This is a genomic window from Pseudomonadota bacterium, from assembly GCA_026388315.1.
Taxonomy (GTDB): Bacteria; Desulfobacterota; Syntrophorhabdia; order Syntrophorhabdales; family Syntrophorhabdaceae; genus MWEV01.
The window spans coordinates 1-92,328 of sequence record JAPLKA010000049.1; the positions used below are offsets into that span (position 1 = coordinate 1).

General features: G+C 45.9%; 91 protein-coding genes, 1 pseudogene and 2 CRISPR repeat arrays. Of the genes and pseudogenes, 50 read left to right on the forward strand and 42 right to left on the reverse strand.

Annotated elements, in window-relative coordinates:
* Window positions 1–3 precede the first annotated feature (3 nt).
* A CRISPR array of direct repeats spans window positions 4–1,007; the repeat unit is 29 nt; unit sequence CGGTTCATCCCCGCGTCTGCGGGGAACGT.
* 75 nt (window positions 1,008–1,082) lie between these two features.
* Window positions 1,083–2,573: a CRISPR direct-repeat array (repeat unit 29 nt; unit sequence CGGTTCATCCCCGCGTTTGCGGGGAACGT).
* A 63-nt stretch (window positions 2,574–2,636) separates the two neighbouring features.
* The 20 genes from cas2e to NTX75_06010 form a co-directional block, all read right to left on the reverse strand.
* Entirely contained in the window at window positions 2,637–2,945 is a 309-nt protein-coding gene (gene cas2e, locus NTX75_05915; protein ID MCX5815765.1) for a type I-E CRISPR-associated endoribonuclease Cas2e, read from the reverse strand.
* Window positions 2,926–3,852: a type I-E CRISPR-associated endonuclease Cas1e gene (gene cas1e, locus NTX75_05920; GenBank protein ID MCX5815766.1), complete on the reverse strand. Its 927-nt coding sequence runs from the start codon at window positions 3,850–3,852 to the stop codon at window positions 2,926–2,928. Before cas1e ends, cas2e begins: the two co-directional genes overlap by 20 nt.
* Before the next feature lie 64 nt (window positions 3,853–3,916).
* Window positions 3,917–4,963 (reverse strand): Fic family protein, encoded by a 1,047-nt coding sequence (locus NTX75_05925; protein ID MCX5815767.1) that lies wholly within the window; start codon window positions 4,961–4,963, stop codon window positions 3,917–3,919.
* Window positions 4,960–6,021, reverse strand: coding sequence for a PDDEXK nuclease domain-containing protein (locus NTX75_05930; protein MCX5815768.1), 1,062 nt, complete (start codon window positions 6,019–6,021; stop codon window positions 4,960–4,962). The genes NTX75_05925 and NTX75_05930 overlap by 4 nt, the downstream gene beginning before the upstream one ends.
* Window positions 6,022–6,082: 61 nt before the next feature.
* The gene (cas6e, locus tag NTX75_05935; protein MCX5815769.1) at window positions 6,083–6,757 is read right to left on the reverse strand and encodes a type I-E CRISPR-associated protein Cas6/Cse3/CasE; all 675 of its coding nucleotides are present in this window, start codon (window positions 6,755–6,757) and stop codon (window positions 6,083–6,085) included.
* A complete protein-coding gene (gene cas5e / locus NTX75_05940; GenBank protein MCX5815770.1) occupies window positions 6,744–7,439 on the reverse strand; it encodes a type I-E CRISPR-associated protein Cas5/CasD in 696 nt (231 codons plus the stop codon). The genes cas6e and cas5e overlap by 14 nt, the downstream gene beginning before the upstream one ends.
* Window positions 7,440–7,442: 3 nt before the next feature.
* Complete coding sequence (gene cas7e / locus NTX75_05945; protein ID MCX5815771.1) at window positions 7,443–8,606, reverse strand: type I-E CRISPR-associated protein Cas7/Cse4/CasC; 1,164 nt, start codon at window positions 8,604–8,606, stop codon at window positions 7,443–7,445.
* Entirely contained in the window at window positions 8,603–9,121 is a 519-nt protein-coding gene (casB, locus tag NTX75_05950) for a type I-E CRISPR-associated protein Cse2/CasB (GenBank protein ID MCX5815772.1), read from the reverse strand. The genes cas7e and casB overlap by 4 nt, the downstream gene beginning before the upstream one ends.
* An 11-nt stretch (window positions 9,122–9,132) precedes the next feature.
* Complete coding sequence (gene casA, locus NTX75_05955; GenBank protein MCX5815773.1) at window positions 9,133–10,659, reverse strand: type I-E CRISPR-associated protein Cse1/CasA; 1,527 nt, start codon at window positions 10,657–10,659, stop codon at window positions 9,133–9,135.
* Window positions 10,656–13,310, reverse strand: coding sequence for a CRISPR-associated helicase Cas3' (cas3, locus tag NTX75_05960; protein MCX5815774.1), 2,655 nt, complete (start codon window positions 13,308–13,310; stop codon window positions 10,656–10,658). Before cas3 ends, casA begins: the two co-directional genes overlap by 4 nt.
* An 11-nt stretch (window positions 13,311–13,321) precedes the next feature.
* Window positions 13,322–13,450, reverse strand: a complete 129-nt coding sequence (locus tag NTX75_05965; GenBank protein MCX5815775.1) for a hypothetical protein — start codon at window positions 13,448–13,450, stop codon at window positions 13,322–13,324.
* Window positions 13,447–13,995 (reverse strand): 3'-5' exonuclease, encoded by a 549-nt coding sequence (locus tag NTX75_05970; protein ID MCX5815776.1) that lies wholly within the window; start codon window positions 13,993–13,995, stop codon window positions 13,447–13,449. Before NTX75_05970 ends, NTX75_05965 begins: the two co-directional genes overlap by 4 nt.
* Window positions 13,996–14,433: 438 nt before the next feature.
* A complete protein-coding gene (locus NTX75_05975) occupies window positions 14,434–15,375 on the reverse strand; it encodes a ParB/RepB/Spo0J family partition protein (GenBank protein ID MCX5815777.1) in 942 nt (313 codons plus the stop codon).
* Window positions 15,376–15,498: 123 nt separating this feature from the next.
* On the reverse strand, window positions 15,499–16,323 hold the full coding sequence (locus NTX75_05980; protein MCX5815778.1) for a Bro-N domain-containing protein: 825 nt from the start codon (window positions 16,321–16,323) through the stop codon (window positions 15,499–15,501).
* Window positions 16,324–17,032: 709 nt separating this feature from the next.
* Complete coding sequence (locus NTX75_05985) at window positions 17,033–17,170, reverse strand: hypothetical protein (protein MCX5815779.1); 138 nt, start codon at window positions 17,168–17,170, stop codon at window positions 17,033–17,035.
* A gap of 62 nt (window positions 17,171–17,232) precedes the next feature.
* Window positions 17,233–17,577, reverse strand: a complete 345-nt coding sequence (locus NTX75_05990) for a DnaJ domain-containing protein (protein MCX5815780.1) — start codon at window positions 17,575–17,577, stop codon at window positions 17,233–17,235.
* A 54-nt stretch (window positions 17,578–17,631) separates the two neighbouring features.
* The gene (locus NTX75_05995; GenBank protein MCX5815781.1) at window positions 17,632–18,195 is read right to left on the reverse strand and encodes a hypothetical protein; all 564 of its coding nucleotides are present in this window, start codon (window positions 18,193–18,195) and stop codon (window positions 17,632–17,634) included.
* A 102-nt stretch (window positions 18,196–18,297) separates the two neighbouring features.
* The gene (locus tag NTX75_06000; GenBank protein ID MCX5815782.1) at window positions 18,298–20,034 is read right to left on the reverse strand and encodes an aldehyde ferredoxin oxidoreductase; all 1,737 of its coding nucleotides are present in this window, start codon (window positions 20,032–20,034) and stop codon (window positions 18,298–18,300) included.
* 114 nt (window positions 20,035–20,148) lie between these two features.
* Window positions 20,149–20,568: a peptide chain release factor-like protein gene (locus tag NTX75_06005; protein MCX5815783.1), complete on the reverse strand. Its 420-nt coding sequence runs from the start codon at window positions 20,566–20,568 to the stop codon at window positions 20,149–20,151.
* Between the two features lie 79 nt (window positions 20,569–20,647).
* Window positions 20,648–21,394: an alpha/beta hydrolase gene (locus NTX75_06010; protein MCX5815784.1), complete on the reverse strand. Its 747-nt coding sequence runs from the start codon at window positions 21,392–21,394 to the stop codon at window positions 20,648–20,650.
* Between the two features lie 55 nt (window positions 21,395–21,449).
* Between NTX75_06010 and NTX75_06015 the strand changes: the two genes are divergently transcribed.
* The 7 genes from NTX75_06015 to NTX75_06045 all read left to right on the forward strand — a co-directional run bounded on the left by NTX75_06015 (window position 21,450) and on the right by NTX75_06045 (window position 29,189).
* Complete coding sequence (locus tag NTX75_06015) at window positions 21,450–21,725, forward strand: hypothetical protein (protein ID MCX5815785.1); 276 nt, start codon at window positions 21,450–21,452, stop codon at window positions 21,723–21,725.
* A 73-nt stretch (window positions 21,726–21,798) separates the two neighbouring features.
* Window positions 21,799–22,059, forward strand: coding sequence for a hypothetical protein (locus NTX75_06020; protein MCX5815786.1), 261 nt, complete (start codon window positions 21,799–21,801; stop codon window positions 22,057–22,059).
* 83 nt (window positions 22,060–22,142) lie between these two features.
* Complete coding sequence (locus tag NTX75_06025; GenBank protein ID MCX5815787.1) at window positions 22,143–22,361, forward strand: NifU family protein; 219 nt, start codon at window positions 22,143–22,145, stop codon at window positions 22,359–22,361.
* Window positions 22,362–22,641: 280 nt separating this feature from the next.
* On the forward strand, window positions 22,642–23,952 hold the full coding sequence (locus NTX75_06030) for a M20/M25/M40 family metallo-hydrolase (GenBank protein ID MCX5815788.1): 1,311 nt from the start codon (window positions 22,642–22,644) through the stop codon (window positions 23,950–23,952).
* A 243-nt stretch (window positions 23,953–24,195) separates the two neighbouring features.
* Window positions 24,196–26,004: an indolepyruvate ferredoxin oxidoreductase subunit alpha gene (gene iorA / locus NTX75_06035; protein MCX5815789.1), complete on the forward strand. Its 1,809-nt coding sequence runs from the start codon at window positions 24,196–24,198 to the stop codon at window positions 26,002–26,004.
* 10 nt (window positions 26,005–26,014) lie between these two features.
* Window positions 26,015–26,608 (forward strand): indolepyruvate oxidoreductase subunit beta, encoded by a 594-nt coding sequence (locus NTX75_06040; protein MCX5815790.1) that lies wholly within the window; start codon window positions 26,015–26,017, stop codon window positions 26,606–26,608.
* Window positions 26,609–26,693: 85 nt separating this feature from the next.
* The gene (locus tag NTX75_06045; GenBank protein ID MCX5815791.1) at window positions 26,694–29,189 is read left to right on the forward strand and encodes a pitrilysin family protein; all 2,496 of its coding nucleotides are present in this window, start codon (window positions 26,694–26,696) and stop codon (window positions 29,187–29,189) included.
* Between the two features lie 34 nt (window positions 29,190–29,223).
* Here NTX75_06045 and ftsY read toward each other — a convergent pair whose 3' ends face one another.
* The 5 genes from ftsY to NTX75_06070 form a co-directional block, all read right to left on the reverse strand.
* Window positions 29,224–30,132 carry a signal recognition particle-docking protein FtsY gene (gene ftsY, locus NTX75_06050; protein ID MCX5815792.1) on the reverse strand — a complete coding sequence of 303 codons (909 nt, stop codon included), beginning with the start codon at window positions 30,130–30,132 and terminating at the stop codon, window positions 29,224–29,226.
* 35 nt (window positions 30,133–30,167) lie between these two features.
* Window positions 30,168–30,746 carry a tetratricopeptide repeat protein gene (locus NTX75_06055; GenBank protein MCX5815793.1) on the reverse strand — a complete coding sequence of 193 codons (579 nt, stop codon included), beginning with the start codon at window positions 30,744–30,746 and terminating at the stop codon, window positions 30,168–30,170.
* On the reverse strand, window positions 30,716–30,976 hold the full coding sequence (locus NTX75_06060; protein MCX5815794.1) for a hypothetical protein: 261 nt from the start codon (window positions 30,974–30,976) through the stop codon (window positions 30,716–30,718). The genes NTX75_06055 and NTX75_06060 overlap by 31 nt, the downstream gene beginning before the upstream one ends.
* A gap of 5 nt (window positions 30,977–30,981) precedes the next feature.
* Window positions 30,982–31,413, reverse strand: coding sequence for a hypothetical protein (locus tag NTX75_06065; protein ID MCX5815795.1), 432 nt, complete (start codon window positions 31,411–31,413; stop codon window positions 30,982–30,984).
* Window positions 31,414–31,483: 70 nt separating this feature from the next.
* Complete coding sequence (locus tag NTX75_06070; protein MCX5815796.1) at window positions 31,484–32,488, reverse strand: L-threonylcarbamoyladenylate synthase; 1,005 nt, start codon at window positions 32,486–32,488, stop codon at window positions 31,484–31,486.
* A gap of 71 nt (window positions 32,489–32,559) precedes the next feature.
* Between NTX75_06070 and NTX75_06075 the strand changes: the two genes are divergently transcribed.
* The 6 genes from NTX75_06075 (at window position 32,560) to NTX75_06100 (ending at window position 38,696) form a co-directional block, all read left to right on the forward strand.
* The gene (locus tag NTX75_06075; protein ID MCX5815797.1) at window positions 32,560–33,708 is read left to right on the forward strand and encodes a cytochrome c3 family protein; all 1,149 of its coding nucleotides are present in this window, start codon (window positions 32,560–32,562) and stop codon (window positions 33,706–33,708) included.
* Window positions 33,705–34,310 (forward strand): cytochrome b/b6 domain-containing protein, encoded by a 606-nt coding sequence (locus NTX75_06080; GenBank protein ID MCX5815798.1) that lies wholly within the window; start codon window positions 33,705–33,707, stop codon window positions 34,308–34,310. Before NTX75_06075 ends, NTX75_06080 begins: the two co-directional genes overlap by 4 nt.
* A gap of 82 nt (window positions 34,311–34,392) precedes the next feature.
* On the forward strand, window positions 34,393–35,637 hold the full coding sequence (locus NTX75_06085) for a multiheme c-type cytochrome (GenBank protein ID MCX5815799.1): 1,245 nt from the start codon (window positions 34,393–34,395) through the stop codon (window positions 35,635–35,637).
* Between the two features lie 14 nt (window positions 35,638–35,651).
* Complete coding sequence (locus NTX75_06090) at window positions 35,652–36,410, forward strand: rhodanese-like domain-containing protein (GenBank protein ID MCX5815800.1); 759 nt, start codon at window positions 35,652–35,654, stop codon at window positions 36,408–36,410.
* Window positions 36,411–36,413: 3 nt separating this feature from the next.
* Window positions 36,414–38,270: a cytochrome C gene (locus NTX75_06095; GenBank protein ID MCX5815801.1), complete on the forward strand. Its 1,857-nt coding sequence runs from the start codon at window positions 36,414–36,416 to the stop codon at window positions 38,268–38,270.
* Between the two features lie 318 nt (window positions 38,271–38,588).
* Complete coding sequence (locus NTX75_06100) at window positions 38,589–38,696, forward strand: flagellar biosynthesis anti-sigma factor FlgM (protein MCX5815802.1); 108 nt, start codon at window positions 38,589–38,591, stop codon at window positions 38,694–38,696.
* Here the strand turns inward: NTX75_06100 and alsS are convergent.
* The 3 genes from alsS to NTX75_06115 all read right to left on the reverse strand — a co-directional run bounded on the left by alsS (window position 38,693) and on the right by NTX75_06115 (window position 43,166).
* Window positions 38,693–40,369 (reverse strand): acetolactate synthase AlsS, encoded by a 1,677-nt coding sequence (alsS, locus tag NTX75_06105; GenBank protein ID MCX5815803.1) that lies wholly within the window; start codon window positions 40,367–40,369, stop codon window positions 38,693–38,695. The two genes, NTX75_06100 and alsS, sit on opposite strands and share 4 nt — an antisense overlap.
* A 49-nt stretch (window positions 40,370–40,418) precedes the next feature.
* A complete protein-coding gene (budA, locus tag NTX75_06110; protein MCX5815804.1) occupies window positions 40,419–41,267 on the reverse strand; it encodes an acetolactate decarboxylase in 849 nt (282 codons plus the stop codon).
* Window positions 41,268–41,969: 702 nt separating this feature from the next.
* Window positions 41,970–43,166 (reverse strand): aminotransferase class I/II-fold pyridoxal phosphate-dependent enzyme, encoded by a 1,197-nt coding sequence (locus NTX75_06115; protein ID MCX5815805.1) that lies wholly within the window; start codon window positions 43,164–43,166, stop codon window positions 41,970–41,972.
* Window positions 43,167–43,316: 150 nt separating this feature from the next.
* Between NTX75_06115 and NTX75_06120 the strand changes: the two genes are divergently transcribed.
* Genes NTX75_06120 through queC form a run of 4 tightly spaced genes read left to right on the forward strand, consistent with a single transcriptional unit; the run spans window position 43,317 to window position 46,101 of the window.
* Window positions 43,317–44,228, forward strand: a complete 912-nt coding sequence (locus NTX75_06120) for a hypothetical protein (GenBank protein ID MCX5815806.1) — start codon at window positions 43,317–43,319, stop codon at window positions 44,226–44,228.
* A gap of 25 nt (window positions 44,229–44,253) precedes the next feature.
* The gene (locus NTX75_06125) at window positions 44,254–44,661 is read left to right on the forward strand and encodes an NUDIX domain-containing protein (GenBank protein MCX5815807.1); all 408 of its coding nucleotides are present in this window, start codon (window positions 44,254–44,256) and stop codon (window positions 44,659–44,661) included.
* Between the two features lie 49 nt (window positions 44,662–44,710).
* Window positions 44,711–45,406: a queuosine precursor transporter gene (locus NTX75_06130; GenBank protein MCX5815808.1), complete on the forward strand. Its 696-nt coding sequence runs from the start codon at window positions 44,711–44,713 to the stop codon at window positions 45,404–45,406.
* A gap of 5 nt (window positions 45,407–45,411) precedes the next feature.
* A complete protein-coding gene (gene queC, locus NTX75_06135; protein MCX5815809.1) occupies window positions 45,412–46,101 on the forward strand; it encodes a 7-cyano-7-deazaguanine synthase QueC in 690 nt (229 codons plus the stop codon).
* 32 nt (window positions 46,102–46,133) lie between these two features.
* Here queC and NTX75_06140 read toward each other — a convergent pair whose 3' ends face one another.
* The 11 genes from NTX75_06140 to NTX75_06190 form a co-directional block, all read right to left on the reverse strand.
* Window positions 46,134–46,634 (reverse strand): response regulator, encoded by a 501-nt coding sequence (locus NTX75_06140; GenBank protein MCX5815810.1) that lies wholly within the window; start codon window positions 46,632–46,634, stop codon window positions 46,134–46,136.
* 22 nt (window positions 46,635–46,656) lie between these two features.
* On the reverse strand, window positions 46,657–47,403 hold the full coding sequence (locus tag NTX75_06145) for a HAMP domain-containing sensor histidine kinase (GenBank protein MCX5815811.1): 747 nt from the start codon (window positions 47,401–47,403) through the stop codon (window positions 46,657–46,659).
* A 95-nt stretch (window positions 47,404–47,498) separates the two neighbouring features.
* The gene (locus NTX75_06150) at window positions 47,499–48,137 is read right to left on the reverse strand and encodes an ABC-type transport auxiliary lipoprotein family protein (protein ID MCX5815812.1); all 639 of its coding nucleotides are present in this window, start codon (window positions 48,135–48,137) and stop codon (window positions 47,499–47,501) included.
* Between the two features lie 53 nt (window positions 48,138–48,190).
* Entirely contained in the window at window positions 48,191–49,114 is a 924-nt protein-coding gene (locus NTX75_06155; GenBank protein MCX5815813.1) for an MlaD family protein, read from the reverse strand.
* A gap of 22 nt (window positions 49,115–49,136) precedes the next feature.
* Complete coding sequence (locus NTX75_06160; GenBank protein ID MCX5815814.1) at window positions 49,137–49,940, reverse strand: ATP-binding cassette domain-containing protein; 804 nt, start codon at window positions 49,938–49,940, stop codon at window positions 49,137–49,139.
* 20 nt (window positions 49,941–49,960) lie between these two features.
* Complete coding sequence (locus NTX75_06165) at window positions 49,961–51,091, reverse strand: MlaE family lipid ABC transporter permease subunit (protein MCX5815815.1); 1,131 nt, start codon at window positions 51,089–51,091, stop codon at window positions 49,961–49,963.
* 78 nt (window positions 51,092–51,169) lie between these two features.
* Window positions 51,170–52,522, reverse strand: coding sequence for a sigma-54 dependent transcriptional regulator (locus NTX75_06170; protein ID MCX5815816.1), 1,353 nt, complete (start codon window positions 52,520–52,522; stop codon window positions 51,170–51,172).
* Window positions 52,523–52,630: 108 nt separating this feature from the next.
* Window positions 52,631–54,217 carry an ATP-binding protein gene (locus tag NTX75_06175; protein MCX5815817.1) on the reverse strand — a complete coding sequence of 529 codons (1,587 nt, stop codon included), beginning with the start codon at window positions 54,215–54,217 and terminating at the stop codon, window positions 52,631–52,633.
* The gene (locus NTX75_06180) at window positions 54,207–54,623 is read right to left on the reverse strand and encodes a Spy/CpxP family protein refolding chaperone (protein ID MCX5815818.1); all 417 of its coding nucleotides are present in this window, start codon (window positions 54,621–54,623) and stop codon (window positions 54,207–54,209) included. Before NTX75_06180 ends, NTX75_06175 begins: the two co-directional genes overlap by 11 nt.
* Window positions 54,620–55,000, reverse strand: coding sequence for a glycine zipper domain-containing protein (locus tag NTX75_06185; protein ID MCX5815819.1), 381 nt, complete (start codon window positions 54,998–55,000; stop codon window positions 54,620–54,622). Before NTX75_06185 ends, NTX75_06180 begins: the two co-directional genes overlap by 4 nt.
* Before the next feature lie 128 nt (window positions 55,001–55,128).
* On the reverse strand, window positions 55,129–55,626 hold the full coding sequence (locus tag NTX75_06190; protein MCX5815820.1) for a periplasmic heavy metal sensor: 498 nt from the start codon (window positions 55,624–55,626) through the stop codon (window positions 55,129–55,131).
* A 258-nt stretch (window positions 55,627–55,884) separates the two neighbouring features.
* Here NTX75_06190 and NTX75_06195 point away from each other — a divergent pair, with 258 nt between their 5' ends.
* The 3 genes from NTX75_06195 to xseA are packed head-to-tail and all read left to right on the forward strand — an operon-like array spanning window position 55,885 to window position 59,301.
* A complete protein-coding gene (locus tag NTX75_06195) occupies window positions 55,885–56,760 on the forward strand; it encodes a hydroxymethylpyrimidine/phosphomethylpyrimidine kinase (protein ID MCX5815821.1) in 876 nt (291 codons plus the stop codon).
* A gap of 31 nt (window positions 56,761–56,791) precedes the next feature.
* On the forward strand, window positions 56,792–58,075 hold the full coding sequence (gene thiC, locus NTX75_06200) for a phosphomethylpyrimidine synthase ThiC (protein MCX5815822.1): 1,284 nt from the start codon (window positions 56,792–56,794) through the stop codon (window positions 58,073–58,075).
* A 35-nt stretch (window positions 58,076–58,110) separates the two neighbouring features.
* Window positions 58,111–59,301, forward strand: a complete 1,191-nt coding sequence (gene xseA, locus NTX75_06205; GenBank protein MCX5815823.1) for an exodeoxyribonuclease VII large subunit — start codon at window positions 58,111–58,113, stop codon at window positions 59,299–59,301.
* A 51-nt stretch (window positions 59,302–59,352) separates the two neighbouring features.
* Here xseA and NTX75_06210 read toward each other — a convergent pair whose 3' ends face one another.
* From NTX75_06210 to NTX75_06220, 3 genes and pseudogenes are all read right to left on the reverse strand, one after another.
* A complete protein-coding gene (locus NTX75_06210; GenBank protein ID MCX5815824.1) occupies window positions 59,353–60,459 on the reverse strand; it encodes a DegT/DnrJ/EryC1/StrS family aminotransferase in 1,107 nt (368 codons plus the stop codon).
* Window positions 60,460–60,585: 126 nt separating this feature from the next.
* Window positions 60,586–61,122: pseudogene (locus NTX75_06215) on the reverse strand (capsule biosynthesis protein CapD).
* A gap of 682 nt (window positions 61,123–61,804) precedes the next feature.
* Entirely contained in the window at window positions 61,805–62,617 is an 813-nt protein-coding gene (locus NTX75_06220) for a FecR domain-containing protein (protein MCX5815825.1), read from the reverse strand.
* Between the two features lie 542 nt (window positions 62,618–63,159).
* Here NTX75_06220 and NTX75_06225 point away from each other — a divergent pair.
* The 30 genes from NTX75_06225 to NTX75_06370 all read left to right on the forward strand — a co-directional run bounded on the left by NTX75_06225 (window position 63,160) and on the right by NTX75_06370 (window position 92,193).
* Window positions 63,160–63,480 (forward strand): MarR family EPS-associated transcriptional regulator, encoded by a 321-nt coding sequence (locus NTX75_06225; GenBank protein MCX5815826.1) that lies wholly within the window; start codon window positions 63,160–63,162, stop codon window positions 63,478–63,480.
* Entirely contained in the window at window positions 63,422–63,901 is a 480-nt protein-coding gene (locus NTX75_06230; GenBank protein ID MCX5815827.1) for a nucleotidyltransferase domain-containing protein, read from the forward strand. The genes NTX75_06225 and NTX75_06230 overlap by 59 nt, the downstream gene beginning before the upstream one ends.
* A complete protein-coding gene (locus NTX75_06235) occupies window positions 63,898–64,359 on the forward strand; it encodes a DUF86 domain-containing protein (GenBank protein MCX5815828.1) in 462 nt (153 codons plus the stop codon). The genes NTX75_06230 and NTX75_06235 overlap by 4 nt, the downstream gene beginning before the upstream one ends.
* Window positions 64,356–65,546, forward strand: a complete 1,191-nt coding sequence (gene gmd / locus NTX75_06240; GenBank protein MCX5815829.1) for a GDP-mannose 4,6-dehydratase — start codon at window positions 64,356–64,358, stop codon at window positions 65,544–65,546. The genes NTX75_06235 and gmd overlap by 4 nt, the downstream gene beginning before the upstream one ends.
* Window positions 65,547–65,607: 61 nt before the next feature.
* Window positions 65,608–66,762 carry a GDP-L-fucose synthase gene (locus NTX75_06245; protein ID MCX5815830.1) on the forward strand — a complete coding sequence of 385 codons (1,155 nt, stop codon included), beginning with the start codon at window positions 65,608–65,610 and terminating at the stop codon, window positions 66,760–66,762.
* Between the two features lie 137 nt (window positions 66,763–66,899).
* Window positions 66,900–67,748, forward strand: a complete 849-nt coding sequence (locus NTX75_06250) for an ABC transporter permease (GenBank protein MCX5815831.1) — start codon at window positions 66,900–66,902, stop codon at window positions 67,746–67,748.
* A 19-nt stretch (window positions 67,749–67,767) separates the two neighbouring features.
* Window positions 67,768–68,133: a four helix bundle protein gene (locus NTX75_06255; protein MCX5815832.1), complete on the forward strand. Its 366-nt coding sequence runs from the start codon at window positions 67,768–67,770 to the stop codon at window positions 68,131–68,133.
* A 25-nt stretch (window positions 68,134–68,158) separates the two neighbouring features.
* Window positions 68,159–69,493 (forward strand): ABC transporter ATP-binding protein, encoded by a 1,335-nt coding sequence (locus tag NTX75_06260; protein ID MCX5815833.1) that lies wholly within the window; start codon window positions 68,159–68,161, stop codon window positions 69,491–69,493.
* On the forward strand, window positions 69,486–70,466 hold the full coding sequence (pseB, locus tag NTX75_06265; protein MCX5815834.1) for a UDP-N-acetylglucosamine 4,6-dehydratase (inverting): 981 nt from the start codon (window positions 69,486–69,488) through the stop codon (window positions 70,464–70,466). Before NTX75_06260 ends, pseB begins: the two co-directional genes overlap by 8 nt.
* A 56-nt stretch (window positions 70,467–70,522) precedes the next feature.
* Window positions 70,523–70,738: a four helix bundle protein gene (locus tag NTX75_06270; GenBank protein ID MCX5815835.1), complete on the forward strand. Its 216-nt coding sequence runs from the start codon at window positions 70,523–70,525 to the stop codon at window positions 70,736–70,738.
* A 219-nt stretch (window positions 70,739–70,957) separates the two neighbouring features.
* Window positions 70,958–72,109, forward strand: a complete 1,152-nt coding sequence (pseC, locus tag NTX75_06275) for a UDP-4-amino-4,6-dideoxy-N-acetyl-beta-L-altrosamine transaminase (protein ID MCX5815836.1) — start codon at window positions 70,958–70,960, stop codon at window positions 72,107–72,109.
* 8 nt (window positions 72,110–72,117) lie between these two features.
* Complete coding sequence (locus tag NTX75_06280; protein ID MCX5815837.1) at window positions 72,118–73,434, forward strand: aminotransferase class III-fold pyridoxal phosphate-dependent enzyme; 1,317 nt, start codon at window positions 72,118–72,120, stop codon at window positions 73,432–73,434.
* A 4-nt stretch (window positions 73,435–73,438) separates the two neighbouring features.
* Window positions 73,439–74,323 carry an aldo/keto reductase gene (locus tag NTX75_06285; protein MCX5815838.1) on the forward strand — a complete coding sequence of 295 codons (885 nt, stop codon included), beginning with the start codon at window positions 73,439–73,441 and terminating at the stop codon, window positions 74,321–74,323.
* 7 nt (window positions 74,324–74,330) lie between these two features.
* The gene (locus NTX75_06290; protein ID MCX5815839.1) at window positions 74,331–75,074 is read left to right on the forward strand and encodes a glycosyltransferase family protein; all 744 of its coding nucleotides are present in this window, start codon (window positions 74,331–74,333) and stop codon (window positions 75,072–75,074) included.
* 70 nt (window positions 75,075–75,144) lie between these two features.
* Window positions 75,145–75,687 carry a GNAT family protein gene (locus NTX75_06295; GenBank protein MCX5815840.1) on the forward strand — a complete coding sequence of 181 codons (543 nt, stop codon included), beginning with the start codon at window positions 75,145–75,147 and terminating at the stop codon, window positions 75,685–75,687.
* On the forward strand, window positions 75,684–76,709 hold the full coding sequence (gene pseG, locus NTX75_06300; protein MCX5815841.1) for a UDP-2,4-diacetamido-2,4,6-trideoxy-beta-L-altropyranose hydrolase: 1,026 nt from the start codon (window positions 75,684–75,686) through the stop codon (window positions 76,707–76,709). The genes NTX75_06295 and pseG overlap by 4 nt, the downstream gene beginning before the upstream one ends.
* 61 nt (window positions 76,710–76,770) lie before the next feature.
* Window positions 76,771–79,095 (forward strand): ATP-grasp domain-containing protein, encoded by a 2,325-nt coding sequence (locus NTX75_06305; GenBank protein MCX5815842.1) that lies wholly within the window; start codon window positions 76,771–76,773, stop codon window positions 79,093–79,095.
* Window positions 79,096–79,158: 63 nt separating this feature from the next.
* Window positions 79,159–80,208, forward strand: a complete 1,050-nt coding sequence (pseI, locus tag NTX75_06310) for a pseudaminic acid synthase (GenBank protein MCX5815843.1) — start codon at window positions 79,159–79,161, stop codon at window positions 80,206–80,208.
* Window positions 80,209–80,243: 35 nt separating this feature from the next.
* Window positions 80,244–81,002, forward strand: a complete 759-nt coding sequence (locus tag NTX75_06315; protein ID MCX5815844.1) for a glycosyltransferase family protein — start codon at window positions 80,244–80,246, stop codon at window positions 81,000–81,002.
* Window positions 81,003–81,977: a Gfo/Idh/MocA family oxidoreductase gene (locus NTX75_06320; protein ID MCX5815845.1), complete on the forward strand. Its 975-nt coding sequence runs from the start codon at window positions 81,003–81,005 to the stop codon at window positions 81,975–81,977.
* Between the two features lie 4 nt (window positions 81,978–81,981).
* Window positions 81,982–82,965 (forward strand): hypothetical protein, encoded by a 984-nt coding sequence (locus tag NTX75_06325; GenBank protein MCX5815846.1) that lies wholly within the window; start codon window positions 81,982–81,984, stop codon window positions 82,963–82,965.
* Between the two features lie 9 nt (window positions 82,966–82,974).
* A complete protein-coding gene (locus NTX75_06330; protein MCX5815847.1) occupies window positions 82,975–84,285 on the forward strand; it encodes a DegT/DnrJ/EryC1/StrS family aminotransferase in 1,311 nt (436 codons plus the stop codon).
* A 19-nt stretch (window positions 84,286–84,304) separates the two neighbouring features.
* A complete protein-coding gene (locus NTX75_06335) occupies window positions 84,305–84,850 on the forward strand; it encodes a GNAT family N-acetyltransferase (GenBank protein ID MCX5815848.1) in 546 nt (181 codons plus the stop codon).
* A gap of 108 nt (window positions 84,851–84,958) precedes the next feature.
* A complete protein-coding gene (locus tag NTX75_06340) occupies window positions 84,959–86,563 on the forward strand; it encodes a hypothetical protein (GenBank protein MCX5815849.1) in 1,605 nt (534 codons plus the stop codon).
* A gap of 208 nt (window positions 86,564–86,771) precedes the next feature.
* Complete coding sequence (gene rfbF, locus NTX75_06345; GenBank protein MCX5815850.1) at window positions 86,772–87,551, forward strand: glucose-1-phosphate cytidylyltransferase; 780 nt, start codon at window positions 86,772–86,774, stop codon at window positions 87,549–87,551.
* Window positions 87,552–87,581: 30 nt separating this feature from the next.
* Window positions 87,582–88,634 carry an SDR family oxidoreductase gene (locus NTX75_06350; GenBank protein ID MCX5815851.1) on the forward strand — a complete coding sequence of 351 codons (1,053 nt, stop codon included), beginning with the start codon at window positions 87,582–87,584 and terminating at the stop codon, window positions 88,632–88,634.
* Between the two features lie 44 nt (window positions 88,635–88,678).
* Window positions 88,679–89,902: a class I SAM-dependent methyltransferase gene (locus NTX75_06355; protein MCX5815852.1), complete on the forward strand. Its 1,224-nt coding sequence runs from the start codon at window positions 88,679–88,681 to the stop codon at window positions 89,900–89,902.
* Window positions 89,902–90,432 carry a dTDP-4-dehydrorhamnose 3,5-epimerase gene (rfbC, locus tag NTX75_06360; protein MCX5815853.1) on the forward strand — a complete coding sequence of 177 codons (531 nt, stop codon included), beginning with the start codon at window positions 89,902–89,904 and terminating at the stop codon, window positions 90,430–90,432. Before NTX75_06355 ends, rfbC begins: the two co-directional genes overlap by 1 nt.
* Window positions 90,433–90,436: 4 nt before the next feature.
* Window positions 90,437–91,357, forward strand: a complete 921-nt coding sequence (locus NTX75_06365; GenBank protein ID MCX5815854.1) for an NAD(P)-dependent oxidoreductase — start codon at window positions 90,437–90,439, stop codon at window positions 91,355–91,357.
* A complete protein-coding gene (locus NTX75_06370) occupies window positions 91,354–92,193 on the forward strand; it encodes a cobalamin-dependent protein (GenBank protein MCX5815855.1) in 840 nt (279 codons plus the stop codon). Before NTX75_06365 ends, NTX75_06370 begins: the two co-directional genes overlap by 4 nt.
* Window positions 92,194–92,328: the final 135 nt, after the last annotated feature.

Sequence of the window (92,328 nt, forward strand, 5' to 3'; positions counted from 1 at the left end):
ACCCGGTTCATCCCCGCGTCTGCGGGGAACGTGCAAACTCGTTTGGATTTGCCGAACCGGTTGTCGGTTCATCCCCGCGTCTGCGGGGAACGTAAATATAATTTATTTTATTTAACACCAAATCGCGGTTCATCCCCGCGTCTGCGGGGAACGTTAAAAAAATCCCCCAATCAGATTGATGTTGCCCGGTTCATCCCCGCGTCTGCGGGGAACGTGCGGCAAGGCTGTTAAGCCCTTCGATGACTACCGGTTCATCCCCGCGTCTGCGGGGAACGTGTCTAACTGGTGTCAATAATATCAACAGGTTACGGTTCATCCCCGCGTCTGCGGGGAACGTCTTGGTGATATTCGTTGCAAACTTGCCCGTGCCGGTTCATCCCCGCGTCTGCGGGGAACGTTAAGGACATCGCAGAAATATGTTCACCGCAAGCGGTTCATCCCCGCGTCTGCGGGGAACGTTTGAAATAGACCGAGAGGCCTATCACAAATTTCGGTTCATCCCCGCGTCTGCGGGGAACGTAGAAATAAGCGATGATAATATGATGGTTCGGGCGGTTCATCCCCGCGTCTGCGGGGAACGTGGTAGACCCTGTTGACGGGTTGTCCGTGGCAGCGGTTCATCCCCGCGTCTGCGGGGAACGTAATATATTGTGTTTTTTTAGTTGACCAGGCAACGGTTCATCCCCGCGTTTGCGGGGAACGTGCATCACAGTTTAATTTATCCCAATAGAGAGGCGGTTCATCCCCGCGTTTGCGGGGAACGTTTTCATTGCGGGGGCGGTAATGGGATTAGCGGCGGTTCATCCCCGCGTTTGCGGGGAACGTTAAAACATTTATTACAAAACTGACACATTACCCGGTTCATCCCCGCGTTTGCGGGGAACGTTGCAATTCCCGCAGAATATTTTAATTTCGTTCGGTTCATCCCCGCGTTTGCGGGGAACGTGTTTAATATAATATCTCCACACTGCATGAATTCGGTTCATCCCCGCGTTTGCGGGGAACGTTTCTTCGGGTACCCAGAGGCCGGAGTCGTCAAGGGTTCATCCCCGCGTTCCTGTCGAGATATCAATGCCGGCGTGCGGTTCATCCCCGCGTTTGCGGGGAACGTGGATTTTGAAATTTCAACACCGTCTTTTAGCACGGTTCATCCCCGCGTTTGCGGGGAACGTATCGGCACCATACACCCGCCGCCAGTAACCATCGGTTCATCCCCGCGTTTGCGGGGAACGTGGTTATATGCGCCTAAACGATAAAGGGGCAGCCGGTTCATCCCCGCGTTTGCGGGGAACGTCCATTCATTTGAGACAATCACAACATCATTTTCGGTTCATCCCCGCGTTTGCGGGGAACGTCGGAGCATGAATAACAAGAAGATTTTTACTGCCGGTTCATCCCCGCGTTTGCGGGGAACGTTTAATCCGGCAGCTTCGAAGATAATAGCAAAGCGGTTCATCCCCGCGTTTGCGGGGCGTTTAATCCGGCAGCTTCGAAGATAATAGCAAAGGGGTTCATCCCCGCGTTTGCGGGGAACGTCGCACCATTTACGACGACCAGATGAAAAAGGCCGGTTCATCCCCGCGTTTGCGGGGAACGTGAACATTCTCCCACTAAACAGGTTTTAAAGGACGGTTCATCCCCGCGTTTGCGGGGAACGTGTTGTTGTGGTTTTTTAACATCTATTTGTATCCGGTTCATCCCCGCGTTTGCGGGGAACGTTCCTGGGATGCAAGGTAGAGACGGTCCAGAAACGGTTCATCCCCGCGTTTGCGGGGAACGTGGGCAAATCATCCGCACGCAACACGACAACCCCGGTTCATCCCCGCGTTTGCGGGGAACGTGAATACATAATCACGGATGCTGTCGATTATTTCGGTTCATCCCCGCGTTTGCGGGGAACGTTCTGTCGTGTCGATCTCACCATACATCTTGATCGGTTCATCCCCGCGTTTGCGGGGAACGTTCGGTGTCAATTGCACTTGTCGTTACAATGAACGGTTCATCCCCGCGTTTGCGGGGAACGTCGTCAGGTATCTGGTCTATAATATTTCTCGCGCGGTTCATCCCCGCGTTTGCGGGGAACGTAAGTGTGAGCGGGGTTCTATACATATTACACGCGGTTCATCCCCGCGTTTGCGGGGAACGTAGCATTTTTTCAGCATTGAAAAGGTTAATCGCCGGTTCATCCCCGCGTTTGCGGGGAACGTCACGGCGGGCAGTTCAGCTTATGGATTGCTCGAGGTTCATCCCCGCGTTTGCGGGGAACGTAGCAAAAATCACATTCACAACTGACCAGGGGTCGGTTCATCCCCGCGTTTGCGGGGAACGTCAAATGGCTACCATCGGCAAGAATTGGAGTATCGGTTCATCCCCGCGTTTGCGGGGAACGTTTGCTGAAAACAAGTCTTTATACCGCGTCAGGCGGTTCATCCCCGCGTTTGCGGGGAACGTGATGGTGTTATAGGCTATTCACCCATCGCATACGGTTCATCCCAGCGTTTGCGGGGAACGTATTCATACTATCCGTATTGCTCAACACATTACCGGTTCATCCCCGCGTTTGCGGGGAACGTATTTATTGGAAGCTATGAAAATTATTATCAGTTTTCAAAGAGCAAAATTCTACCAAAAAAAATCTACAAGGAATCGGCCTCTCCATCCTGCGATATTTCCGGTAAAAAAGAAACCAGTTTCAATCCATCAATCTCCACCGGTTCACGCCGGTTAGCACCACATGTCACAAAATCAAACCCTGATTCCGTGTTTGTATTCCATGCCATCACAGCGTTGCCGTCTTCAATCCCTTTTATCACAGTGTCCCAGATCATCTCCCGCACCCTCCTGGTGACATTACCCACGTATACCCCTGCCCGTACTTCCAGAAGCCAGATTGCCAGACGCCCGCGTAATCTTGGCGGTGCATTCTCAACCACGATGACCAGCATCGCCGATGACCTCCTTATTGGGAATTGCCGGAGCTATCGATTCATCAGGCCTTCCAGGGAAAGGGAGACCTCCGGCACTCAGCACCTGTTCAATGGTGGGAATTATTCGGCGCAAGAGACGACTTTGCCGGAAGGCATCCCGGCAGGCCAGACGAACTTCCCTTTCGGGTTCTTTGGGATTCTTTGACGCAATGCGAAACGCCATGGGCACTACTGTTTCAAACTTGAAGAGATCGGCAATGTCATAGACGAATGACTGCGGTTTGCCCGTGTGAATGAAGCCCACTGCCGGTGCATATCCTGCCGCCAGAATAGCCGCCTCTGTCACACCGTAGAGACAGGCCGTGGCAGAACTGAGACAGCGGTTAGGCACATCACCGCTTTCCCATTCGGTGTAGTCATAATTCCGGTGAATCCATTTTACGCCATACTGACGGGCAAAAAGCTCGTACATCTTCCTCACCCTTACCGCCTCGATGCCCCTCAATTGTTCAATGCTGCGCCTTTCGGGCGGCTTCTCCTTAAAGCGCATCTCATACATCTTGCGGACAACTTTGAGCCGTGTTTCATCATCAAGGGCGAGTTTTGCCTGATAAAGGAGCCTGTCGGCTCTTGCCCCTCCGGGCTGCCCTGCCGAATAGAGACGCACCCCGGATTGACCCACCCAGATGAGAAGACACCCCACACGCGACGCCAGGACGACAGCCGCATGAGATACCCGCGTACCCGGCTCCAGCATGATGCATACCAGACTGCCAACAGGGATATGGGTCCGAATACCATTCTTATCAACCACGACAAAAGCCCCGTCGAGCACGTCAACGTTCCCCTTCTCCACATAGGCTACAGAAATCCGATCTTTTATGGGAATAGGTTTTAGGGGAGGAAGAATTGGTTCACCGTTCATCGATCATATCTCCTTTTTGAATATCGTTTATTATCACCTTTGTTATCACATTAAACGGTTATTATCACCTTTTCCGCCACTTAGCCCCGCGACCTGTTCCCAAAACTTCCAGCTTCCCTTCCGCACGTAGCGCCTCAAGTATGACTCGAATCATAGGCCGGCTGACCCCTGAACAGATGCTCGCAAGGTCTCCTACGCCGAATTCTTCCGGAAGATGTTCGATTGCCTCGCGTACCCAGGCTGTTTTTGCCCCACGGCTCGAACGAATAATGCCAACACGGTTTTCAAATTCTCTGTAAGCAGCAATTAAGATCCCAAGGCTATATTCCCACCATGGAAGAATTGCATGCCTCCTCCCCTCTTTCCAGTTTTCAGAAACACGATTCAGGACTTCATAATAGCTCTCTTTGCTTTCCTCAATCAGCCGTTCAAGACTGATATACCGGCTCACGTCATAACCGCTCTGATGGAGCAGCAGCACAGTAAGCAACCGGGATACACGCCCGTTTCCATCGGTGAAAGGGTGGATACAGAGGAAATCAAGCACGAAGGCGTGAAGCAACAGCAGGCGGTCTATCCGCCCTTCTTCCCACAGACGATTAAAGCGGGTGCACAACTCATTCATATAGAACGGTGTCTCCTGGGCTGAGACAGGCATATATCGCGTGATCCACCGTCCATCCGGGAGCCTTTCCTCAATCGTATTGTCTCGCCTTTTCCATTCACCGGCAGGAAGATCGGTTCGGCTGAGCATGTCACGATGGATTTTCAAGATCGTTTCCGGTGTTATAGAAAAACGTTCATAGGTAGTGTGAATGCGGGATAACACATCTTTATATCCCAGAACTTCAGCCTCCGACCGGTTTGCGGGGGTGGCTCCTTTTTCCAGAAGTGGCTTAAGACGTTTTTCATCAACAATGACCCCTTCGATCCGGTTCGATGATTCAACGCTTTGAATAATGGCAACCTGCTTGAGTGTGTTCAAGACCTGGGGCATCTGTCGTGTATAGAGCTCCTGCTTTCCCCTGTATTCGCCCAATAGGCGCATGGTCCCGGCAAATTCCAGAGGAATTGCCTGTTGTTCAAGAAACTCACGATCCAATGACTTCATTCTCTAACATCCTCCTGAGATAACTTTGTTTCCATTTCAAACATGGAACGTTCTCTGAGCAGCTCGGCTGTCAACTCCTCTTCGGAAGGCAAGTACAGCTTGTATCGGGAGGCAAATATCTGTTTGTTGTCTTCAGGCAGTGTATATCGGACTACCGCGTCACTCTTGTCGGAACAAAGAATGATGCCGACAGGCGGATTATCACCTTCATTCATCATCTCCCGTGTGTAATAATTGACATACATCTGCATCTGACCCAAATCCTGGTGCATCAAAGTACCGACCTTCAGGTCAATCAGAACAAAACACTTGAGGATATAGTTGTAGAAAACGAGGTCGATATAGAAATGCCGACCGTCGAGCGTGAACCGCTTCTGCCGAGCCACAAAGGAAAATCCTTTTCCCAGTTCCAATAGGAAGTCCTGTAACTTATCTATGAGCGCCGATTCGAGGTCCTTTTCCCGAAAACATGGGGCATCTCCGAGTTGGAGGAATTCAAGCACGTATGGATCTTTGATCAAGTCTTCGGGCGTGGGTCCGGTCTCCAGTTGGGCAATTTCTTCTCTTACCGGCTTTCTGTCACGACTGGCAAGCAGACGCTCATAGTAGAAGGAGTTAATCTGTCGCTCAAGCTGGCGAGTACTCCAATTTCCGACGATACATTCCTCCATGTAGAATTTCCGTATATCCTCGCGTTCGACCTTGAGCAGCAAGCGATAGTGAGTCCACGATAATTCTGAACGCAATGCGTTCACTTTTGGATAAGCGAGGAAGAAACTACGCATAAACCAAAGGTTACGGGAATCAAATCCTTTCCCAAATTCAATGGATAGCCTTGTCGAAAGCTCCTCAATTAAACGTGTTCCGTACACCGCCCGTTCTTCTCCTTGCTGCTCTTCTTCCACGATCAGTCTGCCGATATTCCAGTACGTCTGCACCATTGCAATATTTACCGAACGGTATGCCTTGCTCCGTGCCTCAACAAGAACAGCCTTTATCTGATTGTAAACTCCAGAGATTCCCTTCTCAACCGCTGTATCTTTATTGTTTTCCCTCATATCCGCCTCACAAGCATCAAGCCGCAACCGAAGGCCTTGGCAGGACCGATGCCATAAACCTTCATCCTATTGGCACCACCGACAGGAGTCCAAGTCCCATGACTTTTCCATGGCCGATGCCGTTTTGCAGCGCATCCCTGAATTTCACCGGGTCGGTAACCGTGAGAATTCCGTCGTAGAGTACCGAAAAAATCCGAAGCGCATTACCGGAACGCTGGTTGCCTCGGAGCATCTGCTCCTGTGATATCCGCACATCGCTCCGCTCCCCTGTTGTTTCTAAAAAATCGAAAGATGCAAGTTTCGGTAGCGAGAATCCATGCTGCACCCCTTTGCGCTCCAACCATGTTTCCTGCTCCTCCAACCGTAGTAACCCCAGACGCTTGCCATTGCGTGTTACGCAGGGGTTAGCACGCACCCTGTAACGAAAACGTTGCCCGGCCGTAAGTAAATCGAGTTTGAGCCGGTCTTTCAGGTTAATGGCTGGGTCAACCTTTGCCAACCATCGTTCGATCCCAATGCCAGTCCAGTCTGGGATGGACCTGCTTTGTACCAGAATGCGTGGGAGTCCAGTGGGGTCAGCCTCCGGCTCAAGCCTCCACAGAAACTCGCCTTCAGGGCATTTTCTATCCGGCATACTGAAAGCTCGGCACAAGGTGGAGTGAAGCTGGTAGTGATCGGACAGGTCGCGCCTGGCCTCCCTGCAACGTAGATCAAGATGAATTCTATGCAGGAACATAGCTCACCTCCTTATGGAAGGGAATCCATTCGGAGCGCACAAAACGTGCCCCGAAGCGTCTTTCGGCAAATGACGACAGTGGCTGGTCCATCTTGAGTACGCCCGATTCGTCCTTTGACTCAAATGAGACCAGGAGTTTCTCGGGAATCTCTTCCCATCTCCGCTGAGTCGCAATCCATGGCCACCGCGCCAAAACTTCTCGCAGCGAAGCATCCTGTAGACCATTGTCAATCCAGATTGGTTCGGAGGGCACATAGGATTTGCGTCCCAAGGCGAGCGGCCAAGTCGGGTTCATCAGCTTGACATGTGCTTCTTCAAGAAGCGCATGTTCATCGCCTTCAAGCCCTACCAGAAAAGCCGCATCAGCAAGGTAGTGACGCTGGGAAACAACGCCATCCCTGGAAGGGCTTCCGTCCGCCTTAATGATTGTGTCGGTTGAAGCGCATCCCGCTGTTTGATAATCCCGCTTGGGTACCCCTGGCCGATCATGACGCACCCCCATCGATAGACGTGTTAGTGGTTCCAAATCCAACCAGTTCTCGCGGTCTATACCGAGGGCGGCAGCCAAAAGCCCGATAACACCGGACTTGCTCGGTTCCTTCCCTGTATCGCGTTGGTCAAAACGGCTGGTGGTTCCCCATGATTGCAAAGGCCCCACCAAGCGAAGCAATAGGGTGGGCATAGGTCACTCCTTTACGGCCAGAATGGCCTTTTCTAAAAGGGTCTTCAATGTTGTCTCAACAGTTCCGAAACCTTCCAATTTGGCATTGACAAGATTCAAAATAAATGTATCATCCTGGCCACCAAAAGCAGATTGGAGGGCAGTTGCCTTCTTCGCGAGTTCCTCTGCTGACTTCCTGGTCAATGACTCATCCTTTCTCACACGAATAGGGATTTCAAAGGCGTTGGCCAGGTTTCTGGGTGAGGTGTTTCGCCGCACAGAAACGACGACAAACTCTGGCGGATTATGGGCAGCGAAGGAATTCTGCATGCCGGTAGGCTCGGCTACTACAAAGCCTTCCAAGAAGGCATGTAGCCCCTTGCTGGCCAGTTCCGTGTCTTGTTGGAGATTCGCCACGAGTTTCTCCCAATCAATCACAGCGTAGCGGTAAAAACAGGCTGAATTGAACTCCACGGTTCCCATCATGTCGGCACCGGCAGTATCCTCCGGCTTGAGGTCGTCCACGGCGGTGTAGAAGTCGAATTCCCGCTCGACAGCATGGGTCGAAATAGCGTGTGCCACCTGGCAGGCAGCGTTCTGGTTTTTCTCAGGCATATCGGCCAGCATGCGCCCGAAGAGCGCCACATCCAGGGCCTTGCCGCCGTTAAAAATCTTTTCGAGGGCCTTCTTTAATTCCGGATCGGCGCTCTGGGCGGCCTGTTTCTTAGCCTTGCCAGGCTTCTTGCCTTCAGCAGGCGCGGTTGTCTCGGATGGGGCAATGGAGTCCCATCTACCATGGATGATATCTGCAATGCTGGAAATTTCGCGCTGCCCAAGAAAAAGGAGATATTCGCTCTTCCCGTCGTCTTTCACTGAGAGCTCGATGGCTGCCAGTGCCAAGCGCGCCTTTTCAGTAGCTTCAGTCTCGCCCCTTCCTTTTTCGATCAAGGCACTGGAGATGGCATCCAAGACACGCTTGGTACGGACAGCGATATCATCCTTTTTTAGAGCCTGTTGTTCCACCAGTCCCAGGAAATGCTGACGGATCGAACGTTTGAGACATTGGCTGGACACGCGCGCGCGACGAGCACCTCCGAAGAGGGCATCCTTAGGGGCTCCGGTGTCGTCCCGGTTCAGGTTTGACGGGACAAAGTTCTGCAGGGCATGAATTTCGATCAGAGTTTTCATTTGTTTTCTTCCTCCTTTATAGTGGGTTCTGTTTCGTTCTCATGTTTAATATTTCGGTAGAAGTCTCGTGCCCAAGAGTTCTGGGTACGCTTCTGGTCGTCGTTCCAATACAGGAGTCCCTTCAATAAGGCGTCGAAGTCTATGGAATGTTCCTTGAGAAGGGCGATCGTTTGACGCAGGCGGTGCGTCAATTGGTCGGGATCGGCATCGAGCAGGTTGATGAAGCGGTTCTCGGTATTCGTGGAACCACTTGCCATCTGGTAAGTCGCGCACGCCTGTCCGAGCGACGTGGGCTTTCCTTTCTGGCCTTCGCGCCAGTGCATGGCCCAGAGGCCAGCCACCAGATAGTGCATCTCCCGTCGCCAAGGGTTGTCTTCATCCTTCACAAAAGGTTCGACATAAGGATAAGCAGGCACATATGTGCCAGGATCGAAGGCAAGACTACGTCGCAAGACAGCCCTCACCTTGGTGTCTTTTTCATTCAGGCCTTCCAGCCATTTGATGAATCCGTTCATGATTCCTCCTTCTACGTTTCGAGTTTCTTTATCTCGTCATTTAGCTCCTTCAGTTTGCGCAGTACCGGCCCTTCAGCTTTCACGAGGGCACGGATGGCCCAGGCATCGCCTGTGGATACCGACGCGCTGTGCTGTCTCCATGCAGACTTCAAAGTGTCGCGGACCGCCTTCAACCATTGGTAGCGAATGGCATCGGAATCCCGGTCGAGAGTGTATTCACGCAGGATATCGTGAAAGTTGGATTCCAGGGTGGACCAGTACCATGAGTTCGCGGGCATCTGTTCCATAAAACTACTGATATCCTTGCCAGTTGGTTTTCGATCCCCCCGACTCAAGAGATCACGCGCAAAGGAACGGCAGGCCATCCAGAGGGATTTCTGGACATCCTCGGCATCCTCGAGGAGTTGTTTTATCTCTGTTCGGATGAAACGTTCTCCTGCCAGCGCCTCCGGCAGGGCGAAACACTCCATCCGCCAGTACTCAATCTTGGCCTTGTTGTTTGACTGACCAAGTACGATTACCGATCGCGGGAACCGCTCACGCTCCGAGCGGGTTAATGTTGTGGCATGTTCGATCACTTGGGGCGCAAGATGCGACTCATCGGGGAGCAACGAATCAAAATCCCGCCAGAGTCCTCGATCACGGAACTGGATTGGTAGTTTTCCTCTTTTATCATCAATTCTGTAGGCAAACATAGGATCAACGTGATTCTGAGATGAACACGCTACACCTGATGCGAAAAGCAATTCACCAACTGTCAATCCATCCGCATGGAGGTTGAATCGGATAGATCGCGTTCTCCATGAATACAGGTCAGCCAATCCATTGATGGCTCTTTCCGCACCTTGTTGAAGTAATGTTATAGAGTCTGGTTCTCTCTCCCAGACAGGGATATCAACTTGTAATACTTCTCTATTTTCTGGGATTAGCGAAAAAACGAGTGTATCGAGAAGGGTCATTCCCAATGGCACGATCATTACCGAGGTTGCAGATGGTCCACTCTTGGTGTAGTTGAAATCGCTGTTTCCTCCGCCAAGGGCGAAAGTTTGACAAGCTATCAAAAACCGTACTGCCTTGCTCGAAGGGATTAAGCCTGCCCCAGTAATCTCAATATGATCAAAGAGAACTTTGGCATTATCTGCATTATGCTCTGCGGCCATTGCTATCCATGGTCGCCACTTCTTTTTACCTTTTTCTTCTTTTGGCTCATATCCAGGCACCTGATAGAATGGATACTTCTCATCAAATAGCCAGAACCGATTCCGCCACTTTTCCAAGTAGCCAGTGATCTTCTCGCCCGGTAGACCATCCCTGAACAGAACCTTCGCCTGCTCAATGTCCATCGGTCCTTCAAGGGCTCGGTACAGGACCGCGAGCAGAAAGCGATGCAAGGCTGCCACGACCAGCGGGGACGGGTCCTCGATGGCTGCTATTTCACGGGACCGTAGCAGGGTGTCGCGGATGCCCAGTTCGTCGCGGGTTCCATCAGGGAATCTCACCGGAATCCATTTCTCTTCAATCAGGTTGAATCGCCTCATTTGGCCTCCTTTGTCTCGTACACCAGTCCTAAGTCGTCATCCAGCCTCACGGTCGCATCCTCCAACCAGTATCCCTCCGCGTTCAACATCAGCGGGAAACAGTTCCGCAACAGCGGGGACTTCTTCCACCCTTCAGGTACCCCCGACGCCTTAAGTTCCTTGACCACGCCCTTGCGCGACAGGCTCACGGCCCGGAGAAACCAGCCTCTTGCCTGAAAGAAGTCCGGTATCTCTTCGGCTCGGAATCCGTCTTCCAAAAATAACGGGATAGCTATAATTGATTCTTCACCAAGCCTGGTTCGAGCCATGAGGGTTCGATGCACACCAAGTTCGTCTTCGTCGTACAGAACAAATCTCTCCGGCTGGTTCCATGATGCATCATCGGGGAAGCCAATGATAGCCTGGTTTGCCTGACCATGCTTGAGAACAGCTTCGCCCTCGCCTTTCATCAAGGATTTCTCCAGTCTCTCCCACAGAGATTCAGGCAGCTTCGCCTGCTCTTCGTACACAGCCTGCACCAATGTATCGATCTCGTCCGGCAAGGTCAAACCTTGTCGCTCTCGGAGTAGACTCCACGTGCGCAACAGCACATCTTCACGATAGACAGCACCCCACCACAAAGGCTTTCCGAATGATGGTGGTTCGTCACCGGAAAGTCCCGCCACAAGGAGGGTCGGTTCGGAAACTGGCCTGGAGGCACGCGCGTGCCGCCACAAGCGTCCCGCTCGTTGAAGTACAAGGTCTATGGGCGCAAGGTCAGTCATGATCAGGTCGAAGTCCAGGTCGAGGCTCTGCTCGGCTACCTGCGTGGCAATGAGGATTTTACGGCCAGTACGAGTTCCGTGTTCTCCAAAAATCCCCAGGACCTGGTCTTCGCGTTTCTGACGCTGGTCTGCCGGAAACCGAGCATGGAAAAGGAATACCTCCGTGCCGTCAGACAGGCGTTTACCCACTTGCTGTCCTTCGCGCACCAGTGGTTCCCCCACAGGGAACAGTCTGTAAAGATCCTGCGCGCGCTGTACCGTATTGACCAGTACCAGTCCCATGCCGCCACTGGCAAGGTGCTCTTCCAATGAAGCGTACATACTGGGCAAATCCGGGGGAATCCGCAGGAGACGCAGAGTCTTACGACGTGCAGGATCAGCCTCGAAATGTTTCTGTGCAACTTCGCCTGAGCGAAATATGGAAAGGCGTGGGTATGGCTTCTCTTGTTCTGGAAAGTCAGCACCTACCACATCAGCCAACTTGCGGCGAATAGATGGCGGTAAAGTTGCAGAGAGAAGCACCACCGATGAGCCAAGTGCAAGGAGCCAGCGCAACAGATGAACCAGAAGTGTTCCCGTGTAAGCGTCATAAGCATGGATCTCGTCGAAAACAACCACACGATTTGCCAAGCCCCACATACGAACAAAGTTGTGTCGCACAGGCAAAATGGGCAGGAGTGCCTGATCCACTGTACCCACGCCATATTCCGATAGAAGCGCTCGCTTCTTGTTTGTGAACCATTCTCCAGCACGGATCTCACCGCCCGTTTCGGGATCGTGGATGCCTGAAAACCGCAGATTCTGGAAGGTGTCGTTAAGTAGAGTCGCTCCGTGCAGCAATTGCAGGTCGAGCTTTCGGTCTATTTCTTGGTGCCACAAGAATTTCAAGGTTCGCTTGAACATGGCATTTCCGGTGGCTTTAGTCGGCAAAGCGACATACAAGCCACGGTGCCCAAAGCGTCGCTGCAACTCCAGATGTGCAAAAAAGGCTGCCTCGGTTTTGCCCTCGCCCATGGGGGCTTCAATCAACAGAATCGCGGGGTTATTCATATCAGCTAATGCATCAGCAACAGCCTTCTGCAATGGGCGAGGAGCGAAGCCAAAGACCTGCTCGAAGGACTTTAGCTCCAAGGAAAGCGGGGTTCTGGGTTCCCATCCGATTGTGTCCAAGGCCTTATCGGCACGGGCTCTGCGCTTATTGAACCATCCCTGCAAGGCCCCACAGTCCGCGATGGTGCCAAAGGGGAACCAATCTTCGTTAGAACCAATCCAGTCAGCAAAGCTCGTGAGTCCCGACAAAAGCATAAAATCTGGACCGGACAGAGACTCTTTTGAGGGTACTCTGTCGGGGTGAAAAACCTCTTGGATGGATTTAAAGAGGCCATGACGAGCGTCCACCCATTCTGGGTTGCCCAGTGCCCTACGGTTTCCTTCCAAGCTATACAAGGTTGTCGGATTAGCCCTCTCTCCGTGGTGACATCCTACCGCATCGGCCACCAACCCAGCCAACTCATAAGGCCAGCCCCTCTCGTAAAGCAACTCCGTCAGGACGATCTGGCTTACAAAAGCGTGATTAATCTTGGTATCAGGACTTCGAGGGAGTTGCAAACCCGTCATGGGGGCCTCCGGCCACTTATACTGGAAACCAGGACAGGCCTTTCCTATATCATGACAGGCCACTATGAGCAATAACCACGCTCTTGCATCCTCCCACTCCAAGCCCAGGATTGCTGCCATCCTTTTGCGAGTCGATTCCGGCTCACGCGCCAGGATGGCATCCACGCTGGCGGCCACATCAAGCATATGAAAAACCAGAGGGTGCCACCTTCCGTTGCCATCCCTGTCCGTTTTCGCCCAAAGATTTGCTATTGCTTTATAAATATCCATGTACACCTACATTACTGTTTGTTTCCTGCAACCGTCGTAACGCACAGACGCTGATGCATCGGCGGCTGGCAGTCATGCTCCCCCGGACAATCGGGGCCACCTTTACCCCAGTATCGGAAATAGTCAGGCAGTTCGTTCATTTTCTCCTCATCTCCATCCAAACCTGCGCTGTAAGGCGGGCATCGTCAAGAGCGCGGTGGCGCCCCTGCATATTCACCAGTATGCCCAGGTGTCGTGCGACCGTTTCCAATCTGTAGTTCGGCAATCCCGGATAGAGTTTCCTGCTCATCTTTAAGGTGCACTTATGAGGATTGATCAGTGTATGGCCCAAACGCCAGTATTCATACCTGAGAAACCAAACATCAAAAACAGCATTATGGGCCACCAGCGTGCTGCTTCCGATGAAATACCGAAATGCCGCCAGAGCCTCCTCCGGTTTAGGTTGCCCGGCAAGCATGTCCGTCGTGATGCCGTGCACCTTCTGCGCCTTTTTTGTGATTGGTTTATCTGTAAAAATAAGACTGCTGAATTCTTCCCCCATAACACCCCCGTTTACTGCAACCGCCCCGATCTCAATAATCCTGTGGCCCTGCTCAACAAACAACCCTGTGGTTTCCACATCGAAGACAACATACCTCTTCCCTCGTTTATTATCGCAGTCGTTAATTCCTGTCCGCTCCTTCATGGTACTCCAACCTTCAGCAATCCGGTCTAAAACCTATAATATTCCCCCATTTTTCTCAGTCTCTTCTCATCTTTTATCATACATGGGTGACAACAGTATGTCACTCCATATTCTGTTTGCGAAAAAAATAAAAAAGATTTGGCGCCCATTTAATGTTTTTCCAACATTTCAAATCCTTTAGCGAGACTGCCACGGCTTCGCCTCGCAGTGACAGAAGTAAATGTTTGCCTCGCAGCGACAACCTCAAATTCAAAATTCAAAATTTCAACTTCCAAGCTCTACCCTCTATTCTTAGCTTTTTCACCTTTCACTTTTTACCTTTTTCACCTTTTTCACCTTTCACCCTTCCACTATCCACTGCCTTTATCCGCTCCTTTCCTTGCCTTCATCGCCGTTCCGCCGATACGCCGTCTCGCCGGTTCGGTTCTTCCCTCCTGCTCACACCATGGGTTTTTTCTTAACCGGCTTCTCCGGCACCGGTTCCGGGGCAATCGGTATCCGCAGTTCCACTAAGGCACAGAAAACATGCAGCTCATCAAGAAGCGTTACAAGATCGGGCCGTGTGTATTTTGCGAAGCCTGTCTCAATGCTTGACTCTACGGATCGCAAGTTGGCAATCTGCTTTGTCATAGGTATGAGCTTCGTTTTGCCCGGCTCCGACTTGACCTTCTTATATGCTGTAAGTAGATTGTTCAGGGTGGCATTAGTTACAGGTGTCTTCATGATGTTGGTAAATATCTGCATGCGGTCGGGACATTCGAGGTTGGCAGCGAAGAGATATCCCTGGGAAACGGAGAGATTTCCTTGCCGGATAGCAGCCTGAATCTCATCAGGCAATTTTAAGAGCGATAGCCCGTTAAACAGCGTATTTATTGACTTTCCGGTGATTTCAACAATTGCCCCAACTGTTGGGGCAATTTTATCAGACAGATCCTCGGGTCTTCGTTTGTAACTTACCAAGTCATTCATCACTCCATCCACATCATAGGTTTTATCAGGTAATTTTGCCTGAATAAATGCCAATACCCCTTTTGCTTGGTCAATCGGGTTGAGGTCTTCTCTCTGAAGGTTCTCCGTCAGTTGGAAGGCAAGTATTTCATCTTTCTGAGTGATCTCATCAAGTATGCGCGCCGGTATTGTTGGGAGCCCCAGTTTCAGCGCAGCAAGATAACGGCGTTCTCCGCAGAGGAGCAAGTATTTGCCGTCTTTAGGTGTCACAAGGACAGGCTCTAAGACGCCCCGGTCTTTAATGGACTCCATAAGGGACTTAAAGGACTCACTCTCCGTATCGATGCTTGACCTGATCTGTTCTTCAATAATAATATCCCCTAAGGACAGATACAGGAACTCTGGATTCTCAACTGTTTTCTTTGTTGCCATATTATTCCTCCTTATTTAGTGAATAGTGAATAGTCGATAGTGAATAGTTAAAGACATTTTATTAACCTCATTGAAACATTACTGCCTTACACTCGCCCATTCCCAGGTGACTTAAACGTTGTTTCACTTCGGGAACCTTTTTTTCTCTTTCTGGGTTATCGCCAGATAATTTTCCGATGTAACAACCTTCTTCTTCGTTTCCTTCTCCAATTCTTGACGGGCGTCTCCGGCAATCCGGCCGCCTTTTCGGGCAGCGGTGCGATTCTTATCAAAACCCTGGGCGTCTTGTGTCCGGGTAATCTCCGTCGTGGCTGCTTCTCCCAGCATAGAAAAGATCAATTCGAGATCGGTCATGTGATCCCTGAGGTTTTCACGCTCCAAACCCTTCAGGTCTTTGTACTCAGAAGGGGTTAGTCCGAACGTTGCCTTTGAGATTTCGGCGGTCAGTATAGCATATTCTCGTTCAGCACCCACTTCCCGGTTTTTCCATTCGTCGGTCAATTCGGCACGAACGGCTATACCACGCATTCTTTTCTCTATCCAGTCATCGGAATATCCCTTGGCCTTATAGAGCGCACGGGTCCTCTTTGTTCCCAGTTCAGGATCTTCGATCTCCTGCACCCGTTCATAGCCGACCTTTGCCAGCCAGCGTTTGAATGGCTCTGCCTTGGGGGAAGGAACGGATTGAATGATGCGGAAGAGGCCTTCGGTGTTGGCGCAAAGCATGTTCTGAGCCCCGCCGAACGTTTCGATGGGAAGGGTATGTACAATTTGTACCCACCCTTTGCCAAGTTCGGGGTCGCGCTGCTTCATGCGCTGGATGTACTGTTTTGGATCTCTGGAGTCGATCAGAGCCAATACAACATCTTCGACAACAAACCACCATTCATTGTTGTAAATCGTCTTCCTGATTCCTTTGCCTCTGAAAACCGCTATGTGAGATTCCAAATTACCCCCTTTTTATCGTTTGTTTTTACTTTTGCAATACGCAATTGAACTTTCGCGATTCCCATCTTAATTCCCCCTGCAGTTCAATGTCATGGTATCCCTCCGTATAAAAAAATACAATCATAAAATCGTTGTAACACAGATGGGTGACAACTGTATGTCAGTCTATATCCTGTTTGCGAAAAAAAAATAAAAAAAGTGGTCTTCCGGGAAGGCTATGGACGTAATATTCGGGCATTAAATAAACGTAACAGGGACGTCGTGATGCTTGATTGGTAACATAATGCAATTTTGAGTGTTGAATTTTGAATTTTGAGTTGAAAACATTATAAAAAATCCTAACTCTTTGAAATAAAAAATACAACCATATAAAAAAGATTATGGTGATGAAGCAACCGCTTTCAAGATTCATGGCTACCCGGGTTGTGATGGATCGAAAATCATGACCGGGGTCGGCACTCCGGGAGAGATTTTCCGCCACATTGTCGGAAACTACTGAAATCTCCGGAAAGTCAATGCAGAAGCTGTTTTACAAGATTTTACTTTTTCAGAGAAACTGGCTGGGGTCAAATCTTTATCCTTGACTTTGGCAAACAGCAATCTAACCAGCGAGCAGTGCGAGCTTGAGGGGGTGGCTCTGCCAGCTTTGCTGGTGGAGGGGGCGACCCCCTTACGGGGACAGGCGCAAGCCGCTGTAATAGAGGGTGGCTTATTTAAGGACGGATCTGCTTGTTGATATAAGGGGCGGAGACAATGTCACAATGAGATTAGGCGCTCCTGAAAACAGGATATTGTCCTGACGCCCCGGCAAAATAATCTCTACACCGGTATTTGGACTGGTGATCATGGTTCCGCCCGTTACATGATTTCATTTTGTCGATAATTTGTCAACTAATACCTGTAATTTTCTCAGAGATTGTATTTCTTTCGGAAAAACTCGTACGCTTCCATGATTGCTTTAGTTTTTCTCTCTGCCATTTCTTGAAATTCTATTCCCAGATGCTGCACCTTATCGGGGTGATATTTCGCGAGGAGCTCTTTATATTTCTTTTTGATGGTTGCCAGCCTGTCTTCGGCTGTGACCCCTAAAACCTGTCGATACTCCTCTTCTGTACTTGCATGTTCCCAGTTCTGGTACTGATAGCCGCCCCTTTCACTTCTTTGATACATCACTTCTTTGAGCATTTTTATTAAGTAACGAAAGATGAGGTAGCCCGCTACGATGAAAATGATGATTGTCACAAAACGCATCATTGACCTTTTCCCCAAACTGTTACGATATATACCCCCTGCTGTTAGACACTATCCTCACGTTATTATTATAATTTTTAGAAATATAAAATCAGAGCGGGCAAACTCTTCTCCGTCCAGTAAAATACTGCGATTTACAGCCTTTCCATCAAAAATAATGTCACTGCACCCGACCCGGAAGGTTTCCGGCTGTCTTTTTAAAAACTGTATGATCTCATCCGCTTTTACCATTATGCCTCTCTGGAGGAAAACCGGCCCCAGCTCATCAATAAGGAGGTTAAACAGCTTTACTCTGATGATCCCTTCCGTGTCGTCCCGGTATACATCGTCTTTTTCCTCATAGGTAATGGAACTCCTCAGAGTCGCATATACGCTGTCCCGTCTCAGGGTAGCCCCCGCAAGGCCTGGCATGGCAGAGGAAAGAGCCAGGGTTGACCCTTCTTTGATAACTGCCCTTTCGATATTGTCAACACAACTGCCATCGAGAAAAACGGTTGTGATTCTTTCGTTTACATACCGAGGATTCAGCCCAAGCCCTCCGGAAAGCAACGCGTTGATGCTTATGCCTGTACGGCATTTTACAAAGAATCCGCTTTGCAGGATCTCATAAAATCTATGCATCAATGAAGGTTGTATGCTTAAACAGAGATTTTTCATAGTATGAAGAAAAGAAAGAGGCCCCTTGCCGAACCTCTTTCTTGAGCTACATCGTTCTTTATTGGTTTACCAATCAAATACCGAATCGTGTTCCTCATCAGGAACATCGAATACAACATTGTGCGGAGGAAGAGGTTCTGTTCTGAAGAATCCCGGTAACCTGTCATGCTCTTTCGAGAAGCCTGCACGCATGTTGAAGTCCCTCTCCGTCTTCAGGACACTTTTACCTAACGCAACAACATCATCGGCCGTTAAGCTGAGTCCGTAGAAGGCGTTAAGCATATCGATTAAAGCCTGGAAAGTCTCAGGTTGATCCATAATTGCAAAGGCGATAAAGAGACACATGCCTGTAGAGTCAATGGCAGCGGTTGCAATCTGAAGGTTCCTGGAAAGCTCTATCTGTCCTTCGGCTTTCAACGGGTCAACATATCCTCCCACCTTCAGGATATTCGTTGCCGTTGCATAACCCGCGGTATGGTCTGCACCCATCGTGCTTGTAGCATACGTTACACCAAGCCCTTTCACTGCCCTGGGGTCATAGGCCGGCATTGCCTGACCTTTTACAACAGGCACCCTTTCAACGCCAAAAACCCTGCCTGTAATTGCTGCGCCGCTCCCGATAATACGTCCAAGAGGGGAGCCCTTGCCGACTTCCTTTAAAAGATTGATAGCCCCGTCGGCATCGCCGAACTTTAACAGACCACCGTCCATAGCCACCCCGATGGCTACCCCCACTTCTATCGTATCAAGTCCTGTATCGTCGTCAATAAAGTCCATCAGGGCTATTTTATCAAGATCATCAATTCCACAGTGTGCGCCATGGGCCCAGACTGTTTCATACTCCGGTTGTTTGGTTACATAATGCCCGTCTTTATCATTGTAAATTCCGGAACAACGTATGACACACCCGCTATGACACCCATGAGTAGCCAATCCACCGCGCTCTGTCTCTAATGCCGCCTCTGTCTCTCCACTTATCTTTGAAGCCTCCGCAAATGTTCCCTCTTTGAAGTTATAGGCAGGGTACCCACCTGCCTCGTTAAGAATGTTGGTAAGGACATTTGTGCCATACGCAGGCAGGGCTTCGCCTGTGACCCCGTGTTTCCGGAGCCCTTCAACAAAAATCTTGTTCGCTTCCCGAAATTTTTCAGGGTCTTTCGGCGGACGCATGTGCAAGCCTGCATCGTCGAGCACAATAACCTTAACACCTTTCGAGCCCATGACAGCGCCCACACCACCGCGCCCTGCATGACGGGTTGGCCTCAGCTCCATGTCAGTACATGCAATCGAGGCTGCACTCAGCTTCATTTCCCCGGCCTGGCCTATAGAGATGCAGGCAATCTTATCGCCATACTCATTTTTCATCTTTTCTACCACAGCATAATTACCGAGCATTTTCAGGCTATTATCGACAGAGATATTGATTCCATCCTTATTGATAAAAATCTTGTAGAGATCGTCGCCTTCTGGTTTCCCCTCCAGTACAATCGCTGCATACCCGAGTCTTGCAAGCACCTGCGACGGTTGTCCTCCTGCGTTGGCCTCCTTGATGCCGCCTGTCAGAGGACTTTTGCATCCAATGGAGATCCTCCCTGTCATGGCGCCCACCGTGCCGCTTAACATGCCCGGGGCAATAACAAGCTTATTCTCTGCACTTAATGGATGGCAAACAGGTAAAACTTCTTTTGAGATGAGAGCGGATGTAAATGCCCGTCCACCCAAACCTGCATATCCGCCGAGCGGGCCTTCAGAGATTCTTGGACCACCTTCGGCCCCCATATCTATCCTGACTATCTTGTCCATGGTTTCACCTCTCTGTAAAGATTTTGAATATTACATCATTTTGCAATTTTACACCATATACATCCTTTTGCAACAGAAAATACAGCGCTTCACCCTTTTCGTGTCAGACAGGCATCAATATTCTTCCGAATCCGGCTTGTAAGTGCGTGCCTGTTTCCTGGCAGATTGTATGTGCTTCAGTTGAAGGACCTTCTCCTTTGCCCTTTTCGAGCGTTTCCTTTTTTGTCTCCTTATCTTCTCGATCTGCTGCTGTTTCTCGCTCTCCTCACCGAGAACCATACTCTCGATCTTTTCTACTAATATACGGCGTGCTAAAAAACGGTTCAACGATTGTGATCGCTCCTGCTGGCATTTCACTTCAATGCCGGTAGGTAGATGCTTTAAGTACACGCATGTAGATGTCTTATTCACCTTTTGACCACCATGCCCCTGAGAACGGACAAATCGCTCAAGGATATCCGATTCTCTTATCCCCAATTGCTCCATCCTTCCCTGGAGTGCACCCACTTTTTCCGGACTGACAATATATTTCATAATTCCCCGCATAGAGCATAGCACATAGCGTTTTTTAATTCTTTTACGCCGTGTACTCTGTGTTGTCGTTGCCTACCGCTCACCGCTCACCGCTTAGCCCAGTTATAAACTTTAAAATTGCCTTATTCACTTCTTCCGGTTTTTCCAGCATTACCATGTGGCCGGCGTCTTTAATGAGAACAAGTTCTGACCCTTGTATGCTTTCATGGAGGTATCGGGAATATTTCGGCGGAGTGAGGACATCGTCTGTTCCGCAGATAATAAGGGTCGGAACATTGATCGAGCCTATGGTCTTCATAATGTTAAACCTGTCGCAGGCATAAAAATCATTATAAACCACTTCAGGCCTGCACTTCATCATTTCATCGAAGCAATCCTTTTTTAATGAGTCCGGCGCGTTTTTTGAAATGGCAAATTCTATAATACTGCGGAGCGTTTTTTCCTTGTCTTTCATGATCCCTTCAAGTATCTCAGGAAAAACCCTCAGCCTTGCCCCTGTACCCACAAGCATGATACCTTTTACAATATCAGGGAAAGATAACGCACAGGACATGGCTATAGCGCCACCCATGGAATGACCCACCATGTAGCACCTGTCAATACCTGATAATTTTAACGCCCTGTAAACACTATCTCTGTACTCATCTATTGCGTCGCACCCATCGCTATCTCCTGCTCTGCCGTGCCCGGGAAGGTCAATAAGCATAACCCCAACGGATGTTTTCAGATATTCCATCTGATAAAACCATGCCTTTGCACTCCCTCCGGCGCCGTGGATGAACAGAACATTTTCACCTGTCCCGTATCTCTCTAATTCAGTCTCCACACAAACCTCCAGAATTCTGTTGAAATGCGTAAATGATTAATTATATTATGACGACATGAGGTTTTTTACAATATTTCTGTGCCTGTTTTTTCTTTTCTCTTGCAATAAGGCCACCGAAGTAACGACAACAAAACAAAAACCGGCCGAAGAGCAGACCTCTGATACAAATTATAAGAAAGAAATAGATGAGATAAGGAAAAACCTGAAAAGCGAAGTGAAGATTAAGTTGAAAAAGGATGTAAAGGGCGGTTATGGCTGGGAAATAGCAGGTAAGGACGCCCAGGAAATACTCAAGACAAACGACACATTAAGAAAAAAACTCGATAATTAGGACTACGGGTTTAAAAATCCAGAATGATGAATTAATATATAAGAAAGACTGAAAAAACACGAGGTAATATAGTATGGCATATGAATACACCATAAAGATTTTTTCAATGGATGATCTTGAAAAGGAAAGCATTGTGGTAGACGCTGAAAAGAATATCGTGTATGCATGCAGACCCGCCGGAGAGTGTGAGATTCACGACGTGGGCATGGAACAACTTGAAAATCTCTCAAAATTGTTTAACAAAATGGGGGTCGAGGGATGGGAGTTGGTACAACTTTTTTTCCGACCCATGGGTATTGTAAGCTTCTGGAAACGACATTCGCCGCCAGCTTAGTAATTTACAAAACCTGTAATGATGATTATATTTAGAAGAATCCCGTAAGGGGCGTAAAAATACCGGAGGTAATGGAGGTAATAATGAGAGAAAAGGTTGAAGAGTCAATCGGAAAAATAAGGCCGTTTTTGCAGAGGGATGGCGGCGATATCGAGCTTATTGACATTGTTGATGGGGTAGTAAAGGTGAAACTTCATGGCGCCTGTGGGAGTTGCCCCATGAGTTTGATGACCCTCAAGATGGGCGTTGAGAAACAATTAAAGCAGGATATACCTGAAATTAAAGAAGTAGTTGCAGTTTAATTATTGACAAAAAGTCCCATTTTCAATAATATTGATAAAAAATAGGAGGTGGGTTTATGGCGAAGTGCGGCACATCAAAAAAAGACACAAAAAAGGCAACTGCAAAAACCACAGCAAAAAAGGACAAAAAGTCCAAATAGCGCGAGAGGGGATATAATCCCCTCTGCTCACACCTCAAGGCGTCTCACAGCAGCAACAATTTCTTACTTACACGGATAATAAAAATGTGTTAACAATCAACTATAATATTATGAAAATACATTAAGAAAGGATACATGTGATGGAACTCGACCATGCAGTGGAACTTCTCAGAGAATTTATACGAATCGATACGACAAACCCCCCGGGGCACGAGGAAAAGGCCATCCTTTTTCTTGAAGGCATTTTAAAAAAGGAAGGTATACAATCAGAGGTTTTTCAGCCTGTTGCAGAGAGGGCAAACATCCTTGCCAGAATAAAAGGAAAGAAAAAGGGTAAGCCCGTGGTTTTGCTCGGCCATGTGGATGTTGTACCTGCTAATGCAGATGACTGGGATGTAGACCCTTTCGGCGGCGAACTCAGGGATGGGTATATTTACGGGAGGGGAGCGGTAGATATGAAGGCGCAAACGATTTGCCAGCTCCTCGCCTTCATCCAACTCCACAGGGCCGGGGTAGTGCCTGAAAGGGATATGATTTTTCTTGCCACCTGTGATGAGGAGGTAGGGGGACAGAACGGCGTGGAATACATGCTGAATGAGGTTGAGGAACTGAAAAGCGCTTCATTTGTATTAAGCGAAGGCGGCTGCATTATTGAAGAAAACGGTCACCTTCACGCACAGGTTGCTGTAGTTGAAAAAAAGTTGAGCCAGTTTATGATAAAGGCGACCGGAATTGGCGGGCACGGGTCCATGCCTCATAAAGACAATGCAAATGAAAAGATTGTACGGGCATCGCAGGCAATACTGTCCTATGAGTGGCCGTTTAAGTCTACCAATATTGTAAACACCTACCTGAACGGTCTTCTGAAAGGGAAAAAGGTAAACGGGTTCACATTCAAGGGACTGAAAGAGTCTCTGAATGATAAAAGGTTTAAGGATTTTATCGAAAACAACCCCGTATATAACGCATTACTGCGGAATACCGTAACGCTTACCGTTCTCAAGGGCGGCGAAAAGGTTAACGTGATACCGAGTGAATCTTTTGCATACTTCGATGCAAGGCTTCTGCCAACAGAAAAACATGAACATTTTTTTAAAAAAATAAACTCCCTGGGGGGAAAGGACATACAGATCATAAGGATCGGAAGCGGAATAAGCGAGCCCGCACCTTCAGGATATAATACACCCTTTTTTAAAGGCATTAAAGGGGCAGTCAAAAAGACGAAAGGCACAATACCGGTACTCCCCTTCATTACAACAGGGGCAACGGACCTCCGTTATTTCAGAAACCTTGGCATTACCGCCTACGGATTTTTTCCTGCAACAATTGCAGTAGAAGATATCCTCAGAATGCATGGCAAAAACGAGAGGATTTCCATTGAAAGTCTTCAAGAGGGCTTGGATGGTACATATGAGATTGTGAAGTTTTTATCTACGGTAACCAGCCGTTAGCTTTTAATTACAGGCATGATAGTTTTTTTAAAGCATTACAGCATCTTAGCTAATCGCTAAAGACTTACAACTGATATGCTAAAATTCACTAAATTTCTTGACAATGGTTCTTTTTTCTGTAGAAAATAATAAGTGAATTTATTAACAAGCGATAAAAGAATGGTATGCGGAAATTCAAAAGAAGGAGGTGAAAGGCAGGCTTTTGTAGTTTAAAAACTTAAACCTAATGCCCATGGGGGAAACATGAAAGAGATAATGCAAGGAAACAGCGCAATTGTAAGAGGTGCCTGGGAAGCCGGCGTGAAAGTAGCCGCCGCATATCCCGGAACACCAAGCAGTGAAATCTTGAAGGATGTCGCAGATAATTATCCCGAGGTTTATGCAGAATGGGCTCCCAATGAAATGGTCGCTCTTCAGGTTGCAAGCGGGGCTGCCATAGCAGGCGCAAGATCCATGGCCGCCATGAAACACGTTGGAATGAACGTTGCTGCAGACGCATTGATGACCCTCGCATATACCGGGATCAAGGGTGGTCTGATGGTTGTCATCGCCGATGACCCATTTGTTCACAGCTCACAGAATGAACAGGACAGCCGGAACTGGGCCCGCTTCGCCAAGATTCCTTTATTGGAACCCGGTGATGCCCAGGAATGTTATGACTTTGCAAAAATTTCCTTTGATATCAGCGAAAAATTTGATACGCCTGTTATCTTAAGGACAGAGACAAGGGTTGCACACTCCGACTCCCTGGTAGAACCGGGAAAGAGAGTGGAGTCAAAGATACCGCTCGGACTCGATCCGAAAGAAGCGCCGAAATACGTTATGGTACCGGCACATGTGCGCGTGAGAAGAAAAATAATCGAAGAGAGAATGAGAAAACTTGAAGAGTATGCCGACACATTCAAGTACAATGTGATGGAGATAAACGACCCGAGCGTGGGCGTTATAACAAGCGGCGTATCCTACATGTACACAAAAGACGTTTTTCCTGAATGGTCCTATCTGAAGCTCGGCATGGTATGGCCGCTTCCCAAGAAAATGATCGCTGAGTTCTTTAAAAAGGTGAAAAAGGTCATTATCGTAGAAGAACTGGATCCATTTATTGAAACAGAAATAAAGGCAATGGGTTACAAGATATGGCATGGGAAAGACCTTATTCCTAACATGTATGAGCTCACCCCTGAGATTGTGGAAAAATGCCTCAAGGGAAAGAAATACAAAGAACCTAAGATAAAAGTAAAACCGGAAGATCTCCCGAGGAGACCGCCGAACCTCTGTGCCGGCTGTTCCCACAGGCCGCTCTTTTATGCATTGAAGAAACTCGGCGCCTTTGTGTTCGGAGATATCGGTTGTTACACACTTGCTGTTGCACCACCCCTTCAGGCGCTTCACACCTGCATCTGCATGGGCGCCGGTGGCGGCATGGCACACGGTGCAATGAAGGCCTTGGGAAAAGAAGGGCTCGGAAAGGTCGTAGCAGTGCTTGGCGATTCCACCTTTCTCCATTCCGGTATTGCCCCGCTGATGAATGCCGTATACAACAAAGGCAATTCAACAACGATCGTTCTCGATAACAGGATTACCGGCATGACAGGACACCAGGAACATGCGGGAACAGGCTTTACCGTACGTCAAGAGCCAACAAACATGGTTGACTACATGGAGATTGGCAAGGCGTTGGGCGTAAAAAGCATAAGATATCTCGACCCTTACAACATAAAGGAATGTATGGAGATCATCAAGGAAGAGATGAGCAAGAATGTGCCATCCCTTCTGCTCTGTAAGGACAGCCCATGCATGCTGCTCCGCAGGGCAAAACCGCTTGAAAAGTTTAAAAATCCGTTGTACATGATTAACACTGATAAGTGCAGGGGATGTAAGGTATGCCTCGAGATCAACTGTCCCGCCATTAGTTGGCGTGAAAGCGCAGGCCAGACAAAAGATGGTCACAAGAGGAAAGGAACTGTCTATATAAATCCGGATCAGTGCGTTGGCTGTGAGGTTTGTGTTCAGGTATGTAAATTCGAAGCCATTGTACCAGGCAAGAAGTGAGGAGGCAGGTATGAAAGATAACGGAAAAGTCACAAATATATTCCTTTCCGGAGTTGGCGGACAGGGTGCAATCCTTGCGAGCAACATCCTTGGTGAGGTGTTCATCAAGGCCGGGTACGATGTGAAAAAGGCAGAGGTCCACGGAATGGCACAGAGAGGCGGAGACGTTACCACACATTTCAGGTTCGGGAAGAAGGTTTATTCTCCCCTTATCAAATACGGTGATGTGGATTACCTTCTCTCTTTTGAGCTCCTTGAGGCAATCCGATACATCAATTGGGTTAAGCCTGAAGGCAAAATTGTTATCAACAAGTCGGAGATTTTTCCGCCTGCTGTAAATCTTGGGCAGATGGAATACCCGAAGGGTGTTGAGAAGACATTCAAAAAGTATTTCAAAGAAAACGTATGGATGGTAGACGGACAGGGCATCGCGAAAAAACTCGGGAACGCCCAGGCTGCAAATGTGGTGCTCGTTGGTGCATTTTCCAATTTCTTCCCGGAAGTGAAGGATGCGCAGTGGATTGAGGCAATCAAGGCCCTTCTCGCACCAAAGCTCCACGATCTGAACGTAAAAGCATTTCATGAAGGAAAAAAGGCCCTCTAAAGGGGGGCCTTTCCCCCTTTCCCTTGCTCTTGTTTTTGCCCTTTTAATTTTCCAAATTTTGTTCCTATACAGGACGGTGTACGCCATGGAAGTATTATCCCTTGATAACGGTCTTCAGTATATCTTTCAGCAACGGAAAGGTACGGGTGTTGTTGCCCTTCAGGTATGGGTTAAGGCGGGGAGCAAATACGAAGAACCGAAGATTGCCGGAATTACCCATTTTATTGAACATCTCATTTTTAAAGGAACCGAAAAGGTCAAAGCCAATGAGATGGCCTCACGCATAGAATCGCTGGGTGGCGTTATAAATGCCTATACCTCCTATGACAATACCGTATACCATATTGTGATACCCGCGAAGGCCTTTGAGGAAGGCTTTGAGCTACTTGTGGACGCAGTGAAGAACCCTGCCTTTCCTGAAGAGGAAGTTAATAAGGAAAAGAAGGTGGTGCTCGAAGAGATTAAGATGGGGGAGGACGATCCCCAGAGAAAGCTTTTTAAAGAATTGTTCTCGACAAGCTATGATGCACATCCTTACGGCAGGCCTATTATCGGTTACGAAGATACCGTAAAAAATATACAACGGGATGAGATACTGAATTACTTCAGAAAGTACTATACACCGGATAATATGGCAGTTGTCGTTGTCGGCGACTTCGATGCAAAGACCGCTGATGCATTAATAAAAAAACATTTTTCCGAGAAAAAAATACCATTGCATCTCACTTCTAAAAAGGAAGGTTTGGATAGCCCACCTCCGGCAAAAGAGGACAAAGGAGATTCTCAGAAGCAGGGTGAAGTGAAAGAAAAGATCATAGAGAAGAATGTCAGGGAAAGTTATCTCGCCATTGCATACCGAATACCATCTATGGTCCACGAAGATACACCCGCACTGGAAGTGCTTGGCACAATTCTGGGTGAAGGAGAAAGCTCTCGTCTCCAGGAACAGTTGAAATACAAAAAAGGCATCGTTACAAATAGTACGACATACCTGTTTACCCCTAAAGAGGACGGCCTCTTTGTCATTTTTTCTACCCTTAAGGGGAAGGACTATCAGTCAATAGCAAAAGCGATAAACGATGAACTGGCACGCTTACTGAAGGAAGGGACAAATGAATGGGAGATGACAAAAGCAAAAAACATGATCAAAGCCTCTTATGTGTATTCTTTGGAGACGGTTCAGGGAACGGCGAGGCAGTTAGGAAATTTTCAGACCCTGACCGGTGACCCGCTTTTTGTGGAAAGATATTTAAAGAACGTCGACAGGGTTACAAAAGACGATATCAAAAGGGTACTTCAAAAATATATCCTGGGCAAAGACAAAACACTTGTTGCGCTTTTGCCTAAGGCAGTTTCCAACCCCCACACTTTCCGTCTGGAAAATGGCCTCACCATGCTTGTAAACAAAAACCAGGCATCACCAAGCTTTGCCTTTAGAATAGGCTTCGCGGGAGGTCTCAAAGAAGAGCCTCCAGGGAAAAATGGCGCCTTCAACATCCTCTCCAAAATGCTGCTCAGAGGCACAAAGGATAAGAATGCGGGCATGATTGCCAGAGAGATTGACATGCTTGCGGGAGATATGGGCGCCTTCAACGGAAAAAATATTTTCGGGCTGTCCGGTAAGTTCCTGAGCAAGGACATTAAAGAGGTGCTGGGCCTCCTCAAAGAAGTGCTTACTTCAACTGTTTTCAAGGAAGAAGAGCTGAAAACCGTTAAAGGCGAAGTCCTCTCAGAAATAAGGCAGCGGGATGATGACCCTATCCGTAATATCTTTATGCGTTTCAATGAAACTCTTTTTGAAGGCCACCCATACAGCAGAGATCCGGTTGGCCGTGAGAGTGACATAGAAAATACAAAACCTGGTGATATTGAAGAATTCTATAAAAAATATGTAAGCCCCTCAAATGCGGTTCTCGCTATTTCCGGAGATGTGGATGAAAAAGAACTCAAGACATTATTTGAGAACCTCTTTTCTGAATGGAAAGGCAAAACAAACCCGCTGAAGAAGTTAATGCCTGCTCCTTCTCCTGGAAAAGCCATCATGATTGAAAAAGATATGATGCAGACACACCTCATTTTCGGTTTCACGGGACCCGGGCTTTTGGATGAAGACAGATATGCAACAGAAGTCATGGACGCCATCCTTTCCGGTATGGGCGGTAGGATACACAAGGTTCTGAGAGAGGAACGACCTTATGCATACGCCCTTACATTCTTTAATCAGATGGTTTTTGAAACTGGTGGAATGGGTATATATATTGGAACTGATAAAAAACTCGTAAAAGAAGTTGAGAAGATTTCACGAGCTGAAATAGAAAAGATTGTTAAAGAGGGGTTTACTGACACTGAGGTTGAAAACGCAAAAAATCACCTTACAGGCACACATTACATCCGGATGCAGCCCAATAACGCTATATCCACAAGTATGTGCCTTGATGTCATGTACGGTTTAAAACCCGACTACTTCAAAACATGGCCTAAACACATCGAAAAGGTAACAAAAGAGGATGTAAACAGGGTAGCACGGAAGTACCTGCTGCTGGATAAGATGGTACAGATAACAGTGGGCAGTAGGCAGTAGGTACTGTAGAAACAAAAGAAACGATTCAGAAAATTTATTCGAACAGGGCTTTTGAAAAATCCTTTGCACTGAAAGGAATCAAGTCGTCGAATTGTTCTCCTACACCTACATATCTTATCGGTATCTTTAAGAGATGGGCGATAGGAAGGATAAAACCACCCTTTGCCGTTCCATCGAGCTTAGTTATGACAATACCCGTAATATCCAGCGCTTCATTGAACGTCCTGGCCTGGGCAATGACATTCTGCCCGTTCGTTGCATCTACGATGAGCAGGGTTTCGTGGGGTGCACCGTCCATCTCCTTCCCCACAACACGCTTTATCTTTTTCATTTCCTCCATAAGATTGGCTTTCGTATGCAGTCTGCCGGCAGTATCGAGGATGAGCACATCTACCCCTCTCGCCTTTGCAGCCTTTGTGGCATCATAGGCAACTGCAGCGGGGTCTGAACCCTCTTTGTGTTTTACAACATCGATGCTGAGCCTCATTGCCCATTCCTCAAGCTGTTCTATCGCTGCAGCCCTGAAAGTATCGCAGGCGCCCAGCAAAACGCTTTTCCCGGATTCCTTATATGCTCTCGCAATCTTTGCAATAGTTGTTGTTTTACCGACACCATTGACGCCGAGGGCAAGCAAGACGAAGGGTTTGTGTTTATTTATCAGCATGGGCGCTTCAACAGGCATGAGAAGGTTCCCAACCTCTTCGATCATAAAACTCTTTATATCATCAGTGGTCTTTATCTGTCCCCTTTTCCATCTTTCCTTCAAAGCGCCTACGAGGATTTCCGTTGTTTCAATGCCCGCATCGGAGAGAATCAAGGCCTCTTCTATTTCATCAAAGGCATCTTCATCGACAGGTTGCCCCTTCACAGCCCATTCTATCTTCGTTGCCAATTGGTCCCGTGTACGGGCTAAACCGTTTTTTATCTTATCAAATATACCCATTTTTTACCTGGAAGAAATATTTTTTGGCCACACGTTTAACGCATGTCGCCGCTGCCTGAGTGACGGTCGTAAAAACCTATTTTTAAATTGATAAACATGTCCATATCCTGTTCATAATCTTTTATCTGTTCCTCTATCAGTTTGTCTAACCGTTCAATATCTACCTCCTGTCTACTGTACATCATTTTTACTTCTTCTATGCTTTCGAGGGGATAAAGGTATCCATAGAGGGTTATATAGTCTCCGAGGGCTTTTAAGCCTCCCGGATCGTTTTTCTTGAGAAGAATGAGGGCCTTATAACCGAGAATCCGCAAGGAATTAACACTATTCCCGTCAACCTTTTCTGCCTCTAAAACAAACTTCTCGGCATTATCAAGGTCATTCAGTTTATAGCATGTCACTGCGAGACACACAAGGGCGGTTGAATCCTTTTCTCCCTTAAGCGCCCCGGCAAAGTATTCCTGTGCCTGCTTGTACTCCCCTTCCTTCATTAGTTTTTTTCCGAGGAAAAGGTTGTTTGAATATACTGAATAGCTTTTCAGGGAAGTGCATGAGGCAACAAACGACAAAACGATTATTGCTGTTACGGTTCCGGCACATATGGTTTTCCACATATCTTGCACACCCCTTTTTCTACGATACCTATGCAGGTGCCATCGCTGCAAAGAATCCTCTCCGTAAAATCAATCTCTTCGCCGGTTTCTTCTTTCTGATCGACATTTTCCATTTCACTGTCAATCGTTTTTCCACAGGCATAGCAGTATGTGCCCAATCTTAAGATGGACTGGCCGCAATGCACACATACAATACTCTCACACTCTTGTCCACATTTCTCACATATCATAAGTCTCACCTTGCTTTAATGATTTTTACAACCTTACCATCTTCAAATTCAACGTAGATAGTGTTCTTATTGTCGGGCAGGATTTTCCATGATGGCACGTATGTCCAGATAATCTTATTTTCCGGTGTTTTGCTTACCATGTCAGGTTCTCCAAGTTTTTTTCTCACTTCATCTTCAGTCATTGAAATGACAGCATTATCCAGGGCAGGATGTCCTTTTTTTGCATTTTTGGATGAACTGCAGGAGAAGAGGAGCGCTACACATAACAAAACAAAAAATGCTTTTAAAAATAAAGGTTTTTTCATAGTTTTCCACAATTTCTGTGGATAAGTTGTGTATAAGTTGTAGGCTTCATCTTCTAACATATTGATAACGTTTAGTAAATAGTTATTCTGCCGAGAAACGTTGCGATAAAAATCTCTAATGTTTTCAAGCATTCTCTGTATCAACCCCCTTTTAAATATACCCTTTTCACAACCATTAAGTTACCATGAATAACCTAAATTATCAACGGGTTGTATGCGTGTATTTTTTAGATGCCTTCCTGAGCCTGTCCATCATGGCTTTGCCGAGACCCACCTCCGGCACCTTTTCGGCGTAAATTATTTCAACACCTTCATGATCCAATTCGATAAGGAATGAAAAAAAGTTCGCCGCTGCCTCCCGCATGTCCCCTTTTTCGGAAAGCACTTTGATAAACTTTGATTTTGGCTTCACCCGGGGCATCTGAAAGGCAAGGAACGATGACTGCTCGCAAACAATTTCATCAATTGCATTAATAATCTTCAGGGGTTTCGCAGGTGCATAGTGATATGGCAGCTCTCCGGGAGATTCGCATATCCCGTCTTCCCCCTTCTCATGTATAGGCACGGCTATCTTATAAAGGTCTTCAACGCTGATCGCCCCGTGTCTGTGGATATAAATCCCGTCAGCCCTTATTGAGATTATTGTGGATTCTATCCCGAAAACACTATTCCCGCCATCTAAAATGAGTGGCAACCTGTCTCCCAGCATCTTTACGACATGGCTTGCCTTTGTGGGGCTCACATACCCAAAAGGATTGGCGCTCGGTGCAGCGATTGGTCTTTTAAACTCACGGAGCAGGTTCAATGCAACCGGGTGGGATGGCATTCTTATACCTACAGTCTGAAGACCCGCAGTCACTATATCGGGCACAATATCCTTCTTTTTCAGAATGATTGTCAGGGGGCCCGGCCAGAAGGCATCAATCAGCCTTTTGGCCTCTGGCGGAACATACTCAGCCAGGTCAGAAAGCCAATCCTTTTCGCCTATGTGTACAATAAGCGGGTCAAACCTCGGGCGCTTTTTTGCCTCAAAGATCTTTGCAACCGCATAGGGATTAAAGACATCCGCACCAAGGCCATACACCGTTTCCGTGGGAAATGCAACAATATCGCCATTTCTTAAAAGCTGAATGGCCTTTTTTATGGCTGAGGATTCATGACCGTTGAGTAACTGCATGGCAATAACTTTAAAACAAGCTATCACCATTATATGTAATAGTCAACGCTTACGGCTTGTTTCTATTTACAATTATTTGCTTTGTTAGTACCATTAACCCGATGATCGCCATTCTTATCCTTGTGCTTCTTTTCCCTTTGACTCTACACGGGACAATAACGTCAGATGAATGTCTCGGGTGCCACGATAAATACAAGGAGTACAAACACGGGAAAGCTGCATGTGTTGATTGCCACAGCAATATAAGCACCATCCCGCACGAAGAAAAACTTGAGAAACCGTCATGCAACAGGTGTCATAGTAAAACCGCCGGGCGTTATTCCAAAAGCGTACACTCAAAGAAGAATGTTGCATGCAAGGATTGTCACAATACACATTTTATAACAGCCGGCAGGGGAACGTGTGTCTCCTGCCATGAAGATTTGTATAGAGTGTATAAGGAAACCTCTCATGCAAAAAAAGGTGCGGCAAAATGCGCTGATTGCCATAATCCTCACAGCCTTACGCCTTACAAAGAGCTCAGTTCACAGGAGCGGATGGCCGTTTGCTCGCGTTGTCACAAGGACTATCTCGCGAAACATAGCTGGCTGCCCAACACCTTGCTCCATTTCAATCACCTCGAATGTTCCACCTGCCACAGTCCTGATTCAACAAAGAGCATGGTTTTTTATTTTAAAACAAAAGGAGGTAACAAAAATCCTGAGCTCACATACGGTGATATCGAAAAAGCTCTCGGGAGTAAAAAAGAAATCGTATCCATAATCGACAGGGACGGTGACGGCATTGTCTCCTGCAAGGAATTGACCGGTTTCTTTACCGGTCTTTCAAAAAGAATCCAAAAAGACATTTTTCTCGATAGCTCTATCGTTGTCACCAAAGTCCATCATGTCTATTCGGAAAAAAGCCGCAAACAGAGGGTTTGCGCTTCCTGCCACTCAGAGAATGCCCCATTTTATGAATCCATGTACCTTGCAATCCCCGGAAAGGACAGTCATACCTATATTCCGGTTAAGGGAACAGTATTGTCAGCGCTTCCTACATCGCTGTTTATCGACATGTGCCTGTTAGGTGAAAAAAAGATAAAGGTAAAAGATATTAAGGAATTTTTCAAAACAACACAGGGGAAAAGAGGAGATATCATTAATGAACTCGGGTTTAAGTTGCTTGACCTCATCGGGCTTCTGGTTTCTGCAGCAATACTGGCTGGCATTGTCATTCATGGAATATTGAGGATTATGGTAAGGAAATGAGTAACATATACCTTCATCCGCTCCCGTTGAGGGTATGGCACTGGATTAATGCCTCCATCGTCTTCGTGCTCATCGTGACCGGTATCCAGTTAAGAATCCCTGATATCCACATTTTTGAGAGTTATAGCATTGTGGTCCTGATTCATAAGTGTTTTGGCTTTGCTCTGGCAGGGTCCTTTCTTTTCTGGCTCTTCTATTACATATTCACCGGCGGGTTTAAAAAACATTACCGTTTCAATCTGAACGACATCAGAAATATGCCACAGCAGGCCCTCTACTACTCGTTTTCGATCTTCAAGGGAGGGAAAAACCCCTTTCAACCTACACCTGAAAACAAATTTAATGCCTTACAGAAAATTGCCTACCTCTCCGTCATGTTTTTATGTGTTCCTGTCATTACAATTACAGGTATTCTCTTCAGCGATATCCTCTATTTCTTTTCGTGGATCAGGGCCATCGGGGGTGTACGGATTCTCGATACAATCCACGTTGCAGCAGCTTACGTGTTTGTCTTCTATCTTCTCGTACACCTTTACATGGCAACCCTGGGACCAAAGGTTCACTCCCATATAAAGGGTATGATAACGGGATATGAGGAATAAGCAGGCGCAAAAGCATTGATACAGTTTTCGCTATGATTTCTTGACACAAGTTGCCTTATCTGCTATCTAAAGGTTTATATTCATGAAATTCACTTACTTCCTTATGTTTATCATGCTTTTTGCAGCATATTCCGCTGCGGGAAATAACGAAAGCTGCATTCAGTGCCACACAGATGAATCGATCATGAAATCACTTGTAGAGATACCCATTACTAAAGGAAATACCGGTTCAAACGCTGCTATCGGTCCGGCCGGACCACCCCCTTTAATCAGGTCTGAAACTTACTATAAGAGGTACTACATCGACAAGGTTGTACTCGATAAAGACCCGCATTTTGGAAACGGGTGCACCACCTGCCATAAGGGTGATGAGAAATCGACTGACCAGGAAAAAGCACACAAAGGTATTGTAAAGAGACCTTCTGCCGATTTAAAGGTGTGCGGCGACTGTCACGATGACATTGCCAAAACCTATCAGAGCTCATTGCATTATACAGCTCAGGGGCTACTCAGCAAGATATCCAGAAGGTTCTCAAAAAAAGAGGAGAAGGTTTTTACAGAAAAGGCCTTCGGGCAATCCTGCAAGAGCTGCCACGCCTCGTGCGGTGATTGCCATGTCAGCTCACCGGCCATCGACGGAATACGGAACAGTTTTTTAAGCGGACACAGGTTTGTGAAAAAGGATGAAGGGAAGACCTGTGCCGTCTGCCATGGCGGAAGCATCTACCCGGAATATACCGGTAAATACAACGGGAGTCCCGATGTTCACTACCAAAAAGGACTAATGTGCACAGACTGCCACAAAAAAGGACATCTCCACGGCGACGGCAATGTATACGCAAACAAGGACGATGTGAAGAACCGCCCAAAGTGCAAAGATTGTCACAAAATAGGAGCAGAGAAAAAAACCACAGCAAGATTAGCCCATTCAAAGCATGATGGAAAGGTAAGTTGTTACGGATGTCATGCCCAGGATGAATACCGTAACTGCTCCGGTTGTCACGAAGGAAAGACTTCTTCTTCGAAGACCGGTTTTATCCTCGGCGCTGATCCGGGAAATAATAAGCTCCTTACCACCTTACGGTTGATACCCATCTCACGGGAGACCTTCCTGAAGGCAGGCATAAGGATGGAGCAATTTGATGCGGTCACAGATTACAGGGCCACCCCTGTTCACAACATAAAAAAGATAACCGGGAGAACCCGCTCATGCGATGTGTGTCATGTAAATAAAAAGGGATTTCTCACAAAGGAGTCGCTTATAAAAAACGGCTCGAAGGCCAATGAAAGTCTGATTTTCAGGATGCCTCCTTTGGATATCAACTGAATAAGGGAAAAGTGATGACAAGCGAACTCCACAATTTCAGAAAAATAGCGAACATTGTAATCAACATTGCTATCCTGTTTTTCTTTCTTTCCTGTACTGCCACCCCTCCCCGGACGAGTGAACAAAAATACATAAACCCGGAAAAAGTTATCTCTCTGATAAAAGAAAAGAAGGCTGTGGTTGTTGATACGATGAGTTATCTCGAATGCATGGATCACAGGATACCGGGTTCTCTCTGCATAGCCCTTGAAGAGTTTGAAAACAAATCACCTGCGTTGCTCAAGGACAAGAAGCAGACCACAATCTTTTACTGCGAATCAGAAGAATGTCCAAGGGCAGGCTTGACATATGAGAAGGCCAAAACTGCCGGCTATGAAGACATATACATCCTTGAAGGTGGGCTGTCGGCATGGAAAAGAACGGGCTATGAGGTGGAAACAGTTGAGCGGATTAAAAGAGCGCCTGTAGTGTCCATCAAACCCCGTGTGCTAAAGGCTCTGGCAATGGAAAAGAAAGGCCTGTTCGTCCTTGATATCCGTTCTGAGGATGCATTCAAGGCAGGTCACATAGATGGTGCGATCAATATCCCCCTCTACACATTACATAAAAAACTCAAAGAAATACCGAAAAACCGGCCTGTCATTGTCGTTGATGAGAGCGGGAAAAGGTCCTTTCTCGCATGTTGTTATCTCATCAATAACGGTTTTAAGGATGTGGTAAGGCTCTATGGGGGGATGAAACACGAAGAACCCCGGAAGGGGAAAAAGGGATAGTATATGACAGATAAAAGCTGGACTATAGCCCTTTTGCTCTCTGTTTTTCTTTTAATGCTTTCCGGCCACGCCTACCCCTCCAACGTAAAGATAAACTGTACAGACTGCCATGACAACAATAAATTCAAGACCCACTACAAAGGATCGGTACATGGAAATATCGGGTGCACAGGCTGTCATACAAGCTTCGAGAGTTTAGACAGACATGTCATTTTAAAAGAAAAACCTCTTCTGGTCTCCTGCGGAAAATGTCATAGTGAGGTTGAAAAGGCATACAAAAACAACTTCCATTACCTCTATGAGGATTTTCGTTGCTATGACTGTCACTACGAAATCCACTCACTAAAACCGGAAAAAGACAACTTCAAGATCGCCGTAACGAAAAACTGCACAAAATGTCACGCCAACAATGAGTATGTTCTATCAGGTCATGGCGCTGCAGTCATGAAAGGGAATAAAGATTCAGCAACATGCAGTGACTGTCACGGTTTGCACGATACAAAGGCTTACCATACGTCCAGCGAGAAGTATGCCCTGGAGGCGCGGGAATTTTACAACAGGACGTGTAAGTCCTGCCACTCTGACAGGGAAATGATGAAACGGAATAACCTTTCCCCTGATACCGTCAAATACTATGAAGAAACATATCACGGCAAGGTACAGGATTTGGGATACCCCACAAGCGTTGCCGGGTGCGCGGACTGCCATACCACACACAATATCCTTGCAAAAGACCATCCTGACTCGTCAATAAACCCGAAGAACCTGACAAAGAACTGTGAAAAGTGCCACCATGGAATACATCCACGCTTTGCCGAATACAAGGCACATCCCGATTACAAAGACAGGAAAAGATACCCATTGTTGTACCTAAGTTTTATCACCATGGTAGCACTCCTCCTGACAACATTCGGTTTCTACTGGACCCACACCCTCCTCTGGTGGAGAAAAGTTTACTGGGAAAAACATAGACTGGAAGAACTCGGTATAAAGCCTGAAAGCCCATTTACCCATGAAGAAGGTATTCAGGAAATCAGGCGGTTTTCAATAAAAGACCGCGTGATGCACCTCCTTCTGATTCTTTCCTTCTTCGGTCTCGTCATAACCGGTTTTCCCATAAAATACCACAGTACGCCCTGGGCAAAAGTCCTCATTCAGGTTATGGGTGGAGCCCATAACGCAGGCTTGTACCACAGGGCGGCAGCAATCGTTCTTATCGGGCTGTTTTTTATTGCCCTGTGGAGATGTCTCCATTTTATCTTTCCGAAGGGTTTCGGCAGAGAAGGGAGGAAAGGATGGATGGAGAGGCTCTTCGGACCTGATTCCCTTATGCCTAATATCCATGACTGGCAGCAGTTCAAGGGTATGGTAAAATGGTTTTTCAACAAAGGTGAATACCCGAAGTTCGATAGATGGACCTACTGGGAAAAATTTGACTTTCTTGCCATCTTCTGGGGTATGGTTATCATCGGTGGTTCAGGGATCACCCTGTGGGCCCCGGAAACGGCATCGTATATATATCCCGGATGGGTCTTTAATATTGCAAGTATCTTTCATTCTGAAGAAGCGCTCCTGGCGGCCATCTTCATATTCACGGTCCATTTTTTTAATACACACCTTATTCCTACGAAATTTCCCATGGACCCTATCATCTTTACGGGCAGTTATAAACTCGAGGAATTATGGAGATTCAGAACCCTTGAATATGAAAGGTTGGTGAGGGAGAAGAAACTTGATGACCTGAAGATCAAACACCCGGGCATATCGTTGAAGCTTATCTCGTCCATGTTCGGCCACGCGAGCCTGTGGATTGGCCTTCTTTTTACCCTTATTCTCCTGTGGACCTTCTTCTTTGCCTAACCAGCCCATAAATTCAAAACGGCTTGTTACCTTCCTGTCTTTGTTGTCTGTATTCCCTGGCCTGCTTTAAGACCTTTGCACGGTAAAACAACTTTACAGGAAGGAGTGTGTGCCTGCGAGTTAGCACCTACCGTTGATGTTTGAAAACCCTCAGATATAGATTGTTACCATGAGAAAGAGAGAACACAAAGATTAACGGGGGCTGCAAGACGTCCGCTGGATTTTTTTGTCAGGCGATAATTTTTTTCTCATTGCCCCTCTGTCCCCATAATCATAATCATCCAAAGATTAGCCCCTCATCTACCGTCCCCTCTTTCTATGGTGGATAGCATCAAGGAAGCGATACAAAACGGCACCTATAACGTAAAAGGCGAACTGGTAGCAAGGGGTATCCTCAAGAACAGCCTCCTGGATGAGATACTCTAATTCCCCACTTCCTCATTCACGGCTGCACAAAGACTCTGATTGCCGCTATAGTCAATGGGAATATCAACAATCACGGGCCCGGTCAGATTAAGGGCCCTTGAAAGGACAGTGGCAATCTCGCCGGCACTGTTGATCCGCAACCCCGTTGCACCGAAGGATTCAGCAAATTTCACAATGTCCACGTTTCCAAACTCTACACCAAAGGAGCGGCCATACTTGAGCTGCTGCTGTATTTTTACCATATCATAGCTCCCGTCCCGCCATACGAGATGGACAAAATTACACTTTTCGCGTACCGCTGTTTCCAGCTCCATTGCCGAGAACAGGAACCCTCCGTCCCCTGACATGGAGATTACCTTTTCTCCCGGACGCGCAAAGGTAGTTGCAATTGCCCAGGGGAGAGCTACCCCTAATGTTTGCTGTCCGTTGCTGAATAGCAACCGGTGTGGTTCATAGCTGACAAAATATCTGGCCATCCATACATATATTGAGCCGATATCGCAGACCACAGTGACATCGTCACCTATGAGATTTCTCAGTTCGTAGATGAGCCGCAGGGGGTGTACGGGGAACCCTGATTGTCTTGCGCCCAGCGCCTTTGTTTCAAGGAGGGCATCCTGAACCTCCATTACCAAGGGGTTTGCCGTGGGGTCATCAGCGCGTGGTTTGAGATACCTGGCAAGTTCGTTAATATTTGTCGCGATATCACCAAGCAGTTCCATTTCGGGCTGATAGTGCCTGTCAATAACAGGGATGTGTTCATCTATGCTGATAATAGTCCCGTCTCTGCCTTTGTTCCATGTTTCGGGGTCGTATTCAACGGGGTCAAATCCAACGGTGATTACCACATCAGCCCTTTTTAAGAGCCTATCGCCCGGCTGGTTCTGGAATATTCCGAGACTGCCGGCATAACAGTTAAAGAGTTCCCTGGGAAGTACACCGGATGCCTGGTAGGTATTAACAAGCGGCATGGGATATTCGTTCAGCAGCCCTCTTAATGCCTGTGCTACTTCACGCCTGCTCGCAAAAACCCCCGCAAAAACAACAGGCGTTTTTGCAGCATTGATGATCGCGGCAGCCTTTTTCACATCGTTCACATTGAAGGTGCCTCCTCCGCCCGCCCGCGCGGCTTTGATCGGAACGGCATCGACAGCTCCCATAAGGATATCCTGGGGAAGGCTGATGAATGAAGCGCCTAACGGCGGCAAGGTACTCTGACGGAAGGCGTTCACCACAACCTCGGGGATGCTGTTACCGTCATAGACCTCAACGGCATATTTGGTAACGGGCTGCATGACCGCAATATTATCAAGGCATTGATGTGTTTTTATATGTCGCATCCCGCGCCGGACGTTTCCTCCCAGGGCAACGAGGGGGTATCCGTCACATGTGGCAGTTGAGAGGCCCGTGGTAAGATTGGTCACACCCGGACCCGATGTGGCAAGGCATACCCCCGGCGTGCCCGTTAAAAGGCCGAACATCCCTGCCATAAATGCCGCATTTTGTTCATGACGGCACAATATTAAACGCGGACCATGGTCTGCAAGCACATCGAATATGGTGTCTACCTTTGCGCCTGGAATGCCGAAAATATATTGAACACCCTGTCCTTCAAGGCATTGTACCAGTAATTCTGCCCCGTTCCTTGCCTTAGAAGTGTTTTTACTATTCATGGATACCCTCCTTTTTAGCGGGTAAATCTCTTTCCGTTCGGGGATGCGGTCATTTTTCTGCTTTATCTAAATCCTTACCGATGTCCCGTGTCAGATCAGCGGTGAGATAGTCAAGTGTGACAGGCAAGCCTACATCGAGTTTCGGTACATGCTGAACGCCTATGCGCGCCTTTTTCAACGAACATTCAATTAAATGGCCGCCGTGCCGACGGTCTTCCGTGAGGAAGTGCAGGTGATAACCCGGCGCATTGAGCGATTCCATAAAGCGGGGGGTATAGAATCCGGCAAGGCAGCCCTGAACATCATAGAAATCAAAAACGGGCTGGTTCTTTGTCGCCTCAACGAGCGGCTTATAATTTTCCGACCGTGGAACCGCCCTGGTTCTGACATGGCTGAATGTACCATCAATCCGAATTGCATAAAGCATATTTTCTGAAGGAATGAGTGTGTTAAGGAGGTCATAAAATCCCTTGGAGCTGTGGTTTTCCTCAATGTCATCAAAGGTGTCGGGGTTAAAGAAGGTGACACAGGCAAAGGGCGACCCTTCATCATCTTTCACATCGTAAACATTACCATCAGACCTTATCTGGTAGACAATTCCATCAAGAATAACCATCTCCCCATCAAGGTAATTGAACGTTCCCAGGCCAAAGTCGCCATGTTCCTTTATAAGGGCCATGGTGGTGTTCGCTACATAAAGACCCTCAACGAGCGCATTGATGGGCGCGGAGAGAAACACGGCATTAGCTCTCTGTTCATCGGAAAGGAATCTTCTAAGTGCCTGTTCGGTCAGGACAGCTGCCGAAAACCCCGTACGTTCCGCTGAAATCGTGAGCTGCTTCAGCAGATCGTCCGGTAAAAAAACCTCAAGTTTTGAAAGGGCTGGGTTGTCAATCATAGTTTTCCTGGAACTTTCTCAATTTTTATGTCCAAAAGGGTACTTATTGTATAACTATATAGTCGTGTAGAAATTTGCTTTTCAGCTTGCGATATGAATAACACAAGAAAGGCAAACTATCAATACGAACGTACCGAGTTTTATGGTCAAAAACTCAATAATATCTACCCGTGTGTTGATTGCCAATTATAATGTTGTTACGTATAGCAGTTAATAATTACCAATTCAAAAACTGGATATTCTACGAAAATCAAAAGCTGTTTAGTACAGGAAGGGACAATCGAGGGAGGCGGCGAAGAGATACCCCTGTGAAATGGGGAGATTTCCCTGCTGAATTGCCGCCTGAATCTCATCAGGAAGTTTTAATAGCGATAACGTGCAAAACAAGGTGGGATAAGACTTTTTCGGAGACTTCAATAATTGCTTTCACTGTGAAAGCAATTTCCTCCGATATGTCTTCTGGCCTCCGTTCGTAAGCCACCAACTCGCTCATAAGGCTGTCCACACTGTACCCCTTACTCTGCCTGTGGCCTGGGTTGCGGCACCTGTCTGCGGTGGACACGCACAGGCATAATATGCTTTACTTGGCGAGTTCACGAACGAGAGGGGGAGGCCGGGTACCTGCTTGCGGGTGGGGCTTGGCTACCGGAGGGGGCGACCCCCTTACGGGGACAGGTACAAGCCCCTGTAATAGAACGGTTTTCATTTCAGGGTGTTGAGCCAAGCATCTAATCGCTCGCATCCGAGTTTTAGCATATCCAGGCTGTTTGCATAGGAAAAACGGACATGAGAACCGGCTTTGTAGAATCCGAAGTCATAACCAGGCGTTAAGGCAACCTTTGACTCCATCAATGCCCTCTCTACAAATTCCATGCTGTCTATGCCCCATTTTCCTATACCGGCATAGACATAGAAGGCTCCTTCAGGGTCTATTGGAATGTGAAAACCCATATCCTTGAGCCTCGGAAGCATAAAGTCCCGCCTTTCCTGATAGGTCCTTCTCATCTTTTCCAGGTCATCTTCAACATGGAAGGCCTGCAGGGCTGCATACTGAGATATAGACGGAGCTGATATAAACACGTTCTGGGCAACCTTCTGTACGGACCTCACGAGCTCAGGGGGTACCACCATCCACCCGAGCCTCCACCCTGTCATAGCGTGAGTCTTGGAGAAGCCGTTGATTACTACTATGTCATCCGAGATGGTGAGCGCTGTTTTCGGTCTTTCTTTATAATAAAGTCCGTTATACAGTTCATCAACAATGAGGATTTTACCTTTTGAGGCAATATATTGGTAGAGATTGGCCATTGTTTCTTCCCTGTATATGTTTCCTGTAGGGTTTGAAGGGGTCGAAATGAGAAGGACATGGGGCAGCTTCTTTAAACCTCGAAGGTGATCAATCGTAACCTCGAAGAAGGTTTCTTCGGTGATGGGTATGGGAAGTATTTTTGAACCAACGACAAGTGCAAAGTTTTTATAACAGGGGTAGCCGGGGTCTGAAACTGCCAGCGTTCTCACACTGTCAAGCAGGATTGCTGACAGCAGCAAAAATGCGCCCGATGCCCCGTTTGTAATAATAATCCTCTCGGGGGGCACGTTCACCTTGTCTGTTTTTGCATAATATTCTGATATTGCCTCCCTCAGTTCGGGTATTCCAAGGCTGTGGGTGTAGAATGTCCGGTTTTCCCGGATTGCTCTGATTGCCTCTTCTTTTACGTTGAGAGGGGTTGCAAAATCAGGCTCTCCCACTTCCATGTGGACAACATGTTCGCCCTTCCTCTCAAGTTCTTTTGCCTTTTCAAGGAGTTCCATCACATAAAAGGGGGTGATTTTACCGGCCCGGCTGACAGTGGTAATGGGTTTTCTGATGCTGGATTTTTCGTTTCTATGGTTAGTCATAAAGGCAATTTAGCAAAATATCGTGTGTCATGTCAAAGGGAGAATATACAATATACACTAAGCAGTATGCACTAAGGACTAAGCACCAACACTTCACTTAGCAGAAAGACTTTCGCGCTCTCCTCTTTTCTGTTATTATTAAGGTTATACATGAAAATTGTTGATATCCATACCCACGGCATCGGCGGCTATGATACCGGGGACAGCACTTCAGAAGCTATTCTGAAAATGGCTGAAATCCATGGTATTCATGGTGTCGATGTGATTATTCCTACCATCTATTCCGCACCGGTTCATGTGATGCGGGAAAATATGGCAGCAGTCAAGAAAGCGATGGAACGGCAGGGAGCGGACAACTCAAAACTCAACACTCAAAACTCAACACTGCCTTCCCTTATTTTTGGCGTCCACCTTGAGGGTCCTTTTCTGAACCCATCCCGCTGCGGAGCACTTGATGTCTCATCATTTCTGAGGCCGGATGAAGCCGTGCTGAAAGAGCTCACTGAAGGCTTCGAGGACATGGTAAAAATCATTACCATTGCCCCTGAGTTGGAGGGTTCGTTAAAACTTATAAAACAGGCAAGGGGCATGGGGATCAATGTCGGCATGGGCCATTCCGATGCCACGTTTAATGAGGCAGAAGAGGGATTCAATAGAGGGGCAAAGAGCATAACACACATTTTCAATGCCATGCGCAGTATCCATCACCGCGAACCAGGCATTGCTGGATTTGGTTTGTCCAACCGGGATGTCTTTATAGAACTTATTGCCGATCCGTTCCACCTCCATTCTGAAATGATAAGAATAATATTTGCCATTAAAAATCCTGACAAAATAATCCTCATCTCTGACTCCGTGAAAGACACTCCCGAACCTTCACCCTCCACTCATAACCGGTTTGAGGTCAACACTGTTTTTCCCGATCCTGCAGCCACCCTCCGTGGCGGCGTCATGACTGTCACGGAATCAGCACATCGGCTTATTGATATGGGTTTTGATGAAGAAATTGTAATGCGGTGCATGAGCAAGAACCCGGAATCGTATCTGGAAGTTAGCTATTAGCTATGGAAGAGAAGATATTAGCTTTATGAACAAAGAAAGACCACAGTGCGGGTTGATTCTGGAAAATAGTGAAGGAAAAATCCTGCTTCAATTGCGGGACAATAAGCCTGGCCTCCCTTATCCCGGTTGCTGGGGAACGTTTGGAGGGCAGATAGAAGAAGGCGAGACGTCCGAAGAGGCAATCAGGCGGGAGATTAAAGAAGAATTAAATTATGAACTGCGAAACCCTGAATATTTCAGCAATTTTCCTTTTGATGGCTATGACATCTATATGTTCAGGAAGAGAGATGCCGGTATCACAATCCAGGACCTCACTGTCAGGGAGGGCCAGAAAGGTGAATTCCTCACCCTTGCAGAGGTTATTCAATCCCCTTGTGCATTCAATTGTAAGGAAATAGTCATCGCCTATTTTGAAATGTTTCATGAGAGGTAATGGAATTTACATTTGAATTACCGCCTATATTGCGCTAAGTTAAATACTCATGAGCGACCAGCCAACCAATAACGCAAAATACACCCCCTGGTTTGTATGCATCGTTGCCCTGTTCACAACATGCCTCATCACATCGAATATTACCGCCGTAAAATTAATCAGTATATTCGGGCTGATTGTTCCTGCCGGCATTATAATATTCCCTCTAAGTTATATATTTGGCGATGTGCTGACCGAAGTGTACGGCTACCGCAGGGCCCGCTCCGTCATCTGGCTCGGGTTTTTCTGCAACCTCATGACGGTCATCGCAATTTGGCTTGGGCAGATACTCCCTGCAGCATCATTCTGGGATGGACAACCAGCTTACGAGCGCATATTGGGGTATACTCCCCGCTTGCTGGTGGCTTCATTTGCAGCATATCTTGCAGGCGAATTTGCCAATTCCTTTGTCCTTGCAAAAATGAAAGTGGCAACCAAAGGAAGGTTCTTATGGGCACGCACCATAGGTTCCACTCTGGTGGGACAGGGGCTTGATTCATTCGTCTTTATGCTCATAGCCTTCATCGGGGTAATCCCTCCCAACGCCCTTGCGAATGCAATCATTACACAGTGGCTCGTAAAATCAGCCTATGAGGCAATACTCACACCCCTGACTTACCGGATCGTAACCTTCCTCAAACGTCGTGAAGGGATCGACGTATACGATCACACCACGCGGTTTAACCCTTTCCTCATTATGGAGTAATATTCATGAAAAAGGCTATCGTTCTCTGCAGCGGGGGTATTGACTCCACCACTGCCATGGCTATTGCAAAACAGCAAGGTTATTCAATTTACAGCCTTAGCTTCGATTACGGCCAGAGACATCGTATTGAACTTGAATCGGCCAGCAGAATTGCTGCAATAATGGGGGCAGAGAAACACCTTGTCATGGACATCAATTTAAGGAGAATCGGAGGCTCAGCGCTTACAGACTCTATAAAAGTACCAAAAGGAAGGGTGGCAGAAGAAATCGAAAAAACCATCCCCGTGACCTATGTACCTGCACGCAATACAATTTTTCTCTCCTACGCGCTCGCATGGGCAGAGGTGCTGAATGCGCCGGACCTGTTCATCGGTGTCACTGCGGTCGATTATTCCGGATATCCTGATTGCCGCCCTCAATATATAAGCGCCTTTGAGGCCATGGCAAATCTTTCCATTAAAGCAGCCGTGGAAGGCAAGATAAAAATCACCATCCACACACCGCTCATCAACATGACAAAGTCAGAGATTATCCGCAAGGGTACAGAACTCGGCGTAAACTACAGCCTTACCCATAGCTGCTACGACCCTTCACCGGACGGCAGGGCCTGCGGTTTATGTGATAGCTGTTTTCTGAGAAAAAAGGGGTTCAGAGAAGCAGGTATCCCCGACCCCACCCCGTATACAGACTGCTGAAGGCCTACTGAAAGTTTATACGTCGGACGACATTATATCGCTGAAGGTTTTCCCCATTCTTTCCAGTTCAAACCTGTTTTCTTTTCCCAATCTGACTCGAATTTTTCGGTGAAGAACCCGTGCAATTTTTCAAAAAGCAGTTTCCAGCCGGACTCGAACTCGTAATTGAGCACATCTTCAAGGAACGGGACGATTTCGCCAAGCTTTTCCTTGGGGAGGTATGCCCGTGCACCCATTTCATGTGAGCGTTTCAGGGCTTCAGCGCTTAATGCATGGGCAGTAAGCATGGCAACCTTCATGCCCTTCTTCACAGCAAGTTCCAGGAGGTCAAAACCACGTACCCCCATAATATCGAGTATTACCACATCGTAGTTACTGGATTCCAGCTTCTTTACTGCACTCTCATATGTGGTAGCCTTGTCAAAGGTACACTTTGGACAGGCCTCAATTATCTCTTCTTCTAAGACTGTCAAAACATCAGGTTCATCATCCACTGCTAAAATCTTTTTTCCGTCTAAAATAGACTCCTTCATGACGCTCTCCTCCTTTATATTTTTAAATTTGAAGGGGCGGAATCCGGACTGTAAAACATGTCCCCTTTCCTTCCCCGCTTGTCAGGGTAATCTTGCCATTAATCGTATCAATGAGGGTTTTCACACAGGAAAGACCGAAACCAAGCCCCCTTTCATCGCCTTTTGGTTTGTCTTTCGCACAGAGGAACCGCTTAAAAATATAATCCTGTTTCTCCGGTGGTATACCGGACCCATCATCTTCAACCATTACAACAAGATCTTCATCACCGCTGATGGATATATTGACACGCTGCCTGCGATATTTCAACGCATTTGTAATGAGATTCCGGATGATCTGCTGAAGCTTTTTCTGGTCATGGATAAATGGGGATGCACTGTATTTTCCTTCAATATGTATAAAAACCCCGTTATCCTTAAGAAGTTCAAAAAAATCCTCATAAAGGTCTACTGAAGATAATTTTTCTACCATACCCGGGTCAATGATCTCCATGGCCTCAGAAAGCGAATCCCTGAGGATATATGGAATCGAACACTGTTCCTTCCTGAACAACCCCTCTTCAGAGCGGTAAACCTCTATCATCTCATGGAGAAAGGACTGTGCCTTATTCGCATTCCGTAAAATCATATTGAGGGCCTTCCGCTGACGGTCATTTAATGGACCGTATCTGTCTTCTTTATTTAGAAGGTTGTTAATGCTTGTAGATGCTATCGATAAAGGCCCTGTAAGATCATGTATCAACAGGTCAATCAAAGAATCTCTCTCGTTCATGTTGTTTTCCGTCTCCTGCCTCTGAAAAACTTGACGTATATTCTGCATGTTTTATAACATTTTTTAACGTATCGGGAAAGGACACAATGGCGTTATTAATTCTTTCCGGCAACTCCATGAATATCCTTTATTAACTGTTCGGAGAAGTGGAGCATATTCACACTCATACCGCGGGCAAACTCATCAGGTGAATGTTCTTTAAGGGATTCCTCAAAATGATAACGCTTTTGAAATACTACCCTTTTGGTGAGTTCCTTCTGGCTTCCATCGATAAATGACACATTTGTCTTAAGAACTGCCTTCCGGTTATCCTGTGCCATCATCTCCAAAAATTCCTCGACACCACCCTCAATAATAAACCTTGTACCCTCTATGTCACGATATGAAAAAACCACCGGAAAAACATTCGCCGCCCTCAAATCGCGGATCAGGTAATCAGTCACCATATCGCCGGGGTTTACCCTCCAGCGGTTATAATTGTAAGCAGCAAGTTTATATGGCTGCGCCCTGTATAACATTGCCTGGGAATTGAATGATTGGTACACAGAGAATCGCTCAACTTTTATCGGTTCGCACATGCGGCCAAGGGACTCAACAGTGGGCGGGGTATATTCCAGAGAGTACTGCTCAACGAGATGAGGCGCCTTCGATCGTCCAAAACAACCGGCAGCAATAAATACGATCACGATGATAAAGCTCATTTTTACAAAGTTAACGGTTTTTCCCCTTTTCATCCTATCCCCCATTCTGTTTCCCTGGTTTGTTCAGTCTCTCAGGTTTCTCCCCGTCATTTCCCTGTCGGCGGTTCGCTGAAAATAATATCAGACGGGTCAGCGTTGAGTCTGTTCAACAGGTTTTCAAGGGTCTCCGATGCTCGTCTCAAATTCTCGCTCGTTATTTGAATTTCAGTAGCTACAACCTGGGTCCTCCTTGCCGCATGATCCACGAGACGGTTTGCCTTATCCGCTGTATCTGCAATATTTAAGGCGCTAATCTCCTTATTTACATTCTCAACAACCTTTTTTGCACCGGCAATAACATCCCGTGCATCCTTGAGCATATCCTCAACCACACCTTCCTTTTCCAGCATTGTGTTTATTTTATTCGACATGTTTTCGAGGTTGGCTGCCGCATTTGCTAAACTTGCTACCATGCCCTTCATTTTAGAATCGCCTATAAAGGTTTCGATTGTTTTTGTCGTAGATTTTATCTGATCTGATATGCCCTTAAAATCAATCTGGTTTGCCTTCTCAACTACACTATATATACCTGAAAAAATTTTCTGCATATCTGACGGAATGGACGGTATGACGGGATCGTTTGTGGGAAAATGTATTTTTGGTGTGAGTTTTGCATAAGAAGGTTTCATCTGTTCGAGTCCCACAAAGACAAGGCCGGTTATACCTGCCATTTCAAGTCTTGCCACAATAGTGTTAGACATATCACCCTGTAAATTCATCTTCATCGTTACTTCCACGAGCCTGTTGTCCGGTGCCAGGCCGATCTTTGTAACCCACCCCACATCAACACCCTGATATTTTACCCTTGAATCCACCTGTAACCCCTGAACAGATTCTTCGAAATAGGTAACAAACGTATCGCCTTTTTGAAAATATTTGGAGGCGCCTATCCAGATGACGATACCTACTCCGATTAAGGTGCCTATTACCACGAACAGGCCGACAGTAAACAACGGCTTTTTTCTGGACATTTATATTTCCTTTTTGCGTCTGTTAATGTGTTGCCTTCCTGTTAAAAAAGTTGGTTACCCGGGGATTCTCCGAATGCTCTTTTAATTCCCGGGGATCGCCTTCTGCTATTATACCCTTTTTACTCTTATCGAGCATAATTATTCTATGGGCAACATTAAAAATTGACTCAAGCTCATGGGTCACTATGACCATTGTAGTACCGATGCCTTTGTTGAGGTTTCTTATAAGCATGTCAAGTTCAGCAGATGTTACAGGGTCAAGGCCTGCCGAGGGTTCATCAAAAAAGAGCACCGTAGGATCCAGCGCTATAGCCCTCGCAATGCCTGCCCTCTTCTTCATACCACCGGATAATTCAGAGGGAAGGTGGTTTTCATACCCTGAGAGGCCCACCATGCCGAGCTTAGTTTTTACTATAGGATCGATGATTTTTGAAGGGAGACGGGTAAATTCCATGAGAGGAAGCGCCACATTTTCGTATAATGTCATTGAGCCAAAAAGTGCGCTCGATTGAAAAAGCATCCCCATACCTCTCCTCAGTTTTCCCATCTCGTCATCATCTGCGCTCGTAATATCAATACCGTTAATAGTTACCCTGCCCGAGGCAAGCTCATACAACCCGATCATGTGCTTCAGGAGTGTCGATTTCCCGCACCCGCTCCCGCCGAGAATGATAAAAATTTCGCCCCTGTATACTTCAAAACTCACGTTCTCAAGGACAGTGTCATCCCCAAAACGGGCCGTAAGGTTCTCAACAACGATTATCGGGTCAGTGCTTAACGCACCGGTTTCGGAGTTCGGTTCCCCGATAGAAGCATTCGTGGACATGGTTCGGGGTTCGGAGTTATTCATATATAATTCAACAAGATCGCAAAAATCGAATCAACAACTATAATGAGGAACAGGGCTGCCACTACAGCCGAGGTCGTTGCGTTACCCACATCCTGCGCACCACCCCTTACCATGAACCCCCTCTGACATCCAATCCCTGCGATGAGTATTGCAAGGACTACCGATTTTATCATGCTTGTCACAATGTTAAATATGGTTATCGCCTTTATTGACTGCTGGACGTAGGTGTACACCGTTAAGTCGAGAAAAAAGACACCTATCGCTAATCCGCCGATAATAGCAAAAAGGTCGGCAAATAACGTGAGGAGAGGAACGACCATAATCGCAGCAAAGACTTTTGGTATTGCAAGAAATCTGATAGGATTAAACCCCATTGTAATTAATGCATCCACTTCCTCGTTTACCTTCATGGTGCCAATCTCTGCTGCAAAGGCTGAACCGGAACGGCCTGCCACAAGAATCGCTGCCATGATCGGGCCCAACTCCCTTACCATGGCCAGGCTCAAAAGCGATGGAACATATATATTTGCACCAAATTGTTTAAGCTGCAATGAAGACATGAATGCAAGGATGAGACCCAACAAAAAGGTGATGAGTCCAACGATCGGAAGCCCGTCCACACCCACCTTTTTCATGTAGACGATCACATCGGTCCACCTCACCGAGCGGAGATGGAACAGAGAATATATGATTTCTAAAGTAAGCTCTCCACCAAAGGAAATAACCTCTAAAATGTCATCATAAAAACCGATGCTTGCCTCACCTATCCGCTCAAAAAATCCTATTGTCCTTTTTTCCGGTATGATAGGGTTTGTACTGAGTGCGTCCCGGTCAAGGAGGGTCATTATCCCCTTCACCTTATCGGACATATTCAGGTATGCGAATGGTATGGACTTTCTTTTTGCTTCATTTTCCAACTGGATGAGCAACAGCGCACCTGCGCTATCCAGGTACTCAACGTTTCCAAGATCAGTGGTAAGTTTCGAAGGGTGCTTCTCTTCAAGAAGCGTTTTTATCTCAGGCAGCATCAGGCTTATAGTATCCAGCGACGCACTGCCTGAGATGGAGAGGATAATGTTACCGCCCTTCTCTCCCGAAACCAAAAGGGCATATTGATCATGTGGCATATGTTATTTATATCACAACGATGTATAAATATGAATAGTTTAAAGTGATTCGCTATATGGCATAAAAGCTCATAGTTGTTAGCTATGAGCTTTTATGCCATATTTCTTTATTTTATAGCGCAGCATACGCTCGCTGATGCCGATCGCAGATGCTGCCTTTGTCTGTACACAGTCTGCCTTGATGAGGGCCTCCATTATCATCTTCTTTTCCATGGACTCAACCACATCTTTTATACCCTCTCCAGCAGGGGCTTGATCCGCTGCAGAGAAGAAAGGCAGGTCCTCTTTCGATATATATTCACCCCTGGTGAGCACCACAGCCCTTTCTATAATATTTTCAAGCTGACGCACATTTCCCGGATAATCGTTCTTAATAAGGATGTCTCTTGCCTCATTTGTGAACCCCTTTATTATCTTTCTGTGCCTGTCGTTATAACGCTTCAGGAAGAAATCCATGAAAACCGGTATGTCTTCCCGCCTCTCCTGTAAAGGGGGGATACGGATTGTCACCACATTAAGCCTGTAATAAAGGTCATCCCGGAATGTGCCTTTCTTTACCTCTTCTTCGAGGTTCCTGTTTGTGGCTGTAATGATTCGTACATCTATTCCGATTGGATGCAGTCCTCCCAGCCTTTCCACCTCTCTCGCCTGAATCACCCTGAGCAGCTTCGATTGCAACAGGAGTGGCATATCGCCTATTTCATCAAGGAAAAGCGTCCCCTTGTTCGCCAGCTCAAACTTACCGATCTTTCTCTGGAATGCGCCGGTAAATGCACCTTTTTCATATCCGAAGAGTTCACTCTCGAGGAGGTTGTCCGGGATGGCTGCACAGTTGACCTTCACAAGCGGCTGGTCCTTTCGCTCACTTAGTTCGTGAATGAGGTCTACAACGAGTTCCTTGCCTACACCACTCTCCCCCTCAATAACGCAAGTAGAGTCGGTTTTTGCAATCCGCACGATAAGGCTTACGACTTCATTCATCTTGTCGCTGATATAGATAAAATTTGCCGTTTTAAGCCTGCCCTGAAGCACTTCCTTTAGCACCTTATTCTCATGAACAAGGTGCCTCTTTTCTTCGATTTTTTTGATCCTGAACAGAAGGTCTTCAAGATCAATGGGTTTTGTCAGATATTCTGATGCGCCTGATTTGAGCGCATCTACAGCATTTTCAATACTCCCGTAGGCTGTAATCATTATTATTTCAGCTTCCGGGTTCATCCCTTTGAACTGCTTAAGGAGCGTCAGCCCGTCGGTATCGGGAAGCTTAAAGTCAAGCAGCACAATGTCAATGGGTCGTTCTTTGAATACCAGAAGTGCATCTGCGCCATTTCCGGCCCCGGCCGCACCGAAGCCCTCCTTCCTGAGAAGATCCTCAAGAAGTGACCTCTGTACATCCTCATCTTCGACAATTAAAATGTTGGCATGTTCCATTATTAATACCTCTGCGATTTAGCTCATGGCGGTTAGCGATTAGCTAAATGAAAATGAAAAGTTAAGAATTAAGAATTATAACGGCTTTTAATTCTACATTCTACATTTTTAATTCTTAATTTCTCTACGCTCTACCTTCTGCTTAACCGGTAGGGTTAAGCAGAAGGTCGTCCCCTTCCCTGTCCCGCTCGTTACCTTTATATCGCCGCCATGGTCCCTGATAATCATGTATGAAATGGGCAACCCGAGTCCCATGCCCTTGTCCTTGGTTGTATAATAATACTCAAATATTTTCCCCGTGTCCTCTTCCTTAATACCTTGGCCCGTGTCTTTTATAGAAATTTCGACCATGTCTCCGGCTGTTTTAGTTGACACTTCTATATACCCGCCGTTATGAATGGACTCTATCCCGTTTAAAACTATATTATAAAAGGCCTGCTTCAGTCTCTCTTTTTGAGTCTCCATAAAAATTCCCCGGTCAATATCATTGATTAATTCGACTCCGCTCGTACTCGCCTTCTCCCTGATAATGATCAGTACTTCATCAACTATAGCATAAAGATTCTCATTCAGGAATGGCGCCTGCGACTTCGTTGAAAGGAGAAATTCCTCAACAATTCTGTTAATCCGGGAAAGCTCGTCTCTCATAATATCGATAAACCTGTCATATTCCTGCTTCTTTCCCCCCTCCGGGGTAAATTCTCGCTTGAGCCGCTGTACAGACATACTCACGGCATTCAGCGGGTTCCGAATTTCATGTGCCATGCCCGAAGCAAGTTTACCCAGCGATACAAGCCGTTCCTTCAGGGCCAACTCCTTTTCCATCGTCCTCATCCGCTCAGAATAACGCCTTTCCAGGTAAAATATGATGTAAGTGCTGAGGGCGCCCGATACAACGAGAAACACCAGGATAAAGATAAAGTTAACTGTCGTCCTCCGTAAGATATCCTTTGCGAGGTCTTTTGAAAGGAGAACTTCCACAGAAAACCCGGGGAGAAACCTCGATTCAAGGGGCTTATTGAGGACAAAACGCGACGCAGAAGCTTCCCCTTCAAGTGATGACGCATATTGCACTCCTTTTTCATCATAGATATTTATACCGGCAATATTGAGTCTTTTTTCCTCCCTGTCAAGTATCTCTTTTACGATATGTCTTGTTCTGAGGGTTTCCAGTTCTTTTTCATCCAGCCAGAAAAACACAAAACGTTCCGATACCTTGATACCCATCAAGAGAGATTTATTAGTCCCATTGGGCATTTTCACAAATACTTCTTCTTTTCCGGACATAAGCCTTTTTATATATGAAGGTTGGATTTGCATGGTACCTTTTTTCAGCACCACCGCACCTCCGTGGTCCAATACCACAATATTTGCAACGGGGATTTTCTGGATTGCGTCTATTGATGCGGTCTTAAAAAAGGCATAAAGGTCTTCGATAATTTCTTCATCGTACACCAGAACATTGAGGAAATTCGGGGTGATGATAGAGGGTGATACGTCGAGAAGACTCAGGTATTCGAGATTTACGTCTATTTCTCTTCTGATGTGATTGACGATTATCTCGGCTTCGCTCTTCAGTAATGCTTCTATGTTTTTCTGGATAACCCTGAACTGAACAAATCCGGTTATAGCAATGAGGACAAAAAAAATGACGAATAGCAGGGATGGGAATATATAAGTCTTTTTATCTCCCATACCCTCTCATTCCCAGTGGACGCATCATCCTGCGCCTCTCTGAAGTGCAAAAGTTATTATATTTTTCCCTTTGTTCATTGTTCAGTGTTCTTGATACTTCTCCCCTGTACTGGTTATAGAGGTTTTCCCGCGTTCTTTCAATATCTGAAATCTCGTTCTGGAGCTTTTCAATCCTTTCCGTATTGCCCGGCTGGTTCCTGGAAAGCTCTTTCAATTCCAGCCTTTTTCTGACGGCTTCCTGCTTCGTTGAACGCCAATCATTTATATATTTCTCCTTTATCTCTTTCACCTTCATCTTCTGGGAATCAGTAAGCTGAAGCCCCCTCTCGAAGTCAGCATATGAATCCTGTGCAAAGAGAGGGGGCACAAAAAGGAGGAAGAGGAGAAGGGCAACTATATATCTCATGGATTTACCGGCACCCATACCTTATGTGATGGAACCCATTTCCCGCCAATCCACTGGCCCTGGACATCGACCCATTGACCCGGTGGCTGCTGAACATTTTCCGGTGCAGCATAAGTACGTTGTTGCTGGGCGTTTTGTACGTTCTTCTGTTTCTGGTAATCCATCTCATGTCCCACGATAGCACCGCCAAGAGCACCGCCAGCTGCACCGATGAGGGTTCCTGCTGTGTTGTTTCCAATAACCTGGCCGGCAATTGCGCCAAGCCCGGCGCCCACAGCAGCGCCTTTCGAAGTATCGCTCATACCCTCAATGGAAGCACAGGAGAAGGTAAAAAATCCTACAACAATCATCAAGATAAATACATTATTTTTTTTCATCTTAAATCTCCCCTCAATTAACCTTACAATAAAATCGTTCAAAGTCCGACGTTTTGAATAAAGGCCCTTACTTATTTTATGAACCTTGAACGTTGAACCTTGAACGTTGAACATGTGTAATACCTCAGTTACTGCACACAGGGACCGGCACCTGTACCGGCGCCCGGGCCCATACCTCTGCCCATACCCTTACCCATACCGGGACCATAGCCTGATTCACCGATTTTCTTGATCTGTTCAGGGGTAAGTATCTTTCTCTGGGCAAGCTTAAACTGAACCATCTTGTCCTGCATGGTCTGCTTTAATGCATTCATCTCTTTCTGCTTTGCAAGGATTGCAGCATCACTCGAATTCGGATCGGCATAGAGGTTCTTCAATTCCGCTCTCTTTTTAAACATCTCATACCGGGCCGCTGAAGTATCATTTCTGAATTTTTCCCGTGCCTGCCACATCTTATCCTGCTGCTCCTGGGTAAGATTCAGGTTTGCGTACATGCCTGCGCCATAACCCATTCCCATACCCGGACCACCACAACCAAAGCCTGCGCCTTTCGGCCCGTAAGCAAAAACCGTTGCTGCAAATGCCACAAAGAGCACCACCATAATTCCTGCATACCGTTTTTTCATTTTATCCTCCTGTTAAAAAATTTTATTTACTGCCCTATTATAGAGCAATACCTGTGCCACAATATCATCTGCCTCTAATTAATCGTAATTTACTGTAATTGTTAATAATTTATTGTACAGGGATAAAACGCCTTTGTGTCGTTGAGGCAATGAATGTCGAAGTGGATTGCATTGCTCGACACATATGTCGAAGGTGCTTTTTGTTACCTCTCACCTGGAAAATATGATATATTCTAACTTCTCAAAAAGGTATTATCCGTGAAGAATATCCTCACCATAGCAGGCTTTGACCCCTCGTCCGGGGCAGGCATCACAAAAGACCTTGATGTGTTCTTCTCCCTCGGAATACACGGCATTTCTGTGCCAACCTGCATCGTGAATCAGGGTCCAAAGGGGGTTACAGGTATTTACCCCATTCCGCCTGACCAGTTCTCGTACATGCTCGAAGCAGTAACAAGTGGGGCAAGGATAGATGGCGTAAAAATTGGCGTTATGTGGGACGAGGCACATGTTGAAGTCCTATCGGAATTCATCAAGGCAATAATTGAAAATAATCCCCCCCAATTCCCCCCTTTATACCTGTCCTCGCGAAGCGGGGAAAAGGAGGGCGAGGGGGTATTTATTCCCGTTGTCCTTGATCCCGTCATATCTGCAAAAAACAACACCCGCCTCATCACGGACAGAGGGCTGAAAAAACTCGTCGATTCAATGCTTCCCCTGACAACCGTTATTACCCCCAATATCGACGAAGTACACCTCATCACGGGAACAAAGATCGAATGTCTCAACGACATGAAGGCATGTGCAGAGAAAATCCTGAACATGGGCCCAAAATCCGTTGTCATAAAAGGGGGGCACCTTGAAGGCGAACCTATTGATCTCCTCTATGACGGCAACGAGTTTACGACATGGCAGAAAAAACGGATAGACAGGGAAGTTCACGGCACAGGATGTACATTTTCCTCATTACTCATTTCTTTCCTTGTGCATGGCTATCATCTGAAGGATGCATTCATTATGTCTGAGCAATACATGCAGGATTTGCTGAAAGAAAGTTACAGGATTGCAGATAACGGGTATTTTTATATGTCCTCTGCAATCGCATCATCAGGCTTTAAGCGGAAAATTCCTTAAAACTCATAAAAAAGATGGAGATGATACGATCATGAAAAACCAACTTACGGCAGCACGCGAGGGGAAAATCACCCCGGCAATGGAAAAGGTTGCGCAGGATGAAGGCGTCGACAAAGAACAACTACGGCAATACATTGCCGAGGGAAAAGCGACAATCCTCGCAAATAATAGGCACAAAAATTTCACCCCCAAGGGCGTGGGAAAAGGCTTAAGTGTCAAAGTGAACGCCAACCTCGGGACATCCTCCGAGCGGATCGATATCGATGCAGAGCTCGAAAAGCTCGATATGGCCACAAAGGCCGGCGCTGATACGGTCATGGACCTGAGCACCGGCGGCAACCTCGACGAAATCCGTAAAATCATCATGGACAAAGCAAGCATACCCATCGGCACCGTACCTATCTATCAGGCAGCCGTAGAAGCAGTGAAAAAGAGAAAGTCCATTACCAAACTTGATCCTGACGAGTTCTTTGATGTGATAGAGAAACACGGGATGGATGGTGTTGACTTCATTACCGTCCACTGCGGTGTCACAAAGAGGTCCATTGAGAGGCTGAAAAAACAGGGGAGGATTACCGGCATCGTAAGCAGGGGTGGTGCGTTCCTCACTGAGTGGATCATCGTGAACAACAAGGAAAACCCCCTCTATGAACAGTATGACAGGCTCATCAGGATTGCAAAAAAATATGACATGACCCTGAGCCTTGGCGATGGCCTGAGACCAGGGTGTATTGCCGATGCTACAGACAGGGGGCAGATCGAAGAGCTTATCATCCTCGGTGAACTCTGCGCTGAAGCACTAAAAAACGGTGTGCAGGTCATGATCGAAGGCCCCGGACACGTGCCCATCAACCAGATTGAAACGAACATAATTCTCCAGAAAAAGCTCTGCAACGATGCCCCTTTTTACGTGCTGGGCCCCATTGTCACCGATATAGCGCCGGGCTATGACCATATCACCTCTGCCATCGGAGGCGCACTCGCGGCCTTCTATGGTGCGGATTTCCTATGTTATGTAACCCCGTCTGAACACCTGGGACTTCCCACACCGAAGGATGTGCGTGATGGCGTCATGGTCACAAGGATCGCAGCCCATGCGGCAGACCTCGCACGTGGCAATGAAAAGGCGTTCCAGCGTGACAAGGCCATGTCCGTATACCGGAAGGCCCTGGATTGGGAGGGGCAGATCAAATGTGCGATCGATCCGGAAAAGATAACGGACTTCAGGAAGGGGCGCAACCTACATGATGACGTGTGCAGCATGTGCGGCGAATTCTGCGCAATGAAGATTGTGAAGGATTATTTTAAGAAATAGCGGTTAGTGCCTACTGCTTAGCGCTTAGCGAATCCATGTTGCCAATCCAAATATACACAGTCTCTGACCTTACCGCCGGCATAAAACGCGTTATCAACTCCCAATTCCGCGATATACTCGTGGAAGGTGAGATTTCCAACCTGAAACTCTACCCTTCCGGGCATCTCTATTTTACCCTCAAAGATGACAATGCCATGATCAAGGCTGTGGTCTTCAACTTTTACAATAAATATCCAACAGAAATGGTACAGGACGGTATAGCGGTCATTTGCAAGGGACGGGTTGATGTCTATGAGAAGCGGGGTGAATACAGGCTTCTTGTTGATATGATAGAGGTAAGGGGGCTGGGGCTTTTCCAGTTGAAATTTCAGATGCTGAAGGAGAAGCTGTATAAGGAAGGATTATTTGCTGCAGAGAAAAAGAAACCGCTTCCGATACTCCCGCAGAGGATCGGCATCGTCACATCTCCGGCAGGCGCCGCAATCAGGGATATGCTGAAGATTATCTTCGGGAAATACGGAAATATGGCAGTTGAAATTTATCCGGTGAAGGTACAGGGCGATGATGCCTGTTATGAGATTGCAGAGGGGATTGAATACTTCAATAAAACCGGAGAAGTTGATGTAATTATTGTGGGAAGAGGAGGAGGCTCTCTTGAAGACCTTGCCCCGTTTAATGAGGAGATGGTGGCAAGGGCAATCTATGCTTCTCATATCCCGGTCGTCTCCGGCGTGGGCCACGAGATAGACTTTACGATAGCCGATTTTGTGTCTGATGTGCGGGCGCCAACGCCTACTGCTGCTGCAGATATGGCTGTGCAAAGCAAAAATGAGCTTTCAGAGGCTCTCCTTAACACAAAAAATGCCCTGGAACAAGGCATCAGAAAGAAGATTGAAAAATCGAAGTTTATGCTTTATGAGAATACGATGGAACTAAGGGAAAAGAAAGACATCTTCACATCTTACAGGATGTATCTGGATGAACTCCTCAATAACCTCCTTCACGGTTTTTCGAACTATTTCAGGGATCAGAAGACCCGTCTTGATGCTATGGCCCAACGGCTTACCGACCTCAACCCCAAAAGCATCCTTAAAAGGGGATACAGCATCACCATGAAGAAAGACACCCGCGAAGTCGTCATTGATTCCAATCAGGTTGCCGGCGGCGAGGAATTGTCAATCACCCTCCATAAAGGCACAATCAATGTAATTGCAGGCGGTGAATAATCCGGCTGTCAGCAATCAGCTAATCCGGTTCCGGTATCCAGCATCTCGCTATCAGCCATGCGCTGCTTTTATGGCTTCTCTCAGCGCCTTATACACCATCTCAATCTCCTCCACTTTCATATTCGTATAAAAAGGAAGGGCCAGGATTGATTCCCCCGCAGCTTCAGACTCAGGAAAGTCTCCGGGCTTAAAACCAAACTGCTCCCGATAGAAAGGCTGGAGATGGATGGGGCTGAAATATGGCCTTGCCGGGATGCCGCGCTCAGCCAGAAGAATAATTATCTTATCCCTGCTGATCCCGGGGGCTAAACGCACCACATAGACAAACCAACTCATACGTGTCGTTGTGGGGGCAATCTTTAAAGGACTGACGCTTTCAAGGCGGGACAGGATTCTGTTGTATTCCTGTGCCACGTTGTCCCGTTTGCGTAACAATTCGTCGAGACGCCTTATCTGAACAACACCGACGGCAGCATTCAATTCAGACATGCGGTAGTTGTATCCAAGACGGCTATGGTTCAACCACCCGTCAAACTTGTCCCTCCCCTGATTTCTCAGGCTTCGGAAAAGGTTCGCCCAGTCTTCGTCGTTGGTCACTAATACAGCGCCTTCGCCGCTCGTCATCTGTTTATTGGGATAAAAGGCATACGTGCCGGCCCTGCCTATTACCCCTACCCTGCGGCCTTTATATTCTGCCCCGATTGCCTCGCATGCATCCTCGATCACGATAAGATTATGTCTTTCAGCAATCTCCATAATCGGGTCAATGTCTGCCGGTTGGCCGAAAACATGCACCACGATGATTGCCCGTGTCCGTTCCGTAATCGCTGTCTCTATCCTGCCGGCATCCATATTCAATGTCACTGGATCAATATCCACGAATACCGGTTTAGCCCGCTCAAAAAGTATACAGTTTGCCGATGCTATAAAACTGAACGGCGACGTAATGACCTCATCGCCTGGTTTAATATGTGCTGCCACCATACAGAGATGGAGCGCTGAAGTGCCATTTATAACCGCTATCGCATGGCCGGCCCTTGCCTCTCCGGCAGCTAACCCCTCGAATGTTACTGTTTGGGAACCAATACTCAGGTTACGGGATTGCATGACCCGTAAGACCGCCTGAATCTCCTCAGATGTAATATCCGGCATTGCCATTGGCACCTTCAAGGATGATGATGGCACTGCCCCCTGCTCATCCGCCTGATCTATGAGGCTGCTGAAAGAAGACACCATGGAAAAAGGAATCGGAATACCCTGACAGAAAGATTTAATGTTTTCAACTGTCTGGGTTGGTGCGCTGGGCATAGCAACAATCACTTCATCAATGCGTTTCTCTTTCACTATTTCAACTAACCTGATCAAAGGGCCGGATACCGTCAGGCCCTGTATTTTCATACCTATTTTTTTGGGATCATCATCAAGAAAAGCCACGGGCTGCAATCCCAACTGCGGATTAGTCAGCAATTCCCGTGAGATATTGACTCCTGTATGACCGGCGCCGGCAATCAACACCCGCCGGTTAGGGCTTATTCCCGTCATTTTCCAATCAATGTCGCCAGGGTAACGTTCCATCATTTTCAGGATCACCCGAAAACCGCCCAGTAAAAACAGGCTCATTATACCTTCAAGAATGAGCAGTGAACGCGGGAAAACCCCTCGCATCCAAAACGGGTTAAGAATAAACAGTGAAATTACAGAGAGAATGATTGAGCCGATCAAGACCGACACAGTCAGAGACATAAAGTCTTTCGTATAGGCATAGCGCCATATACGCCTGTATATGCCTGAAAAATAGAAAACTGTCGGGCGAAGTATCATGGCAAAGACGATAAATGGCCAGATTATCCGTAAATAATAGCTGAATAATAGTTTGTCGGGATAGACTGCCTCCAGCCTGAGCATCATGGCAAAAATGATGGCAACGGATGTCAGCAGTGCATCAGCAATAATCATGTACCAGTAGCGTTTCATGGTTTGTGTATTGTAACAGTTTTAACGAGAAAGTAAAAGATTCAATACGCAGTTTAAATCACAGTTTGTATTTATCTCATGCTTTGTATAAGAATTTCGCACTTTTAACAATATTCCCGGTATCAACTATAGGGATGTCGAAAAGGGAAAAATCGATGGTGCGGTATTCGTCATGAGGCGTAGCGATGAGCAGGAGGTTATAATCATCTGAGATTTCTACCGATTTTCTACCGGCAAACCGGGGAAATTCACGAGTGTGTCTGATAACGGGTAGATACGGGTCATTGTAGCTGTCGGAACTATTGTAATGAATAGAGCTATTATTATGTAGAAAAAGGAAAGGTAATTTGCAGTAATTTATGAATATTTATAGATATTTTTTGCATTTGTAGTTAATTACCCGGTTACTATAAATTAGAATAGTTCTGAACTGTAGCTTCCGCCGGAGTGACAGTGCTTTGGTAAGCAATCAGCTAAGGAAATTGGGTTTTCCCAAGCTGATTGCTTTATTTTTAAAGAATACTTGCTTTCAGTGACATACAGATGTGTGTGTGGTGGTAGTGCTGCTGCTGCCGGAAGAAGCGCCTACGACTGCAAGCCCTGCTGCAACTACCGCTGCACCAAGTGCGATTGTTCCTACACCAACACCTGCACCTACTGCTGCACCTGCGCTAGCGCCTGCGGCACCCGCGCCTGCTGCACCTGTGGGCATTACAGCGCCGACCTCACCCATGATACCCTGTATTACCGCTGGTGCAAAGGCCGCCGGTAGTGTCGGTGCAAGACCTGCCACTACCGTTGTGAACTGTCCGGCTACAACAGTCACGACCTGTGTCGGCAGCGCCGGATTAAAAACAGTAATAGCATTCTGAAGGGCATAGAATGTTGTCCCAGGGTTCTCTGAGATAACGGTCAACCACTCGGTTCCCCTTGCTCCTGCAACGGCAGTAGGGGTGTGGACTTCAAATTTGGAATCCGGATCAAGAAATTTTTCAACTTTGGCATGCATAGCACCGGCTTTTAACGAAACAATACTGCTCCTCTTGTTTTTATCAAGCAAATACTCCGTAACTTCAAGGTTTGACTTCTGGCCGACACTGAGCAGGGTATCGTCGGTTAACAACAGCTTTGCCCTTGCTTTATCGGCTGTTGCTACAACGTCCTTTGTCTGGACAGCATCGCCAACCTTTGGTGTGGCGGTTACCTTTGCTCTCAACAGGGAAACATCGCCACGAATTTCATTAAATTTTCCTACAACATCGGCAAGGAGCGGGGCAGGAAATAAAATCTGCAGGGCTAACAAAACAACAAAAAAACTGTAAAACACCTTTTTCGAATTCATAATACGCCTCCCTTACTGTTTATTAAAACTAAAATGTTGATTCTTTGAAAAAATATTACATTGGGGTATTAATTCTGTCAAGAGAAAACACAACTGAAACCTAAATTTCTCTTGAAAAATAGGGCTCGCGTGTGATATTCATCACATGCGAGCGGGGGAATCAATCTGTTATAATTGAATTCAAAAATACGTCATTGTAGCTCGTCACAATATGCTTAATTCATTTATTATTTTAAGATGTTACGATACATCCAACGGCGGTAGCTTGTTTATAATAAGGTAAAAGGCGAAGCGGAGATGCTGGATACTTGATGCTGGATGGCCCTGAACCGTGAACTGTGAACAGCTTTTTATTCCATGAGCCATGAGCTATCTTTGAGGTCAATAAGGAAAATGGAAATTACTACAATACAAGTTTTTATTGACTTCCCTGTATTTAACAATATAAAATCAATATGTTCAATGTTTGAACGAGCCGCAAAATCCTGTTTTACAACATTCTGCAAACATTGTAGACGGCGGTAGCCTATCATGGTGAAGTTGTGAAAGAATCACAGTTCAAGGCATTACTCGAAATATCAACAGAAAATGAAATGACCCAGCGTGTGCTTTCAAGCAGGCTCGGCTTGAGCCTCGGCAGCGTAAATTATATTATTAAGGCATTAATCCAGAAGGGATATGTCAAGGCAAAAAGGTTCAAAAATTCCAGCAACAAGATTGGTTACATGTACATCCTCACCCCTGAAGGCATGAAAGAGAAGATAAACCAGACAGAGACATTCATGCAACGAAAGAGGGAAGAATATGAAAGGCTTAAGGCAGAAATGGATACGCTCAATGGTTTTGTTGATCCCCATGATTAGCGAGCGTCTTTACAATTTGGTGGAGGTTGAACGACAGGGGTTCCGTGACCGTATAACAGAGATTCTAAATAAGCGCCACGAGATTCTCTTCGCCTATTTATATGGTTCTTTTATTGAAGAACCCGACCTGCCATTTCACGACATAGATATTGGTGTCTACGTATCGGGTCTGCCAGAGGCGAAATCGGTGCCTTATATGCTTGACCTGGCTCAGATGATAAGTGAAACACTGGGTATGCCCGTCGATGCACGTGTCCTCAATTTTACCCCTGTAAGCTATTTGTACCACGTGATCCAAGGCGACCTTCTTGTTGATAGGGACGACGACTTCCGCTCCACTTTTGTAGAACGAGTCATCGCAAAGTACCTCGATATTAAACCAAGGATCTACTCTGCCATGAAAGAGGTGTTTGCTACATGATTCTTAACCGTGAACTTATTATGAGTAAATGCCGGGAGATTGAGGAATGCATAGAACGGTTGGAGCGCGTCACAGAAAAGTCAAAAGACGATTTTCTAAAAGAACAGGACCTGAAAGATATTGCCTCATACAGGCTAATGATTGCTATCGAAGCCGCTCTGGCTCTGTGCTATCATGTTGCAGCAAAACAACTCAGAAAGGTACCGACAGAATACGCTGAGTGCTTTGTCGTTCTGGCGGACGCTGGCATAATCACCCCAGACCTGTCCGGTCGATTGCAGAAAATGGCCCGTTTTCGTAACTTGCTTGTACACATGTACTGGAAATTAGATTATACAATTCTTTACGACATAATCGAGAATAATCTTGGCGATTTACGTGAATTTATGCGCGCGATCGCGTCCTTAGAGATAGAAAGTCATAATAGAACATTGAACAAATCAAAGGAGTTAACTTGAAAGCTCTCATTACCGGCATAACTGGCCAGGACGGTTCTTACCTTGCTGAGTTCTTGCTCTCCAAGGGCTATGAAGTGCACGGTCTCATCCGTCGCGCAAGCACGTTTAATACCGGCAGGATAGACCATATCTATCTTGACCCGCATGTAACAGGGACTAAACTATTTTTGCATTATGGCGATCTTTCCGATTCTGGTCAGCTTATAAATCTGATTTATAATATACAGCCCGATGAGGTGTATCATGTCGGCGCACAGAGTCATGTTAAGGTGAGTTTTGACATGCCGGAATACACGGGAGATATAACAGGAATCGGCACAACAAGGCTTCTTGAGGCCATTCGAAGAAGTGGAATAAAAACAAAATTCTATCAGGCTTCATCTTCAGAACTTTTTGGCGCTTCGCCTCCTCCGCAGAACGAAAAGACGTTATTCTATCCCCGCAGCCCCTATGCGGCAGCAAAAATATATGCCTACTGGATGACAGTTAATTATAGAGAGGGTTACAACATTTTTGCCTGTAACGGCATTCTCTTCAATCACGAATCGCCCCGCCGCGGCGAGACATTTGTCACACGTAAAATTACCAGGGCCCTTGCTAATGTTCTCGCAGGCAACCAGAAGAAACTTTACCTCGGCAACCTCAATGCCAAGCGTGACTGGGGATTTGCCCCTGAATATGTAGAAATGATGTGGCTTATGCTCCAGCAGGACAAACCTGATGACTACGTAGTAGGCACTGGCGAAAGCCACTCGATCCGTGAATTTGTCGAATCAGCCTTTGTTTATGCAGGAATCGAGCTCGAATGGCAGGGCACCGGCACCAACGAAAAAGGCATCATAAAGTCCGTAAGTCGTGATTCGTTAATCGTGAACAGTATTAATGCCGCCGAATCACAAATCACCAATCACGAACTACGACCAGGCTCCGTCCTGGTGGAGATTGACCCTCGCTACTTCCGCCCTACTGAGGTTGACTTCCTCCTTGCAGACATTACTAAAGCCAAAAAACAAATTGGCTGGCAACCTCGCATCACATTCTCCGAACTCGTTAAAATTATGGTCGATTACGATCTGAAACTCGTCGGCATTACCCCTCCCGGCGACGGCATTAGTATCTGCGGTGAAAAATGTTTCAACTACACGACTCACTCATTTGCAACCAACGAACATATTCGAGAACGTTAGCGAAATATATGATAACGTTTCTTTGGTTTCTATGGTTGCATATCTAACCAGAGAAACTAATATGAATTTGAACGACATGCGAATAACGGTAACTGGAGCAAAGGGGTTTTTAGGAACTTACCTTATCGACAAACTCCAAGACCACGGCTATCAGTACATTTCCATCGCTGACCTGCCTGAGTACAACCTCGTGAACCTTGCCGACATTCAACGTATGTACACCGACCAGAAACCCGATATCGTCATCCACCTTGCTGCAAAAGTGGGTGGTATAGGATTTAATCAGGAAAACCCCGCCTCTCTTTTTTATGAAAATGCCATGATGGGCATTCAGTTGATACACGAAGGTTACTTGAGGGGAATTAAAAAATTTGTAGCCCTTGGCACTATCTGCGCCTACCCGAAATTCGCTCCCGTTCCCTTCAAAGAAGATGATATATGGAACGGCTACCCTGAAGAAACAAACGCCCCATATGGATTGGCAAAAAAGATGATGCTTGTCCAGTCCCAGGCATATCGTCAGCAATACGGTTTTAATTCAATATTTCTTTTGCCTGTGAATTTATATGGCCCAGGGGACAACTTCAGTTTTAAATCCTCTCACGTTATCCCGGCGCTCATCCGCAAATTCTATCTTGCCAACCTCCTTTCTGCAGGTGATTTTGCTTCCATCATTAAGGACTTCCTCCGCAATAACGACAATGAAGCTGTAATTGGTGGTTCGAGATTAGAAATTAACAAAAACTCTCCTGTTGACAACGTTTTAGCGGTTCTCAAGCATTACGGCATTTATTTTTCAGATGATCTTAACCTTGAACGTTCCGTTAAAGATGTTGATGTTAACGTTGAACATAGAACGTTGAATGTTGAACATTCTGTTGTTGTCGAGATCTGGGGCACCGGCAAAGCCACCCGTGAGTTTTTTTACGTCGAAGACGCTGCTGAGGCAATAACTCTTGCTACTGAGCAATACAACAAAAGCGAACCAGTCAATATTGGCGCTGGTTTTGAAATCTCCATCAAAGATCTTGTCTCTCTACTTGTTGAGCTAACCGGGTTTAACGGGTCTGTTGTGTGGAACACCTCCAAACCAGACGGCCAGCCCCGCCGCATGTTGAATACCACTCGTGCTAAGAGTGAATTCGGTTTTAAAGCAGCAATTAGCTTCAAGGAAGGGTTGAAAAAGACGATTGATTGGTATACTTCAACCAAATAGACCAAATAAAAGAAAAGGTTTTCTTCTCTCGCCCGTTCACTGAGGTATGATGCTTTCATCTCCTTTTTCTCGTTTTCTCTATGCCCTTCGCCCATGTTTTTCATCGCCTATCACCTATGAGCTATGAGCTATCACTTATGAATTCATCTTCCACACATACACAAGAATCGGTGCTCATCATTGAGCCCGGCCGCACGGAGAAAAACTACTGGGCCGACCTATGGCGATATCGTGAACTATTTCTGATTCTGGCCTGGCGGGATATCTCCGTACGCTACAAGCAGACCATCATCGGGATTCTCTGGGCAATCATCAGGCCTTTTCTTACTATGGTCGTCTTCACCATCATTTTTGGCCGCATTGCCAAACTCCCCAGCGACGGAAGCGCCCCATATGCCCTTTTGGTCTTTGCCGCCATGCTCCCTTGGTCTCTTTTTTCAAACGCCCTGAGTGAATCGTCCAACAGTCTGATCAGCAACGCCAATCTAATCGGCAAGGTTTACTTCCCCAGATTGATCATTCCCGCGGCGACCCTGGTAACCGCTTTCATCGATTTCCTCATCAGTTTCATTATCCTGATCGGAATGATGGTCTATTATCAATTCGCACCCGGCTGGCACATGCTGTTGCTGCCGTTCTTCATCATCCTGGCCTTGCTGGCCAGCCTGGGACCCGGTCTCTGGATTACCGCGCTCAATGTGAAATACCGTGATTTCCGCTATATCATCCCGTTTGTGGTGCAGTTCGGTCTTTATGTTTCTCCGGTAGGATTCAGCAGCAAAATTGTTCCGGAACAATGGCGACTGCTATACAACCTCAATCCCATGGTGGGGGTCATCGACGGTTTCCGTTGGTGTATCCTGGGCGGCAACAGCCCGATTTATGTTCCTGGCTTCCTGCTCAGCCTTGCCATCATCGCCTTTTTTCTCTGGTTAGGCATATCCCGTTTCCGCAAGACGGAAAAAACATTTGCAGATCTGATATAGGCAAGAGATAAGGGGATAAATGAAAAGACCGCATTTCCGTTTTGAAGACCTCGAGATTTGGCAACTGGGCAAAGAGCTTTCAGTGCGTTTTCATAAAGTGGCTGACAACCTCGAGCAACGAAAACTCTACCGCTATGCTGAACAGATTCGTGCTGCAGGCCTTTCCGTTCCCAATAACATTGCTGAAGGCAGTGGAAGTTTACATCCAAAAGAGTTTCAGCAATTTCTCAACATAGCCAGACGATCAATTTTCGAAAATGCATCCATGCTGCTTGTCTTCGAAGCCATGGAACTGCTGGCGAGCGAACATGTCGATGAGCTTTTATGGAAGTGTGACGAATTAAGCCGCAAAATCACCAACTATATCCGGAGCAGACAACCATGACTCTTACCGCTTCCCCCTTACCCCTATGAGCGATATCGTCATCAAATCCGAAAACCTTGGCAAAAAATACATCATCGGCCACCAGGAAGAAAGAAGCTATACTGCTCTCCGCGACGTGCTGATGCAGAATGCCCGGACCCTCTGGAACAAGACCAAAGACCTGGCAAAGGGGAACGCTATCATCCAGGGCGATACGTTGGAAGAAATGTGGGCGCTCAAGGACGTGAGTTTTGAGATCCGTAGCGGAGAGCCCGTGGGCATCATCGGCCGCAATGGTGCCGGGAAGTCTACGCTGCTTAAAGTCCTGTCCCGCATTACCGAGCCGTCAGCCGGGCGGGTAACCATCAAGGGCCGCGTGGCCAGCCTGCTGGAGGTGGGCACCGGCTTCCATCCGGAACTGACCGGGCGGGAGAACATCTACCTGAATGGCGCCATTCTCGGGATGTCCCGCAAGGAAATCAAACGCAAGTTTGATGAGATCGTATCTTTTGCTGAAGTTGAGAAATACCTGGACACACCGGTCAAACGCTACTCCAGTGGTATGTATGTCCGCCTAGCCTTTGCCGTAGCCGCCCACTTGGAGCCAGAAATTTTGTTAGTGGATGAAGTACTGGCAGTAGGAGATGTACAGTTTCAGAAGAAATGTCTGGGGAAGATGGGAGATGTAGCAAGAGAAGGGCGAACGGTGTTGTTTGTAAGTCATAATATGGCGGCGATGCGCAATCTTTGTCAAAGGGTAATCCTGCTTGATTCTGGTAAGGTGGCCATGGATTCTGATGCAAGTGACGTCGTTTCATGTTACCTTGATGAAAAGACAGTCGAGGGGGCGATTATTTCATCAGATGCATTAGAGAAAAGAATGGAAGGTTACATTCGCAGAAAAAACCCAATTATTCGTTTAAGAGAGGTCGCATTAATCGACAGGTCCGGTTTAGCGCGACAAACATTTTATTCAGATGAGGGTATCCTGGTATCTATGGTATTTGAATGTTTCAAGCAGGTTCAGAATTTACACATTGCAATATATATTGTTAATGATGACGGTTCTTCGATATTAGGCACATTAAATTTGGATGACACTGGTATAGTCGAAAATTGCTATAATCTCAATTCAGGCGTTTACAGGGCAATATGTACGTTCCCGGCAAATACTTTTGGCGAGAAGAGGTTTTTTTTAGATGTGCACCTTCAATATATAAAAACCGAACATTTAATTTTTCAAAAAATCCTTGGTTTTGATGTCAAATTTAAAGGATACAACAACATAACAGATGGGTGCGACCCTTACGTCCATTTTAGACCGAGGCTTAAATGGGACATTTCACCTTTGAATAATGAATGGGAGTCTAAACATGTTTGACAATAAAACAATTCTTATTACTGGTGGCACGGGTTCTTTTGGTAAAAAGGCAACCGAAATCATATTGGCGAGCTATAAGCCCAAACGCCTGATCATCTTCAGCCGCGATGAACTCAAACAATTTGAGATGGCACAGGATTACCATGATTCAAAATATAACAGCATTCGTTATTTTATTGGCGACGTTCGTGATAAAGAACGGTTGTACCGGGCCTTTCACGATGTCGATTATGTGATTCACGCAGCTGCTCTCAAACAAGTTCCTGCCGCTGAATACAATCCCTTTGAGGCCATTAAGACCAATATTATTGGCGCTCAAAATGTCATCAATGTGGCCATTGACCAGGGTGTCAAGAAAGTCATTGCACTGAGTACGGATAAAGCGGCCAATCCGATCAATCTCTACGGCGCCACAAAGCTGTGTTCTGACAAGCTGTTCATTGCCGGCAATTCCTATGTGGGCCGTGATACTACAACCTTCAGCGTAGTCAGATACGGCAACGTTGCGGGTAGCCGGGGCAGCGTAATCCCCTTTTTCCTGAAATGTCGGGATACTGGCGTTCTGCCTATCACGGACCCACGAATGACCCGCTTCTGGATTACCCTGGAACACGGGGTCGATTTCGTTTTGAACTGCCTTGAAACAATGGTTGGCGGGGAACTTTTCGTACCCAAGCTGCCCAGTATGAATATCATGGATTTGGCAAAAGTAATCGCCCCGGAATGCAAAACGGAAATTATAGGAATACGACCCGGCGAGAAACTCCACGAAATCATGATCCCGAAGGACGACGCAAGAAGAACTCTGGAATATGACGATCGTTATATAATGCAACCCGATTTTAATTTCTGGGACAGACGTTTTAAAAATAATGGTGGACAGCCAGTTTCGGATGATTTTGAGTATAATTCCGGCGATAATCCTTGGATGTTGACAGCAGACGAAATGGGGGAGATTGTTAAAAACCTATAACTATGAGACTGATTGTGATTGGTGGAGATTGCCGGGAACTGATGGAAGGGTGATGGGTGGAGATAAAAAGCTTTGAAGATCTGGAAGTTTGGAATAAAGCGAAAGATCTGGTTTTAAAGATTTACAAGATGACAGTGAACTTTCCCAAAGAAGAAACTTACAGCATAACATCACAAATGAAAAGGGCAGCATTGTCTGTACCGGCAAATATTGCCGAGGGATTCGGGCGATATCATTATCTTAATAAAGCCAAATTTTATCTCAATTCATGAGGTCCATTATTTGGGTTGAAAAACTTTGTACTGATTTCTATTGATTTAAAATTCATAGATGTTGATAATGCAAACAACTTGATAAACGAGCATAGGCAGGCTTGGGGTAAAGCTGAATAATCTTGTTAATGCAACAAGAGGTAGAGCCACCAAATAATCTCTATCAATCTCAATAATTACTTAAGTTATTACTCTAATCTCCATTAATCTCTTAAAACTATGATTCCCTACGGTCGCCAATCCATAGATAATGATGACATTGCAGCAGTCAATGAGGTCCTCCGCTCCGACTGGCTGACGACCGGTCCCAAAGTGACAGAGTTCGAAGAAAATTTTGCCCGATACACAGGCGCTAAGTTTGCCGTTGCTGTAAGTAGCGGAACGGCTGCACTGCACGCCGCTATGTATGCCCTCGGCATTGGCCGAGGTGATGAAGTGATTGTTCCCCCTATGACCTTTGCTGCCACGGCAAATTGCATTGTCTATCAGGGTGGAACACCGGTTTTTGCAGATGTAAATGCCGATACTTTATTAATAGACCCTGAACAAGTTGAAAAGAAAATTACTTCAAAGACAAAGGCAATTATTGCTGTAGATTATGCAGGACAGCCTTGCGATTACGATGTCTTGTGGAAAATAGCAGATAAACACAGATTGGCGCTTGTTGCCGATGCCTGTCATTCCCTTGGTGGACGCTACAAAGACAGACCAGTTGGTTCGCTTGCCCTCCTCAATGCCTTCAGTTTCCATCCCGTAAAACACATTACTACTGGTGAAGGAGGTATGATCACAACAGACGATTCAAACCTTGCCGAACGGATGCGAATTTTTCGTAATCACGGCATCACCACAGATCATCAACAACGGGAAAAACAAGGCTCTTGGTTTTATGAAATGGTTGACCTCGGATATAATTACCGCATCACTGATTTCCAGTGTGCATTGGGAATAAGCCAGCTAAAGAAATTACCCTTATGGCTTGAGCGACGTCGAACAATTGCCCATTATTATGATGAAATTTTTCACAACCTCACCTTCATAAAACCTTTATCTGTTAAAAATGATGTTTCTCATGCTTACCACCTATATGTGATTCGACTTGACCTAAATAGTGCGCACATGGATCGAGGCATGGTTTTTCATTCTTTGCGGGAATCAGGTATTGGCGTAAATGTCCACTATATCCCGGTTCATTTACACCCATTTTATAAAGAAAATTTTGGCACCAAATTAGGTCTATGTCCTGTAGCAGAAAATGTATATGAACAAATATTATCATTGCCCATGTATTCCGATATGCATGATGAACAAATTAAAAATATTATCAATACCATTAAAAAAATAGCAGATATGAAAAATTTAGGACAGTGAGGTTATATATGGAAATTAAAAAGTGTCTTGAAATGCAAGAGCGGGCCAGGCAAAGAATCCCTGGCATGACACAGCTTTTGTCAAAACGTCCAGACATGTTTGCACTGGGAGTTTGGCCCGGGTATTTCAGTAAAGCTAAGGGAGTGGAGGTGTGGGATTTAGACGGGAATAATTACATCGACATGAGTATTTCCGGTATTGGAGCCAATGTGCTGGGATATGCCGATCCGGATGTAGATGCAGCTGTCCTTGATGCTATCAAAAATGGCAATAGCTGTTCTCTGAATTGTCCCGAGGAAGTGGAATTGGCTGATCTCTTATGTGAGTTACATCCATGGGCTGAGAAAGTGCGATTGGCCCGTACAGGCGGAGAATCTATGGCCATCGCCGTGCGCATTGCCAGAGCTTACACAGGTCGGGATAAGATAGCGTTCTGTGGTTATCATGGATGGCATGACTGGTATCTTGCGGCAAATCTTGGGACAGAAAACGCCCTTGGAGAACACCTTCTGCCAGGACTCAATCCATTAGGTGTTCCGAAAGGTCTTCAAGGCACGGCTCTTCCATTCAGATATAATCATATTGAGGAATTAGAAGAAATTGTCAAAAAAAACAAAAATGAAATTGCCGCTATTATTATGGAGCCGATTCGTAGTGAACAACCCATTCCCGGTTTTTTTGAAAAAATAAGATCAATAGCAGATGATATACGCGCTGTTTTTATTGTTGACGAAATTTCCGCAGGATTTAGGATGAATTCTGGTGGAGCTCACTTAATGTTGGGAATTTCGCCAGATATTGCAGTATTTTCAAAAGCGTTAGGGAATGGTTACCCTATTGCTGCAATTATCGGGAAGGGAGAAATAATGGATGCAGCACAGAGCACTTTTATTAGTAGCACTTATTGGACAGAGAGAATAGGGCCCACTGCTGCAATTGCAACAATAAAAAAACACAAGAAGTTTGATGTTGGTAAGCACCTTGTGGACGTTGGCAAACGCATCCAAAATGGATGGCAAACTTTTGCAGAAAAACACCATTTAGAGATAGAAATTGGTGGAATACCTCCTCTGGGCCATTTTACATTCAAAGGGCACAAAACCTTATCTATGAAAGCGCTTTTTGTTCAATTAATGCTCGATAGGAGCTTTCTCGCTTCTAATTTATTCTATGCGATGTATGCGCATAAGACAGAGCACATCGAAAAATATCTATTAGCTCTTGATGCGGTATTCTCTGAAATTGCAGAAGCGCAACAATCGAACAATATCGAGACAAAGATGAGAGGAAACCCAGCAATCTCCGGGTTCAAAAGAATCAATTAACCGTATGCTTGTTCTTGGAACTGCCCAACTTGGTTATCCGTATGGCATTGCAAATAAAACTGGCACGCCTGACGAATCTATTTGTATTGAAGTCATTGCTGAAGCATGGAGGCAAGGGATCGAAGAGTTTGACACGGCGCAAGCATACGGGGGCAGCGAGGAAATGTTAGGAAAGGCTTTTGTAAAGCTCGGGATTACAAATAAAGCTAAGGTTATAACGAAATTTGACCCCACTATAGACCAATTGAACTTACCGGCATTAACGGAAGCCCTTGATAGCTCATTGCTAAAATTATGTGTACCAAAATTGTATGGCATATTATTGCATGGAGACTCACTATTGTCTTTATGGAACCAGGGCCTTTCGGCAGGTTTGCTTGAACTTGTATCATCGGGGAGGGTAAATAAAATAGGAATGAGTGTTTATCAACCACATATTGCGCTTGAAGCACTTAATACCAAGGGTATTGATATAATACAAATTCCGTCAAATGTATTAGATCAACGATTTGAAAAGGCTACGGTTTTTGAATTAGCTAAACGTATGGGGAAACAGATATATATACGCAGCGTATTTTTACAGGGACTACTTTTAATGAGAATTGAAGATATCCCTCGTAATTTGTCATTTGCAATACCGACTCTTAAAAAAATTGAAGCGGTCGCAAAGGCTATAGGTTTATCAAAGCATGAAATAGCACTTTCATATATAAAATTTACATACCCAACAGCAAAGGTAGTTTTCGGAGCAGAGTCATCTTCACAGGTTAAAGAGAATTGTTCTATTTGGCAAAAAACATTACAAAATAATTGGGTGCCAAGGATTCGCAACATTTTTGTTGATGTTGATGAGAGAATTTTAAATCCATCATTATGGGTAAGGGCATAAAATACCTATGATAGCTGCAATTGTTCAAGCAAGAATGGCCTCATCCAGACTCCCGGGCAAAGTCTTGAAAGAGGTCATGGGAAAACCTCTTCTCGCTTATTTAATCGAAAGGTTAAGTTTTTCCAAACTATTAGATAAAATTATTTTGGCAACCACAACAAACAAAGAAGACGATGATATTATCAGTTTTGCCGTAAAAGAAAAGATCCTTTTTTATCGTGGTTCAGAAAATGATGTATTAGATCGATATTATAAAGCTGCTAAGGAATTCCAGATTGGGCATATTGTGCGGATTACTTCTGACTGCCCACTTATTGATCCGTATTTGTGTGATAAAATGATAAGCGTATGCTTAAATGCAAAAACCGATTATGTTTATACGGGGCCGACGTTTGCAGAAGGTCTTGACTGCGAAGTATTATCTTTTAAGGCACTTGAGAAAGCATGGAAAGAATCTATATTAAAGTCAGAGCGAGAACATGTTACGTTTTATATATACAATCATCCAGAATTGTTTAATCATATTGTTTTGCACAATGAGACTGATGACAGCAAATATCGATTTACCGTTGATGAACCAGAAGATTATGCAGTTGTGAAGAAAATAATTGAAAAACTATACCGCAAAGGTTTGAAACCTTTTCCCGCCTCAGAAATAAAAGATTTTCTTGACAAAAACCCCGATATTTTTAGTTTGAATGCACGCATTCTACGGAACGAAGGCTTGCTTAAGTCAAAAAGCGAAGATTAAGATCCATGCACTTATAAATAGTTGAAACACGCGGGTAGTTGTGCAAAGATTGCCAATTGAGGGCGAACTTATGAATATTAACAATGAGTTTAGATCAGAAAGAATCTACCTTAGAGAACTAAGACACAGTGATGTTACTGAGCGCTATCTCTCTTGGTTTCGTGATGCTGATGTGATACGTTTTCTGGAGGTACGGGATTTGAAGTATAAAGAAGTTATAGAACATATGGATTATGGAAGAAAGACAGGCACATATTTCATGTATGCCATATGCGTTAATGAGAATAATTTGCATATTGGAAACCTAAAAATTGGCCCCATATCGGGAAGGCATGGCCTTTCCGATATGGTAATTGTCATAGGAGACAAAACTTATTGGGGCAAGGGTCTATCCACTGAATCAATAAAACTTGGTGTAAAGATTGCTTTCGATGTTTATAAAATACGAAAACTTTCTGCAAGTATGTATTCTGATAATATAGGATCAATCAAATCATACATCAAAGCAGGGTGGTTTGAGGAAGCAAGGCTAAAAGCACACGGCATCATAGATGAAAAACTTGTTGATGGGGTATACGTCGCTTGTTTTAATCCAAAACAGCATGATAAATGATAAACTCGAAAATCATTTTATGTCTTTGTGATGGCGGTTACGATATTGGGTTTGGCCACGCCAGCAGGGTTCTCTCTATCGCCGAAGCCTTTGCGGAAAGTGGCTGGCATCCACAATTTACAGGACGACTCCATGACGGGTCAGACAACATGGTTCGGGCAGCAGGGTTCAAAACATCTATCCGGGCGATGATTACTGGCACTGAAGATCCGGAGGATACGATTCGTATTTGCCGGAGTTCGGTTGCCGCTGCCCAAGTGGTGGATTCTTACTCATTGCGGCCAGGATATCTCCGGAAACTTGGTCGTGCAGCTCCAATTTTACTAATAGACGATTACGGTGACCTGGATGAGTATCCCTGTGCGACTATACTTAATCCTGGGTTTAATCAAGGGGACCGGGAGTATCCGTTTGAAGTTCCTGTGCTGACCGGTCCTGGCTTCATTCCGCTACGACGGGCTTTCCGCCGTTTGCGGGCAAAAATGCGGGTTCAAGCCGAAAAAGTCCGACGCGTATTGGTGTTTCTTGGCGGAGGCGATCAGAAGCAGATGACAAAGCGTGTGGTACGAGCCCTGAAGACTCTCGACGTATCGTTGACGTTACGGGTGGTGGTGGGTCAGGCTTATCCAGAACTTGCCGCATTGGTGAAAGAGGTTTCAGCTTTTGCCCCGGACTCTCGAGTGCTGGTGCAATTGCCTGACCTTGCCGAAGAAATGGCGGCGGCGGATCTCTGCATTGTGGCTGGCGGATCGACTAAATACGAAGCCGCTTATCTTGGTGTTCCTTGCCTGGCAATTCCAATAAACGAAAGTCAGAGGCCTGAGACGGAGCTGTTTGATGATCTTGGCCTGGCCATTAATTGCGGATTGGCTGATGAACTCTCTGATGAAGCACTGGCAAGAACGGTTAACAGTATGCTTAAGGATGCCGGGCACCTGGCGGCAATGTCGAGGCGGGGGCTAACCACATTTCCGAATGACCCGACAAGGCCTATCATAGAGGCATTTGTCAAACAATTATAAGAAATTCGGCTAAAGACTGTTTATAATTCGAGGCCAGAGTTCAGAGTTAGGAGAATGGAAAATGACTTGTGAAGGCAAAAAGTTACTCTTTCTTGGTGGGGCCCTTTATCAGGTGCCAGCCTTAAGGCGAGCGAAAGAGTTGGGCTGTTACGTTATACTTGCAGACAGGGATACCGAAGTGCCTGGCCGCGCCTATGCTGATGAGTTCCTTGCGATCTCCACCGCTGACCAGGAGAGGATACTCCAAGCCGCTCTCCAGCATAAGATTGATGGAATTATGACCTATGCGTCAGATTCTTCTGTGGCTACTGTGGCTTTCGTTGCGCAAGAGCTGGGTTTGCCGGGTAACCCTCCTGTGGCAGCGGAAACCATCCGACGCAAGGACCTGTTTCGCGAATTTCAGCGCGAGCACAGCTTGCCTCACCCGCGATTTGCTCGAGCCTCTTCGTTAGCTGCTGCAGTTGATGCGATGAATGACCTGACTTTTCCACTGGTGTTAAAGCCGGTTGATTCTGCGGGCACAAGAGGCCACAGTGTCATTTACGGGCGCAATGAAGTGGCCCATGCATTCGAGAAGGCCAAAAATGGCTCTCAAATGGGTATTGTAATCATCGAAGAACTAATTAACTCTGACATGATAGAACTGGACGGGGATATCTGGTTCAAGAACAGGCAACTGGCGTTCCGGCATTACGGTCATAACCATTTCGTAAAGAACCGGATTTCCAATGTTCCGAACGGAGAAATTTTTCCCGGATTCTTTGACTTGGAAGTCGAGGCACAGCTCGATAGGCAATTTGAAACAATAATTCACGAATTGAAGCTGCGCGATGGCTGTATTAATTTCGACGCGCTTGTAGCCAAAGGTACTGTTTATATTGTTGATGTGGGATTACGCAATGGTGGTAACTATGTACCTGAAGTGATACAGCTGTCCACCGGTTTTGATCTGACAGCTGCGGCAATCCACAGCGCGCTGGGATTGGAGTATAACGCCCCATGGCTTAAATGCCCGACCCCAGCCCCAGTGGCTTCGTACCTGGTAGGCAGCCGGTTTCATGGCCGATTCATGGGAATGGATTTTGATCCAGAGCTAAAACCATTTATAGTCGAAGTACGGCCATTCATAGAGGTCGGCGATGAACTTCAGCCTTACACGCGCTCGGACCTGGCAGCAGGCATCGTCTTTCTTAGATTTCCTGGCATGGATATATTGCGCCAGTGTATGGATCGGATTGAAGATTTAATCAAACTGCATATTGCACCTATCCGACTGGATGCAGCGCAGAAAGCACCGACCGGCCAGCATAGTGAATTCAAGAATTTCCATGAACTGATATCACCCTTCCTTCGTCAAAAGATGGCGGAAGCCGAAAAGAGGCAGGATCATACTGTTCTGCGTGTTTTAACTCGTGAGTACGTGGAAAGTGCACTTGAACGCAAGCTAATGGCACAGGAAGGGCTTAGGCACTATGACGCCGAGGTGACGGTGGAATGGGAAGGGGTGGAGATTAATGGCATCGAACGGCTCTATCGACGGGTCATACTCTTTGAGCTTGTGCAACACTGTGCTGCGCACTGCCGCTATTGTTTGCGCCGAAACTACGACCCGTGGAACCACTCGCGGGAAGACATCATGCGGGCAGCGCGTTACATCGGCATGGCGCCTGGCCACGAAGAAATCCGAGAAGTGCTTGTGACCGGGGGGGACCCTGGGATCGTACCCGAGAAAGTTGACATGTTCCTAAGCGCCTTAGCAGAATCGGCCAAGCAAATTGCGGTCGTTCGCCTGGCCACAAGAATGCCCATTCACCAGCCGGACCTGGTTAACGAACGTCTGCTCAAAGTTTTGGAAAAAAAGCGACCTTTCCGAATTGAAATAGCCACACAGATCAACCATGCCTCCGAAATTTTCCCGGAAGTGGAGGCGGCCTACCGGCGGCTGCTGGAGGTGGTGCCTTGTGTTTACAACCAAGCCGTCTTGCTCAAAGGCGTTAACGACACTGCGGAAGAACTGATTGACTTGTGCGATCGCGTGCGAGAGCTTGGGATTGAAAGCCACTATCTATTCCATTGTGTACCCATCGGCGGGATCAGTTCATGGCGTACGTCACTAGCACAGGCCTTAGAACTGGCCCGGAAGGTCTCTCAGTCGGGTAAGATATCCGGGCGCGCCAAACCTAAGTTTGTGCTCATGACCAGTATAGGAAAAATAACTCTGTATGAAGGCGTAGTACTCGATCATAAAGATGGACGCTGTCTATTTCACTCGGAGTACCTATACGAGGAGCGAAAGCGATGGAATCCCGCATGGGAATTGCCAGAGAATGCTTTCATTGATCAGAACGGCTTTCTCTGCATCTGGTACACGGACACAGAGGAATGAAATTTCTGGACAATATAGAGCAGAAGATCAACAACCATCAGAACCTTGATTAGGAGTGTCGATATGGATTCATACGTTTCTATTGGTGGATACTCGATCGGCAAGGGGCATTCGGCCTATTTGGTAGCCGAGATGTCGGCCAACCACAATCAGAGCTTCGACCAAGCAATACGCATTTTGCACGCCGCGAAAGACGCAGGGGCGAATGCTGTTAAGCTGCAGACCTATACACCCGATACCATCACGCTTAATTGTGAAAATGCGGAATTTAAAATCGAAGGGACGATCTGGGCTGGTAAGAATCTTTATCAACTCTACGGTGAGGCCTATACTCCATGGGACTGGCAGCCAAAATTGAAGAAAATTGCCAACGATCTCAGCATGGATCTCTTTTCGACGCCCTTCGACGAAACCGCCGTTGACTTCCTCGAAAAGATGGACGTTCCGGCATACAAAATAGCGTCTTTTGAATTGGTGGACACGGGGCTTCTCCGAAAAGTCGCTCGCACCGGTAAGCCCGTTATCATGTCCACTGGCATGGCGACGCTGGCCGAAATCGATGAGGCGGTGGTGACATTGCGCGAGGCAGGATGTGAGCAGTTGATTTTGCTCAAATGCACAAGTGCCTATCCGGCCAACCCGGCGGAGATGAACCTGCGCACAATCCCCCATATGGCTGAGGCGTTTGGCGCGCCCATCGGCCTTTCCGACCATACCTTGGGCATCGCCGTTCCGATTGCCGCCGTCACCCTCGGTGCCTGCATCATCGAAAAACATTTCACATTGTCCCGCGCCATACCAGGCCCCGATAGTGCCTTTTCACTGGAACCCCATGAATTCAAGGCAATGGTCGAAGCCATCCGCACTGCCGAAAAAGCACTTGGCAACGTTAGCTATGAAGTTACCGAAGACGAAGCCACCAGCCGCATCTTCCGTCGCTCCCTTTTTATCGTTAGGGATATGATAGCTGGCGATCTATTTACTCAAGAGAATGTGCGTTCCATAAGGCCTGGGAATGGTTTACACACTAAACACTTACAGAATGTGTTGGGGCGTAAATCGAATCGGGATATAAAATGTGGTACGCCACTAAATTGGGAGCAAATTAGCTGAAAAAATGCAAAAAGACATGAATCACGGAGAATGCCATGTACCTCGGAAAGGCTGAAAAAATCATTGCAACCATTGAGGCAAGAATGACCTCTTCTCGACTTCCAGGGAAAGTATTGCTTCCTCTCGCGGCTTCCCCAGCTTTGCAGCGTATAGTCGAAAGGATACGGCGCAGCCGCTATGTGGACGATGTCGTGGTGGCGACAACAGTAAATGTTGAAGACGGACCGATTGAGGACCTCTGTGTGAAAATAGGATGTCGATACCACCGAGGAAGCGAAGAGGACGTTTTACAGAGGGTGCTTGATGCCGCCCATGAGTCTAAAGCTGATCTTATAGTCGAAATTACAGGTGATTGTCCACTCATAGATCACAGACATATCGATCATCTAATTGAGCTTTATTACGCCGGTGATCATGATTATGTTTCTAATGCTATTGAGCGGTCCTTCCCGGATGGGTTCGATGTACAAGTTTTTCCGACCAGAGTCCTTGAAGTAGTCGATAAACTTACAGATAACCCGATAGACCGCGTACATGTGAGTTACTATATCTATACACATCCCGAGAGGTTCAAATTGGTCAATTGGAGAGCAGAAGGGGAGATGCTCTGGCCCGGCTTAGGTTTAATCCTTGATGAACAGGATGACTATGAGTTGCTAAAAATAATTTATGAAAAGTTAATGTCGATAAATGAGGATTTTTCTGCAGAGGATGTGGTGTCTTTATTGCGTAAGAACCCAAAATATCTTGAGATCAATGCCCATGTACGGCGCAAGACTGCAAGTGAAGGATAGATGGACAGCTACCGGGCTGCGATAATTGGTTGTGGGATGATCGGCGCATTTTTTGATGTACCCGCATCAGATTCTGTTCTCACACACGCGAAGGCATACACAACCCATCCCCGTACACATTTATGCGCGGTGATGGACATCGACGAGGAAAAGGCTGCATCAGCGGGTGACATTTGGGATTGCGCATACTACTCTGAAATCGATGATTTGTTTCATCATGAGAAGCCGGACATTGTCAGCGTCTGTACCCCCACAGAAAATCACTACAACTGTCTACGGGACCTTGTGAGGTTTAGACCCCGTGCAGTCATTGCAGAAAAGCCCCTAACAGATAAAACAAACCTTTCACAGGAGATTGTAAGGCTATATGCCAGTGAAGGGATTCCACTCTTTGTTAACTATACTCGACGCTACGATCCTGTGTTGCAGAGGGTCAGAGCTGATATATTAAGTAAAAAATTTGGAACCGTCTTGTACGCTATGATCATCTACACCAAAGGTATATTGCACAACGGTTCTCACGCAGTGGACCTCTGCCATTTTCTTTTTGGGGAGTTGCATGAATCGCACCCCGTATGGGGGCGCTACGTCTATTCATCGGAGGACCCCACTATTAGTGCATTTCTTTCTTTTGAACGTTGCGCGAATGTTTTTTTCATTGCGGCTGATGAACGATATTATTCTATTTTCGATTTTGAAATCGCCGGCGAAAATAGAAAGATCCGCTTTGAAAATTCTGGATTAGAATATCGAGAAGATGTTGTTAGAGACGACCCTATGTTCAGCGGATACCGCGACTTGAAAAGGACCAGATATAGGCGCACAGGATTACATAAAGCCATGCTCGGCCTTGTGGACAATGTTGTCCGATATCTCGAAGGAGATGACCAAATTCTATGTAGCGGTGCCGATGCATACTTAACACAAATCGTGTGTGAGAATTTAATCAAGACATACCGTGGGGCCCATGCTTGAGTCATTGAAAAAAATAGCTCCGTTGCTAACTCCTTACGGAAAGGTTTTCTTATACAGTGTCGATCCTGGCGCTTACGCGATAATGCGACCTATCTATGAATTATTATTAAGTACAGGGGGGGAAACGCAGTGGATCGTTGACGGATGGTGCCGTAACGCTATTGAATGTGAGTATCCCTTCACGGTGCTGTCTTCATTCAAGGAAGACTTCTGTCAAATTAATTTAGATGGCTGTTGTATGTTATTAGGTTCACAGACTAACTTTGAGGCAACCCATAATACCCTTCGTTTCTGCAAAGAGAAGGGTATTGCTACCATTTTCCTTTTTGATCATTGGGGGAACTACCTCTCGCATTTTCATAGTCCAATAGATAATAGTTTATACCTGCCAGATAAAATTTGCGTTCCTGATGAGATTGGACGTCAGACTTTGTGTGCAGAGCTCCTTCCCTTATTGGAAAACGAACGATACGCTAATAATATCCAAGTGGTCGGCCATCCGGCTATTGAGAATAGTGTGAATGCTATTTGTTCAATGACTACAAGTGAAATTGAAATAATCAAGAGAAGATTAATTCCTGTAGACAAACGGATCGTCCTTTTTCTTCTTGAACCAATAGAGGATGGCCTTGGATATAATAGCGATGGCACCCCTTTCTTAGGCTATAACGAATATTCTGTACTAAGATACATTCTTTCCTTGCCCGATTTCGATGATGTTCAAATGATTATCAAGCCGCACCCAAGGCAAGATATTGAAAAGATAAAAATGTTTCTTCTACCTTACGCACATCGAGATATACTTTTGGTGGAGAATGAGAAATTAGAAAATCTGATTGCCATAGCGGACGAGGTTCTGGGAATGACGACGATTGCTTTGATAATTGCTTTAAAAGCCGGTAAAAAAATTAGAAGTGTCCAGGTAGGGAGAAATGAAAGAGGGAAGAATCTGCACAACCCCTACTTTGAGGAGAACATCGTGTTATGAACAGGGAGGATGAATATGAAATTAGCAATTAACGGAGGATTGCCGGTTAGAACTAAACCCTTTCCAGCTCACCGGTATATAGGTGAGGAAGAAAAGGAGGCGGTGAACCGTGTCCTCGATTCAGGCATTCTCTCTCGTTTCCTGGGGTGCTGGCACGACGACTTTTACGGTGGCCCGGAGGTCCAAGTTCTGGAAAAGGAGTGGGCGCAATACTTTAATGTGAAGCATGCCATCGCAGTGAATTCTTGCACCTCAGGGTTATACTGCGCTGTTGGGGCAACGGGAATCGAGCCGGGTGAAGAAGTCATAGTTTCTCCTTTTACAATGAGCGCATCGGCTGTAGCGCCGCTCATTTATAACGCCATTCCCGTTTTTGCCGATGTGGAGCCGGACTATTTCTGCCTGGACCCGAATGAGGTGGAAAAAAAGATCACACCACGGACACGGGCTATCATCGTTGTAGATATTTTTGGCCTTCCTTATGATGCTGAAGCCATTAACACCATTGCCAAGAAACACGGACTCCTGGTTATTGAAGACACAGCACAAGCTCCCGGCGCCCTCTATAAAGGGAAGTACGCGGGAACACTGGGTGATATGGGTGTTTACTCCCTGAACTACCACAAACATATCCACTGTGGGGAAGGAGGAATTGTAGTAACAGACGATGACGCACTGGCAGATCGCGTCCGTCTGATCCGTAACCATGCAGAGGCAGTTGTGGAGCAAAAGGGTGTAACAGACATCCGAAACATGATTGGCTTTAACTACAGGATGACTGAGATCGAGGCATCAATTACACGCTGTCAACTCAAGAAACTGGATAGCCTGATCCGGATACGGCAGGAAAATTGTGCCTATCTTTCGGAAAAACTCGCAGAGATACCTGCACTTGAGCCTGCCCGTGTACGTCGGGATTGCACGCATGTGTATTATGCCTATCCGGTGAAATACAGGGAAGATGTGGCGGCTGTGCCGCGCGAGATATTTATTGAAGCAGTGGTGGCGGAGCTTTCGCCGACAGAATTGCGGGAAGGGGAAGGCGTCCTTATCGGTTGCGGTTATGTGAAACCCCTCTATCTCCAACCACTATATCAGAAGAAGATAGCCTATGGTTCAAAGGGCTGCCCCTTTGGACCGCCATGGTATAATCATGATACAAATTACGGTAGAGGCCTCTGCCCGGTAACAGAGCTACTCCATGAGAAGGAACTCTTCACACACGAACTGATGCGGCCAGGGATGACACGGGAGGACTTGGACGATGTAGTGAAGGCCTTCTGCAAAGTATGGGAATATCGGAATACGCTTAACTTCTAAAATAAAAACACAGCATATCATGGCAGAATCACCCATTATTAAAACGCCCCGGCTTCGTATCATACCTTTTTCCAAAGAATATCTGACGCCCCGTTATACAGGATGGCTAAACGATCCGGAGGTCATGCGCTACAGCGAACAGCGCCATAAAAGCCATACACTGGAGTCGTGCAGGCAATATTGGCAGTCATTCGCAGATACACCCCATTATTTTTGGGCCGTTACTGCGATTGATCCAAATATCGGGCATATCGGCAACATCAACGCCTATGTGGATGAAAAAAATTCGCTGGCGGACATAGGAATTATGATCGGTGAAAAAACTGCGTGGCGTAAGGGTTACGGTCTGGAAGCTTGGCAAGCCGTATGCAGCTACCTGCTGGATGATGTCGGAATAAGAAAGGTGACGGCGGGGACCATGGCGGCGAACAAAAGCATGTTGCGAATCATGGAGAAATCAGGAATGGTTGCTGATGGCCGCCGTATTCGCCACTATATTTTTAATGCTGCGGAAGTGGACGTCATCCATGCCGCATTATTTAAAACAAGTTTTAAAAAGGTATAGTGCAATTATTTGAACAATCTCTAATATATGCAAATATATGCAAAAAAATATTTTATTTGGCGAATAATGTTCTCCCTGCCACTCGATTAGATAAATTTAAGGATGTATATGAAAACACTTTTTAAAAAAATGATACCCGAATCAAAACATGATTTGATAAGACATATTATTAACGAAACAAAGCAAATACACATCGATGAGCAAACCAAAAAATTTATTAGGCACAATCAAGAAATATGGAAAGATTTCTCAGTAAGCAAACCCGAAGCAGAAGTTTTATTTGAACTGACTGCAATGCAGCCCAATATCATTTCTTACGGCTATTTAGCAAATATTTTAGCCAAGAAGCATAATGCTGAGATAATGGCTTATTCGTTTGGGGAAAATATTAGGATATCACGCCTGCATGGTAAAATTTATAAATCTTTTAATGCCAAAACTTTTTCATATTTTCTTACCCAAAACCAATTGCTTGAACTTGAGAAATTGTTTAACGAAGTCTATTCAAGTCTGAAGACGAAAAAAGATGTGTTTAATCTGAGCGTTTCAGGTGTATGGTTTGGGGATTTGCTTTACGATTCTCATTTGAGGACTCATAATGTTCCTACGGTAGTTATAAATGACTATAGATTTAAAGAATCATTAAAAAAGGCATTGTATCAATACATCTTCTGGCGAGATTATTTTGATAAACACAATGTAAAGGCCATTAATGTCACTCATTGCGCTTATCTGATCGCAATTCCTATGCGAATCGCTATTCAGCGAAGTATCCCTGCTTATCAGTGTAATTTTCATGGCTGTTACTATATGACAAAGGAAAGACTTTGGGCCTATAACGATTACTGTTATTATCCCCGGCAATTCCGTAAGTTGCCTGAGGATAAACAGAAGAACGGATTGAAAACTGCCAGAAAGCAAATTGGGTACCGCTTTGCAGGAAAAGTCGGGGTGGATATGGCTTATTCTGCAAAATCGGCTTATACGAATATAAGAAGAGGTAAGGTATTGTCGGAAAATAATAAGATTAAAGTATTGATTGCCGCTCATTGCTTCTTTGATAGTCCCAACGGGCTTGGAGTAAATCTTTTCACCGATTTTTATGAGTGGCTGACATTTCTTGGGTATATTTCAGAAAAAACAGATTACGACTGGTATATAAAAACTCATCCAGACTATTTACCCGGAAATAATGCAATTATTAATGAATTCATCAATAAATATCCCAAGTTTGCTCTAATTCATGCTGAAACATCGCACCATCAAATTATTGATGAAGGAATTGATTTTGCGCTTACTGTCTACGGAACAATTGGATTTGAATATGCTGCCTTGGGGGTGCCGGTTATAAATGCCTCTTTGCGTAACCCACATGTTGCTTACAACTTCAATATTCATCCTAAAACCATTGATGAATATGAAAATATATTGATGAATTTAGCCGATCAAAAATTGGATATTAATATGGATGAAGTGTATGAATATTACTACATGCATAATATAGAAAAAAATACGGGAAATTGGTTGTGTGGTGATTACATGCGCCTTCTCGAAGAGATTGGTGGGTATAAGGCGCATTTCACCTCGCTTGCTTATGAAAAATTTCTCGCTGAATTTTCTCAGGAAAGGCATAACCGTAACCTTGAGTTATTAAAAAACTTTATCGATTCGAAAGACTACTGTATGCAAAGCGAGCATTATAAGGACCATTAACGGTAGTGATGCTGCTCTTGTTCGTGAAGGCAGAAGGCGCAGTATCTATCAGAAGGGTGAATATAAGACACAAGTTCCAAGACACAATAAAGTTGTTAATGAATTGGTAAGAAAAATTTGTAAAGATCTCAACATACCGTTTGTGAAGTAATGTTATGAAGTATAGAGCTGTCGCAAAAAAAACCGGAGATAAAACATGAATCATGACATGCAGGTAGTCATCCTCTGCGGCGGTATGGGAACACGCCTTCGCGAGGAAACGGAATATCGTCCCAAACCGATGGTCAATATCGGTGCACACCCCATCCTCTGGCATATCATGAAGTATTATTCGCAATTCTGGTGCAAAGACTTTGTCCTCGCCTTGGGATATAAAGGCGACATGATAAAGAATTATTTTTGCCATTATGAACTTATGAATAATGACGTCACGATTGAGTTGGGTCAGCCTGAAAAAACTTGCATTCACTATGCCCATGACGAAGCCGGCTGGAAAATTACTCTGGCGGATACAGGCGAAAGGGCACTCAAAGGCGCTCGTTTAAAAAAGGTGGAAAGATATATCACCGGCGATACGTTCATGATGACTTACGGTGACGGCATAGCCGATGTGGATATCGGCAAACTGCTGGCCTTCCATAAATCCCACGGGAAAATGGCGACCGTCACAGGGATCAATCCTGCCGCCCGTTTCGGTGAACTAAAAATAGACGGCAACCGCGTAGAAACCTTCAGCGAGAAGCCTCAGGATGGAGAAGGTCTCATCAACGGTGGCTTTTTCGTATTTAATCGTAAGATATTAGATTATCTGACCACGGATGATTCCTGCGATCTTGAGATCGGCCCCTTGGAGCAAATCGCTAAAGAGGGGCAACTGATGGTCTACAAACACCGGGGATTCTGGGCCTGCATGGATACCCTGCGGGACATGGAATATCTCAACAAAATATGGAATGACGGCAAGGCGCCGTGGAAGATGTGGAAATAAATTTGTTATATTTTTCGGAGAGGTGATTGTATGAAGATATTGATAACGGGCAATATGGGCTACATTGGGCCGCGTGTTGTGAAACATTTTCGGAACTCTTACCCCGGCATTTATATAATAGGTTATGATATTGGGTATTTTGCTAATCAGCTAACGTGTACCAACTTTTTCCCTGAGTGTAATGTCGATATTCAATACTTTGCCGATGTAAGGGGGGGTACGGAAGGGATATTAGAAAATATTGATGCAATTGTTTATTTGGCGGCGATATCAAACGATCCGATGGGCAATAAATTTGAAAAACCCACAATGGAAATCAATTTCCTTTCAGCAGTGGATCTGGCCAAGAAAGCAAAACTTTACGGTGTCAAAGCTTTTGTATATGCTTCGAGTTGCAGCACATATGGTTTTGCGGATGATGCTCCGAGAACTGAAGAATCTACAGTTAATCCTTTGACGGCCTATGCAAGATCTAAGGTACATGCTGAAATTGGATTAAGTAGACTGGCTGATAAATCCTTTAAGATTACATGTTTAAGATTTGCAACTGCCTGCGGGATGAGCGAACGTCTTAGGTTGGACCTTGTACTGAACGACTTTGTTGCATCGGCTATTACTTCGAAAAAAATAGTCATATTAAGCGATGGGACTCCTTGGCGTCCGCTGATTCACGTCAAGGACATGGCGAGGGCTATAGACTGGGCGATAAACAGGACTATAGAAACCGGTGGGGAGAACCTTGTAGTCAACATTGGTTCCAACGAATGGAATTATCAGGTTAAAGATTTAGCCAACGCTGTCGCAAAAATAATGCCTGAGGTTGATGTAGAGATAAACAAAGATGCTCAACCGGATAAACGCTCATACAAAGTAAATTTTGATTTATTCAAAAGGCTTGCGCCGAATTATCAGCCAATTTATGATTTACCGATGGCAATTATGGAACTAAAGAATGGCCTTGAAGAAATTAGGTTCAAAGAAAAAGATTTTAGAAATTCCAATTTCATGAGGTTGAAGGTTCTTGATTCTTTGCTCGACAGTGGATTTCTTGACGAGAAACTCAGGTGGACTTTAGGAAAATAGCACATCATTAAGTATGAAGTTCTAAACCAATAAAAGGAGCTTTGATGAATTGTAGATTTTGTAACTCCGAATTAAAATATGTTTTTATTTCATTGTGTACATCGCCTTTAGCTAATTCTTACCTTACTAAAAAACAGTTGCAAAAAATGGAGCCATATTACCCTTTAGATGTGTATGTTTGTGATAAATGTTTTCTTGTTCAATTGGAGGAATTCGAGCATCCAAGTGATATCTTTAGCGATTATGCATATTTCTCTTCGTTTTCTGATTCATGGTTGCAGCATGCCAAAAACTATGTAGACAAAGTAACGAAGTTATTTAATATTGACAGAAAATCCTTTGTGTTAGAGATTGCGAGTAATGATGGATATCTTCTTCAATATTTTAAAGAATATAGCATTCCTATGATGGGTATTGAGCCCGCATCAAACATAGCGAAGGTTGCAATTGAAAAAGGCATACCAACCGATATTGCGTTTTTTGATACTGGCTATGCTGAAAAAATGAAAAAAAATAACAAATTGGCCGATTTGATCATTGGCAATAATGTCCTTGCTCATAACCCAAACCTCAATGATTTTGTTGAGGGATTAAAGATTGCCCTTAAACCGTATGGTGTAATAACTATGGAATTTCCTCATCTTATGAAACTAGTAGAAGAAGTACAATTTGATACTATTTATCATGAACATTTTTCATATTTTTCATTTATATCAGTTGAGAAGATTTTTACAGCGCATGGGTTGACACTCTTTGATGTCGAAGAACTACCCACACATGGGGGGTCTTTAAGAATATATGGGAAGCATTCTGAAGACAACTCAAAGAATGTCACGCAGAGAGTTAATAAATTGAGACAAAGAGAAATTGACACTGGTTATACAGATATTGATTTCTATTTAACTTTCGGAGAAAAAGTCAAGATGATTAAACGTAATGTGTTGAAGTTTTTAATTAGCGCAAAAGAAAAGGGGAAAGTAATTGTAGGTTATGGAGCGCCCGCTAAAGGAAATACTTTGCTGAACTACTGTGGCGTCAGAACAGATTTTATTGATTATACGGTCGATAGAAGTCCGTACAAGCAGGGACACTATTTACCTGGAACCCATATACCCATCGAATCACCTGAAAGAATAAGAGAAACAAAGCCTGACTATGTATTCATCCTTCCCTGGAACATTAAAGATGAGATAATGGAACAGATGAATTCTATTAGAGAATGGGGTGGAAAATTTGTAATTGCTATTCCTGAAATAAGGATTTTGTAATGAGGTTTACAGAAAGTAGGCTGAAGGGCGCATTCATTATAGAGCTTGACAGAATTGAAGATGAGAGAGGCTTCTTCGCGCGCAGTTTTTGCCAGAAGGAGTTTGTACGGTATGGGTTGGAGACAAACGTATCTCAGTGCAATATCTCATTCAATAAAATGAAGGGCACTATAAGAGGGATGCATTTTCAGCGTAAGCCAAAGGGTGAGCCAAAACTGGTACGATGCACAGCGGGAAGGATATATGATATTATCATCGACTTAAGACGTGATTCACGGACATATTGTGAGTGGGAAGCGGTAGAATTGACGGCAGATAACCGCAAAGCCCTTTATATACCTAAAGGTTTTGCTCATGGTTTTCAGACACTGGAAGATAATACAGAAGTCTTTTACCAGATGTATGAATTCTACTATCCCGAATACTCAAGTGGCGCGAGATGGAACGATCCTAAATTTTCAATAAAATGGCCGCTACCCCCTGTTGAAATATCAGAGAAAGATTCAGGATATCCAGATTATAAAAGGTAATGTAATGAAAAGAGTTTTGGTTACAGGTGCAAACGGTTTCATAGGAAGGCATGCCATTCCTTTATTAATCGAAAAAGAATTCGAAGTCCATTGCGTTGATATTAAACTCCCGGAAGAAAAGCAACCATATATTAATTGGTATAATATTGATTTAATGGATTCAGGAAAAATGATGGTGTTAATGTCTGATATCAAACCAACACATCTACTGCATTTTGCATGGTTTGCCGTGCCTGGGAAATATTGGACATCGATAGAAAACATACGGTGTGTTGAAGGAAGCTTAAATTTACTGCGTGCTTTTCAAAAGTCGGGTGGACAGCGTATAGTCATGGCTGGAACCTGTGCTGAATATGACTGGAGATATGGATACTGTTCCGAACATATTACTCCGCTTGTTCCTTTAACGCTTTACGGAACATGCAAGAATGCGCTACAGCATATATTAAAAGATTTCTCACAGGTGACAGGATTAAGCAGCGCTTGGGGAAGAATTTTTTTTCTCTACGGTCCCCATGAGAATCCCAACCGTCTTGTTTCGTCAGTTATATTAAACTTGATCCAGGGGAAAACGGCGCCTTGTTCGCACGGTAATCAAATCCGTGATTTTCTATATGTTGAAGATGTGGCGTCAGCCTTTGTCAGCCTTTTGGAGAGTGATGTGCGTGGTACCGTTAACATTGCTTCTGGTAAGCCAACATCCCTGAAGGAAATGATTTATGGTGTAGCAGATATGTTGGAGAAACATGCCTTAGTACAGTTGGGTGCTGTGTCCACTCCCCAGTCGGAGCCTCCCGTTCTTTTAGCTGACGTAAGCCGGCTTAATCGGGAAGTTGGGTGGCACCCTCAAGTGTCTATGGTGGATGGTTTACGAAAAACAGTTGAGTGGTGGAAAATGTACGTGGGTGGTTCCATAGTTACATGAAAATCCTGTTCGTCAATTTTAATCTCGGCGCAACGGCAGGTATCAACAATGGAATAGCTGCTATGTCGGCTGTCCTGAAAGAAAGAGGACATCAGGTTGAGTTGATCTTTCTGGCCGAGTCGCTTGGTTATGATTTTGACTTGCAGCGTTTGAAAAAAGACATTGTGCGAATAAATCCTGACGTATTAGGGCTCTCAGTAATGGAGCCACAGTTCAAATATGCCGTAGAGTTTTGTCGATACCTTACGACCTACTATTCGGGCGTGGTTGTTGTTGGCGGGCCTTATCCCACCATGGATCCGGAGACAGTGCTTTCAGTCGAAGGCGTTAATGCGGTGTGTGTTGGAGAGGGCGAAGAGGCGATTTGTGAATTAATGGACGCAGTGTACAAGGGTGAAAATATCAACAGTATAAAGAACTTATGGGTTAAATCATCCGATGGATCAATTGCCCGAAACAAGTTACGCCCATTCATTGATCTGCGCAAGGTTCCGCCAGAGGATAAGAATTTGTTCGATCTAAACAAAATCCTGTCCTTGAAAAATTATCAGCTGGAAGTTATGGCGAGCCGAGGCTGTGCTTTCAAATGTACGTACTGCATTAACGGTTCTTATGTTGCATTGTGTCGCAAGCTAAGTGATGGGGCCGCTAAGTTCAAAGACTATATTCGCGTAAAAGATGCACAGATAATATTGACTGAGATCAAAAATGTTATCACCTTGCATCCAGAAGTTAAAAAAATTGCTTTTATTGACGATAATTTTGCAACGAATCTGAGATTTTTAGAAGACTTTTGCCTTCTCTATAAAGAAGACATTGGGTTACCTTTTGGGTAGTGTAAACTCTCTTGTGTAAATTCATAAGGAGTGACAAAAAGGATGTACCTCCTATAAAATAGGTGATGACGAATCACAAATCTATTTTAGGAAGGAGGAACATCCAATGGAACTAAAAGTGAGTGTATCAGAGGC

Excerpts from the sequence above, each read along its gene's own strand:
- cas2e (MCX5815765.1), bottom strand. The coding sequence starts at position 2,945 with ATGCTGGTCATCGTGGTTGAGAATGCACCGCCAAGATTACGCGGGCGT.
- cas1e (MCX5815766.1), bottom strand. The coding sequence starts at position 3,852 with ATGAACGGTGAACCAATTCTTCCTCCCCTAAAACCTATTCCCATAAAA.
- NTX75_05925 (MCX5815767.1), bottom strand. The coding sequence starts at position 4,963 with ATGAAGTCATTGGATCGTGAGTTTCTTGAACAACAGGCAATTCCTCTG.
- NTX75_05930 (MCX5815768.1), bottom strand. The coding sequence starts at position 6,021 with ATGAGGGAAAACAATAAAGATACAGCGGTTGAGAAGGGAATCTCTGGA.
- cas6e (MCX5815769.1), bottom strand. The coding sequence starts at position 6,757 with ATGTTCCTGCATAGAATTCATCTTGATCTACGTTGCAGGGAGGCCAGG.
- cas5e (MCX5815770.1), bottom strand. The coding sequence starts at position 7,439 with ATGCCCACCCTATTGCTTCGCTTGGTGGGGCCTTTGCAATCATGGGGA.
- cas7e (MCX5815771.1), bottom strand. The coding sequence starts at position 8,606 with ATGAAAACTCTGATCGAAATTCATGCCCTGCAGAACTTTGTCCCGTCA.
- casB (MCX5815772.1), bottom strand. The coding sequence starts at position 9,121 with ATGAACGGATTCATCAAATGGCTGGAAGGCCTGAATGAAAAAGACACC.
- casA (MCX5815773.1), bottom strand. The coding sequence starts at position 10,659 with ATGAGGCGATTCAACCTGATTGAAGAGAAATGGATTCCGGTGAGATTC.
- cas3 (MCX5815774.1), bottom strand. The coding sequence starts at position 13,310 with ATGGATATTTATAAAGCAATAGCAAATCTTTGGGCGAAAACGGACAGG.
- NTX75_05965 (MCX5815775.1), bottom strand. The coding sequence starts at position 13,450 with ATGAACGAACTGCCTGACTATTTCCGATACTGGGGTAAAGGTGGCCCC.
- NTX75_05970 (MCX5815776.1), bottom strand. The coding sequence starts at position 13,995 with ATGAAGGAGCGGACAGGAATTAACGACTGCGATAATAAACGAGGGAAG.
- NTX75_05975 (MCX5815777.1), bottom strand. The coding sequence starts at position 15,375 with ATGGCAACAAAGAAAACAGTTGAGAATCCAGAGTTCCTGTATCTGTCC.
- NTX75_05985 (MCX5815779.1), bottom strand. The coding sequence starts at position 17,170 with ATGATCACCAGTCCAAATACCGGTGTAGAGATTATTTTGCCGGGGCGT.
- NTX75_05990 (MCX5815780.1), bottom strand. The coding sequence starts at position 17,577 with ATGATGCGTTTTGTGACAATCATCATTTTCATCGTAGCGGGCTACCTC.
- NTX75_05995 (MCX5815781.1), bottom strand. The coding sequence starts at position 18,195 with ATGCATAGATTTTATGAGATCCTGCAAAGCGGATTCTTTGTAAAATGC.
- NTX75_06000 (MCX5815782.1), bottom strand. The coding sequence starts at position 20,034 with ATGGACAAGATAGTCAGGATAGATATGGGGGCCGAAGGTGGTCCAAGA.
- NTX75_06005 (MCX5815783.1), bottom strand. The coding sequence starts at position 20,568 with ATGAAATATATTGTCAGTCCGGAAAAAGTGGGTGCACTCCAGGGAAGG.
- NTX75_06015 (MCX5815785.1), top strand. The coding sequence starts at position 21,450 with ATGAGGTTTTTTACAATATTTCTGTGCCTGTTTTTTCTTTTCTCTTGC.
- NTX75_06020 (MCX5815786.1), top strand. The coding sequence starts at position 21,799 with ATGGCATATGAATACACCATAAAGATTTTTTCAATGGATGATCTTGAA.
- NTX75_06025 (MCX5815787.1), top strand. The coding sequence starts at position 22,143 with ATGAGAGAAAAGGTTGAAGAGTCAATCGGAAAAATAAGGCCGTTTTTG.
- NTX75_06030 (MCX5815788.1), top strand. The coding sequence starts at position 22,642 with ATGGAACTCGACCATGCAGTGGAACTTCTCAGAGAATTTATACGAATC.
- iorA (MCX5815789.1), top strand. The coding sequence starts at position 24,196 with ATGAAAGAGATAATGCAAGGAAACAGCGCAATTGTAAGAGGTGCCTGG.
- NTX75_06040 (MCX5815790.1), top strand. The coding sequence starts at position 26,015 with ATGAAAGATAACGGAAAAGTCACAAATATATTCCTTTCCGGAGTTGGC.
- NTX75_06045 (MCX5815791.1), top strand. The coding sequence starts at position 26,694 with ATGGAAGTATTATCCCTTGATAACGGTCTTCAGTATATCTTTCAGCAA.
- ftsY (MCX5815792.1), bottom strand. The coding sequence starts at position 30,132 with ATGGGTATATTTGATAAGATAAAAAACGGTTTAGCCCGTACACGGGAC.
- NTX75_06055 (MCX5815793.1), bottom strand. The coding sequence starts at position 30,746 with ATGTGGAAAACCATATGTGCCGGAACCGTAACAGCAATAATCGTTTTG.
- NTX75_06060 (MCX5815794.1), bottom strand. The coding sequence starts at position 30,976 with ATGATATGTGAGAAATGTGGACAAGAGTGTGAGAGTATTGTATGTGTG.
- NTX75_06065 (MCX5815795.1), bottom strand. The coding sequence starts at position 31,413 with ATGCTTGAAAACATTAGAGATTTTTATCGCAACGTTTCTCGGCAGAAT.
- NTX75_06070 (MCX5815796.1), bottom strand. The coding sequence starts at position 32,488 with ATGGTGATAGCTTGTTTTAAAGTTATTGCCATGCAGTTACTCAACGGT.
- NTX75_06075 (MCX5815797.1), top strand. The coding sequence starts at position 32,560 with ATGATCGCCATTCTTATCCTTGTGCTTCTTTTCCCTTTGACTCTACAC.
- NTX75_06080 (MCX5815798.1), top strand. The coding sequence starts at position 33,705 with ATGAGTAACATATACCTTCATCCGCTCCCGTTGAGGGTATGGCACTGG.
- NTX75_06085 (MCX5815799.1), top strand. The coding sequence starts at position 34,393 with ATGAAATTCACTTACTTCCTTATGTTTATCATGCTTTTTGCAGCATAT.
- NTX75_06090 (MCX5815800.1), top strand. The coding sequence starts at position 35,652 with ATGACAAGCGAACTCCACAATTTCAGAAAAATAGCGAACATTGTAATC.
- NTX75_06095 (MCX5815801.1), top strand. The coding sequence starts at position 36,414 with ATGACAGATAAAAGCTGGACTATAGCCCTTTTGCTCTCTGTTTTTCTT.
- NTX75_06100 (MCX5815802.1), top strand. The coding sequence starts at position 38,589 with ATGGTGGATAGCATCAAGGAAGCGATACAAAACGGCACCTATAACGTA.
- alsS (MCX5815803.1), bottom strand. The coding sequence starts at position 40,369 with ATGAATAGTAAAAACACTTCTAAGGCAAGGAACGGGGCAGAATTACTG.
- budA (MCX5815804.1), bottom strand. The coding sequence starts at position 41,267 with ATGATTGACAACCCAGCCCTTTCAAAACTTGAGGTTTTTTTACCGGAC.
- NTX75_06115 (MCX5815805.1), bottom strand. The coding sequence starts at position 43,166 with ATGACTAACCATAGAAACGAAAAATCCAGCATCAGAAAACCCATTACC.
- NTX75_06120 (MCX5815806.1), top strand. The coding sequence starts at position 43,317 with ATGAAAATTGTTGATATCCATACCCACGGCATCGGCGGCTATGATACC.
- NTX75_06125 (MCX5815807.1), top strand. The coding sequence starts at position 44,254 with ATGAACAAAGAAAGACCACAGTGCGGGTTGATTCTGGAAAATAGTGAA.
- NTX75_06130 (MCX5815808.1), top strand. The coding sequence starts at position 44,711 with ATGAGCGACCAGCCAACCAATAACGCAAAATACACCCCCTGGTTTGTA.
- queC (MCX5815809.1), top strand. The coding sequence starts at position 45,412 with ATGAAAAAGGCTATCGTTCTCTGCAGCGGGGGTATTGACTCCACCACT.
- NTX75_06140 (MCX5815810.1), bottom strand. The coding sequence starts at position 46,634 with ATGAAGGAGTCTATTTTAGACGGAAAAAAGATTTTAGCAGTGGATGAT.
- NTX75_06145 (MCX5815811.1), bottom strand. The coding sequence starts at position 47,403 with ATGAACGAGAGAGATTCTTTGATTGACCTGTTGATACATGATCTTACA.
- NTX75_06150 (MCX5815812.1), bottom strand. The coding sequence starts at position 48,137 with ATGAAAAGGGGAAAAACCGTTAACTTTGTAAAAATGAGCTTTATCATC.
- NTX75_06155 (MCX5815813.1), bottom strand. The coding sequence starts at position 49,114 with ATGTCCAGAAAAAAGCCGTTGTTTACTGTCGGCCTGTTCGTGGTAATA.
- NTX75_06160 (MCX5815814.1), bottom strand. The coding sequence starts at position 49,940 with ATGTCCACGAATGCTTCTATCGGGGAACCGAACTCCGAAACCGGTGCG.
- NTX75_06165 (MCX5815815.1), bottom strand. The coding sequence starts at position 51,091 with ATGCCACATGATCAATATGCCCTTTTGGTTTCGGGAGAGAAGGGCGGT.
- NTX75_06170 (MCX5815816.1), bottom strand. The coding sequence starts at position 52,522 with ATGGAACATGCCAACATTTTAATTGTCGAAGATGAGGATGTACAGAGG.
- NTX75_06175 (MCX5815817.1), bottom strand. The coding sequence starts at position 54,217 with ATGGGAGATAAAAAGACTTATATATTCCCATCCCTGCTATTCGTCATT.
- NTX75_06180 (MCX5815818.1), bottom strand. The coding sequence starts at position 54,623 with ATGAGATATATAGTTGCCCTTCTCCTCTTCCTCCTTTTTGTGCCCCCT.
- NTX75_06185 (MCX5815819.1), bottom strand. The coding sequence starts at position 55,000 with ATGAAAAAAAATAATGTATTTATCTTGATGATTGTTGTAGGATTTTTT.
- NTX75_06190 (MCX5815820.1), bottom strand. The coding sequence starts at position 55,626 with ATGAAAAAACGGTATGCAGGAATTATGGTGGTGCTCTTTGTGGCATTT.
- thiC (MCX5815822.1), top strand. The coding sequence starts at position 56,792 with ATGAAAAACCAACTTACGGCAGCACGCGAGGGGAAAATCACCCCGGCA.
- xseA (MCX5815823.1), top strand. The coding sequence starts at position 58,111 with ATGTTGCCAATCCAAATATACACAGTCTCTGACCTTACCGCCGGCATA.
- NTX75_06210 (MCX5815824.1), bottom strand. The coding sequence starts at position 60,459 with ATGGCAATGCCGGATATTACATCTGAGGAGATTCAGGCGGTCTTACGG.
- NTX75_06220 (MCX5815825.1), bottom strand. The coding sequence starts at position 62,617 with ATGAATTCGAAAAAGGTGTTTTACAGTTTTTTTGTTGTTTTGTTAGCC.
- NTX75_06230 (MCX5815827.1), top strand. The coding sequence starts at position 63,422 with ATGAAAGGCTTAAGGCAGAAATGGATACGCTCAATGGTTTTGTTGATC.
- NTX75_06235 (MCX5815828.1), top strand. The coding sequence starts at position 63,898 with ATGATTCTTAACCGTGAACTTATTATGAGTAAATGCCGGGAGATTGAG.
- NTX75_06245 (MCX5815830.1), top strand. The coding sequence starts at position 65,608 with ATGAATTTGAACGACATGCGAATAACGGTAACTGGAGCAAAGGGGTTT.
- NTX75_06250 (MCX5815831.1), top strand. The coding sequence starts at position 66,900 with ATGAATTCATCTTCCACACATACACAAGAATCGGTGCTCATCATTGAG.
- NTX75_06255 (MCX5815832.1), top strand. The coding sequence starts at position 67,768 with ATGAAAAGACCGCATTTCCGTTTTGAAGACCTCGAGATTTGGCAACTG.
- NTX75_06260 (MCX5815833.1), top strand. The coding sequence starts at position 68,159 with ATGAGCGATATCGTCATCAAATCCGAAAACCTTGGCAAAAAATACATC.
- pseB (MCX5815834.1), top strand. The coding sequence starts at position 69,486 with ATGTTTGACAATAAAACAATTCTTATTACTGGTGGCACGGGTTCTTTT.
- pseC (MCX5815836.1), top strand. The coding sequence starts at position 70,958 with ATGATTCCCTACGGTCGCCAATCCATAGATAATGATGACATTGCAGCA.
- NTX75_06280 (MCX5815837.1), top strand. The coding sequence starts at position 72,118 with ATGGAAATTAAAAAGTGTCTTGAAATGCAAGAGCGGGCCAGGCAAAGA.
- NTX75_06285 (MCX5815838.1), top strand. The coding sequence starts at position 73,439 with ATGCTTGTTCTTGGAACTGCCCAACTTGGTTATCCGTATGGCATTGCA.
- NTX75_06290 (MCX5815839.1), top strand. The coding sequence starts at position 74,331 with ATGATAGCTGCAATTGTTCAAGCAAGAATGGCCTCATCCAGACTCCCG.
- NTX75_06295 (MCX5815840.1), top strand. The coding sequence starts at position 75,145 with ATGAATATTAACAATGAGTTTAGATCAGAAAGAATCTACCTTAGAGAA.
- pseG (MCX5815841.1), top strand. The coding sequence starts at position 75,684 with ATGATAAACTCGAAAATCATTTTATGTCTTTGTGATGGCGGTTACGAT.
- NTX75_06305 (MCX5815842.1), top strand. The coding sequence starts at position 76,771 with ATGACTTGTGAAGGCAAAAAGTTACTCTTTCTTGGTGGGGCCCTTTAT.
- pseI (MCX5815843.1), top strand. The coding sequence starts at position 79,159 with ATGGATTCATACGTTTCTATTGGTGGATACTCGATCGGCAAGGGGCAT.
- NTX75_06315 (MCX5815844.1), top strand. The coding sequence starts at position 80,244 with ATGTACCTCGGAAAGGCTGAAAAAATCATTGCAACCATTGAGGCAAGA.
- NTX75_06320 (MCX5815845.1), top strand. The coding sequence starts at position 81,003 with ATGGACAGCTACCGGGCTGCGATAATTGGTTGTGGGATGATCGGCGCA.
- NTX75_06330 (MCX5815847.1), top strand. The coding sequence starts at position 82,975 with ATGAATATGAAATTAGCAATTAACGGAGGATTGCCGGTTAGAACTAAA.
- NTX75_06335 (MCX5815848.1), top strand. The coding sequence starts at position 84,305 with ATGGCAGAATCACCCATTATTAAAACGCCCCGGCTTCGTATCATACCT.
- NTX75_06340 (MCX5815849.1), top strand. The coding sequence starts at position 84,959 with ATGAAAACACTTTTTAAAAAAATGATACCCGAATCAAAACATGATTTG.
- rfbF (MCX5815850.1), top strand. The coding sequence starts at position 86,772 with ATGCAGGTAGTCATCCTCTGCGGCGGTATGGGAACACGCCTTCGCGAG.
- NTX75_06350 (MCX5815851.1), top strand. The coding sequence starts at position 87,582 with ATGAAGATATTGATAACGGGCAATATGGGCTACATTGGGCCGCGTGTT.
- NTX75_06355 (MCX5815852.1), top strand. The coding sequence starts at position 88,679 with ATGAATTGTAGATTTTGTAACTCCGAATTAAAATATGTTTTTATTTCA.
- rfbC (MCX5815853.1), top strand. The coding sequence starts at position 89,902 with ATGAGGTTTACAGAAAGTAGGCTGAAGGGCGCATTCATTATAGAGCTT.
- NTX75_06365 (MCX5815854.1), top strand. The coding sequence starts at position 90,437 with ATGAAAAGAGTTTTGGTTACAGGTGCAAACGGTTTCATAGGAAGGCAT.
- NTX75_06370 (MCX5815855.1), top strand. The coding sequence starts at position 91,354 with ATGAAAATCCTGTTCGTCAATTTTAATCTCGGCGCAACGGCAGGTATC.